The 112892-nt window shown below is 66.6% G+C and carries 110 protein-coding genes and 3 pseudogenes (2 of these 113 running past the window's edge); 44 read left to right on the top strand and 69 right to left on the bottom strand.

All coding sequences use genetic code 11. The annotated features are described in order from the left end of the window. A protein-coding gene (locus FFI87_RS29280; RefSeq protein ID WP_138849784.1) for an NAD-dependent phenylacetaldehyde dehydrogenase crosses the window boundary here: on the top strand, nucleotides 1-794 show its 3' portion. The gene continues 694 nt to the left of window position 1, outside the view; only the last 794 of its 1488 coding nucleotides appear in the window; its start codon lies beyond the left edge, outside the window; the stop codon is at nucleotides 792-794. 69 nt (nucleotides 795-863) lie between these two features. Here the strand turns inward: FFI87_RS29280 and FFI87_RS29275 are convergent, their stop codons facing one another. The 5 genes from FFI87_RS29275 to FFI87_RS29255 all read right to left on the bottom strand — a co-directional run bounded on the left by FFI87_RS29275 (nucleotide 864) and on the right by FFI87_RS29255 (nucleotide 5810). After that, nucleotides 864-1955: a porin gene (locus FFI87_RS29275; RefSeq protein ID WP_138849785.1), complete on the bottom strand. Its 1092-nt coding sequence runs from the start codon at nucleotides 1953-1955 to the stop codon at nucleotides 864-866. Nucleotides 1956-2133: 178 nt separating this feature from the next. Next, nucleotides 2134-2856, bottom strand: coding sequence for an SDR family NAD(P)-dependent oxidoreductase (locus tag FFI87_RS29270; RefSeq protein WP_138849786.1), 723 nt, complete (start codon nucleotides 2854-2856; stop codon nucleotides 2134-2136). Beyond that, nucleotides 2834-3955, bottom strand: a complete 1122-nt coding sequence (locus FFI87_RS29265) for a 2,3-butanediol dehydrogenase (RefSeq protein WP_138849787.1) — start codon at nucleotides 3953-3955, stop codon at nucleotides 2834-2836. Before FFI87_RS29265 ends, FFI87_RS29270 begins: the two co-directional genes overlap by 23 nt. Nucleotide 3956: 1 nt before the next feature. Continuing rightward, entirely contained in the window at nucleotides 3957-5258 is a 1302-nt protein-coding gene (locus tag FFI87_RS29260; protein ID WP_138849788.1) for an MFS transporter, read from the bottom strand. 18 nt (nucleotides 5259-5276) lie between these two features. Continuing rightward, the gene (locus tag FFI87_RS29255; protein WP_138849789.1) at nucleotides 5277-5810 is read right to left on the bottom strand and encodes a 2,4'-dihydroxyacetophenone dioxygenase family protein; all 534 of its coding nucleotides are present in this window, start codon (nucleotides 5808-5810) and stop codon (nucleotides 5277-5279) included. Nucleotides 5811-5997: 187 nt separating this feature from the next. Here FFI87_RS29255 and FFI87_RS29250 point away from each other — a divergent pair, with 187 nt between their 5' ends. Next, nucleotides 5998-6963 (top strand): helix-turn-helix domain-containing protein, encoded by a 966-nt coding sequence (locus tag FFI87_RS29250; RefSeq protein WP_012365064.1) that lies wholly within the window; start codon nucleotides 5998-6000, stop codon nucleotides 6961-6963. Between the two features lie 203 nt (nucleotides 6964-7166). Here the strand turns inward: FFI87_RS29250 and FFI87_RS29245 are convergent, their stop codons facing one another. Together FFI87_RS29245 and FFI87_RS29240 are read right to left on the bottom strand one after the other, a co-directional pair. Beyond that, nucleotides 7167-8114: an aldo/keto reductase gene (locus FFI87_RS29245; RefSeq protein ID WP_138849790.1), complete on the bottom strand. Its 948-nt coding sequence runs from the start codon at nucleotides 8112-8114 to the stop codon at nucleotides 7167-7169. Nucleotides 8115-8488: 374 nt separating this feature from the next. After that, nucleotides 8489-9109, bottom strand: a complete 621-nt coding sequence (locus tag FFI87_RS29240) for a LysE/ArgO family amino acid transporter (protein ID WP_012365066.1) — start codon at nucleotides 9107-9109, stop codon at nucleotides 8489-8491. Nucleotides 9110-9214: 105 nt separating this feature from the next. Here FFI87_RS29240 and FFI87_RS29235 point away from each other — a divergent pair, with 105 nt between their 5' ends. After that, nucleotides 9215-10108, top strand: coding sequence for a LysR family transcriptional regulator ArgP (locus FFI87_RS29235; RefSeq protein WP_011659943.1), 894 nt, complete (start codon nucleotides 9215-9217; stop codon nucleotides 10106-10108). Between the two features lie 41 nt (nucleotides 10109-10149). On the opposite strand, the gene fnr is transcribed toward FFI87_RS29235, so the two are convergent. From fnr to FFI87_RS29220, 3 genes are all read right to left on the bottom strand, one after another. Continuing rightward, nucleotides 10150-10899, bottom strand: coding sequence for a fumarate/nitrate reduction transcriptional regulator Fnr (gene fnr, locus FFI87_RS29230; RefSeq protein WP_138849791.1), 750 nt, complete (start codon nucleotides 10897-10899; stop codon nucleotides 10150-10152). Between the two features lie 160 nt (nucleotides 10900-11059). After that, nucleotides 11060-11530 carry a universal stress protein gene (locus FFI87_RS29225; protein ID WP_011659945.1) on the bottom strand — a complete coding sequence of 157 codons (471 nt, stop codon included), beginning with the start codon at nucleotides 11528-11530 and terminating at the stop codon, nucleotides 11060-11062. 633 nt (nucleotides 11531-12163) lie between these two features. After that, nucleotides 12164-12574, bottom strand: coding sequence for a DUF3005 domain-containing protein (locus FFI87_RS29220; protein ID WP_012365070.1), 411 nt, complete (start codon nucleotides 12572-12574; stop codon nucleotides 12164-12166). A 278-nt stretch (nucleotides 12575-12852) separates the two neighbouring features. On the opposite strand from FFI87_RS29220, the gene FFI87_RS29215 reads away from it, so the two are divergent. Beyond that, nucleotides 12853-13086, top strand: a complete 234-nt coding sequence (locus FFI87_RS29215) for a hypothetical protein (RefSeq protein WP_011659947.1) — start codon at nucleotides 12853-12855, stop codon at nucleotides 13084-13086. 143 nt (nucleotides 13087-13229) lie between these two features. Then, nucleotides 13230-14150, top strand: coding sequence for a serine O-acetyltransferase EpsC (epsC, locus tag FFI87_RS29210; protein WP_126226343.1), 921 nt, complete (start codon nucleotides 13230-13232; stop codon nucleotides 14148-14150). 32 nt (nucleotides 14151-14182) lie between these two features. On the opposite strand, the gene FFI87_RS29205 is transcribed toward epsC, so the two are convergent. From FFI87_RS29205 to FFI87_RS29195, 3 genes are all read right to left on the bottom strand, one after another. Then, nucleotides 14183-14986: an SDR family oxidoreductase gene (locus tag FFI87_RS29205; protein ID WP_138849792.1), complete on the bottom strand. Its 804-nt coding sequence runs from the start codon at nucleotides 14984-14986 to the stop codon at nucleotides 14183-14185. Further along, nucleotides 14986-15615, bottom strand: a complete 630-nt coding sequence (gene folE / locus FFI87_RS29200; RefSeq protein ID WP_012365073.1) for a GTP cyclohydrolase I FolE — start codon at nucleotides 15613-15615, stop codon at nucleotides 14986-14988. Before folE ends, FFI87_RS29205 begins: the two co-directional genes overlap by 1 nt. Before the next feature lie 101 nt (nucleotides 15616-15716). Continuing rightward, nucleotides 15717-16643, bottom strand: coding sequence for a LysR family transcriptional regulator (locus FFI87_RS29195; RefSeq protein ID WP_138849793.1), 927 nt, complete (start codon nucleotides 16641-16643; stop codon nucleotides 15717-15719). A gap of 116 nt (nucleotides 16644-16759) precedes the next feature. Between FFI87_RS29195 and pobA the strand changes: the two genes are divergently transcribed. From pobA to FFI87_RS29160, 7 genes are all read left to right on the top strand, one after another. After that, the gene (gene pobA / locus FFI87_RS29190; RefSeq protein ID WP_138849794.1) at nucleotides 16760-17992 is read left to right on the top strand and encodes a 4-hydroxybenzoate 3-monooxygenase; all 1233 of its coding nucleotides are present in this window, start codon (nucleotides 16760-16762) and stop codon (nucleotides 17990-17992) included. 144 nt (nucleotides 17993-18136) lie between these two features. Further along, complete coding sequence (locus FFI87_RS29185; RefSeq protein ID WP_006756646.1) at nucleotides 18137-18853, top strand: 3-oxoacid CoA-transferase subunit A; 717 nt, start codon at nucleotides 18137-18139, stop codon at nucleotides 18851-18853. A 19-nt stretch (nucleotides 18854-18872) separates the two neighbouring features. Next, nucleotides 18873-19529, top strand: a complete 657-nt coding sequence (locus tag FFI87_RS29180) for a CoA transferase subunit B (RefSeq protein WP_006749279.1) — start codon at nucleotides 18873-18875, stop codon at nucleotides 19527-19529. Between the two features lie 88 nt (nucleotides 19530-19617). Beyond that, complete coding sequence (locus FFI87_RS29175; RefSeq protein ID WP_138849795.1) at nucleotides 19618-21000, top strand: 3-carboxy-cis,cis-muconate cycloisomerase; 1383 nt, start codon at nucleotides 19618-19620, stop codon at nucleotides 20998-21000. Next, nucleotides 21000-21785 carry a 3-oxoadipate enol-lactonase gene (gene pcaD / locus FFI87_RS29170; protein WP_138849796.1) on the top strand — a complete coding sequence of 262 codons (786 nt, stop codon included), beginning with the start codon at nucleotides 21000-21002 and terminating at the stop codon, nucleotides 21783-21785. The genes FFI87_RS29175 and pcaD overlap by 1 nt, the downstream gene beginning before the upstream one ends. A 10-nt stretch (nucleotides 21786-21795) precedes the next feature. Then, nucleotides 21796-22182, top strand: a complete 387-nt coding sequence (gene pcaC / locus FFI87_RS29165) for a 4-carboxymuconolactone decarboxylase (RefSeq protein ID WP_006749282.1) — start codon at nucleotides 21796-21798, stop codon at nucleotides 22180-22182. Nucleotides 22183-22404: 222 nt separating this feature from the next. Beyond that, nucleotides 22405-23763, top strand: coding sequence for an MFS transporter (locus FFI87_RS29160; protein WP_138849797.1), 1359 nt, complete (start codon nucleotides 22405-22407; stop codon nucleotides 23761-23763). Between the two features lie 124 nt (nucleotides 23764-23887). Here the strand turns inward: FFI87_RS29160 and FFI87_RS29155 are convergent, their stop codons facing one another. Then, nucleotides 23888-24136: a hypothetical protein gene (locus FFI87_RS29155; protein ID WP_041490118.1), complete on the bottom strand. Its 249-nt coding sequence runs from the start codon at nucleotides 24134-24136 to the stop codon at nucleotides 23888-23890. Nucleotides 24137-24244: 108 nt separating this feature from the next. Continuing rightward, nucleotides 24245-24862, bottom strand: coding sequence for a LysE family translocator (locus FFI87_RS29150; protein ID WP_138849798.1), 618 nt, complete (start codon nucleotides 24860-24862; stop codon nucleotides 24245-24247). Between the two features lie 463 nt (nucleotides 24863-25325). Between FFI87_RS29150 and FFI87_RS29145 the strand changes: the two genes are divergently transcribed. Beyond that, on the top strand, nucleotides 25326-25460 hold the full coding sequence (locus FFI87_RS29145; protein WP_120296523.1) for an entericidin A/B family lipoprotein: 135 nt from the start codon (nucleotides 25326-25328) through the stop codon (nucleotides 25458-25460). 107 nt (nucleotides 25461-25567) lie between these two features. Next, a complete protein-coding gene (locus tag FFI87_RS35070) occupies nucleotides 25568-25888 on the top strand; it encodes a hypothetical protein (RefSeq protein WP_249177000.1) in 321 nt (106 codons plus the stop codon). Here FFI87_RS35070 and FFI87_RS29135 read toward each other — a convergent pair. Further along, nucleotides 25846-26226, bottom strand: coding sequence for an EAL domain-containing protein (locus FFI87_RS29135; RefSeq protein WP_261378600.1), 381 nt, complete (start codon nucleotides 26224-26226; stop codon nucleotides 25846-25848). The two genes, FFI87_RS35070 and FFI87_RS29135, sit on opposite strands and share 43 nt — an antisense overlap. A 49-nt stretch (nucleotides 26227-26275) precedes the next feature. Between FFI87_RS29135 and FFI87_RS29130 the strand changes: the two genes are divergently transcribed. The 3 genes from FFI87_RS29130 (at nucleotide 26276) to FFI87_RS29110 (ending at nucleotide 28852) form a co-directional block, all read left to right on the top strand. Further along, nucleotides 26276-26518 carry a hypothetical protein gene (locus FFI87_RS29130; RefSeq protein WP_138849799.1) on the top strand — a complete coding sequence of 81 codons (243 nt, stop codon included), beginning with the start codon at nucleotides 26276-26278 and terminating at the stop codon, nucleotides 26516-26518. 1137 nt (nucleotides 26519-27655) lie between these two features. Further along, a complete protein-coding gene (locus FFI87_RS29120; RefSeq protein WP_175709646.1) occupies nucleotides 27656-27967 on the top strand; it encodes a hypothetical protein in 312 nt (103 codons plus the stop codon). Between the two features lie 660 nt (nucleotides 27968-28627). Next, the gene (locus tag FFI87_RS29110) at nucleotides 28628-28852 is read left to right on the top strand and encodes a DUF3562 domain-containing protein (RefSeq protein WP_138849800.1); all 225 of its coding nucleotides are present in this window, start codon (nucleotides 28628-28630) and stop codon (nucleotides 28850-28852) included. A 103-nt stretch (nucleotides 28853-28955) separates the two neighbouring features. Here the strand turns inward: FFI87_RS29110 and FFI87_RS29105 are convergent, their stop codons facing one another. From FFI87_RS29105 to FFI87_RS35285, 3 genes and pseudogenes are all read right to left on the bottom strand, one after another. Next, nucleotides 28956-29738 carry a helix-turn-helix domain-containing protein gene (locus FFI87_RS29105; protein ID WP_138850251.1) on the bottom strand — a complete coding sequence of 261 codons (783 nt, stop codon included), beginning with the start codon at nucleotides 29736-29738 and terminating at the stop codon, nucleotides 28956-28958. Between the two features lie 396 nt (nucleotides 29739-30134). After that, nucleotides 30135-30386, bottom strand: coding sequence for an oleate hydratase (locus tag FFI87_RS35290; protein ID WP_315852909.1), 252 nt, complete (start codon nucleotides 30384-30386; stop codon nucleotides 30135-30137). Between the two features lie 103 nt (nucleotides 30387-30489). Next, nucleotides 30490-30582: pseudogene (locus FFI87_RS35285) on the bottom strand (hypothetical protein); the annotation flags it as partial. 296 nt (nucleotides 30583-30878) lie between these two features. On the opposite strand from FFI87_RS35285, the gene FFI87_RS29095 reads away from it, so the two are divergent. Next, complete coding sequence (locus tag FFI87_RS29095) at nucleotides 30879-31598, top strand: Bax inhibitor-1/YccA family protein (protein WP_138849801.1); 720 nt, start codon at nucleotides 30879-30881, stop codon at nucleotides 31596-31598. A gap of 112 nt (nucleotides 31599-31710) precedes the next feature. Here FFI87_RS29095 and FFI87_RS35055 read toward each other — a convergent pair whose 3' ends face one another. Beyond that, nucleotides 31711-32001 (bottom strand): hypothetical protein, encoded by a 291-nt coding sequence (locus FFI87_RS35055; RefSeq protein WP_244096952.1) that lies wholly within the window; start codon nucleotides 31999-32001, stop codon nucleotides 31711-31713. A 215-nt stretch (nucleotides 32002-32216) separates the two neighbouring features. On the opposite strand from FFI87_RS35055, the gene FFI87_RS29085 reads away from it, so the two are divergent. Further along, nucleotides 32217-32879 (top strand): response regulator transcription factor, encoded by a 663-nt coding sequence (locus tag FFI87_RS29085; RefSeq protein WP_244096953.1) that lies wholly within the window; start codon nucleotides 32217-32219, stop codon nucleotides 32877-32879. 245 nt (nucleotides 32880-33124) lie between these two features. Next, nucleotides 33125-33424: pseudogene (locus FFI87_RS29080) on the top strand (sigma factor); the annotation flags it as partial. Between the two features lie 24 nt (nucleotides 33425-33448). Here the strand turns inward: FFI87_RS29080 and FFI87_RS29075 are convergent. From FFI87_RS29075 to FFI87_RS29060, 4 genes are all read right to left on the bottom strand, one after another. Then, complete coding sequence (locus FFI87_RS29075; RefSeq protein ID WP_138849802.1) at nucleotides 33449-34228, bottom strand: alpha/beta hydrolase family protein; 780 nt, start codon at nucleotides 34226-34228, stop codon at nucleotides 33449-33451. Next, nucleotides 34225-35379 carry a DUF3182 family protein gene (locus tag FFI87_RS29070; protein WP_138849803.1) on the bottom strand — a complete coding sequence of 385 codons (1155 nt, stop codon included), beginning with the start codon at nucleotides 35377-35379 and terminating at the stop codon, nucleotides 34225-34227. Before FFI87_RS29070 ends, FFI87_RS29075 begins: the two co-directional genes overlap by 4 nt. Before the next feature lie 188 nt (nucleotides 35380-35567). After that, nucleotides 35568-36746 carry a chromate transporter gene (locus tag FFI87_RS29065; protein ID WP_138849804.1) on the bottom strand — a complete coding sequence of 393 codons (1179 nt, stop codon included), beginning with the start codon at nucleotides 36744-36746 and terminating at the stop codon, nucleotides 35568-35570. Next, the gene (locus tag FFI87_RS29060; protein ID WP_186381742.1) at nucleotides 36743-37720 is read right to left on the bottom strand and encodes a chromate resistance protein ChrB domain-containing protein; all 978 of its coding nucleotides are present in this window, start codon (nucleotides 37718-37720) and stop codon (nucleotides 36743-36745) included. The genes FFI87_RS29065 and FFI87_RS29060 overlap by 4 nt, the downstream gene beginning before the upstream one ends. A gap of 184 nt (nucleotides 37721-37904) precedes the next feature. Between FFI87_RS29060 and FFI87_RS29055 the strand changes: the two genes are divergently transcribed. Genes FFI87_RS29055 through FFI87_RS29045 form a run of 3 tightly spaced genes read left to right on the top strand, consistent with a single transcriptional unit; the run spans nucleotide 37905 to nucleotide 39648 of the window. Beyond that, complete coding sequence (locus FFI87_RS29055) at nucleotides 37905-38177, top strand: metal/formaldehyde-sensitive transcriptional repressor (RefSeq protein WP_011659988.1); 273 nt, start codon at nucleotides 37905-37907, stop codon at nucleotides 38175-38177. Between the two features lie 11 nt (nucleotides 38178-38188). Then, nucleotides 38189-39460, top strand: coding sequence for a CDF family Co(II)/Ni(II) efflux transporter DmeF (dmeF, locus tag FFI87_RS29050; protein ID WP_138849806.1), 1272 nt, complete (start codon nucleotides 38189-38191; stop codon nucleotides 39458-39460). Between the two features lie 2 nt (nucleotides 39461-39462). Then, on the top strand, nucleotides 39463-39648 hold the full coding sequence (locus FFI87_RS29045) for a DUF1289 domain-containing protein (protein ID WP_012365115.1): 186 nt from the start codon (nucleotides 39463-39465) through the stop codon (nucleotides 39646-39648). 127 nt (nucleotides 39649-39775) lie between these two features. On the opposite strand, the gene FFI87_RS29040 is transcribed toward FFI87_RS29045, so the two are convergent. Continuing rightward, entirely contained in the window at nucleotides 39776-41923 is a 2148-nt protein-coding gene (locus tag FFI87_RS29040; protein ID WP_186381741.1) for a TonB-dependent receptor, read from the bottom strand. A gap of 150 nt (nucleotides 41924-42073) precedes the next feature. Here FFI87_RS29040 and FFI87_RS29035 point away from each other — a divergent pair, with 150 nt between their 5' ends. Beyond that, the gene (locus FFI87_RS29035; protein WP_138849807.1) at nucleotides 42074-43279 is read left to right on the top strand and encodes an MFS transporter; all 1206 of its coding nucleotides are present in this window, start codon (nucleotides 42074-42076) and stop codon (nucleotides 43277-43279) included. Between the two features lie 331 nt (nucleotides 43280-43610). Continuing rightward, nucleotides 43611-44918: a dicarboxylate/amino acid:cation symporter gene (locus FFI87_RS29030; RefSeq protein ID WP_012365118.1), complete on the top strand. Its 1308-nt coding sequence runs from the start codon at nucleotides 43611-43613 to the stop codon at nucleotides 44916-44918. 34 nt (nucleotides 44919-44952) lie between these two features. Here FFI87_RS29030 and FFI87_RS29025 read toward each other — a convergent pair whose 3' ends face one another. Then, a complete protein-coding gene (locus FFI87_RS29025) occupies nucleotides 44953-45138 on the bottom strand; it encodes a hypothetical protein (protein WP_138849808.1) in 186 nt (61 codons plus the stop codon). A gap of 218 nt (nucleotides 45139-45356) precedes the next feature. Here FFI87_RS29025 and FFI87_RS29020 point away from each other — a divergent pair, with 218 nt between their 5' ends. After that, nucleotides 45357-47291 carry an SMP-30/gluconolactonase/LRE family protein gene (locus FFI87_RS29020; protein ID WP_138849809.1) on the top strand — a complete coding sequence of 645 codons (1935 nt, stop codon included), beginning with the start codon at nucleotides 45357-45359 and terminating at the stop codon, nucleotides 47289-47291. A gap of 74 nt (nucleotides 47292-47365) precedes the next feature. Here the strand turns inward: FFI87_RS29020 and FFI87_RS35280 are convergent, their stop codons facing one another. From FFI87_RS35280 to FFI87_RS28980, 8 genes are all read right to left on the bottom strand, one after another. Beyond that, nucleotides 47366-48322, bottom strand: coding sequence for a hypothetical protein (locus tag FFI87_RS35280; protein WP_138849810.1), 957 nt, complete (start codon nucleotides 48320-48322; stop codon nucleotides 47366-47368). 202 nt (nucleotides 48323-48524) lie between these two features. After that, nucleotides 48525-49547: a MerR family transcriptional regulator gene (locus FFI87_RS29010; protein ID WP_138849811.1), complete on the bottom strand. Its 1023-nt coding sequence runs from the start codon at nucleotides 49545-49547 to the stop codon at nucleotides 48525-48527. Nucleotides 49548-49619: 72 nt separating this feature from the next. Further along, nucleotides 49620-50561, bottom strand: a complete 942-nt coding sequence (locus FFI87_RS29005; RefSeq protein WP_138849812.1) for an amidohydrolase family protein — start codon at nucleotides 50559-50561, stop codon at nucleotides 49620-49622. Then, complete coding sequence (locus tag FFI87_RS29000) at nucleotides 50539-51486, bottom strand: hypothetical protein (RefSeq protein WP_006749313.1); 948 nt, start codon at nucleotides 51484-51486, stop codon at nucleotides 50539-50541. Before FFI87_RS29000 ends, FFI87_RS29005 begins: the two co-directional genes overlap by 23 nt. Before the next feature lie 46 nt (nucleotides 51487-51532). Then, a complete protein-coding gene (locus FFI87_RS28995) occupies nucleotides 51533-52825 on the bottom strand; it encodes an MFS transporter (protein ID WP_138849813.1) in 1293 nt (430 codons plus the stop codon). A gap of 95 nt (nucleotides 52826-52920) precedes the next feature. After that, nucleotides 52921-53838, bottom strand: coding sequence for a dihydrodipicolinate synthase family protein (locus FFI87_RS28990; protein ID WP_138849814.1), 918 nt, complete (start codon nucleotides 53836-53838; stop codon nucleotides 52921-52923). A gap of 8 nt (nucleotides 53839-53846) precedes the next feature. Beyond that, complete coding sequence (locus tag FFI87_RS28985; RefSeq protein WP_138849815.1) at nucleotides 53847-55019, bottom strand: L-rhamnonate dehydratase; 1173 nt, start codon at nucleotides 55017-55019, stop codon at nucleotides 53847-53849. A gap of 50 nt (nucleotides 55020-55069) precedes the next feature. Next, complete coding sequence (locus FFI87_RS28980; protein WP_138849816.1) at nucleotides 55070-56116, bottom strand: 4-hydroxythreonine-4-phosphate dehydrogenase PdxA; 1047 nt, start codon at nucleotides 56114-56116, stop codon at nucleotides 55070-55072. A gap of 155 nt (nucleotides 56117-56271) precedes the next feature. On the opposite strand from FFI87_RS28980, the gene FFI87_RS28975 reads away from it, so the two are divergent. After that, nucleotides 56272-57222 (top strand): LysR family transcriptional regulator, encoded by a 951-nt coding sequence (locus FFI87_RS28975; RefSeq protein WP_012365126.1) that lies wholly within the window; start codon nucleotides 56272-56274, stop codon nucleotides 57220-57222. 282 nt (nucleotides 57223-57504) lie between these two features. Here the strand turns inward: FFI87_RS28975 and FFI87_RS28970 are convergent, their stop codons facing one another. Then, on the bottom strand, nucleotides 57505-58797 hold the full coding sequence (locus FFI87_RS28970; protein ID WP_138849817.1) for an MFS transporter: 1293 nt from the start codon (nucleotides 58795-58797) through the stop codon (nucleotides 57505-57507). A gap of 406 nt (nucleotides 58798-59203) precedes the next feature. Then, the gene (locus FFI87_RS28965) at nucleotides 59204-59359 is read right to left on the bottom strand and encodes a DUF3309 family protein (protein ID WP_012365129.1); all 156 of its coding nucleotides are present in this window, start codon (nucleotides 59357-59359) and stop codon (nucleotides 59204-59206) included. Nucleotides 59360-59563: 204 nt separating this feature from the next. Here FFI87_RS28965 and FFI87_RS28960 point away from each other — a divergent pair, with 204 nt between their 5' ends. The 6 genes from FFI87_RS28960 (at nucleotide 59564) to FFI87_RS28935 (ending at nucleotide 65132) form a co-directional block, all read left to right on the top strand. Beyond that, nucleotides 59564-60238, top strand: coding sequence for a histidine phosphatase family protein (locus FFI87_RS28960; RefSeq protein ID WP_138849818.1), 675 nt, complete (start codon nucleotides 59564-59566; stop codon nucleotides 60236-60238). Nucleotides 60239-60257: 19 nt separating this feature from the next. Continuing rightward, a complete protein-coding gene (locus FFI87_RS28955) occupies nucleotides 60258-61289 on the top strand; it encodes a phosphotransferase (protein ID WP_138849819.1) in 1032 nt (343 codons plus the stop codon). A gap of 49 nt (nucleotides 61290-61338) precedes the next feature. Continuing rightward, a complete protein-coding gene (locus FFI87_RS28950; RefSeq protein ID WP_138849820.1) occupies nucleotides 61339-62103 on the top strand; it encodes an SDR family oxidoreductase in 765 nt (254 codons plus the stop codon). Nucleotides 62104-62110: 7 nt separating this feature from the next. Then, nucleotides 62111-62869: an SDR family NAD(P)-dependent oxidoreductase gene (locus tag FFI87_RS28945; protein ID WP_138849821.1), complete on the top strand. Its 759-nt coding sequence runs from the start codon at nucleotides 62111-62113 to the stop codon at nucleotides 62867-62869. 33 nt (nucleotides 62870-62902) lie between these two features. Next, nucleotides 62903-64147, top strand: a complete 1245-nt coding sequence (locus FFI87_RS28940) for an acyl-CoA dehydrogenase family protein (protein WP_012365134.1) — start codon at nucleotides 62903-62905, stop codon at nucleotides 64145-64147. A 79-nt stretch (nucleotides 64148-64226) separates the two neighbouring features. Then, entirely contained in the window at nucleotides 64227-65132 is a 906-nt protein-coding gene (locus FFI87_RS28935) for a LysR family transcriptional regulator (RefSeq protein ID WP_138849822.1), read from the top strand. A gap of 37 nt (nucleotides 65133-65169) precedes the next feature. Here the strand turns inward: FFI87_RS28935 and FFI87_RS28930 are convergent, their stop codons facing one another. The 15 genes from FFI87_RS28930 to FFI87_RS28860 all read right to left on the bottom strand — a co-directional run bounded on the left by FFI87_RS28930 (nucleotide 65170) and on the right by FFI87_RS28860 (nucleotide 83058). Next, entirely contained in the window at nucleotides 65170-66282 is a 1113-nt protein-coding gene (locus FFI87_RS28930; protein WP_138849823.1) for a J domain-containing protein, read from the bottom strand. An 88-nt stretch (nucleotides 66283-66370) separates the two neighbouring features. Next, complete coding sequence (locus tag FFI87_RS28925; protein WP_175740466.1) at nucleotides 66371-67078, bottom strand: GntR family transcriptional regulator; 708 nt, start codon at nucleotides 67076-67078, stop codon at nucleotides 66371-66373. A 64-nt stretch (nucleotides 67079-67142) separates the two neighbouring features. Next, nucleotides 67143-68189, bottom strand: a complete 1047-nt coding sequence (locus FFI87_RS28920; protein WP_012365138.1) for a proline racemase family protein — start codon at nucleotides 68187-68189, stop codon at nucleotides 67143-67145. A 15-nt stretch (nucleotides 68190-68204) separates the two neighbouring features. Beyond that, nucleotides 68205-69686, bottom strand: coding sequence for an aldehyde dehydrogenase family protein (locus FFI87_RS28915; protein WP_012365139.1), 1482 nt, complete (start codon nucleotides 69684-69686; stop codon nucleotides 68205-68207). 15 nt (nucleotides 69687-69701) lie between these two features. Beyond that, nucleotides 69702-70928, bottom strand: a complete 1227-nt coding sequence (locus tag FFI87_RS28910) for an NAD(P)/FAD-dependent oxidoreductase (RefSeq protein WP_229203000.1) — start codon at nucleotides 70926-70928, stop codon at nucleotides 69702-69704. Between the two features lie 62 nt (nucleotides 70929-70990). Next, complete coding sequence (locus FFI87_RS28905; RefSeq protein ID WP_138849824.1) at nucleotides 70991-72007, bottom strand: 4-hydroxyproline epimerase; 1017 nt, start codon at nucleotides 72005-72007, stop codon at nucleotides 70991-70993. A gap of 63 nt (nucleotides 72008-72070) precedes the next feature. Beyond that, nucleotides 72071-72949 carry a dihydrodipicolinate synthase family protein gene (locus FFI87_RS28900; RefSeq protein WP_138849825.1) on the bottom strand — a complete coding sequence of 293 codons (879 nt, stop codon included), beginning with the start codon at nucleotides 72947-72949 and terminating at the stop codon, nucleotides 72071-72073. 34 nt (nucleotides 72950-72983) lie between these two features. Beyond that, entirely contained in the window at nucleotides 72984-73649 is a 666-nt protein-coding gene (locus FFI87_RS28895) for an amino acid ABC transporter permease (RefSeq protein ID WP_012365143.1), read from the bottom strand. A 10-nt stretch (nucleotides 73650-73659) separates the two neighbouring features. Continuing rightward, nucleotides 73660-74331, bottom strand: a complete 672-nt coding sequence (locus FFI87_RS28890; RefSeq protein WP_012365144.1) for an amino acid ABC transporter permease — start codon at nucleotides 74329-74331, stop codon at nucleotides 73660-73662. 10 nt (nucleotides 74332-74341) lie between these two features. Further along, a complete protein-coding gene (locus FFI87_RS28885; protein ID WP_138849826.1) occupies nucleotides 74342-75181 on the bottom strand; it encodes an amino acid ABC transporter ATP-binding protein in 840 nt (279 codons plus the stop codon). 99 nt (nucleotides 75182-75280) lie between these two features. Continuing rightward, a complete protein-coding gene (locus FFI87_RS28880; RefSeq protein WP_012365146.1) occupies nucleotides 75281-76114 on the bottom strand; it encodes a substrate-binding periplasmic protein in 834 nt (277 codons plus the stop codon). Nucleotides 76115-76456: 342 nt separating this feature from the next. Further along, a complete protein-coding gene (locus FFI87_RS28875) occupies nucleotides 76457-78823 on the bottom strand; it encodes a DNA polymerase II (protein WP_138849827.1) in 2367 nt (788 codons plus the stop codon). 87 nt (nucleotides 78824-78910) lie between these two features. Further along, on the bottom strand, nucleotides 78911-80503 hold the full coding sequence (locus FFI87_RS28870; RefSeq protein ID WP_138849828.1) for an ATP-binding protein: 1593 nt from the start codon (nucleotides 80501-80503) through the stop codon (nucleotides 78911-78913). Between the two features lie 159 nt (nucleotides 80504-80662). After that, nucleotides 80663-82303, bottom strand: coding sequence for an EAL domain-containing protein (locus tag FFI87_RS28865; RefSeq protein ID WP_138849829.1), 1641 nt, complete (start codon nucleotides 82301-82303; stop codon nucleotides 80663-80665). 455 nt (nucleotides 82304-82758) lie between these two features. After that, entirely contained in the window at nucleotides 82759-83058 is a 300-nt protein-coding gene (locus FFI87_RS28860; protein ID WP_186381765.1) for a hypothetical protein, read from the bottom strand. A gap of 303 nt (nucleotides 83059-83361) precedes the next feature. Between FFI87_RS28860 and FFI87_RS28855 the strand changes: the two genes are divergently transcribed. Then, a complete protein-coding gene (locus FFI87_RS28855; protein WP_138849831.1) occupies nucleotides 83362-83646 on the top strand; it encodes a transcriptional regulator in 285 nt (94 codons plus the stop codon). Nucleotides 83647-83650: 4 nt separating this feature from the next. On the opposite strand, the gene FFI87_RS28850 is transcribed toward FFI87_RS28855, so the two are convergent. The 3 genes from FFI87_RS28850 to FFI87_RS28840 form a co-directional block, all read right to left on the bottom strand. Then, entirely contained in the window at nucleotides 83651-85261 is a 1611-nt protein-coding gene (locus tag FFI87_RS28850; protein WP_138849832.1) for a histidine-type phosphatase, read from the bottom strand. A gap of 185 nt (nucleotides 85262-85446) precedes the next feature. Further along, nucleotides 85447-85881, bottom strand: a complete 435-nt coding sequence (locus tag FFI87_RS28845) for a hypothetical protein (RefSeq protein ID WP_011660023.1) — start codon at nucleotides 85879-85881, stop codon at nucleotides 85447-85449. Nucleotides 85882-86198: 317 nt separating this feature from the next. After that, complete coding sequence (locus FFI87_RS28840; protein WP_138849833.1) at nucleotides 86199-87557, bottom strand: NAD(P)/FAD-dependent oxidoreductase; 1359 nt, start codon at nucleotides 87555-87557, stop codon at nucleotides 86199-86201. Nucleotides 87558-87657: 100 nt separating this feature from the next. On the opposite strand from FFI87_RS28840, the gene FFI87_RS28835 reads away from it, so the two are divergent. Next, nucleotides 87658-88611: a LysR family transcriptional regulator gene (locus tag FFI87_RS28835; RefSeq protein WP_138849834.1), complete on the top strand. Its 954-nt coding sequence runs from the start codon at nucleotides 87658-87660 to the stop codon at nucleotides 88609-88611. 11 nt (nucleotides 88612-88622) lie between these two features. On the opposite strand, the gene FFI87_RS28830 is transcribed toward FFI87_RS28835, so the two are convergent. Further along, complete coding sequence (locus FFI87_RS28830; RefSeq protein WP_012365156.1) at nucleotides 88623-88820, bottom strand: hypothetical protein; 198 nt, start codon at nucleotides 88818-88820, stop codon at nucleotides 88623-88625. A 191-nt stretch (nucleotides 88821-89011) separates the two neighbouring features. Between FFI87_RS28830 and FFI87_RS28825 the strand changes: the two genes are divergently transcribed. Together FFI87_RS28825 and FFI87_RS28820 are read left to right on the top strand one after the other, a co-directional pair. After that, the gene (locus FFI87_RS28825) at nucleotides 89012-89917 is read left to right on the top strand and encodes a helix-turn-helix domain-containing protein (RefSeq protein WP_138849835.1); all 906 of its coding nucleotides are present in this window, start codon (nucleotides 89012-89014) and stop codon (nucleotides 89915-89917) included. 285 nt (nucleotides 89918-90202) lie between these two features. Continuing rightward, nucleotides 90203-91090, top strand: coding sequence for an NAD(P)H-binding protein (locus tag FFI87_RS28820; RefSeq protein ID WP_138850256.1), 888 nt, complete (start codon nucleotides 90203-90205; stop codon nucleotides 91088-91090). 34 nt (nucleotides 91091-91124) lie between these two features. On the opposite strand, the gene FFI87_RS28815 is transcribed toward FFI87_RS28820, so the two are convergent. Beyond that, on the bottom strand, nucleotides 91125-92327 hold the full coding sequence (locus tag FFI87_RS28815; RefSeq protein ID WP_138849836.1) for a benzoate/H(+) symporter BenE family transporter: 1203 nt from the start codon (nucleotides 92325-92327) through the stop codon (nucleotides 91125-91127). A 220-nt stretch (nucleotides 92328-92547) separates the two neighbouring features. Further along, on the bottom strand, nucleotides 92548-93573 hold the full coding sequence (locus FFI87_RS28810) for a fatty acid desaturase (RefSeq protein WP_138849837.1): 1026 nt from the start codon (nucleotides 93571-93573) through the stop codon (nucleotides 92548-92550). A gap of 305 nt (nucleotides 93574-93878) precedes the next feature. Here FFI87_RS28810 and FFI87_RS28805 point away from each other — a divergent pair, with 305 nt between their 5' ends. Next, entirely contained in the window at nucleotides 93879-94703 is an 825-nt protein-coding gene (locus FFI87_RS28805) for a phosphate/phosphite/phosphonate ABC transporter substrate-binding protein (RefSeq protein ID WP_138849838.1), read from the top strand. A gap of 40 nt (nucleotides 94704-94743) precedes the next feature. On the opposite strand, the gene dbpA is transcribed toward FFI87_RS28805, so the two are convergent. The 5 genes from dbpA to FFI87_RS28780 form a co-directional block, all read right to left on the bottom strand. Beyond that, nucleotides 94744-96141 (bottom strand): ATP-dependent RNA helicase DbpA, encoded by a 1398-nt coding sequence (gene dbpA / locus FFI87_RS28800; RefSeq protein WP_012365162.1) that lies wholly within the window; start codon nucleotides 96139-96141, stop codon nucleotides 94744-94746. After that, nucleotides 96138-96335 carry a hypothetical protein gene (locus FFI87_RS28795; RefSeq protein WP_006756243.1) on the bottom strand — a complete coding sequence of 66 codons (198 nt, stop codon included), beginning with the start codon at nucleotides 96333-96335 and terminating at the stop codon, nucleotides 96138-96140. Before FFI87_RS28795 ends, dbpA begins: the two co-directional genes overlap by 4 nt. 426 nt (nucleotides 96336-96761) lie before the next feature. Next, nucleotides 96762-98405, bottom strand: a complete 1644-nt coding sequence (gene mqo / locus FFI87_RS28790; protein WP_138849839.1) for a malate dehydrogenase (quinone) — start codon at nucleotides 98403-98405, stop codon at nucleotides 96762-96764. 526 nt (nucleotides 98406-98931) lie between these two features. Continuing rightward, nucleotides 98932-99237 carry a hypothetical protein gene (locus FFI87_RS28785; RefSeq protein WP_138849840.1) on the bottom strand — a complete coding sequence of 102 codons (306 nt, stop codon included), beginning with the start codon at nucleotides 99235-99237 and terminating at the stop codon, nucleotides 98932-98934. A gap of 69 nt (nucleotides 99238-99306) precedes the next feature. After that, a complete protein-coding gene (locus tag FFI87_RS28780; RefSeq protein WP_138849841.1) occupies nucleotides 99307-99795 on the bottom strand; it encodes an Lrp/AsnC family transcriptional regulator in 489 nt (162 codons plus the stop codon). A gap of 125 nt (nucleotides 99796-99920) precedes the next feature. Between FFI87_RS28780 and FFI87_RS28775 the strand changes: the two genes are divergently transcribed. Both FFI87_RS28775 and FFI87_RS28770 read left to right on the top strand, forming a co-directional pair. Then, nucleotides 99921-100958, top strand: a complete 1038-nt coding sequence (locus tag FFI87_RS28775; protein WP_138849842.1) for a histone deacetylase family protein — start codon at nucleotides 99921-99923, stop codon at nucleotides 100956-100958. Between the two features lie 60 nt (nucleotides 100959-101018). Further along, nucleotides 101019-101738, top strand: a pseudogene (locus FFI87_RS28770) (branched-chain amino acid ABC transporter substrate-binding protein); the annotation flags it as partial. A gap of 58 nt (nucleotides 101739-101796) precedes the next feature. On the opposite strand, the gene FFI87_RS28765 reads toward FFI87_RS28770, so the two are convergent. Beyond that, nucleotides 101797-102675: a mechanosensitive ion channel family protein gene (locus tag FFI87_RS28765; protein WP_012365168.1), complete on the bottom strand. Its 879-nt coding sequence runs from the start codon at nucleotides 102673-102675 to the stop codon at nucleotides 101797-101799. A 330-nt stretch (nucleotides 102676-103005) separates the two neighbouring features. On the opposite strand from FFI87_RS28765, the gene FFI87_RS28760 reads away from it, so the two are divergent. Continuing rightward, nucleotides 103006-104358 carry a M23 family metallopeptidase gene (locus tag FFI87_RS28760; RefSeq protein ID WP_138849843.1) on the top strand — a complete coding sequence of 451 codons (1353 nt, stop codon included), beginning with the start codon at nucleotides 103006-103008 and terminating at the stop codon, nucleotides 104356-104358. A gap of 112 nt (nucleotides 104359-104470) precedes the next feature. Here FFI87_RS28760 and FFI87_RS28755 read toward each other — a convergent pair whose 3' ends face one another. Next, the gene (locus FFI87_RS28755; protein ID WP_138849844.1) at nucleotides 104471-105208 is read right to left on the bottom strand and encodes a fucose-binding lectin II; all 738 of its coding nucleotides are present in this window, start codon (nucleotides 105206-105208) and stop codon (nucleotides 104471-104473) included. Between the two features lie 215 nt (nucleotides 105209-105423). Beyond that, nucleotides 105424-105813 (bottom strand): fucose-binding lectin II, encoded by a 390-nt coding sequence (locus FFI87_RS28750; protein ID WP_012365171.1) that lies wholly within the window; start codon nucleotides 105811-105813, stop codon nucleotides 105424-105426. A gap of 673 nt (nucleotides 105814-106486) precedes the next feature. Between FFI87_RS28750 and FFI87_RS28745 the strand changes: the two genes are divergently transcribed. After that, nucleotides 106487-106891, top strand: a complete 405-nt coding sequence (locus FFI87_RS28745; RefSeq protein ID WP_006756235.1) for a hypothetical protein — start codon at nucleotides 106487-106489, stop codon at nucleotides 106889-106891. A 393-nt stretch (nucleotides 106892-107284) separates the two neighbouring features. Here FFI87_RS28745 and FFI87_RS28740 read toward each other — a convergent pair whose 3' ends face one another. The 3 genes from FFI87_RS28740 to FFI87_RS28730 all read right to left on the bottom strand — a co-directional run bounded on the left by FFI87_RS28740 (nucleotide 107285) and on the right by FFI87_RS28730 (nucleotide 110204). Further along, nucleotides 107285-108094: a TlpA family protein disulfide reductase gene (locus FFI87_RS28740; protein ID WP_138849845.1), complete on the bottom strand. Its 810-nt coding sequence runs from the start codon at nucleotides 108092-108094 to the stop codon at nucleotides 107285-107287. Between the two features lie 287 nt (nucleotides 108095-108381). Next, entirely contained in the window at nucleotides 108382-108972 is a 591-nt protein-coding gene (locus FFI87_RS28735) for a DUF4410 domain-containing protein (protein ID WP_138849846.1), read from the bottom strand. A gap of 227 nt (nucleotides 108973-109199) precedes the next feature. Next, a complete protein-coding gene (locus FFI87_RS28730; protein ID WP_138849847.1) occupies nucleotides 109200-110204 on the bottom strand; it encodes a hypothetical protein in 1005 nt (334 codons plus the stop codon). 345 nt (nucleotides 110205-110549) lie between these two features. Here FFI87_RS28730 and FFI87_RS28720 point away from each other — a divergent pair, with 345 nt between their 5' ends. After that, complete coding sequence (locus FFI87_RS28720; RefSeq protein ID WP_012365176.1) at nucleotides 110550-111275, top strand: class I SAM-dependent methyltransferase; 726 nt, start codon at nucleotides 110550-110552, stop codon at nucleotides 111273-111275. A 31-nt stretch (nucleotides 111276-111306) separates the two neighbouring features. Here FFI87_RS28720 and FFI87_RS28715 read toward each other — a convergent pair whose 3' ends face one another. Continuing rightward, complete coding sequence (locus tag FFI87_RS28715) at nucleotides 111307-111783, bottom strand: GNAT family N-acetyltransferase (RefSeq protein WP_138849848.1); 477 nt, start codon at nucleotides 111781-111783, stop codon at nucleotides 111307-111309. A gap of 131 nt (nucleotides 111784-111914) precedes the next feature. On the opposite strand from FFI87_RS28715, the gene FFI87_RS28710 reads away from it, so the two are divergent. After that, nucleotides 111915-112892, top strand: partial view of a PLP-dependent aminotransferase family protein gene (locus FFI87_RS28710; protein ID WP_138849849.1) — the 5' portion only. The gene runs 501 nt beyond the window's last position; only the first 978 of its 1479 coding nucleotides appear in the window; its start codon is at nucleotides 111915-111917; its stop codon lies beyond the right edge, outside the window.

Raw genomic sequence — 112892 nt, 5'->3', positions numbered from 1 at the left:
TGATCGGCGATCCGCGCGTGGCGAAGGTGTCGTTCACGGGTTCGGTGCCGACCGGTCGCATCATCGGCGAGCAAGCCGTCAACGCGAACTTCACGCGCTTCACGCTCGAGCTGGGCGGCAAGAACCCGGCGGCATTCCTGGCCGATACGCCGGTCGACAGGATTCTCGATGGCATCGTCGAAGCCGGGTTCCTGCATAGCGGGCAAGTGTGCGCGTCGGCCGAACGCTTCTTCGTGCATCGTTCGAAGTTCGACGAGGTGGTCGAGAAGATGAAGGCGCGCCTGGACGCCTTTCAGCCAGCCGATCCGATGGACGACGCCGGGATGATCGGCCCCGTCTGCAACGAACCGCAGTTCCGCAAGTGCGTCGACGCGTTCGACCTTGCGCGCGCGGAAGGCGACACGATCGTCACCGGCGGCGGCGCGTACGCGCGCGACGGCTTCTACGTGAAGCCGACGATCGTGCTGCCGCGTTCGCTGGAATCGGCTTCGTACCGCAAGGAGATCTTCGGGCCGGTCGGCGCGTTCGTGCCGTTCGACGACGAGGAAGAGCTGATCGCGATGATGAACGACACGCCGTTCGGGCTGACCGCGAGCCTGTGGACGAACGATCTGTCGAAGGCGCTGCGCTACGTGCCGCGCATCGAAGCCGGCACCGTTTGGGTGAACATGCATACGCTGGTCGACCCGGCCGTTCCGTTCGGCGGCGCGAAAGGGTCCGGCATCGGCCGCGAATATGGTTCGTCGTTCATCGACGCCTATACCGAGCCGAAAGCGGTGACCATCCGCTTCTGACGAAACCGCGTCCCTCGCAACCCGCCCGGGCAGAACCGGGCGGGTGGCTCAGTCACAAGCGATTGCCGCTCAGAACCGCGTACTGAACCCGATCCGCGCGACCGACTGCTGCGCGCCGCTCGACGCGCCGTTCGCGTCCATCACGCCGTTGATCTGCGCGTAGCTGCCGCGGCTCGCGCGCTGATGCACGCCCGCGACGTACACCATCGTGCGTTTTGACAACCAATGCTGGACGGCGGCCAGGAGCTGGTGCGCATGCGCGTTCTCGAGCGTGTCGTTGCCCTTCATGTACGTGTAGCCCGCGCCGATCACCCAGACCGGCGACGGATGCCAGGCGGCGCCCGCTTCCGCCGACCACGCGCCCGCACCATTCCACGCGTTGTGCACGGTCGTGAACAGCGCCTTCGCCGTGACCGTGCCGAGCGTGTAGTGCGCGCCGGCGCCCCAGTTGCGCACGGTGGTGGCTGGCCGCCCGTCCGCCGCGCCGTACTTCTGGTTCGTATAGGCCACGCCCGCGCCGAACGGGCCGTTGTCGTAGCTCGCGCCGACGCTGACCGTGTTGTTCGCGCCGACCGACCCTGCGACGTTCCCGAAGCCGTACAGCGCGCCGAAGGTCAGACCCGCGATCGATGCGCTCGTGTACTTGACCGAATTCGCGACGCGATTGCTGCCCGCGACGCGGTCCCAGTCGAATGCGCCGGTCGGATTGTTCGGCAGCGCGAGCTTATCGAACGGCCCGTTGCGAAAGCCGTACAGCCCGACGAGATCCTGCGCGACCTCGTTGCCGCTCGCGGCCAGCGAATCGACCATGAACTCGTACTGGTTGCCGAGCGTCAGCGTGCCGTACCGGTCGTTCTGCAGCCCGACATAGGCCGTGCGCGCGAACAACCCGCCGCCGATCATCGAGCCGTTCGCGAGCGAGAATTGATTGACGAGCCGGAAGATCGCGCGCGTGCCGGCGCCGAGATCCTCCTTGCCTTCGAAGCCGAGCAGGTTCGGGAAGAATATGTTGTCGTCGAATTTCGCGTTGCCGTGGCCGCCTTCGTTGCTGACATAGCTGATACCGGCATCCAGCAGCCCGAACATCGTCACGCTGCTCTGCGCGAAGGCCGCGGCCGGGATCGTGCAGGCCGCGAGGGCCAGCAGGGTCTTTTTCGTCATCTCCAAATGCTCCTCACATGTTTCCGGTCTTGCCGGAATATTTTTGATGGGACTACTGATTGATATGAAGGTAGCGAATCGTTCGGCTGCCGATTCGGTCGTGCTGGGAACGCGATCGGATCGCGCACGCGGGCACCGGCGCACAGCGCATGCGCCGATGCCCGCGTGCGTGGGGCCGCTATACCGTCGAATACCCGCCGTCGACCGGCACGATCGCGCCGGTGACGAACGACGCGCCGGGCGAGCACAGGAACAGGATCACTTCCGCGACCTCGTCGGCCGTGCCCCAGCGCGCGAGCGGCGTGCGCTCGAGAATCCGCCGCGACGCGTGCGTGTCGGCCATCAGCCCGCTGCTGAGCGGCGTGTCGATCCAGCCGGGCGCCACCGCGTTCACGCGAATGCCGCGCTCGGCCCACGCCTGCGCGAGCGAGCGCGTGAGCTGCGCGATGCCGCCCTTGCTCGCGCTGTAGGCGGGCCGGTCCTTGCTGCCGAAGTACGTGTACATCGACGCGACATTGACGATGCTGCCGCCGCTCGCCGACAGCGCCGGCAGCGCGGCGTCGGATGCCCGCATCACCGACGTCAGGTTCACGTTCAGCACAAGCTCGAACTGGTCCAGCCTGTATTCGGCGGCGTGCAGGCTGATGCCGACGCCGTTGACGAGGGTGTCGACGCGCGGCAGCGCGCGGATCCTGCGCGTCAACGCTTCGCTATCGGTCACGTCGAGCTCCACGCAGCGGATCCCGGGATGCACCGGCGCATGCGGGCCGGCGGCCTCGAGCCCGAGGGCGACGACCGACGCGCCCGCTTCCGCGAAACGCCACGCGGTGCGCGCGCCGATGCCCGACGTGCCGCCCGTCACGACGACGGTCTTGCCGTCAAACGACCAGGATCGGCTCATGCTCGATGCTCCCGACGGTGTGAGGACGGCGCGCATGCCGGCGCGGCGGCGCAACCAGGATCTTGATCTGCGCGCGATCGGCGAGCAGCGCGTCGAAGCCGTCGGCGACGGCATCTTCGAGCGCGACCGTGCGCGTGACGATCGACGTGAGATCGAGCGCGCCCGACCCGATCAGCCGCAGCAGGTCTTCGTACACGTGCCGGTAGCCGACGCTCGCCGTGAAGGTCAGCTCGTCGTTGACCGCGCGGAACGCATCGAAACCCGCATGCGGCATCAGGCCGACCATCACGAGGCGGCCGCCCTTGCGCAGCCCCTGCATCGCGGCCTCGAACGTGGCCGGCAGGCCGGCCGCCTCGAAGCTCACGTCGACGCCGAGGCCCCCCGCCGCCTCGCGGATCGCGTCGCGCAGCACCGGCGCGTCGAGCGAGCGCGCGTCGAACGCGTGCGTCGCGCCGAAGCGCGCGGCCGCCGCGAGCCGCTCCGGCGACACGTCGACCGCGACGATGGTCGTCGCGCCTTGCAGCTTCGCGAGCAGGATCAGCAGCAGGCCGATCGGCCCGAGCCCGAACACCGCGCAGGTGTCGCCGAGCCGCAGCTCGCCGCGCCGCAGCGCATGCAGCGCGACGGCCGCCGGCTCCATCACCGCGGCCTGTTCGAGACTGACGTCGTCGGGAAGCCGATGCAGCATGTAGGCCGGCACGACCGCGAAGTCGGCCATCCCGCCATCGCCCATCAGGCCGGCGAAGCCCATCGATACGCACAGGTTGTACGAGCCCGAGCGGCAGTACGCGCACTGGTGGCAGTGATACTCGGGCTCGACCGCGACGCGGTCGCCCGGGGTCAGCGTCGTCACGCCCGCGCCGACTTCGACGACGGTGCCGCAGAACTCGTGACCGAGCGTCAGCGGGGCGGTGCGGCCGGACAGCGGATGCGGCGTTTCGACGGGAATCGCGTGCGGGCCGTCTGCATATTCGTGCAGGTCGCTGCCGCAGATGCCGCAGTACGCGACCGCGATGCGGACCTCGCCGGGCCCGGCGCGCGGCGTGTCGAGATCGACCACGCGGAGGTCGCGCGGGCCGTGCCATTGAAGTGCACGCATGTCAGCGTCCTCCGAGGTTCTGGGTATCGAGACGGGCGGTGGCACCGGCGAGCGCACGCTTGCGCAGCACGGCGGGCGCGGTTTCGACGAGACCGAACGACAGCACGCACGCGAGAATCGCGCCGGCGGCCGACGTCCACATCGCGAACTGCAGGCCGTACCTGTCGGCCGTGAAGCCCGCGACGGTCGGCGCGATGAAGCCGCCGATCAACTCGCCCGCGCCCATGATCAGGCCGAGCGCGCTGGCGATCGCGCGGGGCGGCACGGTTTCGGCCGGGATCGTCGCCATGAACAGCGTGAAGCAGCCGAGGCCCGTGTACGTGGCGAATACGAGTGCGCCGAGCGCCCAGACCGAGCCGACATGGATCATCACGACCGGGCACACGGCCGCGACCAGCGCGAACGCGATCATCGTCGGCTTGCGGCCGATGCGGTCGGAGATCGCCGGCACCGCAAAGCCCCAGAACACCCACGCGGCGCCGAGGCAGGTCATCACGATGCCCATGTCGGCCGGCGACAGATGGCGGCTTTCCACGAGGAAGACCGGCGCGAACGAGATGATCACGACGAACCACGTGAGGAAGAAGCAGCTGATCAGCACGCAGAGCAGGATGTTTCGTTCCTTCAACAGCGCCCAGCGGTTGATCGCCGCGCCGCTCGCGGCCGGCGCGCCGGCGCCGATGGCCTGTGCATGCCGTACGCCGCCGGGCGGCACTTCACGCACCCAGCGCCAGATGCAGAACGCGATCAGGAAGCCCGGAATGCACGAGACGTAGAACGCCTCGCGCCAGCCGTAGACGGTCGCGATGCCGATCACGACCGGCGGGCCGATCATCGCGCCGAGCAGGCCGGCGGCCGAGCCCTGCAGCAGACCCATGTTCAATCCGCGACGGCTCGGCGTCGAACTCTCGATCATCAGCGATTGCGACAGTGGCAGCACGGGCCCTTCGGCGATGCCCATCAGCGCGCGAAACGCGATCAGGCTCGCGAAGCCGCCGACGAGCCCCGACAGCGCCGAGCACACGGAGAAGCCGAGCACCGCGGCGATCAGCAGCGGCTTGCGCGTGCCGCGCGCATCGGACCATGCGCTGGTCGCGGCACCCGACAGCGCCCACGTGAGCGCGAGCGCGGACGACACCATGCCGAGCTGCGTATTCGACAGATGCAGCTCGGCCGACATGAACGGGAACAGGAACGACAGCGCGAGGCGGTCGAAGAACACGAAGCCGAACGTCATGAACAGGATCAGCAGCAACCTGTTCTCATACGTCCATGCCGGTTTGGAGGAGGAATGGGATGTCATGAGCGGCCTCGTCGCGCGTCAGCGAAACAGCTTCTCGATCGCTTGTGCGCCGAGGCCGACCTTCTCGTAATGGGCCTTGCACATCGCGATGTACGAATGCACGTCGAAGTAGCCGTCGGGGTTGCCTTCGTCGTCGAGCCAGATCAGCGGGCCCTTGACGATGAAGAACGCGCGCATCGGTTCCGGATGATCGAACGCGACGAGCGTATGGCCTTCGCCGGGCGTTTCATACACGAAATCGCCGCGTGTCGCGGTCCATTCATGCTCGAGGTATCCCCACTTGCCCGACAGCGTGTAAGCGAACACCTCGTGCGGGTGATAGTGGCGGTTCACGAGCCCCGCTTTCTTCGCCATCAGGATGTCGCACCATTTGTTCTGCGACGGCGAGATCCACAGCGGCCGCGATGAAACCGTTTCGGTGAACGGAACGTAAAGGCGCTCGTCGTCGCTGGCCGCGTTCGGGATGTAAGCTTCCGGCAGCGCATCGGGCTTGAACGGATTGGCAATCGGTGTGATGTTTTGCCAGAATTCGGATACGGCTTTGTCGACCACGGTGTGTCTCCTTGTCGTTGGATGTCGTGGGGTCGACTTTAGCCAGCCGGTGCGCGGCGTTCTTGACTGGGCTGGACGAATTGCTTGATCGGGCCGGACATCGCGCCGCACCGCACTGCACCAATAACGCTACGCACCATCCCCCAATCCGTGCCGCTCCGCACGACAGGCGACTCCAGGAGGCGACGTGACGAATTCGACCGTTCTTTCATGCACGCGAGGCTCGACGGCCGACGTGCCGGCGCGCGACCGGATGGCGTACTGGGATGCGTTCAACGCCGCGACGCTGGTCGGCCTGCGCTGCTCGTCGCTGTCGCCGGCCGGGCTCGAGGTCGAGAAAACCGATCTCGCGCTGCCGGGGCTCGGCGTCGCCGACATCAGCGGCCGCGATCACGTGATCGAGCGCAGCCCCGCGCTGGTGCGTCAACTGCCGAAGGAGTCGCTGTTCGCGTGCCAGATCCTGAGCGGTCGCGCGTATTTCATCCAGCGCGACCGGTGCCTGCTCGCGGAAGCCGGCGACGTCGTCGTGTACGACACGCGCGTGCCCTATCTGTTCGGATTCCTGACGCCGATGCGGCAGCTGCTGGTCGACATTCCGGTCACTACGTTCGACGACCGCTTCGACGCGGCGCTGGCGGCGCTGCCGCTGCGGATCGCGCCGAAACCGGGCGCGGGCGCGATGCTCGGCGCGACGCTGCGCGCGAGCGTCGAGCGGTTCATGAGGGATCCCGTCGAAGAGGACGCCGCGCACTTCGTCGAACATACGCGCACGCTGGTCGCTGAGCTCATCGACGCGGAAGTGAACGGCGCGGGCGCATCGCGCGCGTCGCTGTCGTACCTGCTGACCGCGAAGCAATACATCGCGACGCATCTCGGCGACCCGGAGCTCGGGCCGCAGGCGGTCGCCGATGCGGTCGGGCTGTCGTTGCGGCACCTGAGCCGGCTGTTTGCTGGCGAAGGCGACTCGATCACGCAACACATCTGGTCCGAGCGGCTGTCGCATGCGCACCGCGAACTGGTCGATGCGCGCCTGCGCAAGACGAGCATCGGAGAGATCGCGTTTCGCTGGGGGTTCTCGAGCCAGGCGCACTTCAGCCGGGCGATTCGCGAACGCTATGGTGCGTCGCCGATGGCGCTGCGTAACGCTTGTTGAAACAGTGGAACCGGTGTTGAAGCGGCGCGTGGTTCACGCGCCGTTTTCGTTTTCATTGTGGTTTCGTCGTGGCGGGGGGCGCCAGCGTGTTCGTGTTGCCGGTTGCCCGACACGATGCGCGGCATCGCCGACGGATAGCGGACGCATCGCAGATCCGCAATCCGCCGAACCGTTGAACCGCGAACCAAGCCGTCCCCCGGCCCTCACACCGCGCTGGCCTCGTCGATCTTGCGGATGTCTTCGTCATCGAGCTTCACGCGGATCGCTTCGCCGAGCAGCGCGAGCTGCGACAGCGACGTGGCGCTCGCGATCGGCGCGGTGATCGTCGGCCGCGCGATCTGCCACGCGAGTGCGATCGCGGCCGGTTGCGTGCCGTGCTTGGCCGACACGTCGTCGAGCGCCGCGAGAATGCGCAGGCCGCGCGCATCGAGATAGCCGGCGACGCGATCGCCGCGCACGCTCTTCTTCAGGTCAGCCTCGCTGCGGTACTTGCCCGACAGGAAGCCGCTCGCGAGCGCGTAGTAGTTGACGACGCCGAGTTTCAGGTCGCGCACGACCGGTTCGAGATCGCGCTCGTATTCGGCGCGGTCGATCAGGTTGTATTCCGGCTGGATCACCTGGTAAGCCGGCAGGCCGTCGCGCTTGCTGATGTCGGCGGCCTCGCGCAGGCGCGCGCCGCTGTAGTTCGACGCGCCGATGATGCGCACCTTGCCCGCGTCGATCAGCGTCTGGTAGGCGGCGAGCGTTTCCTCGAGCGGGGCCGTGTCGGCGAGATCGCGGTGCGAGAAATACAGGTCGATGTAGTCGGTCTGCAGGCGGCGCAGCGAATCGTCGGCGGCCTTCAGGATGTTGTCCTTCGAGAGGCCCGCGCGCGCCTCGAGCAGGCCGACCTTGGTCGCGATCACGACCTGGTCGCGCTTGCCGGAACGCTTGAGCCACTTGCCGATGATCGTTTCGGATTCGCCGCCGCTGTTGCCGGGCGCCCAGGCCGAATAGACGTCGGCCGTGTCGATGAAGTTGATGCCGGTGTCGGCGAGCGCGTCGAGCAGCGCAAACGATGCGTTCTCGTCGACAGTCCAGCCGAAGACGTTGCCGCCGAAGGCGAGCGGGGAAACCTGGATGTCCGACGTGCCGAGGGTGCGTAGTGCCATGTTGCTCTCCTGATGCTGCGGGGTGAACGGGATTGAACCGCGGGATCGGCCGAGTTGAATGCGACGGGATGGCGGAGGGACGACGCGCTGTCGCCGTTGTCGCGGGATGCTCGAATATTCTCGCCGATCGATCGGATTCGTGCAGCGATCACACGGCCGCGGTGACGGAGGACTTGCGGCGGATGACGGACGAATCGTCCGCTATGTGCACCATCCGTGCGACTGCGTTCGATCGGGAACCGAATTTTGCCGTGGCTGGGCGCGGCAGCGGACGGTCGAGAGGCGGGTGGAAACCGGCGTACTGTGACGCAGCATCGGAGCGGAACGAAACACGGGCGGTTAGTGGCCGCCCGCGATCGGTCAATCATCAAGCGTTATCGCAATTGCACCGCCGCGAGAAACAGCACCATGCTGCCGATCGCGCCATCCAGCACGCGCCACGCAACGGCCTTGCGGAACCACGGCGCGAGCAGTCGTGCACCGTATCCGAGCCCGAGGAACCACACGACGCTGACCGCCATCGCACCGATCGCGAATGCGAGGCGCGCGCCTTCCGGCTCGCGCGCACCGGCCGTGCCGATCAGCAGGAACGTATCGAGATACACGTGCGGGTTGAGCCACGTGAACGCGAGCGTCATCAGCACGATCGCGACCGCGCTCTGCGGCGGCGGCGCGACGGCGTCTCCCCGCACGTCGAGCGTTTCGTGTCCAGGCTTGAACGCCCGGCGCAGCGCGTTGAAGCCGAACCATGCGAGATACGCGAGGCCGACGTACAGCACCACGTGGACGAAGGTCGGATAGCGTTCGACGAGCACCGACGCGCCGCCGACGCCCGCGCCGATCAGGATCATGTCGGACAGCGCGCACAGCAGCACGATCTTGCCGACATGCGAGCGCATGATGCCTTGCCGGAGCACGAACGCGTTCTGTGCGCCGATGGTGACGATGAGCGACCCGCACAGGGCGGCGCCGTGGGAAAAAGCGATCCAGTTCATGATGGGGAAGGTGAAGCGGTAGACGGGGGAATCGGTTAGCGCTAGTCTGCGGTCAGCCGTAACATAAGAGAAGCTAATTCGCCTAATGCTGATTAAGGAAATCTAATGCTCGACTACGCGTTGCTCGACGCCCTGGCCGCGGTGATCCGGCACGGCTCGTTCGAACGGGCGGCCAAGGAGCTGAACGTCACGCCGTCGGCGGTATCGCAGCGCGTGAAGCTGCTGGAGGAACGCGTCGGCAGCGTGCTCGTCAAGCGCGGGCAGCCGTGCGTCGCGACGACGTCCGGCGCGCTGTTGTGTCGGCATACGGAGCGCGTGCAGTTGCTCGAGGCCGAACTGGGCGGCCGGATGCCCGCGTTGCCGGGCCAGATCGCGAGCGCGTGGCCGACGTTGCGCGTGGCGGTCAACGACGACAGCGTCGCGACCTGGTTCATCGACGCGGTCGGGCCCTTCTGTACCGAGCGCGAGACCTTGCTCGACCTCGTGATCGACGACCAGGACCATACGGCCGCGCGCATTCGCGACGGCAGCGTGCAGGGCGCGGTGACCGCGCAGGCCGAGCCGATCCAGGGATGCCGGTCGACGCGGCTCGGGCGCATCCGCTATCGCGCGGTGTGTTCGCCGGCGTTTTACGACCGCTATTTCGGCGCGGGCATCACGCGCGATGCGCTGCGCCGCGCGCCGTGCGTGATGTTCAATCCGAAGGATGGCCTGCAGGCACGCTTCATCCGGCGCGTGACGCGTGCGGATCTCGATCCGCCGCAACACTGGATCCCGCACGTCGCGGGCTACCTGCGCGCATGCGAAACGGGGCTGGGATGGGGAATGTGCCCGGACCGGATGGTCGATCGCCAGCTGGCGGCGGGCGAACTGGTCGACATGTCGCGCGGGCGGACCGTCGATATCGAGCTGTACTGGCAGAGCTGGCGCCTGTCGATCGGCTGGCTGGACGACTTCAGCGCGGCGCTCAAGACGCGTGCCGCGCTGTTTCTCGACTGATCGAAGCGGGCGGCGGCGCGCAGGTCGCGCGCCGCGCGGGGTCAGACGTGATGAAGGCCGTCGAAATCGACGATCTGCACGAGGCGGCCCTGCATTTCGATCAGGCCGCGCTTCTGGAACTTCGACAGCGTGCGGCTGACCGTTTCGAGAGTCATGCCGAGATAGCTGCCGATGTCTTCGCGCGTCATCCGCAGGTTGAATTCCGACGGCGAATAGCCGCGCTTCAGGTAGCGTGCCGACACGTCGAGCAGGAACGCGGCGACGCGCTCTTCCGCGTTCAGCGAACCGAGCACCATGGTTTGCGACGTTTCGCGCACGATCTGCTCGCTCATCAGCTTGTGCATGCGCAGCTGCATCGTGCCGGCCTCCGAGCACAGCGACTTGAGTGCGCTGTACGGAATCACGCAGACGGAGCTGTCTTCCAGCGCGACTGCAGTGCGCGGGTGAGTATCGTCGCAGATGCCGTCGAGGCCGAGCGCTTCGCCTGCCAGGTGCAGGCCGGTGACCTGTTCACGGCCGTCGTGGCGCGTGGCGACGGTTTTCAGCGAACCCGAGCGCACGGCGTACAGGTTGTCGAACGTGTCGCCTTCGCGGAACAGCGCTTCGCCGCGCTTGACCGGGCGCGTCGCGCAGATGACTGACTCGAGGCGGCTGAGCGCTTCGGGTGCGAGGCCCTGCGGCATGCACAGATGCCGCATGGCGCACGACGAGCAGTGCGGGGCCTGGCGGGGAGCCGCCAGGCTGCCTGCATGGAACGGGGCCGCGGGGCGTGTGGCGACGGGCGTCAGCATGATCGTTTACTCCGGCGTTGAATCGACGAAATCATTGTCCCACCGCAAGTTGCCGCTGTCGGGTGACAAAACGTCGCGACCGCGCGCGCGTGCCGCAGGCATCGTGGCGGCATGCTGGCACGGCATGCACGCTGCACGTGCGCGCTGCGCCCGCCGCCGCTCAGAGATCCTGATCGGCGTCGGTATGCGCGGCGGCCGGGATCAGCAGCACGGGCAGCGTCGCATGTCGCACGCACTGTTCGGCGATGCTGCCGAGCACGAGGCGACGGAAGCCGCGGCGGCCGTGCGTGCCGAGTACCAGGAGATCGGCGCCGAACGCTTTCGCCCCATCGAGGATCAGCGTCGATACATCGTTGATCGACGACGCCTCGCTCATCACCGTCGCGCCCTTCACGCCGGCCGCCTGCATCAGCTTCGTGAAATCCGCCGCGAGCGCATTGCCTTGCGCGACGAGCTGGTCGCGCAGCACGGACGGGTCGTAGCCCGGCACGTTGTAGTAGATCGCGGCGTTCTCGACGACGTAGAACGGTTGCAGTTCGGCACCGTGCTCCTTCGCGAGCGCGAGCGCGGCATCGAACGCGTGGCGGGACGTGTCGCTGCCGTCGATGGCAACCAGAATGCGCTTGTACATAGTGTCTCCGAGTGGCGGGTTGGACGAAAGTCGGCCGAACGGCCGAGCGGGCCCTGCGTTGCTGCGAGGCAGAGTAAACCAACGGCAGGGACTCTGCAGCGACGTGCCGGTCGTCGCGATCGCGGCGTTTCGGCCGTCGCGGCGGCGCGCAGCGATCGCGGGCCATGCGCGCGCTGCATGCCGCGTTTCGCGATGAGCGTGACGCGCGCGACGGTTGGCCGCGCGCAATGACAGCGCGCGAGCGTCGAGCGAATACCAGCTCGCCCCACCGGTCATGGCTGCACGGCATCGTGGGACGGCGCGGCGCGTCGTGCGAGCGCGTCCGGCCCGCACGCCGGCGTCATCGACGCATGCCGACGACCACCTGACAAACCGCGAGCCTCGCCCTCCATTGGACCGCATCCGCGGCGCGACGGCGTGACTTCGATCAACGCCCGTGCATCGGCGTCGCTCGCGATTCGACGCCCGAGGTCAGGAAACCAAGACTGTCGAACCCCGCGCTGATATCGATACCACAGCCGATTCGAACGATCGCGCTATCGACGACACATCGACCGCAAACCCGGCACGCGTCCGCCGCCGACCCGCCGCTCTACCCCGCCCCTCGAACGACCGATTCAAACGCCGCGCGCGCTACTCCGGCACCGTCGTGATTTCGATCACCCGTTCCGGCCGGCGTCCGTGGCCGGGCCAGTACGCGCTGCCGTACATCCGATGAACCGGGCCGAACGGCTCGTCGGCTGGGTGCGATGGCGCGTCGAACCCCTTCTCGATCACCATGTAGCCGGCCCGCAGCGCGAACGCCGGATGATTGCCGCCGGGCCGGCTGTCGAAGCCGGCGAAGCCGTCGGCGCCTTCGGGCACAGCGTTGACGAGCGACGCGTTGCTGCCCGTGATCTGGTCGGGCGAGAACGCGAGGCCGCTCGCGAGACGGGCGGCCTCGCGATTCTTGCCGTCGGTGTCGACGGTGCTGTCGTGCGTGTCGTCGTTATCGAGTTCGATGCTGCGCGGGTGCACGCCGCGCCCTTGAGCTGACGTTTCCATCGCGGCTCTCCTGGCGGCGAAGCGCTCCGGATCGAAGCAAGTCCCGTTCCGGGCAAGACGGGAAAACGGCGCGGGGGCGATCGCCGCGATCGCCGGGCGCGCGCTGATTTGTCATGATTTATTTCAGCTAGAACAGCCGTTTTCTACAGAGTATGATTCTTTTCCTGCGAAGCGGCGACAGGGGATGCGGTCTCGCCGCCTCTGCCCGCACGGGGACGTCGCAGCACCCTTAAAGACGGGTAGTGAACAACAAACAAGGGACTAGAGGTGGCGGATTCATGCAAGCGACTACTGCTTTCACGCACCGCGGTTATCTGTTGAACTGCGCGCCCGCGCGCGCCAGTGACGGGTCGTTCAAGCCCTACGTCGTGATCTCCCGATCGAGCGACGGGGAGCTCGTCGCGAACCGCTTTTTCCCGACCGAACTCCAGTTCAACGACGAAGGCGACGCGATCGCGCACGCGCGCGACTGGGCCGTGCGCTGGATCGACGCGAGCAGCATCACGATCTGACGCCGTCGCGCGGCGTCGGCATCGACGTTGGCCGTCCGGCCGAGCCCCCGGTGTGCCGCTGCCGGACGAAAACGCGGTAATCTTGCGGAACCCGTCACTTTATTCGCGGCCGTGCGATCGAGCGCGGCTGCCTGCATTGGCATATGTCGACATCACCCGTCCGTCAGTGGGGCCTCGAGGAAATCGTCGCCGGCTTGCGCGAGTCGCGCGAGGAACTCCATCGCACACGTCATCCGCGCGGCATCCGCGAGCTGCCGTCGCGCGACGCGATCTGCAAGATTGTCACCGGCCTGCGCGCGTCGATGTTTCCGACGCACTACGGCGCGCCGGATCTGACCGACGAAAGCGTCGACTACTACGTCGGCCATACGCTCGAAAGCACGCTGCGGGTGCTGTCCGAGCAGGTTCGCCGCGCGCTGCCGTTCCTGCCCGAGCATGCGGACACGCCGTTCGCCGAACTCGACGAACGCGCGTTCGAGATCGCGCGCGAGTTCGGCCGGCAGTTGCCGTCGATTCGTGCGCTGCTGGTCAGCGACATCCAGGCCGCGTATGCGGGCGATCCGGCCGCACAGCACATCACCGAGATCCTGCTGTGCTATCCCGGCGTGCTCGCGATGATGCACCATCGGCTCGCGCATGCGTTGCACCAGCTTGGCGTGCCGCTGCTCGCGCGATTCATCAATGAAATCGCGCACTCGGCCACCGGCATCGACATTCACCCCGGCGCGCAGATCGGCCCGAGCTTCTTCATCGATCACGGCACCGGTGTCGTGATCGGCGAAACCGCGATCATCGGCGAGCGCGTGCGCGTGTATCAAGCCGTCACGCTCGGCGCGAAGAGCTTCCCGGCCGATGGCGAAGGCGCGCTGGTCAAGGGTAATGCGCGGCATCCGATCGTCGAGGACGACGTGGTGATCTACGCGGGCGCGACGATTCTCGGCCGCGTGACGATCGGGCGCGGCTCGGTGATCGGCGGCAATGTGTGGCTCACGCACAGCGTGCCGCCCGGCACGAGCGTCGCACAGGGCAAGGTCCGCGAAGGCGGCAGCGCCGAGAAGCCGTAACGCGGCGCGCGAACGGCGCCGCTCATCCGGGGTCAGTGCTTGCCGGCCGGCGAGCGATGCTTGTACAGCACGTCCTGGTCGACGCGAATCAGGTTCTGCCCCGCGTCGACGACGAAATCCACGCCGTTGTAGGCGCTGCCCGTCAGCAGCAGGATCGCGCTCGCGACGTCGTCGGGGCCGGCGATGCGCGCGAGCGGCGTCGACGCGCGGCTCGCGTGTTCGAAGTCGGCTTGCGTCTGGTCGTCGCTCGGCAGCATCAGCCCGGGGAACACCGCGTTCACACGCAGCACCGGCGACGACGACAGCGCGAGCATCTGCGTGAGGTTGCCGAGCGCGGCCTTCGCGACCGTGTAGCTGAAATGGTCGCGGTGGAAGTTTTCCTTGATCTTCTGGTCGACCACGTTCACGACGACGCCTTGCGTGCCGGCCGCACGGGCCTGTTCGTAGAACGCGCGCGTGAGCAGGATCGGCGCGCGGCAGTTGACGGCCCACGCCTGGTCGAACGCCGCGAGGTCGAAGCTCGGGAAATGATCCTGCCAGAACACCGACGCGTTGTTGACCAGCACGTCGAGGCGGCCGAAGCGCGCATACACGTGGTCGATCAGCGCGGTGATCTGCGCGGCATCCGACAGGTCGGCCTGCAGCGCGACGGAGTCGTGCCCGCGTTCGGCGATCGTGCGGGCCGCTGCATGCGCGGCATCGGCTGAGCGGTCGTAGTGAACCGCGGTGCGATAGCCGTGCGCGGAGAAATACTCGGCGAACGCGCGCCCGGCCCGGCGCGCGGCGCCGGTCACGAGTACGACCGGCGCATTCGCCGCTTGCTTCGTGGACTGCATTACGTATTCGTCAGGTTGACTGAAGAAGGATTCGCGACGATCGACAGGAATTCGCGCCGCGTCGACGGGTCGGTGCGGAACGTGCCGAGCATGCGCGACGTGACCATCTCGACCCCCGGCTTGTGGATGCCGCGCGTCGAGATGCACTGGTGCGCGGCTTCGAGGATCACGCCGACACCTTTCGGCTGCAGCACGTCGAACAGCGTATCGGCGATCTGCACGGTCATTTTTTCCTGGATCTGCAGGCGCTTCGCGAACGCGTCGACCAGACGCGCGAGCTTCGAGATGCCGACGACGCGATGGTTCGGCAGATACGCGACGTGCGCGCGGCCGATGATCGGCACCATGTGGTGTTCGCAGTAGCTCTCGAAGCGGATGTCCTTCAGCACGATCATCTCGTCGTAGCCGTCGACTTCGCTGAACGTGCGCGCGAGGATCTCGCGCGGCTCAAGCGCATAGCCGGCGAAGAACTCCTCGTACGCGCGCACGACGCGTGCGGGCGTGTCGAGCAGGCCTTCACGGGCGGGATCGTCGCCGGCCCAGCGCAGCAGCACGCGAACGGCTTCCTCGGCTTCTTTCCGGCTCGGGCGGGTTGCGGCCGGCTCGGGCCGCGCGGTTTTTTTACCCATCTAGTGGCTCCATCGAATGCGGCCGCCTGCGGCGGCGCGAATATCCGGTCATTGTTTCATGCTTTCGCGGCGCGTGTGTGCGGGCCGCCGCTCACCTGGCTTCACTTCGGCCACTCGTCCTGCTCGTCGTTGAACAGCGACGCGACCACTCCGCGCAGCCACGCGGTGCGCGGATCGTTGTGGAACTTGCGATGCCAGTGCTGCTTCAGGTCGAAGCGAGGCAGCGGCAGCGGCGGCTCGACCGGCACGATGAACGCGTGCTCGGCCGCGTACGCATAGCCGATCGCATGCGGCACCGTCGCGATCAGGTCGGTGCGGCTCAGGATGAACGGCAGGCTCATGAAGTGCGGCGTCTCGAGCACCGCGCGCCGGTGCATGCGCTGCTTCGCGAGGTATTTCTCGAGCACCTCCTGGCTGCGGCCTTCGGCGCGCACGACCGCGTGCCCGCAACCGAGAAACTGCTCGACCGTGAACGGCGGCGCCTGTTCGAACGGATGGCCGCGTCGCATCAGGCAGACGAACCGGTGCGTGAACAGCCGCTGCTGGAAGAAGTTGTTGCCGTCGAGATCGGGGAAGTAGCCGACCGCCAGATCGATCGAGCCGGCTTCGAGGCCGCGGCCGACTTCGTCGTGCGCGGGCGAGACCGAGCGCAGGTTCGCATGCGGCGCGCGCGACGCGAACGCCTGCAGCAGCTTCGGCAGGAACACGATCTCGCCGACGTCCGACAGCGCGATCGAGAACGTATGCGTGCTCGCCGTCGGATCGAAGTCGTGCGGCGCGACGAGGCCGCGCTCGATCTGCGCGAGCGCGTCGCGCGCGGCCGGCAGCAGCGTGAGCGCGCGCGGCGTCGGCTCCATCCCGCGCGACGTGCGCACGAACAGCGGATCGCCGAAATACTCGCGCAGCCGGCCGAGCGCCGTGCTCACGCGCGGCTGGCTCACGCCGAGCAGGTCGCCGGCGCGGCTGACGTTGCGCGTATCGTCGAGCGCGACGAGGTAGGGAATGAGGTTCAGATCGAGCGTGTCCATCGCCGGGCCGGTATCTAGAAAGCGTATACAACATATCTCCTGAATCGCGTTGCTGCATAGTCGGGAAAGCGCTCAAATGTGTTCCATTACTCGAACCAATGTTCAGGAGACGAACAATGCGCACCCAGGTCGCCATCATCGGCGCCGGTCCGTCCGGCCTTTTGCTTTCCCATCTGCTGCGCCTGCAGGGCGTGGATGCCATCCTCGTCGAAGCGCGTTCGCGCGAATACTGCGAGAACCGAATTCGTGCCGGCGTGCTGGAACAGGGCACCGTCGACACGCTGAACGAAGCCGGCCTCGGCGAGCGGATGCGCCGCGAGGGGCTCGAACATCACGGCATCGAGCTGCTGTTCTCCGGCCAGCGCCATCGCATCGACCTGAGCGCGCTCACCGGCGGGCGCGCGATCACCGTCTACAGCCAGCACGAAGTCGTGCGCGACCTGATCGCGGCCGGCGACGCGCATGGTCACGCGATGCACTTCGAAGTCACCGACGTCGCGCTGCACGATGTCGAGAGCGAGCACCCGTTCGTCACGTTCAAGCACGCGGACGGCCACGCGGACCGCATCGACTGCGACTACATCGCCGGCTGCGACGGCTTCCACGGCATCGCGCGCCAGACGATTCCCGCCGAGCGGCTGAACACGTTCGAACGCGTGTATCCGTTCGCATGGCTCGGCATCCTCGCCGACGCGGCGCCCTTGCTCGACGAACTCGTCTACGCGCATCACGAGAACGGCTTCGCGCTGTTTTCGATGCGCTCGCCGACGGTCACGCGCCTTTACTTGCAGTGCAAGCCCGACGAAAACCTCGCCGAATGGTCCGATGCGCGGATCTGGGACGAACTCCACACGCGCTTCTCGAACGACACCGGCTGGACGCCGACCGAGGGCCGGATCACGCAGAAGAGCGTGACGCCGATGCGCAGCTTCGTGTCGGAGACGATGCAATACGGCCGCCTGTTCCTCGCCGGCGACGCTGCGCACATCGTGCCGCCGACCGGCGCGAAGGGGATGAATCTCGCGGTGGCCGACGTCCGCGCGCTGTCCCGGGCGCTCGGCGCCCGCTACCGCGACGGCGACGCGACGCTGCTCGAGCGCTATTCGGCGACCTGTCTCGAACGCGTGTGGCGCGCCGAGCATTTCTCGTACTTCATGACGAACATGCTGCATGCGTCGCCGGACGACTCGCCGTTCGTCAATCGCCTGAAGTTTGCCGAACTGAAATACGTGACGCGCTCGCGGGCCGCCGCGCAGTCGCTGGCCGAAAACTACGTCGGCCTGCCGTTCGACGACCAGACGACCCCCGAGGGATCCCGCCTTGACAATGCGCTGTGCGCGACTCTATGATCGGCCATCGTTCGCTAATCGAATCTAGGTTCGAATAGCGAACAAATACCGAAGGTCGACAACGGCCTCCGGCGCGGCACGCGGCACGCGCGTGTCCCCTCGACAGGCCGCGCATCGTGCCGCGGGTTCGTATCAGGAAGAGACATGGTCAACAAGATTTTCGAATCGCTTCAATCGGCGGTCGCGGACGTCCACGACGGCGCGACCATCATGATCGGCGGCTTCGGCACGGCAGGCATGCCGTCCGAGCTGATCGACGCGCTGATCGAGCAGGGCGCGCGCGGCCTGACGATCGTCAACAACAACGCGGGCAATGGCGAGACGGGCCTCGCGGCGCTGCTCAAGGCGAAGCGGGTGCGCAAGATCATCTGCTCGTTCCCGCGCCAGAGCGACTCGCAGGTGTTCGACGCGTTGTATCGCGCGGGCGAGATCGAGCTTGAGCTCGTGCCGCAGGGCAACCTCGCGGAGCGGATCCGCGCGGCGGGTGCCGGCATCGGCGGCTTCTTCACGCCGACGGGCTTCGGCACGAAGCTCGCGGAAGGCAAGGAGACGCGCGTGATCGACGGCAAGTCGTATGTGTTCGAGACGCCGATCCACGCCGATTTCGCGCTGGTGAAGGCGTACAAGGGCGACCGCTGGGGCAATCTCGTGTATCGCAAGACCGCGCGCAACTTCGGGCCGATCATGGCGAGCGCCGCGAAGGTCGCGATCGTGCAGGTGTCGGAAGTCGTGCCGCTCGGCGGGCTGAACCCGGAACACATCGTGACGCCGGGCATTTTCGTGCAGCGTGTCGTCGAAGTGCCGCAGGCCGCGCATGCGGCCGAGCTGGCTGCCGAACGTGCCGCATCCCAAGCCGCCTGACTGCCCCGAGGAATTCGAAATGAAACGACTGACCCGCGATGAAATGGCCAAGCGCGTCGCCCAGGACATCCCCGAAGGCGCTTACGTGAACCTCGGCATCGGCGTGCCGACGCTGGTGGCGAACCACCTCGATCCGAGCAAGGAAATCTTCCTGCACAGCGAGAACGGCCTGCTCGGCATGGGCCCGGCGCCCGCGCCCGGGGAGGAAGACGACGAGCTGATCAACGCCGGCAAGCAGCACGTGACGCTGCTCACCGGCGGCGCCTATTTCCACCACTCGGATTCGTTCGCGATGATGCGCGGCGGCCATCTCGACTACTGCGTGCTCGGCGCGTTCCAGGTGTCGGCGAACGGCGACCTCGCGAACTGGCATACCGGCGCGCCCGATGCGATTCCGGCCGTCGGCGGCGCGATGGACCTGGCGATCGGCGCGAAGCAGGTGTTCGTGATGATGGAACATCTGACGAAACAGGGCGAGAGCAAGATCGTCGCGCAATGCTCGTATCCGGTCACCGGCGTGCAGTGCGTGAGCCGCATCTATACCGATCTCGCCGTGCTCGACGTGACGAGCGACGGCCTCGCGGTGAGCGAGATCTTCACCGACCTGTCGTTCGACGAACTGCAGAAGCTGACCGGCGTGCCGCTGATCGACGCGACGCGCAAGGCCGCGGCCTGAACGGCAAGCGTGCCGGCACGCGCGATCCCGCGCACACCGGCACGCTTGGGTAGACAATAGGCGCACGCCGTTTCCCCAATCCGATGCCATGCTCGAAGACAGCGCCCGCCTGACCTCCCTCATCTGCGGCACCGAGCCGCTCAACCGGATCTGGTCGCCCCGCGCGACGATCCAGCGGATGCTCGACGTCGAAGCCGCGCTCGCGCGCGCGCTCGCCGCGCAGCACGTGATTCCCGCCACCGCGGTCGCGCCCATCGAACGCGCGTGCGATGCCGATCGGCTGGACGCCGACGCGCTCGCGCACGGCGCGGCGCTCGGCGGCAATCTCGCGATTCCGCTCGTCAAGCAGCTCACCGCGCAGGTGAAGGCCGACGACCCCGAGGCCGCGAAGTTCGTCCACTGGGGCGCGACGAGCCAGGACATCATCGATACCGCGACCGTGCTGCAGCTGCGCGACACGCTCGACGTGCTCGAGCCGCTGCTCGACGAAGCGTGCGCGTCGCTCGCGACGCTCGCGCGCACGCATCGCGCGACACCGATGATCGGCCGCACGTGGCTGCAGCAGGCGCTGCCGATCACGCTCGGCCTGAAATTCGCACAATGGCTCGATGCGCTGCTGCGCCATCGCGCGCGCTTCGCCGAATTGCGGGAGCGCGCGTTGGTACTGCAGTTTGGCGGTGCGGCCGGCACGCTGGCGAGTCTGCGCGAGCATGCGGCCGGCGTGAGCGCCGCGCTCGCGGCCGACCTGAAGCTCGCGGTGCCGGCCGTGCCGTGGCATACGCAGCGCGACCGCATCGCGGAAGCCGCGTCATGCTTCGGGATGCTGACCGGTACGCTCGGCAAGATTGCGCGTGACGTGTCGCTGCAGATGCAGACCGAAGTCGGCGAGCTCGGCGAACCGGCGGCCGCCGGCAAGGGCGGTTCGTCGACGATGCCGCACAAGCGCAACCCGGTCGGTTGCGCGGCCGTGCTGACGGCCGCGGTGCGCGCGCCGAACCTCGTGGCGACCGTGTTCGCGGGGATGGTCCAGGAGCACGAGCGCGCGCTCGGCGGCTGGCAGGCCGAATGGGACGCGCTGCCCGACCTCGCGCGCCTGACCGGCGGCGCGCTCGCGCAGATCGCGCAGATCGTCGCGGGCCTCGACGTGAACACCGAACGCCTCGCCGCGAACCTCGATCTGACGCACGGGCTGATCCTCGGCGAAGCCGTGATGCTCGCGCTCGGCGACCGGATCGGCCGGCTCGATGCGCACCATGTCGTCGAGCATGCGTCGAAGGAGGCCGTGCGCACCGGCGCGACGCTGTTCGACGTGCTCGCCGCCGATGCGACCGTATCGGCCCACCTGTCGCGCGACGCGCTCGCGCGGCTGCTCGATCCCGCACATTACGTCGGCGAGGCGCAGGCCTACGTCGACGCCGTGCTCGCGCTGCACGCCCAGCACGCGAGCCCGAAACAACCAGGAGAACACTGATGCCCTTCGCCACTGTCAACGGCGTGAAACTGCATTACCGGATCGACCGTGCCGAGCGCGACGACGCGCCGTGGCTCGTTTTCTCGAACTCGCTCGGCGCCGACTTGCAGATGTGGGCGCCGCAGATTCGCCCGCTCACGCAGCACTTCAACATCCTGCGCTACGACACGCGCGGCCACGGCCATTCCGATGCACCGGCCGGCTCGTACACGGTCGACCAGCTCGCGGACGACGTGATCGGCCTGCTCGACCACGTCGGCATCGATCGCGCGCACTTCTGCGGCATCTCGATGGGCGGCCTGACCGGCGCCGCGCTCGCCGCGCGCTTCCCGTCGCGCATCGTGCGCGCCGTGCTGGCGAATACCGCCGCGAAGATCGGTTCGCAGGAAGTATGGGCGCCGCGTGCGCAGAAGGCGCGTGCCGAAGGGATGGCCGCGCTCGCCGACGCCGTGCTGCCGCGCTGGTTCACCGACGCGTTCGTCGAGCGCGAGCCGCGCCTGTTCGACGCGATCCGCGACACCTTCGTGCATACCGACAAGGACGGTTACGCGGCGAACTGCGACGCGCTGAACGCGGCCGACCTGCGCGAGGAAGTGAAGGGCATCGCGCTGCCGGTGCTCGTCGTGACCGGTGCGAAGGACATGTCGACACCGCCCGACCAGGGCCGTGCGCTGGCTGCCGCGATTCCCGGCGCGCGCCACGTCGAATTCGACGCCGCGCATATTTCGAACATCGAGTGCACCGACGGTTTCAACCGCGCGCTGCTCGACTTCCTGACCGCGTGAGGCACCGACGATGGACGACCAGCAACGTTATGAAGCAGGGATGAAGGTGCGCCGCGCGGTGCTCGGCGACGCGCACGTCGATCGTTCGATCGAGAACCGCACCGAGGTGACCGACGAATTCCAGAACCTGATCACGCGCTACGCGTGGGGCGAGATCTGGACGCGCGACGGCCTGCCGCGCCATACGCGCAGCTTGCTGACCATCGCGATGATGGTCGCGCTGAACCGCGGCGAGGAACTCGCGCTGCACTTGCGCGCCGCGCGCAACAACGGCGTGACGCGCGACGAGATCAAGGAAGTGCTGCTGCAGACCGCGATCTACTGCGGCGTGCCGGCCGCGAACTCCGCGTTCCATCTCGCGGACAAGATCTTCAAGGAACAGGATGGAGCCGCCTAGGTGGGGCCGCCTAGGCGAGGCCGGCTGAGCGCCGGCACTGATCCGGTCGCACGGCCTGCCGATGCTGGCGAGCCGTGACGATCGACGAACGCGCCGGCGGCGAATCGGTGCGTGAACGAAGGCAAGGCGCGGCCACGAGGCCGCGCTTGTTGCATATATCAATGTTGGATGGGACCGAAGCGAGCGCCTAAGCGCCAGTTTCGGCCGACAAGGAGACTAGCGATGAATCGCACAACCGTGGTCGATGTCCAGACCTTCATCAACGAGCAGCCGTTCGGCGGCTTTCAGTGGCTCGTATTCCTGATGTGTTTCGTGATCGTGCTGCTCGACGGCTTCGATACGGCCGCGATCGGCTTCATCGCGCCGTCGCTGCTCGGCGAATGGAACCTCACCAAACCCGATCTCGCGCCCGTGCTGAGCGCCGCGCTGTTCGGCCTTGCCTGCGGCGCGCTCGTGTCGGGCCCGCTGTCCGATCGCCTCGGGCGCCGCTCGCTGCTGCTCGGCTCGGTATTCCTGTTCGGCGTCGCGTGCCTCGTGTCGGCGTTCTCCACGACCATCGGGCACCTGACGATCCTGCGTTTCATCACCGGCGTCGGGCTCGGCGCCGCGATGCCGAACGCGGTCACGATGATGGGCGAGTTTTGCCCGGACAAGCGCCGCGCGACCGTGATCAACCTGATGTTCTGCGGCTTCCCGCTCGGCGCGGCGTTCGGCGGCTTCCTCGCCGCGTGGATGATTCCGCATTTCGGCTGGCGCAGCGTGCTGGTGCTCGGCGGCGTGACGCCGCTGCTGCTCGGCGTGCTGTTGCTGCTGAAGATGCCGGAATCGGTGCGCTTCATGGTCGCGCACGGCCGGAGCGTCGACCGGATCCGCACGACGCTCGCCCGGATTTCGCGCGACGCGCTGAACGCCGGCTCGTTCGTGATGACCGAAACCGCGCCGCAGACCGGCAGCAAAGGGCTCGGCGTCGTGCTGTCGCGCTCGTACGTCGTCGGTTCGGTGATGCTGTGGCTCGCGTACTTCATGGGCCTCGTGATCTTCTACGCGTCGATCAACTGGATGCCGATCCTGCTGAAGGACGCCGGCCTCACGCCGAAGAGCGCGACCCTGATCTCCGCGCTGTTCCCGCTCGGCGGTGTCGGCGCGGTGCTGTGCGGCGTGCTGATGGACCGCTTCAACGCGAACCGCGTGATCGCCGTGTGCTACGCGCTGACCGCGATCAGCGTGTATGCGATCGGGCAGGCGGCGGGGAATGTGGGGCTGCTCGTGCTGGTCGTGTTCATCGCCGGCGTGTTGATGAACACCGCGCAATCGTCGATGCCGGCGCTCGCCGCCGCGTTCTACCCGACCGAAGGGCGCGGCACGGGCGTGGCATGGATGCTGGGTGTCGGCCGCTTCGGCGGGATCGCCGGATCGTTCCTCGTCGCGGAACTGACGCGCCGGCACTTTTCGTTCGCGGGCGTGTTCGGGACGATTGCGGTCGCGGGCCTGCTCGCATGCCTCGCGTTGCTGATCAAGCAGATGGCGCGGCCGCATGGTGTCACGCAGCCGGGCGGCAAGATCGAGTCGCTCGGGCATTGAGCGCAATCGGGGCCGGGGCGATGCGCCGGCTCCGCGTGTGTTGCGGTTGGGGCGGAAGACGGCCAACGCGTAACAGCAGACCGGGCCGCGTCAGCGGCCCGTTCATTTCACGGCCGCGGCGCCGTTACTCCTCCGCGTCGTGTTCCTTGACGAAGTTGCGCAGATACGCGCGCAGCGCGGCCTCCCGGCTGCGATGATCGGCGAGGTTCGCGGCGCCCATGTCTTCCTCTTCACCGAACATCGTCGGCGGCGCGCAGTAGACGCCGATCTCGATGTCTTCGCGCAGCACGCGGATCTCGTGCGTCAGCGGATGGTACTCGGCAATCCAGTGCATGCCCTCGATGTGCTCGCCGGCTTTCAGCATTGGCTTCACGGCAATCTCCATGCAGTGGCGGCGCAACCGCAGAAGCGGTTGCACGCGCCCGTACCAAAAGGGTACGCCTGCATGACGTGAAGCTCAACGGGGTGCGCTGGTGCGCGTTTACTGCGGCAGCAGATGCGCGATGAGCGGATACAGCGACAGGATCAGCAGCACGGCCATCGTCACGTTGAAGATGCGCAACGCGCGGCGGTTCGAGAGGAAGCGGCGCAGGCCGAGGCCGAACGCGGCCCACAGGCTGATGCACGGAAAGCCGATCAGGATGAACACGACGGCCATCCACGCGGCGTTCATCCCGTAGTCGGCGGACAGGCGGATCGTCGTCGCGGCGGTGAGCACCATCATCCACGCCTTCGGATTGACCCACTGGAACGCGGCGGCTTCGAGGAACGTCATCGGGCGCGGCTTCGCGCCTTGCGCCTTCACCTCGCCGGACGTGCCGATCCGCCATGCGAGGTACAGCAGGTAGGCGACGCTCGCGATTTCGAGGATCGTGTACAGGACCGGCATGCGATGGAACGCTTCGCCGAGGCCGAAACCGACGCACAGCATCAGGATCGCGACGCCGATGCTGATGCCGAACAGGTGTGGCATCGTGCGGCGGAAACCGAAGTTGACGCCGGACGCGAGCAGCATCGTGTTGTTGGGGCCGGGCGTGATCGACGTGACGAGCGCGAACAGCATGCCGGCGGGCAACGCGCTCAGGGTGAGGAATTCCATCGCGGATTCTCCATTCGGGTTCGAGACTGGGATGGAGTCAGTGTAGCGACGGTTTTCTGTACAGTACCGGTACAGTTTAGTTGACGGATGCCGGTACGGGGGAGAGAGAGGTTGCTCGGCGCCGGAAGACTACATCCCCGGAATACAGGATGTGATCTGCGTCGCTCTGCAACAAGTAGTCGGAGAATATTTGTCTGCGGGGACCTTTTAACACAATGTTCGATCGACAACGCCGCGCCGGTGTCGTATCCAATGCAGTGTCACTACCTGCGGAGTCGGATAAAACCCAACGCATACCGTATCTGACGCAAACGTGCGAAGCGAGCACGGATTCGACGCGTAGTTCGCGGACTCTCTCCTACAATAAGATGTCCGCGCCGGATCGGACAGGTGCGCGACGGCCGCGCTTGTTGCGGCTCGCTACCGTATTCCGCCGCCAAACATTCTGTGGAAGGAGGACAACATGACGCGACTTATCGCTCTGTTTCTGATCGCTGGTACCGCTTTCCTCGCGGGCTGCAACACCGTTGCGGGTGCGGGCGAAGACATTTCGAAGGGCGGTCAGGCCATCCATAACACGGCAGAACAAGCCAAATAGCCAACGCGGGCGCTACGGGTGAACCATCCAACTTGGTCCACTACGTCGCCCGACTCGGGATCGAAATCCGATTCCATCACTCGTCGCGATGAACTGAATTTCATCGGATGACATCGGCAAGCGGACGCTATGTTCGGGTGGCGACACTGCTGGAACCGCGGGTTTTCGTGCAACGAACGATCGAATGTCGCGGATTCGAGATTCACATCGATTTGCGGCCCACATCAAAGGACATGTTCGACGTCTGGTTTCGAATTGAAGGGCAAATCAAACCTCCCGGCGTAGCAGCGCTGGGTGAACGCATCAAGATACGAGGCGGCCCGTTTTCTCGTCGTTGGGCGTATTTGGTCGCGGAGATCGCCGGCCAAGCCGCTATCGATGTGATTCATTTCGCGGCCGCTTCAGCGACATCGCGCACGAACGTTTGAGCACTCCGGAGCTCGAACAGAGACAGATTGATCGCGATCATCAGCGGGGCCACCCCCTCGTCGCGCCACGTTCTCATTTGCCGGCACGCCTGATCCATCACCCAGCGACCAAGCGCTGCCATGGAGCCTTCCTCGGCGATCGGAATGAACACACCGGGAGCAATGAGGCCTCCGGCGTCCGCCGGCTCGATCATCTCGCCCTGCACCACGGCAAACGCATCGCCGCCCAACCGTGCAACCAGGTCGCTTTCCTGAACGCAATTCCCGAGACGCTCCGCCACCTCCCGAAGCAACAGGTCGCCGACCGGATAACCCAGCCTCCGTGGTGCTTCGTGCAATCCCGGTCTCCGTCGAGTGCTACGATAATCGTCGGGCGAGGAGGAGCAAATGAACCTGGACGGATTCAAGCCATATCGCGGCTACTTCTACCGAGTCTCTGCAAGTTTCCGCGAGGATGGCCAGTGGTGTGGCGCGATTGATGTTGTTCGGCGTCATTGGAGCGGCACCACCGAAACCGTGATTTCGGAGATGAACGTGCCTGGCACATTCATCTCCGAGGACTTGGCGCTCGACGCTTCCGATGCCTACTGTCGCATGCTCATCGACGAGGGAAATTTCGGGGATAAGTAGTCTCAAGATACCTTCGTTGTGGATGTTCACCCGAAACTGCCCCCTACTTTTTTCATCCGAAACGACCCCTTCAAACACCAGAAACGCTGGTTTGGTGGCGAGCCAATCGCTCAGATCGCCCACCGCGCTTTCGGCAACCCCGCCTATGAGCGTCCGATCTCACGTCGCGCAAGGCAGACTCCGGGCAATAGCGGGAGCTAAAAGGTTATTCCGTGCAGCAAGAGGCGTCGCGGCCAGCGCTGCTTCGACAGACACGGCGATCAAACTCAGCACACCCACGGATGCGCCTTCGAAAGTTTCCAGGCCAATCGTTGTGACCATCGACGCAGTCGCGAAGCTGACGAAATCCACCCAGAGTGCCGGCATTCACTTGGCAGGCACCTGATCGGTAAAAACTTTCGCGATGCCAAGAGGACCGCGGGTCCGCAGTGGCAGCGAACGCCTGGCGCGCACTACCTGGCGCGACGCTGTGCGTCGTCGACAGTGCCGCCAGACGATCCGGGCGGCGCCGTTGTTTTTCCGAGGGACAGTCGGAACCGCGCCCGCGCTTGATAAAAGTCAACGATGCGAATTCCGAAGCTTCGAAGATGAAGACATGGCTTTGTTCGCCACGTTCGATGGTTTCGTGCGGCGATCAGCGTGGGCAGGTGCATGACCCGATCTGCAGTCCCGCAGGCCGCCGCGGTATCCGGCACGCGGTGCCGGGTAGCGTGGCCGAACGGTTCCTGCTCGTGGCCGACTGCCCGGTGCTGATGATTTGTGCTGCCCGGGCTACCGATGCGGATGCCTGAAACGTCGCACTCCTTATGTTGGTATGCTGTCCTGTTGTTCGGGCGTCGCGGGTTTGATCGCGATGCGGCAGTGAACGATCCCGCGAACCGCGCGGGTCTGGCGCGATGGCCGGTCAATTTCCGCGCCGCGCTGCCGGTCGGCTGGGATGGTCGGCGCCGATTTCACGCGACCGGCGCCGGTTGGCGGACGGCGTGCGGCGACGTCCGTCGCTCGACCCACATCGAGGCAGGGCCGTTGCCGCTGAAGATGGATGCCCGAAATCGGGTATTGCGAGCGCGCCACAGTGAGGAACCGGCTCACGCCGTCAATCGGCGCGATCAACAGGAGCGGAACATGGGAATCGGGATGCAGATCGCGTACTTCGGCTTCGCCGGGGCGGCTCAGTTGGAGGCGGAAGCGAGCATCCAGCTGATGCGCCTCGAGCCGTTCTGTATGCAACTGGCCGGCTGCCATCTCGCGATCGAGGCCATGGGCGCGTCGACCCGCGAGCCGATGTATGACGTGCGACTAGATCTGATCACACGCAAGGGGGAATTCTGTCCCGTTCCGCATACGACGGGCGTGGATCCCATGGGCGCGCTGGAGCGGGCATTCGACCTTGCCGAGCGGCAACTCGCCGGAGCCATGGCCGCTGAGACCCACGCGAACCCTCGCTGACACGTCCCGCCCATCGGGCGAGATTCTTTCTTCGTCGCCCGTGAATATCTCGTGCTCCACAGATTGGCCGCCGGCGCGGGCGGCCGCGGCTTTTACTGGCTCATGACCCGGCGAATCAGCGTATGCGTCCTCGGAGGACAGCGAGCCGCCACGCTGCGGCGGGCAGAGGCATAGCGGTGTCACCTCAACGCGGCTGCCTAGTCTCAGCTTGTCCGCGAGGATGCCTTCGGCATGTGGCGTGTCCCGATAACGATCAGCGATCCCGTGCAACTACGGTGCGAGGAACGGCATGTCGATGGTGTGGCAGAACATGCAATGCTGCTGATCGACGAGCGCGGCGGGCTCTGCACCCGGGCGGACGCCGTCCCGCAAGCGAGCCACGCGAGGACGAGCAGCTATCACGCCGTGCATTTCGTTGGATGCGCTCGTCGCGTACGGTATTTGGTACGTAGTCCCATCCAGTCCAAGCGTGACGCCGAGCCGGCGCTTGATGCAGGTCAAACGCCGGAACGCGCTCCACCGGCCGGCTGAATCCGCAGCCGGGCCCCACATCAACGCGAGTGCGTTGATTCATATCAAGCCGGTGGCGCCGCCGCGCGTTTCAATGGATTCGGTCAGGGCTACCTTGGCCGAAGACCTTGTACTTGCGGGAGGGCGGTGATGAACCAGGATCGGTTGCTCACGTCACTGGCGGCCTTGGCGCGCGACCTGTCGATTCCGGATGACGCGTTGCGGCGGATGCTCGACGACGAAATCGCGGCGCTGGCGAAAGGTGCCCGCGTGCATGATTACCTGCGGATCTTCGCGATCCGCCGCCTGAGCCGGCGCATGCGTTCGCTGCACGCTGCAGGCGGGTGTCCCGGGCGGCCGAAACCGGGAGGATAGGCGGCGCGCGCGAGGGTAATCGACGAAACCGCTTCGAGCCTGCGGGATACCTGGCTGCCGGACCCGAACCCGGCGGCTCGACGCTGCGCGGGGCGGTCAGCGCTCAGACGCGGGCAAGCCCGGCCAGATCGATGATATGAATCTGCTTGCCGTGCGGGTCGATCAGGCCGTCGCGCTGGAATTTCGACAGCATCCGGCTGACCGTTTCGAGCTTGATTCCGAGATAGCAACCGATCTCTTCGCGCGTCATGCGCAGGTTGAAATCCGCCGACGAATAGCCGCGCACCCTGAAGCGTTCGGACAGGTTCAGCAGGAACTCCGCGACTCGCTGTTCCGCCGACATCGTGCCAAGCAACATCATCAGGCTCGACTCGCGCACGATCTCGCTGCTCATCATCTTGTGGAGATGGTGCTGCATCGACCTTACTTTGGCGCAAACCTTCTCCAGCTGGCCGAACGGGATGATGCAGACCGTGCTGTCTTCCAGCGCAATCGCATCGCCGTTGTGACGCCCGCTGCACACGCCGTCAAGACCGAGCGTTTCCCCGGCGATCTGGAATCCGGTCACTTGCTCCCGACCGTCGCGATGCATGACGATCGTCTTGAACGAGCCGGTGCGGACCGAATAGAGGCTCTGGAATGTATCGTGCGCCCGGAACAACGATTCGCCCCGCTTGACCGAGCGGGTCGTGCAGACTACCTCGTCGAGGACGGCCAGGTCGGCCGCGTCTAGTTCCGACGGCATGCACGCCGAACGGACCGAGCAGGTCGAACAGCGCGCGCCGGGGCGCTTCACCCGCTCGTCCCGATCGACGGGATGAAGCGCGATCGCCATCGCATGCGCGACGGCGGGGTAGGCATTTTCGCGGGCTTGGGCGGTCAGCATGATCTGCTCCTCGTCACTCGGTCGGGTGCGGCGCCACTGCATGGATGGTGCGTCATGCAGTGGCGCGGTTGATTTGACCGGAAAAATTCGTTCCTGGCCGTTTGCCGGCCGTACACAGCGCGGAACCTGGCGATTCAGTCAGTGCGAGGGCGGCGATCCGGTACGCGGAACAGTGCTGCGCCATCGTCGGGCAACGCTGGCGACGGCACGATCGGCGCTCGGGCATCCATATAGAGCAGTATGGTTCGCGCGCGGTCGGACCGAAATCGGCAGGGATGGAAAGTCACGTAGGGTTTGGAGAACGGCTGTAGGAGGATGCCGACAACGGCTGCGGCCGGGTGAAAACGCTCGTGGGCGGCGCTGGGGTGCTCCAGCAGGGACACTCCCTGATTCAAGTCAAGGACGCGTGCCGGTCGCGGGCGCTTGCCGATCCGCCCGGCGGCCGTCGCGCCCCCCGTCCTGCATGGCCGAGCCTCGCGGTATCACCTGCTGCCGGTCGCTGTTCCGGCGCGCCAGAAACCGGCTCGTGATGTACGGCATCATGCACGGGATGCAGGTGAGCGACGCGAGGAGGGCCTCGGCCTGCTCGTCGAGTCGCAGATGTCCGCGCAATTCGGTGATGATCTCGCGCCCCGTGCAGGCCGCCATCGGCTTCTCGACGAAGTTGCCGGGCGCGTCGCCGAACAGCCCCGTATCCCCACAACACGTTGACGCCCTCGGGCTGGCCGAAGAAATGCGGCTGATGCGGCACGACGATCGACATCAGCCAGTTCGACTCCGCGAATGTGATCAAACCGCCTTCGCCGAGAACATTGGCGGTCAGGTCGCGAATCCGCTGGAGCATTCGCGAGCGCTCGCGCCACGATATCCGCGTTCCGGACACGGCGATTGAGATGCGTCAACCGAGCCGGATGCGGCGGGCAATGCCGGTACGTATCGCGCGCGGCTTGGCGCAGCTCAAGCAGATCCGCAGCGTCGTGCGCTGCAATTCGGGTGCGCGCGAGGCCCCGTAGAGCGGGTGCGGCGCCGGATAGGCTTGATGTGAGTCAAGGTGCTCGGTTGCCCGAGGGGCGAGATTGATTGTGGAAGTGGCCGCGACGAAACGCGGCCGCCACGACTGCGGTCCGAGGAGAATCGATCATGGGAAACGACCTTCGAAGGGAGGCGAGAGCAGAAGAGTCGCAGCGCGTATTGAGTGGCGACGACGTCGGCCTTCGGCAGTACGAGCGGCGCATCTACAACTATATGGCCGGGGGCCTGGCGCTGACGGGCGCCATTGCGTATATCGGCGCGTCAACCGGGTTTTACCGGTCGATCGCCGGAACGCCCCTCTTCTGGGTGGTACTGCTCGCACCGCTGGCGCTGGTCATGTTTCTAAGCTTCCGTATCGAGCACATCAGCTTCGGCGCCGCGCAGATCAGTTTCTGGGCCTATGCTGCGCTGGTCGGGCTCTCCCTTTCCGGCATCTTCCTCGTGTATACGGGCGAGAGCATTGCGCGCGTGTTCTTCATCAGCGCGGCGACGTTCGGTGCAACGAGCCTCTATGGCTACTCGACACGGGCAGATCTCTCGCGCTTCGGCTCCTTTCTGTTCATGGGACTGATCGGCATCATCATCGCGGGGTTCGTGAATCTTTTCCTGGTTTCGTCGGCGCTGCAGTTCGTCGTTTCCGTGATCGGCGTGCTCGTGTTCACGGGACTCACCGCGTACGATACGCAACGCATCAAGCGTATCTACATAGCGGGCGAAGAGGGCGAGGTCGCCGGCAAGAAGGCGATCATGGGGGCGCTTGCGCTCTATCTCGACTTTCTCAACCTCTTCCTGATGCTGATGCGGCTCTTTGGCAGCCGCCGCAGCTAGGCGAGCGGTGGCAGGTCGGGACAGCGGCCGTGCGGCAAGCCCCGGCGGGATCACCGCCGGAGCAAACAGGAGCCGGGATGAATCTGGCCTGGCCGCCCGACACCGTCGCATATCACGTCGGTTTGGTTTGAACGTTGACGCCGCCCAACGCCTCGAGCGCGGCAAGTCGGGCATCCACCAGCTCTGCATGCAGCTTGATCGCCCGGATCAGAAATTGAACATCCGCGTTTTCGCTTTTCGAAGCAAGGTCATCAAATTCGGCCCACAGCTCCTTTATCCGTTCGGCATGCATGGCGACTCCTTTGGCGTGTGTATGGATGACGTTGTACGGCAGGCTGAAACACCCTTGACGCCGTATGAACAGCATCGGCACGGGCCTGCCTTGCGTGCTGATCTGGATCAAGGGGACGCCACTTCGGGGTATCGCTCGATATTCGGCACCGGATTCGGAGGATCCTTGTCTCGCCGGAAGTGCGCATGTCGTGGCACCGGGCCCATGCCGCCGCACTTTGTACGGCAGCGTGCAGACGAGACGCATTCTCGAGCCCATGTTTTCAAATAGATCAGTGCCTGTAAATCACCCGCCGTTGCGGGCTCGTTTACTTATCGAATGAGTGGGTGCTTGCCGTGATCAAAGTGGTGATTTCCGACGCGCATGCTGTCATGCGGGCGGGTGTGCGCAGCGTCCTCGCGGAGCTCGACGACGTCGATGTCGCCGGTGAAGCGACAGATGGGGCCGGCACGCTCGAACTCGTGCGCGCTGTGACGCCGCGCGTGTTGTCACTCGGATTGACGATGTCCGGTATTCATGGGGTCGAACTCATCAGGCAAATCAAGAAGGAGCATCAGGATGTTCGGGTGCTCGTTCTGACGGCGCATTCCGCGCAGACCCACGCAGTGCGGGCTTTCAGGGCGGGGGCTTCGGGATTTCTTCCGAAGACTTGCTCAAAGTCGGATCTGATCGATGCGGTACGGAAGCTGGCCGGTGGCGGGGTATACGTAAGTACGATGGTGGGCGATCTGCTAGCGCAAGTCACCAACGGCGATGGTGAGGCGTTCGCACATCATCGTCTGACTGCTCACGAGTTCGAGGTCTTGGTTGGTTTGGCATCCGGACAATCAATTACACAGATGGCAGGGAGCCTGGACATCAGCATCAAAACGGTCAGCACGTACAAGTCGCGCATTCTGCAAAAACTGGACCTGACCAATGAATCAGACATGATTCGCTTTGCGCTACGTCACCAGTTGGTGGATCTTGGTGACAACATTCTCGGGTAGCCGCCGACCCGGTTCGCAAGCGATCAAGCAGGTCATGGACGGGACAAGAGTCACGTCGGAAAGCGAACCTCCGCTGTCTCGGCACCAGGATGCCGGCAAGTGCGCTCCCATGTGTCTGACGACAGTCTGCCGTTGATCAGCCGCGGGCCAACAGGCGCCATCCGATCGCTTCGACGCCACCGATACCCAGGCGGATCGCAGACCATGACGCTTCGCTTCATGCGAGCCATCCCGAATCAAAGCCGCTGTCGCTTGCGGAAGAAGACGACCGTACGCTCGCCGCACGCGTCGCGAGCGGCAAGCGCGTTGCGTTCGAACAGCCGATGCGTCGGTACAACCGGCGGCTCTATCGGCTTGCACGGGCGACGTTGCGCGACGATGCCGAAGCCGAGGATGCGCTGCAGGAGGCTTATCTGGCGGCGTTCCGCGCAATCCCGTGTTTGCGCGGCGGCGCATCGCTGTCGACCTGGCTGTCGCGGCTCATGCTCAACGAGTGCTTGACGCGTCAGCGCCACGGCACGCGGCGCGACGCGATCGCGCCGATGGATCTCGACGGGCCGACAGGCGCGCTACGCGTCCGTCGGGCCGGGTGCGGCGGATCCACGCACACCCGCGCGCTGACCCGTGATCATCTCGACCAGCCACTTCTCGACGAGGGCGGTGTACGCACTCTGGCTGGCAGTGTCCGAGAGCCCGTGATCGGCGCCTTCGAGAATCCGGTACGTCAGCGAATGCGCGGACAGGCATGCCTGCAGATAGCTGGCGATCGCCGTGTGCGGCACGATCTGATCGTGCTCCGATTCGACGAGCAACACGTCGCCGCGAAAGCGGGACGCCGCGCGCAGTGCGCGATTGTCGGACGCCGGCACGATGCGTTTGCGATACGCGACGAGATCGTGCTCGACGTGCAGCGCCCGCTTCGGCGTATTCCAGCCGTCGTCGAGATAGAGCGCCGGTACGCGCAGGCCGAGCCAGCGTACGGGGCGCAGCTCGGTCAGGATGGTCGCGAGATAGCCGCCATAGCTGCTGCCGACGACGGCGATGGCATCGCGATCGATCAACGGGTGGTCGACGAGCGTGTCGTAAGCGGCGAGCAAATCGCGAAGATGGGTTTCGCGCGTCACGTTTTGCTGCTCTTCCAGCGTACGTCCATGCCCGGTCAGATCGAACGTCAGACAGACGCACCCGAGCGCCGCCGCCTGCCGTGCACGCTCGAGATACTGCTCCTGGCTGCCGCCCCAGCCGTGCACGAACAGAACGCCCGCCACGGTAGTCTTCGGCGCGAGCACGGTACCGTCGAGGTAGCCGTTCTCGACCTTGATGCGCACACGATAATGCTCCGCTGTCATGTCTCGCTGCTCCTTCGGAAGGGATGACGATCAACCGTGTAGTACTTGGTGAGGGCGCCGGCCTGGGCATCGACACCGCGATAGACGATCTGCGCGCCGGCCGGTATCGCCGGGTCGTCGCCGTAAATCTCGCGCGTCGCGGCGGCCACGGCGTCCACCTCGAGGTCCGTCCTGAACATGCGCAACGCGCCGATTTCCGCGCCCGATGCGCCGCCGATTCGCCACGACTGCTCCAGTACGCCGCAGTGGCGCACGCCTTGTGCATCGGTGCCGAACGCGACATCGTAGTTGCGCCGCGACGCGAAAAAGCCCGCGTAATCGCGTTGCACGGCGGCGTCGAATGCGCATGCCTTGGCGATCGCCTCGCTGACCTCGGCCGTGACGTCGAGCCGCGCCAGCACGTCGAAGCCGCCGCGGACGACGACGAGGTCGGTGCCGCCATACACTTCATGGCCGTGATTGTTGACGGTCAGATGCTGAACGCCCCAGTAGCTCGCCACCAGATCGTCCAGCGTGACCTGTCCGACGCTCAACGTCTCGATCGAATCGAGATGGCGCTCGACGACGATGCCGCTGGTGTGCAACGCCGCGTCGCCGAACTCGTCAAGCTCCGCTTCCAGTTCGGCCATGTCGGCCACCAGTGTCTGCCCCGTACCGCCGATTCCGCTGGGCCGCTTGATCCGCACGCGGCCGTCCTGCCACAGGCGCTGCGCGGCGTCGCATGCATCCTCGCGCGAAAACGCGGAGTAACCCGGCAGCGCGAGCGCCGCCGTGCGTTCCGCGAACGGGACGGACCAGCCGGGCGGCTTCACGCGGGCGCCTTCGACCAGACGATGGGCAATCACCTTGGTCGCGACGAACGGAAACGGCACGACGCCACCGAACAGGTCCCGTACCGATCGGACCCCGAGTTCGCGTGCCTGCGACACGGTGAGCGTATCGTTCGGGATCACGTAACGGTTCGCGGGGTATCGTTCCGTCCGACGGAATTCGCCCGCAAGCCGCGTTCCCTTCAGTTCGGCGATCTGCGCGCCGAGCTGGCGCAGCGTGTCGGCTACATGGCCGACGTGCGGCGTCCCGTCGTCCCGGAAATGAATGAGGACGACCGGTAGTGCCGGCGTTGCGCGCGCGAGTTGGACCCGTGGTTTCAAATCGCCCCCTTCGCGCCGGCGGCGCGATTGTCATGAATGCATCGTCGCGGGCGGTTTCGCCTGTCGAATCCGCTCATCGCAGTGATGTAGCAAGATTCATTCGCCTACGTTCCCGGGCGGGCATGCACGAACGGACGCAGGTTGCGGGGCGGTCGGCGCGGCACGAGTTCACCGCGCCGCAACGCAAATCAATGATGGAGCAACGGATAGGCCACGAGCCCGAAGAGCGCGGCCGCGGTGACGATCGCCGGCTCCTGCAGCTTCCTGAAGCGCCACAGCAGCAGCACGGTAGCGATGGCGACCAGTGCGGTCGGTATGTCGACGATCGACCGTTTCGCGATCACGAGGACGGAGCCCGTGATCGCACCGACCGCTGCGGCGGTGATCCCGTCGACGAACGCCTTGACGTCCGGACGGTGCCCGTACTTCTTCATGTACGGCGCGGGAATGACGGTGAACAGATAGCAAGGCAGGAACGTGCCGAGCGCCGCGACGCACGCGCCGGGCAAGCCGGCCACGAGATAGCCGATGAAGCCGACGGTGATCACGACCGGGCCGGGCGTGATCATCGCGACCGCAACGGCATCCACGAACTGCCTGTCGTTCAGCCAGTGATGTTCGGTGACGACGCCGCCGTAGAGGAACGGCACGATCGCGAGCCCCGAGCCGAACACGAACGCGCCCGCCTTGGTGAAGAACGCGCCTATCTGCACCAGCTGCGGCACGTCGATGCCGCTCAGTATTCCGCTGGCGGCCGGCAGGTTGGCGGCGGCCACCGCATGCAGCCCGCCCCGATGCAGCCACTTCGGCGGCGCGCGCCACAGCCAGCCGATCAACCCGGCAGCGATGAAGAGCCACGCGATTTCCGATTCGGTGACGAACGTGACGATGGTGAGCGTCAGGAAGATCGCCCACAGCAACTTGTCGTTGCCGACGGTTTTGGTGGTCAGCTTGTACGCGCTCATCGCGATGATGCCGACCACCGCGGCGCCGACACCATAGAACACCGCCTGCATCCACGACAGGCCGCCGAAGTGCGCGTACGCGAATCCGAGCGCGAGCACCATCAGGAACGACGGCAGCACGAACGCGAATCCGACGAGCGTCGCGCCAAGGAGACGATAGTGGACGAACCCGAGATAGATCGCGAGCTGCGCGGCCATCGGCCCGGGCGCAAGCTGGGCCAGCGTGAGTCCTTCCTTGTAGTCGGCTTCGGTGATCCAGCCGCGACGCTCGACCAGGTCGCGACGCATGTAGCCGGCGAGCGCGACCGGCCCACCGAAGCCGAACGTCCCGAGACGCAGCATGTAGGCGACCAGCTCGCCGAGCGAGTAGGTCGGTTTGGTCGCGGCGATGGCGGTGGTCATGATCTGGCTCCGTTCCGGTTTTTTCCGGTCGATGAAAAATGCGCGTACAGCGCATCGAGCACGGCGCCCATGTGCTCGAGCAACTGGTCGTCGTTCTCCGCGCGCTGGCGCGTGCCGGCCATCACGGCCTCGAAGCCGATCGCTTCGGGCGCCGCGGGGCCGCCCACGTCGAGCGCATGCACGATCGCGCCGAGGCGCACGAGCGCAGCGTCCGCGTCGAGCCCGAAACTCGTGAGCAGCACCTCGAACGTGACGCGCTCGCCCACATGGGTGAATGCAGCGCCGTCGAAATCGAAGCCCAGCGCGTCAGCGGGGCAATCGGCCGGCGACGCGAGCCAGATGAAGCGCGCGCGGCTGTCGATGAAGCGGCGGATCAGCCACGCGCTGGCGACACGATCGACCCACATGCGCTCGCGCGTCGCCCAGGTTCGTCCCTGGTACTCGTCCAGTGCGAGCACGCGGACGGGGCGCTCGGCGACGTGCGGCTCGCCCGGCGACAGCACGGTATCGACCAGCGCGACGAAATCCTGCAGCGCGACTTCGGCGCGGGTCGCCGCGTCGCTCGGGAAGTAATCGATTGCCCGGATCGCGTCGAAGTCCTTGCGCACGCGCCGCAGCAAGCGCGTGAGTTCCGTGGCGGACTGTCCGGCGAAGGTCTTTCGGGCTTCCGCGAGAGCCTGAATGAAGGTGGTGTAGTCGTCGCCTCGATCGAAGAGCGTCCGAAATTCGAGTTCCTGCGCCGCGTCGAGACTCGGCGCGCGCAACAGGTGGGCGGTGCCGCCGCTCTCGGCAATCGCGTCCGCGAGCTCGCGCAGGGCCGCTTCGTGCTCCGCCGAGTGCGGGAGGAGATAGATGCCGTCGCGCAATACCGCGCAGCCCTTCGCCTTCAGGGAACGCCAGAACCGCATGCGCGCCGTCGCGTTCTGCGTCGGAAGCGTCAGGATGAGGAGCGACCATGTCGTGAGTGTATTCATGTAGAAAATGCTACTCAAGCGTTATCAGCTCTACAAGAAAACTTTGGCGAAGGCTGGGACGGCGGGGCGGCCGGCCGCTCTATGAGGCTTCCTTCTACGTCTGACGTTTGGCCGTTATACCCCTCCCCCCTATATGGAAAGCAGATTTGAGATATAGTCCCCCCCGGTATATGAAGGGACTGCCATGAGCCACACCATCAAGGAAAAGCAAAAGCTGCTGAACCGTGTCCGCCGCATCAAGGGACAGGTCGAAGCGATCGAACGCGCGCTGGAGGACGAGCGCGGTTGCAACGAGATCCTGCGCCTCATCACGAGCGGCCGCGGCGCGATGAACGGCCTGCTCGCGGTCGTGCTGGAGGATCACATCCGCAGCCACCTGGTCGACGCCGAACATCACGCCGATGAAGGCAGCGCGACCGAACAACTGATCGAAGTCGTTCACAGCTACTTCAAGTAATCGAGGGCGCAATGAACGACTTCACGAACGACGCCTTCGGCGCAGGGCACGACCACATCTTTCTCGGCGCGGCGCACGAGCAGAACGAACGGAGGACGTGGATGGTCATCGCGCTGTGCGCGGCGATGATGGTGGCCGAGATCGTCGGCGGGTCGCTGTTCGGCTCGCTCGCGCTCATCGCGGACGGCCTGCACATGTCGACGCATGCGGGCGCGATGCTGATCGCCGCGCTTGCCTACACATACGCCCGCAAGCATGCGAGCGACCCGCGCTTCGTGTTCGGCACGGGCAAGCTCGGTGATCTGGCGGGCTTCACGAGCGCGATCGTGCTCGCGATGATCGCGCTGCTGATCGGGTACGAGGCGGTTGCGCGCCTGCTCGCCCCCGTACCGATTCATTTCGGCGAGGCCATTCCGATCGCGATTGCGGGCCTGCTCGTCAACGTCGCGAGCGTCTGGCTGCTGAGCGGCGATCATCATGGCCACGGCCATGGTCATCACCATCACCACGGGCATGCTCACGACGCTCACGAACACGACGAGGACGCGCACCGGATCTTCGATCAGCAAGGCGTGTTTCTCGTATCGGTGTTCGAAGATGGCGTCCCGCCGGTTTTCCGTGTGGCTCCCGCGACGAACGATACGAAACTCGTCGACGCGAGCGCCGTATCGGTGGCGACGATCCGTCCGGACGGCAGGCGGCAGACGTTCGCGATGGAAAGTCGCGGCGCTTACCTGGAGTCGACCGACGACATTCCCGAGCCGCATGAATTCAAGGCGATCGTCCGCTTGAACGGCCGCGAGCACGCGTTGGCATTCGAGGAGCACGACCATCGCGCGTCCGCGGCGGCGCGCGACCACAACATCCGTTCCGCGTATATCCACGTGATCGCCGATGCGGCCGTGTCGGTGCTGACGATCGTCGGGCTGCTGCTCGCGCGCGCGTTCGGCTGGGTGTGGATGGATCCGCTGGCCGGCATCATCGGCGCGCTGGTGATCGCCAACTGGTCGTACGGCCTGATGCGCGACACCGGTGGCATCCTGCTCGACATGAATTCGGACCGCCGTCTGACGGACAATGTGCGCGATGCAATCGAAGGCGTGGGCGACCGCGTCGGCGACCTGCATGTCTGGCGGCTCGGGCCGGGGCACATGAGCGCGGTCGTGTCGGTGGCGACGGCGGACCCGAAGCGGGATGCGCGCTTCTATCACGGCGTGCTCCAGCGCTTCAGGAACCTGTCGCATGTCACCGTCGAAGTGGTACCGGCGACGCGAGGGCAATAGACATGGCGGTCAAATCCCCTTGCGTCGACGTATGCTCGTTCGACGGCCGGACCGGCTACTGCGTGGCCTGCCTGCGCACGCGCGAAGAAGCGCGCGGCTGGAAGAAGATGACGGACCACCGGCGTCACCAGATCGTGAACGACCGCGCGCGGCGGCACGCGAAGCTGACGCGGGGCACGACCGACTGATTGCAGGCTTGCGCGGCCGGACGGCGACACGCCGCGCGGGTATGCGTTCATCTATTGCCGACGACGCACGCCGCGTGGGGCCGCCAGCCGGCCCGGCCCGGCACGCGTCATCGGCAGCGCTCCGCTTCTACATCTCGTATCGCAACGTCGCCATGACGCTGCGCGGTGCCCCCGGCAGGTTGAGGTTCGCGTTCGAGCCGTGTGCCGAGACGATATAGCCCTTGTTGAACAGGTTGTAGAGGTTCAACTGGAGCGACATCGGGCCGTGTGCGTACCAGGCCATCATGTCGGCCGTCACGTAACCCGGCAAGGTCACCGTGTTCTGCGGATCGGCCATCCGCGCGCCGACGAAGTTCAGGCCGCCGCCAACGCCGAAGCCGCCGCCGAGATTCTTGGTCAGCCACAGATTGCCGGAGTGACGCGGCGTGAGCGTGGCCCACTTGCCCTGCAATGCAGCGGTCGAGTTCGTGACGGTGGCATCCAGGTACGCGTAGCCTGCCAGCACGCGCCAGCCGTGGCTGAGCTCGGCTGCGCCGCTGAGTTCCACGCCGTCGGTCCGCTGCTCGCCGATCGGAATCAGCGCCGTATTGGTTGCATTGGCGACCTTGATGTTGCTGCGATCCAGCCGGAACACCGAGATCGTCGTGGTTGCCTTGCCGCCGAGCCAGTCGTACTTCGCACCGATCTCGGTATTGGTCGTGATTTCCGGCGCGAGCTCCGCATTGTTGGCCGCGAGCGAGAACGCCTCGCCGGACGGCTGGAACGAGCGGCTCCACGACACGTAGTACGACTGCGCCCGGGTCGGCTGCCAGACCAGGCCCAGGCGCGGGCTCCATGCGGTGTCGGTCCGCGACAGGCCCGGCTGTTTGGGACGGCGGTCGAGCGTCTCCTGCTCGAAGCGGTCGTAGCGGATGCCGACCAGCGCCTTCCACTGATCGTTGAAGCTGATCAGGTCCTGCGTGTAGAACCCGAGCGTCTTGAAGATGCCAAGGTTGTTGGTGGCCGGCGTGGTCGACGTATGCAGCGGCAGCGCCGGCAGCGCCGGCGCGAACAGGTCGAAATTCATCGGCTTGCCGTTCGCGCCGGTGACGGGAGCCGAATAATTGACGAGATCCTTGTTCTGCTGGCCGAATTCCATCCCGTACAGCAGCTCGTGCTTCATGCCGAACAGCGTGGCCTTTTGCGTGAGATCGGTCTGGTTGAACCAGCCGTGTTCCTCGCGATAGACGTTCCCGTGATTCAGCGTGAACGTCCGGTTCGCTTCGTTGACGCTGCCGACGAGCGTGTTGTTCCGGTCGAGCGAATAGTGATAGTAGCGAGTGGCATTGCGGATCGACCACTGTTCGTTGAACTCGTGCTTGATCGTCGCGGTGCTCGAATAGACACGCGATCGCGAGTAGTCGACCTCGCCGGCGTTCGCCGCGCCGTAATAGGCGGATGCCGGCACGTCGACCGGCCTTCCCTTGTAGGCCGGGATGCCGAAGTCCGTCACGCGGCGATCTTCGAGGTAGTCGGCCTGCAGCAATACCGTCGTCTTCGGCGCGATGCGGAACTCGAACGACGGCGCGACCGCCGTGCGATTCAGAAACTGCTGCGACCGATAGCTCTTGGCTTCCTCGTGCGCGCCGGTGATCCGGAACGCGGCCGCGCCGTTCGCGAGCACACGGCCGACGTCGGCTTCGACCCGACGATCGGCCCACGAACCGTAGCTGACACCCAGGTTGGTGACGTCGACTCCAGGCTTTTTCGTCACGCGGTTGATTAGTCCACCTGAAGAACCTCGGCCATAAAGAACGGCGGCAGGGCCCTTGACGACTTCTACCCGATCGACGTTCGACAGATCGCGGAAATAGAGCGCATCGTCGCGAATACCGTCGACGAACTGGTCGGCAATCGCGGAGAAGCCGCGAATGGTGACCTGGTCGCGCTGGCCGTCGCCGGTGGAGAATCCGACACCCGCGACGTTTTTCAACACGTCCTGCAGGGAATTGGCGTGCTGATCACGCATCACTTCTGCCGTGACCACGTTCACCGTCTGCGGGATATCGCGCAGCGGCGCATCGATCCGGGTGGCGCTGACCGCGTTGGTCGGGTTGTACCCTTCGCCCGGATCGCGAACCGCGCTCGCGCTCACCGATACGGCCGGCAACATGTCGGTCGTCGCGCTCGTCGGCACCGCGGTGTTTTCCTGCGCGAAGGCCGCGCCAACCATGATCGGCTGGCACGCAACGGCGGCCAGTACGGCGCGTCGTGCCGGGTGCAATACTCGTCTCATCTCCCAACCTGTCGTGTGTAATGATTCGTAATTTCGTAACGCGACGCATTATCATTTGAAAGGAATCGAAGGTCAACAAGTGTTGCAATGCACTCTATTGTTGATTTGTCTGATGTTTGTGCCGCCCCCCAACCTCGAGGTCGACCCGTCATGAGCGTTCCATCACCGATTGCCGGCAAGCGTGCGATTCCGCGGACCGTGTGGGCGCTGGGCCTCGTCAGCCTGTTCATGGACCTGTCGTCCGAGCTGATCCATGCGCTGTTGCCGATCTATCTGGTGTCGACGATGGGGATGAGCGTCGTCGCGCTCGGCATCCTCGAAGGAGCGGCCGAGGCAACCGCGATGATCGTGAAGGTGTTCTCCGGCGCGATCAGCGACTGGCTCGGGCGCCGCAAGGGATTGCTGCTGCTCGGCTACGGCCTCGCGGCGTTCACCAAGCCGTTGTTTCCGCTCGCGTCCACCCCGGCCGTGGTCGTGACGGCCCGGCTGCTCGATCGCGTCGGCAAGGGGATTCGCGGCGCGCCGCGGGACGCGCTGGTGGCCGACGTCGCACCGCCCGAAATCCGCGGCGCGTGCTTCGGCCTGCGTCAGTCGATGGATACCGTGGGCGCGTTTCTCGGCCCGCTGCTCGCCATCGCGCTGATGTTGTTGTTCGCGGACCGCATCAGGACCGTGCTCTGGTTCGCCGTGGTGCCGGCGTTCATCGCGATCGCGCTGATCGTCTTCGGCGTGCGCGAGCCCGATCAGGCGGAATCGCAACGGCGCTTTCGCTCGCCGCTGCGCTGGAGCGCGCTGCGCGAGTTTCCGCGCAGCTACTGGTTCGTCGTCGCGGCCGGCGCGACCTTTACACTCGCGCGTTTCAGCGAGGCGTTCCTGGTGCTGCGCGCGCAGCAGACGGGGCTCGACGCCGCATGGATCCCGGCGGTGATGGTCGCGATGAGCGTCACCTATTCGCTGTCCGCGTGGCCGGTCGGCATCCTGTCGGACCGGCTGGATCGCCGCGTGCTGCTCGCGGCCGGCATGGTGCTGCTGATCGCGGCCGACCTGCTGCTGGGCATCGGCGCGTCGACGATCTCGATGTTCGTCGGCGTGGCCGCGTGGGGGCTGCACATGGGCTTTACGCAGGGCATCCTCGCCGCGATGGTGTCGGAAACCTCGCCGGCCACGCTGCGCGGCACCGCGTTCGGCGTATTCAATCTCGTGAGCGGCATCTGCATGCTGCTCGCGAGCAGCCTCGCCGGCGCGCTGTGGACGCATTTCGGCGCGTCGACCACGTTTCTCGCGGGCGCCGCGCTGGTCGTGGTGCCGCTGTGCCTGTGCCGGTTCATGCTGCGGCCGGGCACGTCGGCGGCGTGATGCGTCGCTTGGCGGTTTCGCGGATGTCCCGCGTACGGCCGAATTGAGCGCCGGGCGCGACAGGCGCCTATCCTCAACCGGCGGCCTGGCCCGTCCCGCTGCGGCAGAACGCTCCGCCACCTACACCCTCCTGGTCCCGCCATCCTTCCTTTCAGAATTGAAAGATGGCCCGGCGTTTGCGATAGAATGCCCCCCGTTCGCCGTGGCCATGCCCACGGACGGGCTCCGGCAGTCGAAACGGCGCATGCCGTGCTCGCGGAATGCCGTTCCCGTTCCGATGCCGGCGATCGACCTGCCGTTGGAAACACATGTTCCGTAATTTGGATTGCTAATGAAGAAGAAGCACAACATCACCCGGTACATCGTCATCGCGATGGCGCTGGGCATCGCCGTGGGCTACGCCTGTCATAGCGCGTTTCCCGACCCGAAAATGGCCAGGGAAGTCGCCGGCTACGTGGCGTTGCTGTCCGACGTGTTCTTGCGGCTGATCAAGATGATCATCGCGCCGCTGGTGTTCGCGACGCTGACGGTCGGCATCGCGCAGATGGGCGACAGCGGGTCGGTCGGCCGAGTGGGCGTGAAGGCGTTCGGCTGGTTCTTCATCGCGTCGTTCACGTCGCTGGTGCTCGGTCTCGTGACCGCGACGATCCTGAAGCCGGGCAGCCACCTGAGCCTGCCGCTGCCGGCCGCCGATGCGACGCTGAACCTGAAGACGGCCGCGTTCACGCTGAAGGATTTCGTGGTCCACCTGGTGCCGAAGTCGATCGCCGAGGCGATGGCGAACAACGAGATCCTGCAGATCGTCGTGTTCTCGATCTTCTTCGGCACCGCGCTGTCCGCGCTCGGCGACGCCGGCAAGCGCCTGACCGGCGTGATCGACGATCTCGCGCAGGTCATGCTGAAGGTGACGGGCGCGGTGATGTGGTTCGCGCCGGTCGCCGTGTTTGCCGCGCTGGCGTCGACGATCACGACGGAAGGGCTCGGCATCCTGCTCACGTTCGCGAAGTTCATGGCGAGCTTCTATCTGGCGCTGGCGCTGCTGTGGGGCGTGCTGACGCTCGCGGGCGTGACGTTCCTCGGCAAGCGCGCGTTCACGCTGATCCGCCTGATTCGCGAGCCGTTCCTGCTGTCGTTCGCGACGGCGAGCTCCGAAGCCGCGTATCCGAAGCTGCTCGACGCGTTGGACCGGTTCGGCGTGAACCGCAAGATCTCGAGCTTCGTGCTGCCGATCGGGTATTCGTTCAACCTCGACGGCTCGATGATGTACTGCACGTTCGCGGTGCTGTTCATCTCGCAGGTGTACGGGATCGACCTGCCGCTCGGCACGCAGATCACGATGCTGCTGATGCTGATGGTGACGTCGAAGGGGATGGCCGGCGTGCCGCGCGCGTCGCTCGTCGTGATCGCGGCGACGCTCAGCCAGTTCCACCTGCCGGAAGCGGGGCTGCTGCTGATCATGGGTGTCGACATGTTCCTCGACATGGGACGCTCGGCGACCAACGCAGTCGGCAACTCGATCGCGGCGGCCGTGGTCGCGAAGTGGGAGGGCCAGCTCGGCGATCCGCGCGACGACGCGGATGCAGGCGGCGGCGGCGAGATCAAGCAGGTTGAGGTGCGTGAGACGGCGGCGTCCGCGTGATTTCCCTGTTGTCGTGATATGCGCCGGCCTGGATTCAATCTGAATTCCGGCCGGCGCGATACTTGCCGTCGGTCATTTCGTTACCCGCATCCGGCGATTTTTCCGATTCGCCGAAAAACCTCTCCGTTATTTCAATACGTCGCATTCGAACCGGCGACGATATTCCCGAAGGCGCAAGCCTGACTTCCCCGATAGCGAGCGTGCACGCGTAAGTGATCATTCACTCTCGCGCAATTGCGCACGTCGTCTGCGCGAGCGGCGCACAATTTTTTTTTGATTTATATAACGCTATTCTCGACGCTGCCGATTATCGATTGCACGCCCGATGTAATACCGACTGCACCGGATGATTCAGCGGAAGTATTTACGCATTGCCGATTTCAAACCATCCGGCTGCCCTTCGTGCGAATGATTCCAACAATCAGGAGAACCTCAGCCATGGTCGCCAGAAAATCGATTCGGGCCGTGCTGCTCGCCGCCGCGATCGCCGCGATCGCGCCTTACGGATACGCGGGTAATACCACCGACTGGCTGGCGAATACGTATGGCACGCTCGCGGCGCACGTCGGCAACGTCGCGCGTTCGATGTGGGTCGCGCCCGAAGGCGTAATCTACACCGCGTCGATGTGGGACGAGGATGAAGGCGGCGTCGCGATCTACCAGAACGGCAAGAGCGTCGGCTCGATCGGCGCGCATTCCGAATTCCAGGGCAGCGCGATCACGGGCAACGCGACGTCGCTGTTCGTCGCGCTGCAGCCCGGCAGCACCTACGGCAGCGGCGCGGTCGGGCGCTACAACCGCGCGACGCACTTTCGCGACAAGCTCATTCAGGTCACCGCGGCGACGAACCAGCCGCGCATCGACGTCGTCACCGGACTCGCGACGGCCGGCTCGCTGCTCTATGCGAGCGATTTCTACGGCAACCGCGTGCGAGTATTCACGACCGACGGCGCCTGGCAGCGGGACATCGGCGTGTCCGCGCCGGGCGCGCTGGCGGTCGACGCAGCGGGCAACATTTGGGTCGCGCAGAAAAGCGCCGGCACGGTCGTCGAATTCAGCCCGGCCGGTGCGCTGCTGAACACGATCCGGCTGGCTGCCGGGTCGCAGCCATCGGCGCTCTATGTCGATGCGGCGGCAGGGGAGCTGCTGGTCGGCGACGAAGGCCCCGACATGAACATCAAGCGCTACACCGTATCGGGCCGGCCCGCGCTGGCCGGCACGTTCGGCGTGCGCGGCGGCTATCTCGACACGACGGCGGGCATCAAGGGGCAAGTCGGCGCGAAGCGCTTCACCCGGATCGTCGGGATCGGCAAGGACACGGGCGGCAACCTGTACGTGCTAAACAACCCGTGGGGCGGCAGCTGGGATCTCGGCCGCAACGGCGCGACCGACATTCATGCGTACAGCAGCACCGGCAGCCTGCGGTGGACGCTGCAGTCGCTCAACTTCGAAGGGATCGCCTCACCCGATCCGGTCACGGACGGCGCGCTGTTCTACAGCGGCACGCACATCTACGGCGGCACCGCGGGCGGCACCTTCGTCGCGAATACGGTCGATCCGTTCACGTATCCGTCGGATCCGCGCATCAACATGAACGACACGCAGCGCGACGAGCACTTCGGGCTGCTGACGTCGGTCGGTGCGAACCGGATCCTCGTGGCAGCGGGACAGAATCCGCCGGTTTACTACTTCTTCCACTTCAACGCGGCCAACGGCTACGTCGCGATTCCCGACGGATCGATCCCGGGGCCCGCGTTCAACACGACCCGGCGCGTGTCGGGCGGCTTCAGTCTCGACAGCAGGGGCGGCGTATGGGCCGGCCTCGACAAGACCGGCGCCATTTATCACTATCCGCTGACCGGCTTCGATGCGAGCGGCAAGCCGTCGTGGGGGCCGGGCGTGCCGACGCCGGTGCCGGCCAGCATCCAGCCGCTGACGCGCGTGGTCTATCTCGCCGACAGCGACACGATGGTGCTCGCGCAGGGCGTGGTCGGGAGTACGGACTGGACGTCGATCGGCACGCGCATCGAGGTGTATCACGGCTGGAGCGCGGGCAACACCACGAAGCCGAATCCGGTGATCACGCTGCCGCATAGCGGCGCGAAGTCGATCGACGCGGCCGGCAACCACTTGTTCGTCGGCTACTGGTTCAGCAGCAGCGGGCCGCTGTGGCCGAACATCGACGCATTCAATCTCGACACCGGCAACCTCGACACGACGCTCGTCAATGCCAGCCCGGCGACCGTGGATACCAGCAGCGCGATCGACGCGATGTACAGCGTGCGCGCGTACCGCCGCTCGAACGGCGAGTACGTGGTGACGAAGAACAACGTGAAGGGGAACAGCATCACCGTTTATCGGTGGACGCCTTGAGGGCGGCGCGTCGAGTGTGACGATGACACCACGGTGGCTGTCATCGAGGCCGGCCGATCAGTTCAACTTCGCAATCAAAGCCCCGCCAACGGAATCTGCCGCCCCGCCGGCCGATGCTCGAGGACATCCGTGACTTCGTATTCGGTTTTTGCTCCGTCCGAGGTTTGCCACTGCTGCATACGGACATTGCAGACCAGCACGTCACCTTTGCTGAAACTGATCTGGCTGTTGTTCACGCGCGACAGGAAGCCGGCATCCGTGATCGCCGCGTGAATCGTCGACGCGCCGTCGTACAGCCGCCACTTGTTGTCGTCCTTGAATGCGAGCGACACGATCGAGAACGCCATCTTTCGATGTTCGTCGAGAAGGAGCGCGTCGGTTTGTCCGGGCGCGTGAAACCATGCGATCTCATCGCGGGTGATCGTCTCGACCACCTCGGTGTCGGTGCCGGTCGCGAATATCACGATGCCGTCGCGCGCGAGCGGCGCAAGCACGTGCTCGGTTGCCTGCCGAACGCCGACGTCGCGCAGCAGCGTGAGGACCGACAGGTCGATCTCGAGTTGCTCGCCGTCCACGTGCAGCGTCGCGGTGTGATCCTGCATCTGCACCCGCCGGATCTCGCGCCCGCGCAACCACTTGAGGACGGCGAAGAGACCTTTCCTTGCCTTCGGCGCGGCGATGCCGAGCGCGGTCAGGATCGTGACCGCGTTGGCCAGCGCCGTGCTTTCGTTGCCGCTCAGGAGGTCGCGCATGCGGCCGAGCAGCGAGGTCGCGAGCGTGAAGTCGATCCCGAAGCTGCCCGTCTTGAAGCTGCCGCGCACGTTCACGCGCGGCCGAACCTGATCGCCGCACAGTGCCCGTGTCGACGCCTCGAGTAAATCTCCGATCGCAAGCAGTGCGGGCGCGAGTTCGCGCACGTCCATTTCGGAAGATTCGAGTGCGGGCCCGTCGTAAGTGACGCGAAATCGGCTCATGGTGTCGAGGCGGCCGAAATCGGCCGGGCCGGTGCGGTTTTCATGGCGTGCGGTCATGCGAAATGTCGGCTGGAGACGTGGACGATACAGGAATCGAATTCGTTCGGATGCCTTGAATGTCAAGCGCGATCGACCGGCTGCGCGCGACGCTGGCCATCGGGCCAGGTCGATCGTCCGACGTGTCCCGACAGTACCCGGCAAGCATCGAACTTTTCCACTGATTTCCCGGTTGCGACCGCCCACTCGCGCATGCAGCGGGTTACGCCGCTTCCGGCCTGCGGGCGATCCGCTCGCGGATTTCGGGCGACGCCAGGCACATCGCCACGGCTTCGTAGCCGGGCGCACCACGGTAAGGCGCGACGCGCGAAGGCGGAGTGTGATTCGCCGGACACAGGATGATCGCTTCATCGGGCCCGACCGCCGACAGATCGAGGATGGCCGACGAACGCGTCATCAGGAACAGCGGACGCGCGTCGGTCGCGGCGCGTGCGCGCAGCCACGCGCTCAACGCCTGTTGCGTGGGGCGGTCGAGATCCTGTTCGATCAAATCGACGACCAGTGCGCTCGGGCCCGCCGCTTCGAGGCAGGCAAGCAGCGCGGTCAGGGCCGGCGATTGCGTAGCGCCGCCGTCGGCGAGCGACGCCAAAGCGCGCGCCATACGCGCCTGCCACGCCGGGTCGCCCTGCAGCGCCACAGATGCCGCGGCGGCGCCGTTTTCCAGCCGATCGAGTCCGACGAACATCGCGCCCGGCAGCGCCTCGGCCAGCCGCATCGCAAGTCGCGTCTTGCCGCTGGCCAGCGAGCCGATGATGTAGTTCAACGGGCGAATGTCGTGAAACTCGAACCACTCGCCACCCCACGGCCACGGCAGATCGAACGCGACACCGGCGCCGCGATCGTCGAGCAGCTGCGTCAGTTCCCCGTCGGCCGGCATCCGGCCGCGCGCAAGGCCGCTACGGATCGCACGCACGCGATCGAGCTTGTGGACGAGATCCTGAATGCCGAGGTCGAGCGCCGCTTCGTGAGCGGCCAGCGCGTCATCGAGACTGCACGCGTCGCCATCGAGCACGCTCGCGACTTGCGCCAGGCTCAGGCCAAGCGCACGCAGCGCGACGATGTCGGCCGCGCGTGCGAGGTCCTCGAGGCCGTACACCCGATAGCCCGCTGGCGTTCGCTTCGGCGCGACGAGACCGTACCGCTCATAGATCCGCAGCGCCTTCACCGATACGCCGAGCCGCGCGGCTGCCGCCGAAGCGCTCAAGCGAAGCATGGACGTGCCCATTCGTCACTCCTGTCTGCCGTCGATTCGTCACCCCCAGCATAAAGGCGACCCCAAGGGCCGGGTCAAGCGCGTTCACGCAATCCGGTACACGCGCATCGCGTTGTCGTGCCAGATCGCCTGACGCGCCGCATCGTCGAGGTCCGCCATCGCGCGGGCAAACGTACGCAGCAGCGCCGGATACGACACGCGCAACCCCGCCACCGGAAAATTGCTCGCAAACAGGCAGCGCTGCCAGCCGAATATCGCGATCGTGTCGCGGATGATCCGCGCGTTGTCCGCCTCGTTCCACACCGCATCGCGCAAGCCGAGTTCGGAAATCTTCACGGTCACGCGCGGCGACGCGGCCAGTGCTTCCATGCCGCTGCGCCAGCGCGCGAGCCCCGCTTCCGAGCGATCCCACGGCAGCCCCGCGTGTTCGAGCACGACGTCGACACCGGGCGCATCGGCCAGCAGCGCGGCCGCGTCGCCCAGATGCCAGAACGGCACGCGCAGATCCCAGCCGAGGCCATGCGCGGCGACGCGCTCCAGCGCGGCCGGCCAGCGCGGATCGCGCAGCGTGCCCGGCCCGACGACGGACGCATCCGGCGCCGCCGCGGTGCGCGGCTTGAACCGCACGCCGCGCACGCGCGGCCACGCGGCCTGTTCGGCGAGGCGCTCGTGCGCATCGTCGGCCAGCAGGTCGACCCACGCGACGACCGCCGACGGCAGCCCGTGCGCGGCCGCGACCTCGTGCAGCCAGCGCGTTTCCGCGAGCGCCTCGTCGCGCGCCCGTTCGGCCTCGACGTGCACGCTCGCGACGATCGGCGCGCATCGTGCGGCTTGCCGGTAGTCGTCCACGCCGAAGTCGCGGCACAGCGCCGCGTAGTCGCCGAACATGAAGCCCGCCGGGTCGTAGCGTTCCTGCAGCCACGGGTAGTGCGCCCCCGCGCCGAGCTGCCACAGGTGATGATGCGCGTCGACGAGCGCCGCCGGCAGCGCGTCGCCGTGCCACTCAGCGCGCGCCTGCGAGCACATACGACGCATCGGGTTCGCGCAGCGTCGGCCATGCGCCGACGAACCGCCACGCATCGAGATCGAGCTCGCGCACGTAGTCGTCCTGGAACGACACGTACGCGACGCGCCGCGACGGATGGAACGACAGCGCGGTCGGGTTCGCGGGCAGCGCGACGCGTTCGATCTCCTCCAGCTGCCGAGCATCGAACACCGAGATCGAACGCTCGCCGGAATTCGTCAGCAACAGCAGGTCGCGGCCGTCCGGCGCGCTGGTGCGGTAGATGCGGTTCGGATCGCTGCGCGTCTTCACGCGGCGGCCGCAGGTCATCGTGTCGGTGTCGATCTCGACGAGCGTGTCGTCACCGCGATTCGCGACGAACAGCGTGCGCTCGTCGCCCGACAGCGCATTGCCTTCGGGACGCGGGCCGGGCATCACCGCGCGCGGCGCGACGGTCGCGTCGCGCGGATGAAACTGCGTGACCGTGTTCGACAGCAGATGCACGCCATATGCGCGGCTCGCATCGCGCGTGAGCGTCACGAGGTGGGTCTTCACGCCGCCGGACGGCACGGCCATGTTCGGCACGATCTGGCGGGTCGGTTCGTCGAACACCAGCAGCATGTCGTGCGCCTCGCTCATCGCGTACAGCCGGCCGTCGCGATCGGTCGCCATTCCGTGCGGCCGGTAGTACGGCCACAGGTCGAGCATCCGCGTGTGCGTGCGCTCGACGAGGTCGATCTCGGCGATCCGGTGATCGCCTTCATGGCCGCGCGACCAGGCCGTCTCGATCCCGAAGATGCCGACGTACGCGAATCGTTCGTTCACGTCGACGGTGAATTCGTGCGGGAAGTTCGGCAGCACGAGATGCTTGAGCGCGGCTTTCGTCTCGAGGTCGTAGAAGCTGAAGGTATGGGCGCATTTCTGCACCAGCAACAGGATGTCGTTCATCGTGTGTCTCCGTTGTTTCGTTCGCGTGCCCGCGTGTCGGCGCGCGTCAGCCTTCGCAGCGCTTGGGCAGCGTCAGCGCGAGCAGGCCGGCCACCGCGAGCGTGACGGCGAGGCTGTACACACCGGCCGCCGCGCTCACGTGCTGGGTCAGCACGCCGACCGCATACGGGCCGCAGAAGCCGCCGAGGTTGCCGAGCGCGTTGATCAGGCCGCGCGCGCTGCCGGCCGTCTCGACGCTGCACAGCTTCGGCGGAATCGCCCAGAACACGCCGGCGGCCGCCTGCAGGAAGAAGCCGCAACCGATCAGGAACGCGAACGACACGATCATCGATGCATGCGTGAGCACCGACAGCGCGAGGCACGCGGCGAAGCCGACGAGCGGCAGCAGCACGAACAGGCGGCGCTTGCCGGTTCGGTCTGACAAATACGACGTGGCGAACATCCCGATCACCATCGCGACATACGGCAGCATCGCGAGCAGGCCGACCTTGCCCATCCCACCGTGCGTGAGGTTCTTCAACAGGGTCGGCAGCCACATCGTATAGCCGTAGATGCCGACCTGATAGCAGAAGTTGATCGCGATCAGCAGCCAGATCGTCGGGTTGCGCAGTATCGCACCGAACGACGCGGCGGCCGGCGCGCCGGCGGCCTGCTTGCGCGCCTGTTCGTCGCGCAGCGCGTCGAGGATGTACGCCTTCTCGCGCGGCGACACCCAGCGCGCGGTTTGCGGGCCGTCGTCGGCGAACATCATCCACGCGAACAGGCACAGCAGCGACAGCGCACCGGCGCTGAAGAACAGGTGACGCCAATCGTACGCGGCGAGGATGAAGCCGGACAGCGGCGCGGTGATCATGCCGGCGAGCGGCACGAACATGATGACCATCGCATTCGCGCGGCCACGTTCGCGGTCGGGAAACCAGTGGCTGACCATCGTCAGCACGACGGGCAGCATCCCGCCCTCGGCCACGCCGAGCAGGAAGCGCAGCGTCAGCAGCTGCCACGTGTGCGTGACGAGCCCGGTCAGCACCGACAGCACGGCCCAGCTCACGAGCGACCACGCGATGAAGGTCTTGCCGCTGCCGAGCGCCGCGCGCCGGCCGCCTGGAATCTGCAGGAACAGGTAGCCGAAGAAGAAGATGCCGCCGGCGAGGCCGGCCATCGTCGCGTCCATGCCGAGATCGGCGTTCATCCCGCCCGGCATCGCGAACGCGATGTTCACGCGATCCATGTACGAAACGATGCACGCGAGCAGCAGCGGCGGAATCACGCGCAGCCAGCGGCGGCGCGGAATGGCTTCGCCGGCTTCATAGGCCGGGGTGGCGGGGTTCAACAGGTTCATGGTGTCTCCGATCCATGTGACGAGCGGCGGCGGCCATCTGTCGGACCGCCGTCACGCCGATGCGCAACGTTGTTGCAAGGGCAACCGGTGTGTGGCTAGCGTCCCCAGCGCAGCACGAGCGGATCGAGCCGCCGCGCCGCGTCGAGCAGGCCCGCGCGCACCTCGGGGTGCAGCTCGGGCCACGGCGCGCGCGGCTGATCGCACGCGATTACGCCGCCTTCCTTCATCAGCGCCTTCGCGGTCAGGAAACCCGACTGGCGGTTCTCGTAGTTGATCAGCGGCAGCCACCGCGCATACTGCTCGCAGGCTTCGTCGCGACGTCCGGCGAAATACGCGTCGGTGATCCGGCGGATGCCGTCCGGATAGCCGCCGCCCGTCATCGCGCCGGTCGCGCCGGCATCGAGGTCGGCGAGCAGCGTGATGCCTTCCTCGCCGTCCCACGGCCCTTCGATCGCGTCGCCGCCGAGCGCGATCAGCTCGCGCAGCTTCGACGCGGCGCCGGCCGTCTCGATCTTGAAGTACGACACGGCGTCGATCTCGCGCGCGAGCGTCGCGAGCAACGACGCAGGCAGCGCGACGCCGCTCGCCGGCGCGTCCTGGATCATCAGCGGAATGTCGAGGCCGTCGGCGACTTCGCGGAAGAACGCGCGCACCTGCGCTTCGGGCACGCGGAACGTCGCGCCGTGGTACGGCGGCATCACCATCACCATCGCGGCGCCGCACGCCTGTGCGTGGCGGTTGCGTTCCGCGCAGATGCGCGCGCTGAAATGCGACGTCGTGACGATCACCGGCACGCGGCCGGCGACGTGCTCGAGCGTCGTGCGCGTGACGAGCTCGCGCTCGTCGTCGCCGAGCGCGAACTGCTCCGAGTAGTTCGCGTGGATGCAGATGCCCTGCGAGCCGGCATCGATCATGAAGTCGAGGCAGCGGCGCTGGCCGTCGAGATCGAGCGCGCCGTGTGCGTCGAAGACGGTCGGCGCGACCGGAAAGACGCCCTGGTAGCGTGCGTTCATGGCCGTGCTCACTCGACGATGTCGAACTGGTCGAGGAACTCGGTCTTCAGCGTGAGACCGAGGCCCGGCACGTCGTCGCGCAATTGCAGGAAGCCGTTCTCGGCCACCGGCTCGCCGTCGAAGATGTAATAGAACAGCTCGTTGCCCACTTCCACGTCGAACATCGGGAAGTACTCGCTCATCGGCGACGCGAGCGTGCTCATCGTCAGGTGATAGTTGTGCATCTGGCCCGCATGCGGAATCACCGGCACGCTGTACGCCTCGCACAGCGCATTGATCTTGTGCGCCATCGTGATCCCGCCGACGCGGTTCGTGTCGTACTGCACGACCGACACGGCCTTGCGATCCAGCAGCTGCTTGAAGCCGTACAGCGAGAACTCGTGCTCGCCGCCCGAAATCGGAATGCGCGTGAGCTGGTTCAGTTCCGCGTAGCCGTCGATGTCGTCGGCGATCACCGGTTCCTCGAGCCAGCGGGGCTGGTACTTCTCGAGCTTCGGCAGGATGCGCTTCGCGTACTCGAGATTCCAGCCCATGTAGCACTCGAGCATCAGGTCGTTGTCGTAGCCGATCACCTCGCGGATCGCCGCGACCGACTTCAGGTTCTCCACCACGCCCTGCTGCCCGTGCGCGGGCCCGTAGCCGAAGCGCATCTTGAACGCGCGGAAGCCTTCCTTCATATAGCGCTGCGCCTCGTCCTGCATCTCTTTCAGGTCGGTGCGGTAGAGCTTCGAGTAGTAGCAAGGAATCTTTTCCTTCGTGCGGCCGCCGAGCAGCTTGAACACGGGCTTGCCGACGCTCTTGCCGAGGATGTCCCAGATCGCGATATCGACCGCCGAGATCGCCGCCATGCCGATGCCCTTGCGGCCCCACGCATGGGTCGCGCGGTACATCCGCTGGTTCAGGTACTCGTAGTCCCACGGGTCCTGGCCGATCACGAGCGGCGCGAGGTACTGGTCGATGATCGCTTTCGCGATGTGCGGCGCGAGCGCGACGTTGCCGAGGCCGACGATGCCGTCGTCGGTCTCGACTTCGACGACGGTCCACGCATGGAAGCGGAACGTGCTCATGGTTTCCTGCGGCGCGTACAGCAGGTCCATCGCGTTCGAGCAGAAATTGCCTTGCGGCGGGACGGTCTTCCCTTTCCACTGGAATACGCGGGCGCGCACGGAGCGGATCTTCATGTTGGTGTCTCCTGGAATCGATGTTGTCGTGTGCAAGCGGCGCGCGAGCGTCACGCCGAAACGGTGGGCGTGCGGCGCGCGGCGCCCATCCGGCATGCGATCTGCAGCGCCTGCCAGGTCGCGCCGACGTCGGCCGTGCCGCGCCCCGCGATGTCGTAGGCGGTGCCGTGTGCCGGCGTCGTGATCGGTACGGGCAGGCCGCCCTGCACGGTCACGCCGCGCGAGAAGCCGAGCAGCTTGATCGCGATCTGCCCCTGGTCGTGGTACATCGTGACGATCGCCTGGTAGTCGCCGGCCTGCGCCTTCAGGAAGATCGTGTCGGCGGGGAACGGGCCGTGGAACGGCGCGTCGGTCGGCCAGTCGCGCGACTGCAGCTTGCGGACCGCCGGCTCGATGATGTCGACTTCCTCGCGGCCGCAGCTGCCGCCGTCGCCGCCGTGCGGGTTGAACGCGGCGATCGCGACCTTCGGCGTCGCGACGCCGTTCGCGAGCAGCGACCGGTAGATCAGTTCGGATGCCTGTTCGATGCGCTCGACGCTCAATTGGGCCGCCGCTTCCTTCAGCGGAATATGCGACGAGATGCGCGCGGTCCACAGTTCGCCGAGCGTGTTGAATTCGCAGAAGTAGCCGGTCACGCCGAGCGCGGCCGCGAAGTGGTGCAGCTCGTCGTCGTGCCTGAGCCCGCCGAGCTTCATCGCGTACTTGTTCAGCGGCGCGAAGCAGATCGCGTCGATGTCGCCGGCGAGCGCGGCGTCGAGACACTGGTCGAGCACCGTCAGCGTAGAGCGGCCGCCGGCCGCGCCCGGCTGGCCGACCGTGACCTGCGCGGGATCGATCGTGTCGACCGCGACGAACGCGGCGCGCGCGGTGGACGGCCGACCGCGCGCGGCGGCGAGCGATTCGACGGGCTCGACGTCGACCGTCACGCCGGCGATGCGCTGGCCGGCTTCCCACAGCCAGCGGTCGCCGATCAGCACGAGGTTCGCGCGGGACGTCGCGTCGGGCCGCGCGAGCAGTTTCGCGATCAGTTCGGCGCCGATGCCGGCGGGGTCGCCGAGCGTCAGCGCGACGACGGGCAGGGCAGCGGCGGTCGTCATGAGGCGTCTCCGTGACGGGCGGCGGTCGGTTGCGGGTTCATGCGGTGTCTCCGGTGGCGGCGCGTGGCCGTTGGTCTATGGGGTTCATGCTAGGTAGACGGAATGAGTCGGTAAATTGAAAACTCTTGATGAATCGATAACCTGGAGTAATCGAAATGGGCTCGATCGATCGACGAGACTCGACTCCCCAACTGCTGAACCGGCTGCGGATGCGGCAGATCGCGCTGCTGCTCGCGGTGGACGAATGCTCGACGCTGCGCGCGGCCGCCGGGCAGCTGGGCCTCACGCAGCCGGCCGCGACGAAGATGCTGGCCGAGCTGGAAAGCGCGCTCGGCCAGCGGCTGTTCGACCGCGTCGGGCGCGGGCTCGTGCTGAACGCGGCCGGCGAGCGCGTGCTCGGCTATTTCCGCGGGATTCGCGGCAGCATGGAGGCGCTCAATCGCGAACTCGGCGAGCTGCAGCTCGGCAGCGCGGGGCGGCTCGCCATCGGCAGCATCATGGCGGCGTCGCCCGGGCGGCTCACCGAGGCGCTGGTGCAGTTGAAGGCGCGCTATCCGCTGCTCGCGATCGACATCGCGGTCGACACCAGCGACCGGCTGATGCCCCAGTTGCGCGAAGGCGTGCTCGAAGTGGTGATCGGACGCAACGTCGGCACCGATTGCGACTTCCGCGTGGTGGACGACGAGGCGCTCGCGATCATCGCGGGCCGCGACCATCCGCTTGCCGGGGCCGGGCCGGTCGAATTCGACGCGCTGCTCGATTACACGTGGATCCTGCAGCCGGCCGGCAGCCCGGCGCGCGAGGTCGTCGAGCGCGAGTTCCGCGCGCGTCACCAGCCGATGCCGCGCGGGCTGGTCGAGACGGGCTCGATCCTGACGACGATGAACCTCGTCGACCGTTCGCACATGCTCGGCGTGATTCCGCTGACGGTCGCGCAGCGCAACGCGGAGCACGGGCTCGTGGCGATCCTCGATTACGAGCTTGGCCAGAAGCTGCCGTCGTACGGGAGCCTCGTGCGGCGCGACCGGCCGCTGAGCATTCCCGCGCAGCAGTTTCTCGCGCTGTTCCACCGGGAAGGCGGGCCGGGCGATGACGGCGCCGCGTAACGGCGCGGTTTGCCAGCCGAGGCGGCCGAGCCAGCCGCGCCAGCCGAGGCGACCGAACCAGCCGAATCAGCCGAGCTGGCCGAGCCAGCCAAGCACGCCGAACAAGCCGCGTCGGCCGCGTCGGCCGAATCCGCCGAATCCGCCGAATCCGCCGAATCCGCCGAATCCGCCGAACCAGCCGAACCAGCCGAACCGCCGAGGCACCACCATCGCGGAACGCAGTGAAGCGCGACGGTGACGCTGGCGAGACGGGGGAGGCAGGCGAACCCGAAGCGAACGGCTTCAGCGCGCCGACGGTGCAACCGGCGCTTCGGCGAGCGGCGGCCGTGCTTCGGACAACGCGCGATCCGGCCGGATCCGCAGCGCGGCGACGATGCCGATCAGCAGCATGGCGACCGATCCGACGAACGGCACCGTCCAGCTGCCGGTGTGATCGACGAGATAGCCGAACAGGATCGGCGACAGGATCCCCGCGATCGCCGAACCCGCGTTCATCATTCCGCTTGCGATGCCCGCGTGTTGCGGCGCGATGTCGCTCGGCACGGCCCAGATCGGCCCGATCGTCAGCTCGAGGCACAGGAACGATCCGGACAGGCACAGCGCGATGCCGGCCGTCGAATGCACGAACGCGAGCGGCAGCAGGCAGACGAGCGCGCCGGTGAAGCTCGCGACGATCACGCTCTGGCGCGACAGCGCGAGGTTGCCGGTCTTGCGATAGATGCGGTCGCACAGCCAGCCGCCGAGCGTGTCGCCGACCACGCCCGCGAAGAACACGCCGGACGCGAACAGCGCGGTCGATTTCAGGTTAAGGCCCTGGCCGTTCAGGAAGAAGGTCGGCAGCCACGTGAAGAACAGCCACGCGGTCCAGCCGTAGCAGAAGTAGACGAAGATGGTCGGCGCCATCCGGCGGAACAGCGGCCCCCACGGCGTCGAGCCTGAGGCCGGTGCCGGGCGCGCGGCCGCGGCGGTGTGCGTGCGGCCGACGCCATTGCCGTCGCCTTCTCCGCGCGGGTACTCGCGGAAGCCGACGACCCACCACACGAGCCACACCAGCGTCACCGCGCCGATCACGAAGAATGCCGCGCGCCACGACAGCCACGTCATCAGCGCGGCGACGATCGGCGGCGTGACCGCGTTGCCGAGCCGCGAGAACGAATGCGTGAAGCCCTGCACGACGCCGCGCCGTTCGCGCGAGAACCAGTGCGTGATCGCGCGGGCCTGGGCGGGCAGCGTCGCGCCTTCGCCGATGCCGAGCAGCAGGCGCGCGGCGAACAGCAGCGCGAGGCTGTGCACGAGCCCGGTCATGAAGGTCGACGCGACCCAGATCAGCCCGCAGCCGATCAGCGTGATGCGCGCGCCGAAGCGGTCGGCGATCCACCCGCCGCCGATCTGGCAGATTGCATACGAATAGGCGAACGCGGAAAACGCGATGCCGAGTTCGGTATTCGACAGTCCGAGTTCGGCCTTGATCGCGCCGGCCGCGGTCGCGAGATTGACGCGGTCGACGTAGAGGATGAATGACAGCGCGCACAGCAGCCACAGCGTGTGGCGCCGTTGACGGTGATCGGTAGGCATGTGTCTCACTCCATTTTCGTGCGCGGCGTTGCAATGACGCAGCGTTCACGGGCGGGGCCAGCATCGCGCGCAGGAGGATGCACCGTCTAATGAATCTTTTCGATCAATTGATAACCTGAGGCGTTCGGATTTGCCGGGCGCGGGGCGCGCGGGAGGACGATCCTCCCTGCTGATGCGCGACGTACGCACGGCGCTGCTCGCGGGCGGCGGGAAACACGTTCTCCTGAATTGGAACGGATCGGTGCGCGAGCAACGGACAGCGATGTCCCGCCCGCGTGGGTCGACGGCATCAGATGCCGTCCGCACGGGCTACAGAGGTGCCGATCATCGCTTGCCTTTGTAAAGAAGTGATGGCGGCGACAGGGGAAGGCGCGCGTGGGCGTTCAACCGGCACGCGCGCCTTCGCTCAAATCCGCCCCAGCAACACCAGTATCACGACGATGACGACGACCAGCCCGAGAGTGCCCGATGGCCAGTAGCCCCAGCTCCGGCTGTGGGGCCATGCAGGAAATGCTCCGATGAGCAGCAGAATCAGAACGATGATAAGGATCGTACCGAGCATCGCACCCTCCTGAGTGGTGATATGACGGTGCCTGCTGTCGCAATTCGCGTGCCGCGACACTGGGCAACTCGAAACTCTCTGAAAGCGCATTGTCTGAATCGATGGAATTCATTTCATGAATACTGACCGATTCAAAAAATAAATTTCAAAAATGTAAGCGCGATCGCTATGCTGGGCCTTCGGTTCCCTTCAGGCGGACAGGCAATGGCTGAACTCTTTCTGGTACGGCACGGGCAGGCGTCGTTCGGCACGGACGACTACGACCGGCTGTCCCCCTCCGGCGAGCAGCAGGGCGTGTGGCTCGGCGAATACTTCGCACGGCAGGGCCTGACGTTCGACCGCGTGATCTGCGGCACGATGAACCGGCATGCGCAGACGGTCGCCGCGATCCTGCGCGGGATGGGCCACGAAGGCGCGCCGGTCGACCGCCATCCTGGCCTGAACGAATACGACTTCCACGGGCTGTTCGCGGCGGCGGCCAGCGACTATCCGGAGATCGCGCGGCTCGCGGCCGGCTCGATGAAGGAGCACTTTCGCGCGCTGCGACAGGTGCTGCATCTATGGGCCGACGACAAGCTCGGCGACACCGCGCCCGAAACCTGGGCGTATTTCCAGCAGCGCGTTTCCGACGCGCGCGCCGCGATCCGCGACGGCGGCAGCCAGCGCGTGCTCGCGGTGAGTTCCGGCGGGCCGATCGCGGTGACGGTGCAGCAGGTGCTCGCCGCGCCGCCGTCGAGCGCGATCGCGCTGAACCTGCAGATCCGCAACAGCAGTCTTTCGCAGTTTTTCTTCAACGCCGAAGCGTTCCACCTTGCGTCGTTCAACGGCATCCCGCATCTCGAGGATCCCGAACGACATGCGTGGCGCACCTACGGCTGACCCACGAACGATCGCGACGATGACGAACCCTTCCCAGCCCCTCGACGTAGCCCGCCTCACGCGCTATCTGGAAGCGCACGTGCCGGGTTTCGAAGGCCCGCTCGACATGGAGAAGTTTGCCGGCGGCCAGTCGAACCCGACCTTCCTGCTGCACGCGAAGAGCGGCCGCTACGTGCTGCGCCGCCAGCCGCCCGGCGAACTGCTGAAATCCGCGCACGCGGTCGATCGCGAATTCCGCGTGCTCACCGCGCTGTCGGGCACCGCGGTGCCGGTGGCGCATCCGTATCACCTCTGCGAAGACCGCGACGTGATCGGCAGCCTGTTCTATGTGATGAGCTTCGAGGACGGCCGGATCTTCTGGGATCCGGCGCTGCCGGACCTGCCGAAGGCCGATCGGGCGATCTGCTACGACGCATTGTTGCGCACGATGGCCGCGCTGCACGACGTGGATGTCGACGCGGTGGGCCTCGCCGACTACGGCCGCCCCGGCAACTACTTCGAGCGCCAGGTCGGCGTGTGGACGAAGCAGTATCGCGCGGCGGAAACGGAGCGCCTCGACGCGATGGAGACGCTGATCGACTGGCTGCCGAAGGCATGCCCGGAAGACACGGGCCGGCCCGCGCTGGTGCACGGCGATTTCCGGATCGACAACCTGATGTTCGCGCGCGACGACTATCGCGTGCAGGCCGTGCTCGACTGGGAGCTGTCGACGCTCGGCAATCCGCTCGCCGATCTCGCGTACTTCTGCATGTGCCTGCGGCTGCCGTCGGGCGGACAGGTGCGCGGGCTCGCGGGCCAGGATCGTGCCGAACTCGGCATTCCCGATGAAGCGGCGATCGTCGCGCGCTATTGCGAACTGCGCGGCCTCGCGCCGATCCGCGACTGGCACTTCTATCTGGCGTTCAGTTTCTTCCGGCTCGCGGCGATCGCGCAGGGCGTGAAGGCGCGCGCGCTGCAGGGCAACGCGTCGAGCGAGCAGGCGCTGCGCGTGGGCGCGATGGCCGGCCGGCTGGCCGAGATGGCCGTCGGCGTGATCGACGCGCATCGCTGACGTCGCTGAACGGCGGCACGACAACATATCAATGGAGGAGCACAGCAACATGGCAACGAATCTGTTCGACCTGACGGGCAAGATCGCGCTGGTGACGGGCGCGAGCCGCGGCATCGGCGAGGAAATCGCGAAGCTGCTCGCGGAGCAGGGCGCGCACGTGATCGTGTCGAGCCGCAAGCTCGACGACTGCCAGGCGGTCGCGGACGCGATCGTCGCGGCGGGCGGCCGCGCCGAAGCGCTGGCCTGTCACGTCGGGCGGCTGGAGGACATCGCCGCGACGTTCGAGACGATCCGCGGCAAGCACGGCCGGCTCGACATCCTCGTAAACAACGCGGCCGCGAACCCGTATTTCGGGCACATCCTCGATACCGATCTCGCCGCGTACGAAAAGACCGTCGACGTGAACATCCGCGGCTACTTCTTCATGTCGGTCGAGGCCGGCAAGCTGATGAAGGCCCACGGCGGCGGCGCGATCGTCAACACCGCGTCGGTGAACGCGCTGCAGCCGGGTGACCGGCAAGGTATCTACTCGATCACGAAAGCGGCCGTCGTCAACATGACGAAGGCGTTCGCGAAGGAGTGCGGGCCGTTCGGCATCCGCGTGAACGCGCTGCTGCCGGGCCTCACGAAGACGAAGTTCGCGGGCGCGCTGTTCGCCGACAAGGACATCTACGAAAGCTGGATGGCGAAGATCCCGCTGCGCCGCCACGCGGAGCCGCGCGAGATGGCCGGCACCGTGCTGTATCTCGTGTCGGATGCGGCGAGCTATACGAACGGCGAATGCATCGTCGTCGACGGCGGCCTGACGATCTGAGCGCGCGATGAAACTCGACAGCTATGCGGGGCAGGCCGTGATGATCACCGGCGCCGCGAGCGGCTTCGGTGCGCTGCTCGCGAGCGAGCTGGCGGCGATGGGCGCGCGGCTCGCGCTCGGCGACCTGAACGGCGACGCGCTCGAACGCGTGGCGGCGCCGCTGCGTGCGGCCGGCGTCGACGTGATCGTGCAGCACTGCGACGTGCGCGTCGAAGCTGACGTGGCCTCGCTGGTGCAGGCGGCCGCCGCGCGCTTCGGGCGGCTCGACGTCGGCATCAACAATGCGGGCATCGCGCCGCCGATGAAGGCGCTGATCGATACCGACGAAGCCGATCTCGACCTGAGCTTCGCGGTGAACGCGAAGGGCGTGTTTTTCGGGATGAAGCACCAGATCCGCCAGATGCTCGCGCAGCGCGAAGGCGTGATCCTGAACGTCGCGTCGATGGCCGGGCTCGGCGGCGCGCCGAAGCTGGCCGCCTATGCGGCGTCGAAACACGCGGTGGTCGGGCTCACGAAGACGGCCGCGCTCGAATACGCACGCCACGGCATTCGCGTGAACGCGGTGTGCCCGTTCTACAGCACGACGCCGATGGTCACCGACAGCGACATCGGCGATCGCCAGGACTTTCTCGCACAGGGCTCGCCGATGAAGCGGCTCGGCCGGCCCGACGAAATCGTCGCGACGATGCTGATGCTGTGCGCGAAGGAAAACACTTATCTGACCGGGCAGGCCGTCGCCGTCGACGGCGGTGTCTCGGCCTTCTGACCGAACCGAACACGCAATCTCGAGGAGTCGATCATGGACTTTGGCTACACCCCGAAAGTGGAAGCGCTGCGCGAACGCGTGCATGCGTTCATGGACGCGCACATCGTGCCGCGCATCCGCCAGTGGAACGACGAAGTGCACGCGGGCCAGTATCCCGTGTCGTTCATGGAGGAGCTGAAGGAGCGCGCGAAGGCCGAAGGGCTGTGGAACCTGTTCCTGCCGCACCTGAAGGACGACGAGCCCGGCACGGGCCTGACCAACCTCGAATACGCGCCGCTCGCCGAGATCATGGGGCGCGTGAGCTGGGCGTCGGAGGTGTTCAACTGCAACGCGCCGGACACCGGCAACATGGAGCTGCTGCACATGTTCGCGACGCCCGAGCAGCGCGAACAGTGGCTGCTGCCGCTGCTGCGCGGCGAGATCCGTTCGGCGTTCGCGATGACCGAGCCCGACGTGGCATCGTCGGATGCGACCAACATCACGACGCGCATCCGGCGCGACGGCGACGACTACGTGATCGACGGCCGCAAGTGGTTCATCACGAACGCCGCGCATCCGAACTGCAAGATCTTCATCGTGATGGGCAAGACCGATCCCGATGCCGAGTCGCACCAGCAGCAGAGCATGATCCTCGTGCCGCGCGACACGCCGGGCGTGACGGTCGTGCGCAACATCACGGTGGTCAATCACCACGCGCCGGAAGGGCACTGCGAGATCACGTTCGACAACGTGCGCGTGCCCGCGCGCAACCTGCTCGGCGAGGAAGGCAGCGGCTTCGCGCTCGCGCAGGCGCGCCTCGGGCCGGGGCGCATCCATCACTGCATGCGTTCGATCGGCGCGGCCGAGTTGGCCTTGGAGCTGATGATCGACCGCGCACAGTCGCGCGAGGCGTTCGGCAAGCCGTTGAACCGGCACGGCACGATCGGCGAATGGATCGCGCGCTCGCGCATCGAGATCGACCAGGCGCGCCTGCTGGTGCTGAAGGCCGCGTGGATGATCGACAAGGTCGGCGCGAAGGCCGCGCGCAAGGAAATCTCGATGATCAAGGCGCTCGTGCCGACCGTGTACACGGACGTATGCGACCGCGCGATGCAGGTGTTCGGCGCGATGGGCCTGAGCCCGGACACGCCGCTCGCCGACATGTGGACCTGGGGCCGCGCGCTGCGCTTCGCCGACGGCCCGGACGAGGTGCACCTGCAGGCGATCGCACGGATGGAGATCAAGGACGGCGTGCGCGGCTCGACCGAGCCGTACCTGACGCGGCCGCCTCGCGGCTGAGCCTCGCGCCGCGCGAGGGAGCGACATGGGCGAACGGGCGGCGCGCGCCGTATTAAGATGCCGGCAAGGAGATCCGGCGATGCGCCTTTCGAAGATTGATCTGAACCTGTTCGTCGTATTCGAGGCGATCTACAACAAGCGCAACCTGACGCGCGCGGCCGAGGTGCTGAATCTCACGCAGCCGGCCGTCAGCAACGCGCTGGCTCGGTTGCGCAAGACGCTGAACGATCCGCTGTTCGTCAGCACGCCGGCCGGGATGATGCCGACGCCGATGGCCGAGAACATCGTCGGCCGCGTGCGCGAGGCGCTGCAACTGCTCGATTCGAGCGCGCACGAAGGCGACGTGTTCGATCCGGCGTCGTCCGAGCGCGTGTTCCGGCTCAGCATGAGCGACCTGACCGAAGCGCTGCTGCTGCCCGCGCTCGGCGAGCTGCTGCAGACACATGCGCCGGGCATGCACGTGCGCAGCTACACGATGGACCGGCGCGAAGTGGCGACCGCGCTCGCAAACGGCTCGGTGGACATCGCGATCGACGCGCCGCTGATCGGCGATCCGCATCTGCATCAGGCGCTGCTCGTGCGCGACCGTTACGCGTGCATGATCCGCGACGATCACCCGTTCAAGGGCGACACGCTGACCATGGACGACTACCTGTCGATGGGGCACATCCACGTGTCGAGCCGCCGCAAGGGCAGCGGGCACGTCGACGCGGAGCTGACGCGCCTGGGGCTGCGCCGCAACATCCAGATGCGCGTGCAGCACTACATGGTCGCGCCGCTGATCGCGATGCGCGGCGATCTCGCGCTGACCGCGCCGCTCAGGCTGCTGCAGCGCTATCCGGCGCGGATTCTCGAACTGCCGTTCGAGATGCCCGGGCTCGAATACTTCTGCTACTGGCATCGCAGCGCCGATCAGGACCAGGGTAGTCAGTGGCTGCGGGAGCAGTTGATGGCGCTGATGGGTGGGATGGGGGAAATGCGGTGATACGTCGTGCGTTCGCCGGTGTGCGCCAGCTTGCCGCTTAAAACGACTCGTCATCGAAGCGCGACGACGCAGGCCTGCGCTTCATGTCCTTCAACCAGTCCCTGACCTTGTCCGAATCCTCGAACTCGCGCAGCGCCACGGCGAGATCCTGATTGCCGCGCTGCATGCCGGCAATATCGCGCGTGAGCATGCGCATCACGGTAGCGGGCGCGACCTTGGTGGACGACGCGATGCCGTAGGTGCGCCGGAAATCGTTCTCGACGTGCTGAATCTCCTGATCGAGCTCGCGGATCTGCTCTTCCAGGATGCCGTTGTAGCGCGTGAGCCGCGCTTCGCTGAGCCCGTCGATCGCACGCCGGTCGATCTGCTCGATCTCCAGCTGCAGTTCCAGCAACTGCAGCAGATTGCCCTTCGCATAAGCATGGTTGACCCGCTGCATCAGCACGGTCTTGCGTTCCTGCTCGCGCGGATCGGTTTCGCGATCGGGATGCAGCGCGCTGGCGAGCTTCCGATAGATCTCGCGGATCGACTTGCTCGATTCTGCCTGCTCGGCTTCGATCCTGGCCTGCGCGGCCGATTGCTTCGGCGCTTTCTTGCGCTTCGCGCGCTGGGCCTCCCGGGCCGCGTGAGCGGCCATGTCGCGTTCGAACTGAGCGTCGAGTTCGGCCTGCAGCCGCTCGGCGAGTTCGTCGGGGGACAGCGAGTCGAGATCCTCTGGCGATTGCGGTTGCGATTGCGGCTCGGAATCGGGCTCGGCCGCCGCGTTGCCCACGTTCGCGGGTCCGACATGCCGGTTGTAAATGACCTTCAGCGCCGCGTCGTCGCTGACCTGCATTAAATCGCGCGCCATGTCGGCGATCAGGTCGGACAGCGTGCGTTGCTCGGCCTTGCTCAAGCCCTTCTGCAGGAACGCGTCGTCGAGCAGGTGCAGCAGTTTGATCCGCAGCGCGGTGGATGCCTGTTCGAGCGGCAACAGCGCGTCGACGAACTTCTTCTGGAACGCCGGCATCACGGCGTCCCACGCGCCGAGACGCTCGCGCCGCTTCTCGATCTGCTTGACGAGCGTATTGAACGTTTTCTGGGCTTTCGACAGGCTGGCTGTCTCGTGACCGGGCGCGATGGCGACCGCGGCACCGCGACGTGCGGTCATGTGAGTATCCTCCGGCCGCGGCGGGACGCGCGGCAGGGCGGTATTTTAGCCGGATGGGCGTGGTGCCGGCTGGCCTTCGGTGTTCCGCTTACAGCACCGCCATCGACTCCGTCATGTTCTGCCGCATGTAATCGAGGAAGCGCTTCTGGAACAGCATCGTGTGCTCGTGCGCGGCGCGTTCGGCGGCGTCCGCATCGCGCCGCACGATCGCGTCGATCAGTTCGTCGTGGTCGCGACCGAGCTTGGCGGCAGTGGGCGAGCTCACGGTGAAGTCGAAATGCAGATGAAGCAGGCGCTGCCCTTCGCCGAGCAGCCGCTCGTAGTAGCCGACGAAGTAGGGATTGTTCGCGGCGTGCGCGATCGCCATGTGGAGCGCCTTGTTGGTCTCCGACATCGCCTGGAAGTCGCCGCTCGCGACGGCCTCCATGTAGATGTCGTCGGCCTTGCGGATCTTCGCGAGGTCGGCTTCGGAGCGCTGCGTGGCCGCGAGCCGCGTGACCGCGCGCTGGATCAGGTCGAGCGCCGAGATGTATTTCGGGAATTCCTCGATCTCGAACGGCGTGACGAGCGTCGTGCGGTTCGGCAGGATCGTGACGAGGCCCTCGCTGCTCAACCGCGCGATCGCGTCGCGCACCGGCGAACGCGACAGGCCGAACTGCGCGGCCAGCGAGATTTCGTCGAGCTGCACGCCGGGTTTCAGCTTCAGCGTCAGGATCTGCTTGCGCAATTCCTCATACACATACCGCCCGCCGTGCCGGCGGCCGCCACCTTCGGTTTCAACGGCCTCTTTGCTCATCTCGCTGCCCTTCCTGTAATCGACCCGGGTCGCCGGGCGCGCTCTGAAGTTTAGCATCGCGTCCTCACGTGCCAGACGGCGCGGACGGCCCGAAACCGTCGCCCCACGTGTCGCTGAGCATGAACCCGGCGGCGAGCGGATCGTCGGGATCGACGCCGAGTTGCTGGAACCCGAACACCCATGCGCGCCCGGTGACGCGCGGCAGCACGGCCGGCCGCCCGCCTACTTCGGTCGTACCCAGCAGCTCGACGCGGAATTCGCCGCCGATCGTGGAACGCGACGTCAGGCGATCGCCGACCTGCACGCGCCCGCGCGCGGCGAGCGTCGCGAGATTGGCCGAGCTGCCGGTCCCGCACGGCGAGCGGTCGACGCGGCCGGGCGGCAGCGTCGTGCAGGTCTGGTACACCGTGTCGTCCACCCTGTTGCGGAACATCACGTACGCGACTTCGTTGATCTCCGGGTAAAGCGGATGCTGGACGGCGACCTGCCGGTTGATGATCTCCTTGAGCCGTACGCCGTGCGTCGCGAGTTGCCGCGCATTGCCCGGCGCGATGTCGAGCCCGATCTGATCGACGTCGACGAGCGCGTAGTACACGCCGCCGAACGCGATGTCGGCCTTGATCGTGCCGAATTCCGCCGTGTGCACGTCGACATCGAGGTGTTCGACGAACGACGGCACCATGTCGAGCGAGACGCCGACGCAGCGGCCGTCGCGGCATGCGGCCCGCGCGGTGACGAGCCCGGCCGGCGTGTCGAGCACGACGGTGGTCTCCGGTTCCTGCATCGGCACCATCCCGAGTTCGAGCAGCGCGGTCACGACGCAGATGCAGTTGCTGCCCGACATCGGATGCGCCTTGTCGGCCTGCAGCACGATGAAGCCCGCCTGCGCTTCCGGCCGCGTCGGCGGCAGCAGCAGGTTGACCGACATCTGCAGGCAGCCGCGCGGTTCGAGCACGACCAGGCGCCGCAAGCTGTCGTCGATCTCATTGATGTGATTCATCTTGTCGAGCATGGTCTTGCCCGGCACGTCGAGGACGCCGCCGGTGATGACCTTGCCGATCTCGCCCTCGCAATGCACGTCGACGAGTTGCAGCGTTTTGTTCCAGCGCATGATCGATTCACCTTCCTACTTGATGTACCAGCCCCACGGCTTGTCGCTGTCGTAGCGCGTGATCTGCTTGATCTCGAGGTAGTTGTTCAGCCCCCACTCGCCGAGCTCGCGTCCGATCCCGCTCTGCTTGTAGCCGCCCCACGGCGCCTCCGTGAACGTCGGCTGCGAGCAGTTGATCCACACGATGCCTGCGCGCATCGCGCGTGCCACGCGCTCGCAGCGCGGCAGGTCGGCCGACATCACGGCCGCCGCGAGACCGAAGCGCGAATCGTTGGCCGAGCGAACCGCCTCGTCTTCCGTATCGAACGGCCGCACGCACACCACCGGCCCGAAAATTTCCTCGCGCCAGATCCAGCTGTCTTCCGGCACGTCGGCGAACACGGCCGGCTCGATGAAGTAGCCGCGTTCGAGATGCGCGGGCCGCCCGCCGCCCGTCACGAGCCGCGCGCCTTCGTCGCGGCCGCGCGCGATCGCTTCCCGCACCTTGTCGTACTGCCCGCGGCTGACCAGCGGGCCGAGCAGCATGCCTTCGTCGCGGCCGTTGCCGATCCTGATTTTGCGCGCTTCCTGCGCGAGCCGCTCGACGAGCGGCGCGTACAGCGAGCGCTCGACGAGCACGCGCGACGTGGCCGAACACACTTCGCCCTGGTTCCAGAAGATGCCGAACAGGATCCACTCGACGGCCGCTTCGAGATCGCTATCGCCGAACACGATGAACGGCGACTTGCCGCCGAGTTCGAGGCTTACGTTCTTGATGTCGCGCGCGGCGGCCTGCATGATCCGGCTGCCAGTCGGCACGCTGCCGGTGAACGCGAGCTTGTCGACGCCCGGGTGTTCGGCGAGCGGCGCGCCGGCATCCGCGCCTAGGCCCGTCACGACGTTCAGCACGCCGGCCGGCAGCCCGGCCGCGTCGGCGATGCCGGCCAGCTCCAGCGCGGTGAGCGGCGTCAGCTCGGACGGCTTGAGCACCATCGTGCAGCCGGCCGCGAGCGCGGGCGCGACCTTCCACGCGGCCATCAGCAGCGGAAAATTCCACGGGATGATTGCGCCGGCCACGCCGATCGGCTCCTTGCGGACGACCGTGCTGAAGCGCTCGTCGGCCAGCGGCACCGGCGTTTCGGCGTTGCCGTCGAGCTGCTCGGCAAGCCCTGCGTAGAAGTCGAAGCAGCCGGCAGCGTCGCCGAGATCCCACAGCGCTTCGGGCAGCGGCTTGCCGTTGTCGCGCACTTCGAGTTCGGCCAGCTCGGGCAGGCGGTCGCGGATGCGTTGCGCGATCGCGCGCAGCACGGCGGCGCGCTGTGCGCCGGTCATGCGCGGCCACGGACCTGCGTCGAACGCGCGGCGCGCGGCGCTAACCGCGAGATCGATGTCTTCGGCGGTGGCGGCCGCCACCTTCGCGATCACGGTTTCGTCGCTCGGGTCGAGCGTGTCGAAGGTCTGGCCGCGAACGGGCGCCACCCAGCGGCCGTCGATGAAAAGTCGTTCGTAGGAGTGCATGAAGGGTCTCGAATGTCAGGCGAAGCGATAAGCGCTGAAGGGCGACAGGTCCTGCCGCGTCGGACGGCCGGCCGCGAGGTCGCCGACCAGGCGGCCGGTCGTCGCGCCGAGCGTGAGGCCGAGCTGGCCGTGGCCGAATGCCATGATCACATTCGGCAGCCGTTTCGAGCGGTCGATCACCGGTTTCGTGTCGGGCAGGAACGGCCGATAGCCGACGCCGTATTCGACGTGCGCGGTCCGCAGCTCTGGCAGGATGCGTTTGGCTTTCTCCAGGATGATGTCCGCGCGCCGGAAGTTCGGCGCCGCATCGCGGCCCGCGAACTCGATGGTGCCGCCGATCTGCAGCCCGCGCGTCATCGGGCTGAAGCAGAAGCCGCCGTCCGCGTAAATCACGGAGTGACGGAATTCGACGCCCGGGTCGGCGAGCAGCGCCTGGTAGCCGGCGATGCCTTCGAGCGGCACGCGCACGCCGAGCTGCCCGAAGAACTGCCGCGACCCCGTGCCGGCCGCGACGACGACGTGATCGGCCGCGACGCGCTCGCCGCTCACGAGCGTCACGCCGGTCGCGCGCCCGTCGGCTTCGTCGATGCGCGCGGCGTTCGCGCGGATGCGGCGTCCGCCTTGCGCCTCGAAGCTGGCCGTCAGCGCCGCGATGAAGCCTTCGGTATCGTTGACCGCGCGCCAGTCGGGAAACAGCAGCCCGTGCCGGAACCGGCCGGCGAGCGCCGGTTCGAGATCGCCGATATCGGCGGCCGTCAGCCGCTGCGATGCGAAGCCGAGCGACTGCCGCAGCTCGAGATGCGGCTGCTCGTGCGCGATGCCGGCCGGATCGTCGAACACTTCGAGCACCGGGCGCTGGCCCAGCAGCGCGCGGTCGCCGCATGCATCGAGCAGCGGCGCGTAGTCGGAATAGACGTCGTGCGTCAGCGTGGCCATCGCCTGCGCGATCGACACGATCCTCGCGTGACGGGCCGATGCGACGAACCGGAAGAACCACGGCAGGATGCCCGGCAGTGCGCCGGGCCGCAGCGCGAGCGGCCCCTTCTGGTCCATCAGCCAGCGCGGCACCTTCAGCAGGATGCCCGGCTTCGACAGCGGGATGACCTCGCTGACAGCCATCTGCCCACAGCTCCATTTCGCGGTGCTGTCGCCGGGCGCGGCGGGATCGATCAGCGTGACGGCGTGGCCGTCGCGTTGCAGATAGAGCGCGCAGCACACGCCGACGATTCCGCCGCCGATCACGACGGCTGTTTCGTTGCGTGCTGTGCCGGGCGATGCGGGCACAGGTTCTCGCGCAATCGCGTTCAATTGACGAACTCCTGCAGGCTGAAGCCGTGCGCGTACGGCTGGGACGAATCGACGCGATACTGCGCGCGCCCGGTGACCCACGCGCGTCCTTCGATGCTCGGCCGCACGGCGTCCAGCCCGCTGTTCAGACGCTCGACCGATTCCACGCGGCCGATGAAGCGGCTGCCGATCAGGCTCTCGTGACAATACGCTTCACCCGCTGTCAGCCAGCCGCGCGCGAAGCGCTGCGCGACGCGTGCCGAGCTTCCGGTGCCGCACGGCGAGCGGTCGACGAGGCTGTCGCCGGCGATCACCACCGCGCGCCCGTGCGCATCGTCCGCGATCGGCTTGCCCGTCCACATGCAGTGCCGCACGCCGCGGATCGCCGGATGATCGGGATGCACGACGTCGAGCGCCGCGTTGACCGCGCGCTGCACATCGCGGCCCCACGCGAGCAACTCGTCCGGCGTGAAGTGTTCGCAACCGGGGAAGTTCGGCTGAACCTCGACGATCGGATAGAAGTTGCCGCCGTACGCGATATCGACGGCCAGCGTGCCGAGCGCGGGAATCTCGATCGCGACGTCGCGAGCGAGCAGGAAGCTCGGCACGTTGGTGAAGCGCACCGACGTCACGCGCGCGCCGTCCGTCTCGTAGCGCGCGACGATCTGCCCGGCCGGCACGTCGACGGTGACCGTGCCCGGTTGCTTCGGCACGATGACGCGCTCCTCGATCGCGAACGCGATCGAGCCGATCGTCGCATGGCCGCACATCGGCAGGCAGCCGGACGTCTCGATGAACAGCAGGCTGAAATCCGCGTTGTCGCTGACCGGCGGATAGAAGATCGTGCCCGACATGTGCGCATGGCCGCGCGGCTCCAGCATCAGCGTGCGGCGAATCCAGTCGTGATGCGCGACGAAATCCTCGCGGCGCGCGTTCATCGTCGCGCCCTGCGGCGACGGCGCGCCGTCGATCACCATGCGCACCGGCATGCCTTCGGTATGGCCTTCGATACAGGTAAAGCTGTGAATCGTCATGTTGAGGTTCCTCGGTCGGCATACCGGCGCCGGTTGGCGCCGGTACGGATACGCATGACGGCCTTACGCCTGCGACGCCTCGAAGATCGCGCGGAACGCCGCCTTCTCGTCGTCCGTCAGCGGCTGCAGCGGCATGCGGGCGTTGCCGACCTTGAAGCCGGCCAGCTCGCAGCCGTACTTGACCTTCTGGATAAACTTGCCCGACTCCATGCTCGCCATCACCGGGAACAGCGAGCGCATCACGTTCTGCGCGCCCGCGATGTCGCCGGCCGAGAATTTGTCGTAGAAGCTCACGACCTGTTTCGCGAAGCAGTTCGCGGGCCCGCAGATCCAGCTCGTCGCGCCCCACAGGAAGAAGTCGAGCGCCTGGTCGTCGGAGCCGCACGACAGCTGATAGTGGTCGCGGTACTTGCCGCCGATCTCGATGGCGCGCAGCAGGTTACCGCTGCTTTCCTTGATGCCGATCACGCGCGGATGATCCTTGAACGCGTCGAGCACGCCGAAGCCGACCTCGACGTTCGTGCGCACCGGATAGTTGTACAGGATCACGTTCACGTCGGTCACCGCGGCGAGAATCGCGTCGTAGTGGCCGATCAGTTCGTCCTGCGACGGCAGCGCGTAGTACGGCGGCGCGATCAGGATGTTCGTGTAGCCGGCATCGCGCGCCTGGCGGACCTGCTCGATCACCTCGCGCGTCGACGAGCCGTTCGCGCCGGCGATCAGCATGCCGCGGTTGCCGACCACTTCGCGCACGGTCTTCATCACCGCGCGGCGCTCGTCGTTCGTGAGCGCGTAGTACTCGCCGGTCGACCCCAGCGGCACGAAGCCGCTGACACCCGCGGCGAGCTGATATTCGAGGATCGACGCGAGCGTGTCGTGATCGACCGCGCCCGATGCATCGAACGGCGTGACGAGTGCGGGCAGAATGCCTGTCAGTTGCATGAGAGTTCTCCGGCTTGGGTGAGAGCGTTGCGAGTTAGTAGGCATAGCGCCTGAGCATCCTGGACTCCACTACGCCGACCAGGCGGGTCAGCGGAAAGGCGACGAGGAAATAGATGACGGCGACGGTGGTCAGGAACTCGACGGGCCGCGCGGTGCTGTTCGACACGTTCTGGCCGACGAACATCAGGTCGGCGATCCCCACCGACGAGATAAGCGCGCTTTCCTTGAACAGGCTCACGACGTTCGACAGCAGCGGCGGGATCGCGCGCAGCAACGCCTGCGGAAAGATCACGTAGACGATCTTCACGTGCGGCGACAGGCTGAGCGCGATGCACGCGTCGTGCTGCTCGCCGGCGATCGACTTCAGCGAACCGCGAAACGTCTCGCTCGTGATGGCGGCCATGTACAGCGTCAGCGAGATCAGCACCGACAGGTACGGCGGAATCGGCAGCCGCAGCACGACCGGGAAGCAGAAGAACACCCAGAACAGCTGGATCAGCAGCGGCGTGCCGCGGAAGAATTCGACGAACGCGGTAACGGGCCCGCGCAGCCAGCGCGACGGCGACATCCGCAGGAGGCTCAGCACGAAGCCGAGCAGGCTGCCGACGAGCGCGCACGTGACGGTGAAGGCCAGCGTCAGCGCGAGGCCTTTCGCGAGCACGAGCCAGTACGGCCAGACGACGGAAAAATCGAGATTCACGACGGGCTCCTCAGCGCTGGACGGCGACGTCCTGGCGGCGCTCGATGACGTGGACGAGTTTCGCGATCGGCAGCGACAGCGCGAAATACACGAGTGCGACGACCGAGTAGGTTTCGAGCGGCCGGTACGCTTCGGTCGCGATGCTCTTCGCGACGTACATCAGGTCGGCCACCGCGACGATCGCGACCAGCGCGCTTTGCTGCAGGCTGCCGATGCCGTTCGTCAGCAGCACCGGCATGGCGGTGCGCAGCGCCTGCGGCAGCACGACGAAGATCGTGCGTTGCCACGGCCGCAGGCCGAGCGCCACCGCGGCATCGAGATGTTCCTTCGGCACCGCCTGCACGCCGGCGCGGTAGGCTTCCGCGTTGAACGCGGTCAGGTTCAGGCCGAGCGCGAGCACGCCCATCGCGATCGGGTCGATGAACACGTCGACCATCATCGGGATGCAGTAGAAGAACCAGATGATCTGCAGCAGCGCGGGCGTGCAGCGGAAGAATTCGATGAAGAGCTGCGCGGGCCAGCGCACGATCGCCCAGCGGCTCATCGCGAGCAGGCACAGCACGAAGCCGAGCACGAGGCCCATCGCGTTCGCGGCCACAGCCAGCACGACGGTGACCTTCAGCCCGTCGAGAAGCGCGCCGAGGCTGCCGGCGAGGAAGCTGAAATCAAAGTGGTAGTTCATGGCTTCGGCCTCAGTCGAGATGCAGGACTTTCTCGAGGAATTCCCGCGTGCGCGCTTCCTTCGGACACTTGAAGATCTGATCCGGCGCGCCTTGCTCGACGATCTTGCCGTTCGCGCAGAACACGACGCGCGTCGCGATGTCCCGCGCGAAGTGCATGTCGTGCGTGACGATGATCATCGCCATCTTCTGCTCGGCGAGCTGCAGCATCACGTTCTGGACTTCCACCACCATCTCCGGATCGAGCGCGGACGTCACTTCGTCGAACAGCATCAGCTTCGGTTCGAGCATTAGCGCGCGCGCGATCGCCACGCGCTGTTTCTGGCCGCCGGAGAGCTGGCTCGGATATGCATGCAGCTTGCTTTCGAGGCCGAGGCGCGCGAGATACGTGCGTGCGCGCTCGGTCGCTTCCGCCTTCGACAGCCCGCCCACGCGCACCGGCGCGAGGATCAGGTTGCCGAGCACCGACAGGTGCGGAAACAGCGTGTAGTGCTGGAACACCATGCCGACCTGCTTCTGCAGCTTCGCGTCGATGCGCCAGCCGCCGCGCGCGTCGCCGCCGCGGATGTACGACGCGCCCTGGAACGCGATCTCGCCGCGCTGGATGCCTTCGAGGCCCATCATCACGCGCAGCAGCGAGCTCTTGCCGCTGCCGCTCGGGCCGATGATCACGAGCCGGTCGTCGGCGCGCATGTCGAGGCTCATGCCGTCCATCACGACGAGGTTCGGGCCGTACGACTTGTGCACGTCGCGCAGCCGCACGAAATCGCCGCCGGGCGCGGACGCAGCCAAGCGCGTGGTCGAAAGGAGATGCATGGCCGACCGGACGGCCGTCGTTTGAGGCGACAACATGACTGTCTCTCCAGCGGCGCCCGACGTCGGCGCGCAAAGTGCGAATCGGAAAATCGGCGCCCGCCGGCGATCCGTCGGGCCCGTCTGCAAGCTCGGCGCTTACTTGCCGGGGGTGAGCATCGCTTGCACGGACGTCTTGATCAGACGGTTCACCGCGCCCGACTTGACCTGCTGGGCGAGGTAGCTGTTGAGCACGTCGAGATCGGCCTTCGGCGTGTCCTTGCGCAGGCCGAACGCCACTTCCTGCTGCGCGAGCGGCGGCGCGGGGTTGAAGCTGGCCGCCCAGTCCGGGTGCGCTTCAGTCAGCAGCATGTTGGTGATGTTCGCGTCGGCGAGCAGGTCGGCGCGCTTTGAGATCAGCGACAGGCGTGTCTCGTCGTTGCCCGGCAGCCGCATGATCCGCGCCTGTTTCAATTCCGCCGAAATCGCCTTGTCCTGCGACGTGCCGGACATCACCGCGACCGTGACGTTCGGCTTGTCGATATCGGCGAGCGAGCGCAGGTTCTTCGCGATCTTCGGGTTGTTCCGGTTGTAGACGAACGAGACGTTGTAGTCGGTCGCCGGCACGGAGAACGCGACGGCCTTCTCACGCTCGGGCGTGTCGTTCAGCGCGAGCGACAGGTCCCATTTGTCCGATTGCAGGCCGGCCACGATGTTGTCCCAGCTCGTGTCGACGAATTCGACCTTCACCTTCAGCACGTTCTGCCCGAAATCGCGGCACAGATCCGAGAAGAAACCGCTGTAGGCGCCCGTCTTCGGGTCGCGCATCACGTACGGCGGCGCGACCGCGGCGCCGCAGCGCAGTACGCCGGCCTTCTTCACGGCGGCCCAGGCGTCGGGCCCGGCGGCGTCCGACGGAGCGGCCGCGACCAGCGCCGCGGCTGCCACGGTGCACGCGGCGATTTGACGGGTGAAACGAGACAGTCGATTCATGGTGACCTCACTTTGAAATGGGTAAACCCGTACGCCCTGCTGTTATCTCCACACATCGGTGTGTGTTTTGTTGTGTGCAGCGTTGTGTGCATCTTAGAGGGGCAAAAATCGACGTGTCAACGAGAAGTTGTGCTGGGAGGGGGCGGGTTTTCCCCGGGGCGCGGGCGGGGCGAGGCGCCGGGGTGAGGGAAAAAAGGCGGGGCGGCGCGGGGCCGGTTACTTGAGGGCGGGGAGAGGGATGATCGGGGGATTGCCGCGGCCGGTCAGCCGGTCGGTCCGGCCAGCGGACGGCGGCGCGCATGCCGCGCAAGGACGGCGCGTGATGTCGTCCCGCCTCCAATCTCAAAACAACTGCCCTTGCCCCGAAATCACGCGTTCGAAATCGTCGCGCAGGAACGGCAGGATTGCATCAGCGACCGGTTGCAACTGGCGGCTCACATAGAACCCGTAGTCGATCGGCGAGCGCGTCGTCTCGAGCGGCTCCGGGCCGGCCGTCGTCATCACGTAGCTGATCCAGCCGCCGCGCTGGTACTGCAGCGGCCGGCCGCGCGCCTGGTTGAATTCGTCGGCGATCCGCGCGGCACGCACATGCGGCGGCACGTTGCGCTGATACTCGCTCAAAGGCCGGCGCACGCGCTTCCGATAGATCAGTTGTGCGTCGTATTCGCCGGCGAGCGTGCGGCGCACATAGTCGCGAATGAACTCCTGGTAAGGCTCGCGCTTGAACACGCGCCGGTAGAGCTCGCGCTGGAATACCTGCGCGAGCGGCGTCCAGTCGGTGCGCACCGTTTCGAGCCCCTTGAACACGAGGTCCTCGTCGCCATTCGCCGTGACCGCGAGGCCCGCATAGCGCTTCTTGCTGCCTTCCTCCGCGCCGCGCACCGTCGGCATCAGGAAGCGGCGGTAATGCCGCTCGTATTGCAGTTCGAGCGCGCTTTCCAGCCCGAAGCGGTCGCGCAGGTGCGCTTGCCACCAGCGGTTCACCTGTTCGACGAGCGCGCGGCCCTTGGCGGCGGCCGCATCGTCGTCGTGCTCGTGCCCGAGCCACACGAAAGTCGAATCGGTGTCGCCGTAGATGACTTCGTAGCCCTGCGCTTCGATCAGCTCGCGCGTGCGATGCATGATCTCGTGGCCGCGCATCGTGATCGACGACGCGAGGCGCGGATCGAAGAACCGGCAGCCCGTCGAGCCGAGCACGCCGTAGAACGAGTTCATGATGATCTTCAGCGCCTGCGACAGCGGCGCGTTGCGCTGGCGTTTCGCTTCGTCGCGGCCTTCGGACACGCGCCGCACGATGTCGGGCAGGCAATGCGCGGTACGCGAGAAGCGCGCGCCGAGAAAGCCCGGCACGGACGCGTCGTCGCTCGGGTGCGCGAGCCCTTCGATCAGCCCGGCCGGATCGATCAGGAACGTGCGGATGATCGACGGATAGAGGCTCTTGTAGTCGAACACGAGGACCGAATCGTACAGCCCGGGCCGCGAATCCATCACGAAGCCGCCGGGGCTGTTCTGCCCGGTCACGTCGCCGAGGTTCGGCGCGACGTAGCCGAGCCGGTGCATGCGCGGCAGGTACAGGTTCGTGAACGCGGCGACCGAGCCGCCGGTGCGATCGGCCGCAAGGCCCGTGACGCTCGCGCGCTCGAGCGCGAAGGACAGCAGGTCGGCCTTCTCGAAGATGCGCGTGACGAGTTCGCAGTCCTTCAGGTTGTAGTGCGCGAGCGCGGGCTTGTCGTGATCGAAGCGGCGCTGGATCTCGTCCATTCGCTGATACGGATTGTCGACAGCCTTGCCTTCGCCGAGCAGCGACTGCGACACGTATTCGAGGCTGAACGACGGAAACGACCACGTCGCCGATTTCAGCATGTCGATGCCGTCGAGGATCAGGCGGCCGGCCGCACCCGCGAAGAAGTGGTCGGGCTGTTGACCATGCGCGCGCCACTCGAGCACGCTGCCGCCGCGCCCGAGCTTCAGCGGCACGCCGTATTGATCCGCGTGCGCATGCAGGATGCGCAGGTCGAACTGCACGAGGTTCCAGCCGATCACCGCATCGGGATCGTGCGTGCCGAACCAGTCGTTGAGCCGCGTGAGCATCTCGGCCCGGTTGTCGCAGTAGTCGAGGTTGAAGTCGACGGCCGGCGCGTCGCCGTTGGGCGGCCCGAGCATGTAGACCTGCCGCTGCCCGCAGCCTTCGAGCGCGATCGAATACAGCTCGCCGTGGACGCTCGTCTCGATGTCGAGCGACACGCAGCGCAGCGTCGGGCGATAGCCGGTCGCGGGTTTCAGTTCGCCGTCGGTCAGCGTGCCGTCGCGGCCGGCCGTGCCGCGAAACAGCACGGGCGCCGTGATGAAGCGCTCCATCGTGTAGCGGTCGGGCGGCTGGATGTCGGCTTCGTAGACGTCGACGCCGGCTGCGGCGAGGCGTTTCTGGAGCCCGGACAGATTGCGGTAGCGGCGGCAATAGAGGCCGGCGACGGCGCGCTGGCGGAAGTCGCGCAGCGCGAGCGGGCGCAGTTCGGCATCACGTTCGCCGGCCAGCGTGCGTTCGGCGAGCGCCTGCTGCTCGGCCGGCACGAACGCGACGGCTTCCTGCGGGCGCAACCGCACGCGGCGCGGGCCGTGTTCGGTTGCCAGCCAGAACTCGATCTCGATGCCGGACGCTGTGTCCCGCCAGTGGCGGGTGAGGATGAAACCCTGCTCGAACTCCGTCAAAACGCTTGCTCGTGTGGATGCCCAGGCGGCGGATTTTAGCCCCTCTCGCGGCTTCCGCGCGTCGCTCCGCGGTGGCCGTGCCGATCGTCACAGCCGGCCGCGGCGACGCGCATCGTCCTCCACGCGCGCGAGCAGCCTGTCCAGCGCCTCGATCGGAATCGGCTTCGCGAAATGATCGTGGAAGCCGGCGTCCGTGGTGTCCTGTCGGTCCGACGAACGCACATGTCCGGACAGCGCGACATAGTACGAGTCGGGTGCGGCGCCGGTCGAGCGCAACGTCTGGAGCAGCTCGAACCCGCTGACGTCCGGCATGCTGAGATCGATCAGCATCAGATGCGGCGCGAATTCGCGGGCTATCGACAGTGCATCGCGCGCGTGGTACGCGACGCGGGCCGTGTGGCCCTTGATCTGCATCAGGATGGCGAGCGTGTCGGCCGATTCGCGGTTGTCGTCGACGATCAGGATGCGCAGCGCATGCATGGAGGATGGCGCCGGCGCCTTTTGCACGTGCTCGACCGCACGATTCGATTCCGCGATCGGCAGCCGGACCGTAAACGTCGACCCCGCGCCGATCCCGGCGCTGTCGGCCGTGATGCTGCCACCATGCAGGTCGACGAATTTCTTGCTGATCGCAAGCCCCAGCCCGAGCCCGCCGGGCGCGTGGCGCTCCGCGGCATTCTCCTGCTCGAACGGGTCGAAGATCGATTCCTGCGCGCCGGGCACGATGCCGATCCCGTAATCGACGATCTGGATCGCAACCACGTTCTGCTCGGTGCGCACGTGGAGCTCGATGCGCTCGCCGTTCGGCGAATACTTCGACGCATTGTCGAGCAGGTTGTACAGCACCTGGACGAGCCGGACATCGTCGCCGTGAACGATCACGGGCGCGGGCGGCAGCCGCACGATAATCCGCTGCCCGCGCGCGTCGACCTTCGGCTCAATGCCCTGCACGCTGCGGTACACGATATCGCGCACGTTCACCGGTGCTTTCTTCAGATCCACCTTGTCGGACTTGATACGTCCGATGTCGAGCAGATCGTCGACGAGCCGCACGAGCTGTTCGATCTGGCGATCCGCGATGTCCTTGCATTGCGTGAGCGCCGGGCCCAGTTCGGACGCCGGCAGGCCCTGCAGGATGCCGATCGTGTGCCGCAGCGGCGCGAGCTGGTTGCGCAGCTCGTGCGCGAGCGTCGCGATGAAGACGTCCAGCCGCCGCGTGGCCGCTTCGAGTTCCTCCACGCGCTTGCGCTCGGTCATGTCGCGCGTGATCTTGATGAAGCCGCGCAACTGATGCGACTCGTCGCGTACGGCCGTGATCGTCACGCTGGCCCAGAACCGCGAACCGTCCTTGCGTACGCGCCAGCTTTCGTCCTGGAAGTGACCGTACGCGGCGGCGGCTTCGAGCGCGTGCGCGGGGCGGCCGGCCGCGATCGCATCGGCTGGATAGAAGCGGGAGAAATGGCTGCCGATGATTTCGTCCGTCCGGAAACCCTTGATGCGCTCGGCGCCCGCGTTCCATGTCGCGACGTTGCCGTGCGGGTCGAGCATGAACACTGCATAGTCGGTGATCGACGCGACGACCGTCTGGAAGCGGAACTCCGCATAGCGGTCGAGCAGCGGCTGCTCGTGCTGGGCCGGCGGTTGGTCCGAAGGGATGGGCTGCGGCTGGTCTGGCGTCATGATCGGAAAACTCGTTAAACCTGTCGATCGCCCTGCGAATTCCATTATGGCGCGATGGATTCATACCCGGTCGCGCGGCGGTCAGCATCGCAGAGAGCATAGCCGTGAAAGGGCGCCGGATCAAAGCGCCAGCCCCGCACCCGCCGGGCCGGCCGACACCTAAGCCGGCATCGGCGCGAAATCCCGCTTCAGGTCTGTCGGCCGCTGCGGCCGCTGATACAGGTAGCCCTGTGCGTACTGAATCCCGACCGCATGCAGCGCGCGATGCTGTTCTTCCGTCTCCACGCCCTCGGCGATGATCTTCAGGTCGTAGTGGTGCGCGACGGCCGCGATGCCTTCGATCAGCCTGGCATTGACGGTCGTCAGCTGCGAGATGAACTGGCGATCGATCTTCACGTAGTCGAACGGAAAGCGCGACAGCATGTCGAGGTTGCTGTGATGCGTGCCGAAGTCGTCGATCGCGAATCTCGCGCCCGTCGCGCGCAGCGCGGCAAACATCGCGGTGGTGCGTGCATTCTTTTCGAGCAGGATGCGCTCGGTCACTTCGAGCACCAGCGTGAACCCCGGCGGAAGCCCGCGGATCGCCTCTTCGACGACGGATACGAAGCGCGGACGCTCGAGATCCTTCGGCGCGACGTTGATCGCGATGCGCAGCGGCATCGACGGCGCCAGTGTGGTCAGTTCCGACACGGCCGTGCGCAGCACGAATTCGGTCACCTTCGGCAGGATCGAGCTCGATTCGACCTGCGGGACGAACACGGCCGGGCTGATCGGCCCCCATTTCGGATGGTGCCAGCGCAGCAGCGCCTCGACGCCGACGGTCCTGCGCGTGTCGACGTCGACGATCGGCTGGTACACCACGTGAAATTCGTTGCGCTTCAGCGCATTGCGCACGGCCTTCAGCAACAGCCGGCGCGGCGCCATCGCGAGCAGGTACGCGGCCGCGACAAGGCCGTTCACCAGCAGCGCGATCGTCACGCAGATCAGCCGGTAGTGCCGTTGCACCTGCTGAACATAGGATTCCGACGAGGTGACGGAAACCGTGAACGGCCACGCGCTCGAGGCGATCGTGCTGCCGGCCGACGGGGCCGCGTGGAACGCCGGCACGAATTCGCCATGCTGATCGAGACCGCCTGCGCCGTTGACCGACAGCATCGCGGTTTCCGCGCCGAAACGCGCGCCGTGCGACAGCATGTCGGCCAGATAGTCGCCTTCGATCAGATAAAGCACGCCCGATGCGGGCGCGGTCGCACGAAACACCGCCAGCACGGGCACGTGATGCTGGAACGGAGTCTGCCGAAGCAGCGTGATGGCCGTCATCCCCGGTGGCGGGGCGTGCACATACGCGTCGAGCGAGACGTCGATCGAGCCCAGCGCCGACGAGCACGTGACGCGACCGTCATTGGCCAGCGCGACGGCGCGCAGATAGCGCAGGTGAGTGCCTACTTCGGCGAGGGTCCTGAAGACCGTCGCGCAGGGGCGCCCGACCAGCGCGGTCAATTCGGCCGGGTGCCGCGAGCGCACGCCGTCGAGGATGCGGTCGACCGAGATCACGATGTCGTTCGCGACGTCGCGTTCATGCTCGGCAACCGAATCGCGTGAGAGGCGTTCGGCCGCGACGAGCGCCATCAAGAGCACGAGGATGCAGATGCTCAACGCAACCGAGAAGACGATATGCGGCCACGCGCCGCTGCGCTGGAATGCGGGTTTTGAGCCCGGCGGGGATGTTTCTCCGATCGCGCTTGTTGTTGTACGCATGGCAATGCAGGTCGAACCGGTCGATGGATTGGCGCGGAGCATTCGCCGTGCCTGGCCGGGGCACCGGGGCTCGCGCCGAGATCTGGACGCAAATCGATTCTATGCTTGCGGTGCGCAAGCCAAGGCATCGCGACGGAGTCACGGGATTCGACGCGCATCGCTATACATACATTCATTATGTATAGATATCGACGTCGCGCACCGAAAAAAAACCCGACCGCATCGGTGTGCGGCCGGGACAGAAGAACACCGTCTCTTGGCACGAGGATGGTGCGGGGCAAGTATATGACGCGATGCACGATTGCGAAATATTGTTAGCCAACCAATGGTGTAATTTTGTGATTGACTCTCAACGGGAAATATTCGCGCACCGCGGCGTCTTCGCGATCTCTCGGCAATTTGCAGTCAACGCCGTTCAACCCACGCGATGCGGAGTTCTTCTTTCTGGATCGGGGAATACCCGAGCATGACGGGCACGCCATTGGCCGGGCCGCGCGTCAGAAATCGTTGCGCATCTTGTGGAACAGGTCGCGTGGCGATTGGTGCGTGTCCACGGCGGTGAGGACGTCGGTCAGGAACCACGGCAGGTTCAGTTGCGTGTCGGAATCGCCGACGCACACGCGAATCGGCGGGGCCTTCGACGTGGAGCGGGAGCCGGGCGCCGTGCCCGCAGAGGTGGACGACGGTACACAGTTTCTCGCTTGCTGCGGAACCGGCGACGCGCTACTACCGGCGAGTGCCGGCAAGCTGGCGGCGGCAAGCGCGATCACGAGGGCGAAAGGGGCGACGCGTTTCATATGACTCTCCGGCGATGCACGTTCGACACCGTCGACGAACCGGAGTTCGAGATCGCCGGCGGCCGACCAAACGTCAAGAATCGTTTGGATCACCGGCCGGATGCTTGCGATGTGGAATGCGCTCATTTATCGTGCCGCCACGACGGCGCCGGCAAGTTCGATACGGCGCGTCAAGCCAGATCGCAAGGAGCATTCGTCATTACCGCATTCAATCGTCGCACGTATCTTCGTGCCTTTCTCGTGGCATCGATCGCCTGTCTCAATCTGTCGCAGCCTGCAGCGGCTGCCTACACGGAATCGTGGATGAACGACCACGACGTCAAGGCGTACGCGCAGCAGCACGCCAAGCATGCGCCCGTCGCGACGAGCAGTGCGACGGCCGTGAAGCCGGCGCGGCAAGCCGTTCGTTCGCCGTCGAAGGCGCCGGCCGCGGCGCATGTCGACGCGAAGCCCGCGTCGAAGACACACGCGGCGCCCGCGAAGACCCACAAGGTTCAACATCCGGCCAGCGCCGATCCGAAGGCGCACGCCGCGGGGAAACCGAAGGCCGCGCCGGCGGCACACACGAGTGCAACGATCCAGCGTTGACGCGTCACTGATATCCGTAGCAGCGCTTCAATCCCGCGTAGTCATAGAAATGACTCGCCGGCGCGATTTTCGCGCCATCGCATGCGGCCTGGAAATCCGTCTCGCGTTCGTTGTACAGCATCTTCACGATGAGCCGCGAGCCGTTGCGATACACGTCCCATTGCATGTTCGCGGCCATCGGCGACACCTGGTCGCCGCGCCACGGGTTGTTCGCATACGTGTAGGTCTGCGCCTGCGGCGTCGGCACGAACACGTTCTTCAGGTTCATGATCGACGCGAACGGAATCACGATTTCCGCATGCGTGAAGCGCAGTTTCGCGGCGCGCGTGAGGTCGCCGCGCGCGATCGCGTCGACCTCGTTGAAGAAGTCGTCCTGCAGCACCTTCGCCATCCGGTACGTGACCGGGTTCGCTTCCTGGATGCCGGGCCCCTTCTGGTAATAGTCCTCCGCGTCCTGCAGGTACGCGAGCGTCTGCGCCTGTTCCGCGCCGAGATACTTCTCCATCGTGACGCCGCCCGTTTCGGCCGTCATCGCGGGCGCGACCTGCAGCAGGTTGTACAGCACGTTCACCGCATCGACGGCCGACGCGATCTTCGTCTTGCCGTCGCCCTTCAGCGTGTTGGTGAATTTGCCGTCCGACGACGTGAACGTATAGGTTCCCGTGTTCGCGAACGTGTAGCCGTCGGTGCCGAGCTTCGCGATGAAGGCCTGCGACACCAGCGCGGCCAGCACCGTCTGCGCGACTTCCGCGACCTGCGGCGCCGCCTTGATCGTCTTCAGCTTGTCGGCGACCGCCGCATCGCTCGAATAGGCCTGGTATGCCTGGCTCGCCTGGTAGGTCGCGTAATACGGATCGGACGTATCGGTCACGAGATCGGTGGCCGGCTTCAGCGAATGGAAATACAGCAGGAACCGGTTGGTGCCGGCGGGCTGCGCGACCGGCGCGCTCGCGGGATAGCCGGACGGCGCGGCCGGCAGCGTGATCGCGGCGGCGAGTGCCGGCTGCGCGGCGACGAGCGCGGCGGAGAAGTAGGTCGAACTGTCGACCGCGCGGTCCTGCCCCGAGTTGACGACGACGATCTGCCGGCCGCCCGGGGCGAACAGCGCAGGCAGCCGCTGCGCGAGCCGCGCGGCGAGCTGCTGGTGTTCGCGGATGCCGGCTTGCGTGAGATTGCCGTAGCCGGGCGTTGAAATCCCCGGCACGCCGTAGCCGAGCAGTGCGTTGGCCTTAATCATCGCGTACGTGTCGGCCTTCAGCTGCGCGCCGAGCGCGGTCAGCGCGCCGTCGGCCTCGGCCTTGACCAGCATCGAATAGATCGCGCCGTCGTACTTGAAGCCTGACAGCCCGCGCGAGCCGTGCCGGGTAACGAGCTGGGTGTAGACCGGTGCGTAGCCGGCCGGCGGCGCTTCGTAGGTCGCCGCGTCCTGCTGCGGACGATACGGTGTTTTCGTCTGGTAGTAGGTCGGGGGTTCCGGTTGCGGAGGCTGCGGCGCCGGCTGCGTGCCGCTGTTGTCCGCCGACGTGGCGGGCGTGCTGGACGTCTCTCCGCCGCACGCGGCGAGCAGCAGGCAGAGGAAGGCAACGGTTGAGGCGGTGCGGATCGGGCGTGTCATCGTGGCTTGAAACGGACGGAACGACGCAGGAAGTGCGTCGTTCCGTCTCCGGGCGGGATGGGTCGAACCCGGAAGTGTTGCAAGCGACTTTGACAGCAGAATGTCAGGCTGCGGTCGGGCAATCGTCGGCATTGCGCCGGATTGCCGCCGGCCGGCGCGAGCCGGCCCGTGTGCAGGTGCTCAGGTCAGTGCACGCCTGCCGATGCGATCGAGCGCACCGTGTCGGTGATGCGCACACAACGCGACAGGCCGAACGTCTCGGCTTCCCGGCGTTCCGGTTCGCTGCTCGCGACCCCCACCGCGCGCTCGGGCGGCACGCCCAGCGCCTGCAGCGCGACGTCGAACGGATGCTGATTTGATACGGAATCCTGCTGATTGGCGTCGGTCACGACGACCGAGAAGCGGTCGAGATTCGCACGGCCGAACTGGCCTTCGAACATGTCGCTGAGCCGGGCGGCCGGCAGCGTCGTGACGAGACCGAGCCGGTAACCATGCTCGGATGCGCTGTCGAGCCACTGGATGATCGCATCGCGTTGATTGCGCGATTCGTGCGAATCCGGGGTCGCTTCGATCTGCGCGAAGGCGGCGTCGAGACGGGTGACGATGGCTTCGATGACCACGGTGATTCCTCTCCTGAGACGTGACGATCCGTTCGCGGACGGGAATGCCACACACCTTAGCGTCGATCCGGAATAGGCGACTAATTAATATTTATGCCCGACTCATACGATTCGACTAATGAATAGGGTGGCAAGCCATAGCCGGCGCGGAAGGCGTCCGACGCAGTGGGTTCCGTAAGATTTGCATCGTATCGATGGGCTTGAACGTGATGCACCAAAGGTGCGCGCCCGATGACTACACCGGGTGTGTGCATCAGAAAAAAACGGCGTATCGAGCCCGATACGCCGTCATGCGATGCCGCGTGCGAACCCGCTGATCAGTGCAGCTTGATCGACGGCTGGTTGCGGCTTTGCAGCCAGTGGCTCAGCGACTGGAACAGCGCGCGCTTCAGCCCGTACACGCTGAACAGGTGCTTGCGGTACAGGAACTTGTACAGCCCGATCGCCGCGAGCCCGTCGACGATCAGCGAGCGCGAACGCACGCCGAGGTCGCCTTGATACACGGCGCCGGCCTGGCCGAGCGACACGACGGTGCCCGCGTCGCGGAACGTGAAGCCCGCCACCGGCTTGCCGGCGAGGCGCCGCGCGAACGCTTCACCCAAATACACGGCCTGCTGGTGCGCGACCTGCGCGCGCGGCGGCAGGAAACCGCTCGCATCGGCCGACGGGCACGCGGCGCAGTCGCCGAACGCATACACGTGCGGATCGTCGGGCGTCTGCAGCGTATCGCTCACGATCACCTGGTTCGACCGGTTGAGCGCGATGTCGCCGAGTTCCCGCAGGATCGCGGGGCCCGCGACGCCCGCTGCCCAGATCGTGATGTCGCTCGCGAGCCGCTCGCCGGTCGCGGTCGTGACCGCATCCGCGCCGACTTCCGCGACGCGCGTATCCGTCAGCACGTCGACGTTCAGCGTGCGCAATTGCGCGTGCATCCTGGCCGACAGCCGTGCGTCGAGCGCCGGCAGGATGCGCGGGCCGCCTTCGATCAGCCGGATGTGCACGTCGCGTGCGGACACGAGCGCCTTGAAGCGATACGTCGTCAGCTGCTGGATCGCGTGGCGCAGCGCCGCGGCCAGTTCGACGCCCGTCGCGCCCGCGCCGATCACGTTGATGTAGATCGGTGCCGCGGGCCGCGCCGGCTGCTGCTCGGCCAGATGGTTCGCCTTCGTGCACGCGGCGAGGAACTTGCGGCGGAAATCCTCGGCCTGGTCGAGGTTTTCGAGCGGCAGCGCGTGGCGCGCGGCGCCCGGCACGTTGAAGAAGTTCGTCACGCTGCCGACGGCCAGCACGAGATCGTCGTAGCCGAGCGCGCGCGGCGGCAGGATCTCCGTGCCGTCCGCGTCCTGCACCGCGGCGATCGTCGCCGTGCGTGCCGCGCGGTCGACCCGGTGCAGCGCGCCCTGCACGAAGCGAAACCCGTGGCGCTTCGCCTGCGCCGCGTATTCGATCGTGTGCGAGGCCGGATCGCGATGGCCGGACGCGGCTTCGTGCAGCAGCGGCTTCCAGAAGTGCGTCGGATAGCGGTCGACGAGCACGACGTCGGCTTGCCCGCGGCGGCCCAGCGTGTCGCCGAGGCGCGTGGCGAGCTGCAGGCCGCCGGCGCCGCCGCCGACGATCACGATGCGCGGCACGCGCGGGGCGCGATCCGTTGCAAAGGTAGGCGTGATGTTGTCCATGTTGTGGCTCCCGCTGATGACGATTCGGATGACATTGCTCAAGAACCGACGATATAGTTTCGAACCTACTAGAACAATTCAATGTTTATAAGCGACTCATATGTATTCACTTATAGGAAAGGCCGCGACGTTCCGGCAGCTGAAGGCGCTGGACATGATTGCGCGGCTCGGCAGCGTGTCGCGCGCGGCCGAGGAGCTGAACCTCACGCAGCCGGCCGTGTCGCTGCAGGTTCGCCTGCTCGAGCAGGCGGTGGGCGCCGCGCTGCTGCAGCGGGTGGGGCGCGGCGTGCAGCTCACCGCGGCCGGTGAAATCGTGTCGCGCTATGCGCGCGAGATCCTGCATCTGTGGAGCGAGGCCGGCGACGAAGTGGCCGCGCTGACGGGCGATCTCGGCGGCACGCTGCGGATCGGCGCGATCACGACGGCCGAGTACCTGATCCCGCCGCTGCTGGTGAAGTTCACCGCGACGCGCCCGCACGTGAAGACGTATTTCAAGGTCGGTAATCGCGACGACATCATCCGCATGCTCGCGACGCATGAAATCGATCTCGCGGTGATGGGCAGCGCGCCGAAGGAGCTGCGCACGCACGCGGTCGAGTTCGCGAAGCATCCGATGGTGTTCGTCGCGGCGCCCGGCCATCCGCTGATGCAGCGCAAGCGCGTCGCGCTGAAGGATCTCGAATCCGCGCACCTGCTCGTGCGCGAGCGCGGCGCGGGTACGCGTTCGACCGTCGAGAGCCTGTTCAAGACCTCCGGCTACCGCTTTCATGTGGGCTCCGAACTGTCGAGCAACGAGGCGATCAAGCAGATGGCGGAAGCGGGGCTCGGCATCGCGTTCCTGTCGTTGCACGCGTGTGCACTCGAGCTGCGCACCGGGCTGCTCGGGCAACTGCCGTTTCCGGGCAATCCGATCGTGCGCGAGTGGTACGTGATCACGCTCGCCGACCGGCGAATCTCGCAGGTGACGGGGCTGTTTCGCGATTTCCTGATCAAGCAGGGCGCGCCGGTGATCGACGGCGCGGCGGTCGCGTCGCACGAACGGCGGCGCAAGTAGGCGGATGATCGTCAGGCGAGCCCGAAGTCGTCGTTGCTGTCGGGAATCGATGCGAGCAGCCGTTCGAGCCGATACCAGCCGATCATGCGCAGGCACCACGCGGCGATGGCGAGCCGATCGTGACGGGGCGTGAGCCGGGCCGCGCGGCGGGCGCCGCGGGACGGTGAAGCGGTGGTGAACGCCGCGCGTTGCGGGCAGTAATGGGGCATGACGGTCTCCGGAGGTGTCGGATGAGGCCATCGTAAGCGGCGCCGCGCCCGTCGGCGCGCACGCAAGGATGGGCCGGAGCAGAAACGGATGATCATTTTCCGTGTGGCGCGGGAATGGCCGTGCAAGCCCGGCAGGCGGCCGGAAAAAGCGTCACAATGCGCGTTCGACCCACGACTGGTGGAGCAGAACCATGAGCGATCCGATTCTCGCCGCGCCGACCGACAACGGCGTGCCGGTCAGCCTGCGCTCGAGCCGCGGGCGTGGCTGGCATGGCTTCGGCGCGTCGCTGCTGGAGATTCGCGCGGGCACGTACCGGATCCCGGCCGCCGAGCATCACCGCATCGGCGTGCATATCGGCTCGCCCGTGCGTGCGGATTGCGTGTGCGACGGCGCACGCGTGTCGCGCATCCAGGCGCATGGTGACGTCGACGTGATTCCCGCCGGCCTGCCGGGCGAATGGACCGACAGCGCCGACTGCCGGATCCTGCACATCGCGCTCAGCGATACGTTCGTGCGGCGCACGTTCGACCAGCTCGAGCTGAAGCCGTCGCAGGCGCAGATCCGCCGCCGGCTGCAGGTGCGCGATCCGCGGCTGCAGCACATCGCCTGGGCGATGGCCGCCGAACTCGAAGCGGAAGACGCGTCGGACCCGCTCTATGCGGAGAGCCTGTGCACGGCGCTCGTCGCGCGGCTGGCCGACAGCCAGCCGGCGTTCCGCGAGCACCGGCGTACGCTCGCGCCGAAGGCGGCGGCGCGCGTGATCGACTATGTCGAGGCCAACCTCGAGCGCCGCATGACGCTCGCCGAACTCGCGGCGCTCGTGTCGATCAGCGTGCCGCATTTCAAGGTGCTGTTTCGCGAGACGCTCGGGATGCCGGTGCATCAATACGTGGTGCGACGCCGGGTCGAGCGCGCGAAGGCGTTGTTGCTCGAAGGCCGGCTCGGCATCAGCCAGATCGCGCTCGAGGCCGGTTTCGCGCATCAGAGCCACATGGCGAGCTGGATGAATCGCGTGCTGGGTGCGACGCCGACGGAGATCGCGCGGTCGGCGGCGCGAGGTGCGTTGCGGCTCGCTTACGACGGCGAGGACCGTTGATCGACCGTCGCGCGAGACGGGTTCTCCGCGCGGACGCCGATCGGCGAGTCTACGCTCCGTCGGGCGTAGGACCGCTCCAGCTTGGCCGGCAACACCAGGTTAGTCTCCAATCCAAGCCGATTGTCCAACGGCCTGTTGGAGAATTGCCGGGCCCTGCCATGCAGCGGACATCGTCGGCAATCGCCAAAACCGTCATCCGTTCCTGTCCGGGGCATCCGTCTGTGCGCGCCACGTTGGCCGCGCGTGCCGACAATCACCGCACGTTCATTCTGCAAGGAGCGGATCGTGTTCGTGATTTTCGGAGCATCAGGCAACGTCGGCTTGTCGACCGTGACGACCCTGCGTCAGGCAGGCCATCCCGTGCGCGCGGTGCTGCGCGACCCAGGCCATCGTGAACGTTTCGCGCAACTCGGCTGCGACCTGGCGATCGCCGATCTGACGGACGCGCGCGCGGTCGCAGCGGCGATCGACGGCGCGCAGGCCGTGCAGATGCTGTGTCCGGTGCCCGTCGCCGACAGCGACCCGGCCGCGACGATGGCGCGGACGATCGACATCGTGACCGGCGCACTCGCCGCGAATCCACCGCGGGCGCTGCTTGCGCTATCGGACTACGGCGCGGAGCGCGACGGCAACACGGGCATCACGCGGCTCTTTCATTATCTGGAGGAACGGCTGAAAACGGTCCCGACGCAGCTCACGCTGCTGCGCTCGGCCGAACACCTGCAGAACTGGACGCGCGTGTTGCCCGTCGCGCTCGGTACCGGCGTGCTGCCGAGCTTTCATCATCCGGTCGACAAGCTGTTTCCGACGGTCTGGGCGCCCGACGTAGGCGTCGCGGCGGCGCGGCTGCTGCTCGATCGGACCGAAGCGGACAACGGGCCGCGGATCGTCAGCATCGAAGGGCCGCGGCGCGTGAGTGTGCGGGACATCGCGGACACGCTTGCCGCGAAAGCCAATCGGGAGATCGTCGCGCGCGAACTGCCGCGCGATGCATGGACCACGACGCTGTTGCGCGCGGGGCTCAGCGAACGTCATGCACAACTGATCGTCGATCTGTACGACGTGCACAACGCGGGGCAGATCGATGTCGAGGCTGGTGTGTCGGAGCGGGTGTACGGCACGACGACACCGGCGGAGGCGCTCGCCGCGCTGGTGCGCGAACACGCGCGGTGAGCCACGCGGCGGCCGAAGCGGCGCGCGATGCGCGTTACGCCTGCCGCCGCACCCGGCTCAGCACCGCATACGCGATGGATCCGATCACGATCCCCCAGAACGCGGAACCGAGCCCGAGCCACGTCATCCCCGATGCGGTCGCGAGGAACGTGATCACCGACGCTTCGCGATGATCCTCGTCCGCGAAGATGCCGTGCACGTTCGCGCCGATCGCGCCGATCAGCGCGAGCCCCGCCAGGATTGCGACGAAGGCCTTCGGCAGCGCGAAGAACAGCGTGACGATCGTCCCCGCGAACAGCCCGCCGATCAGGTAGAACACGCCGTTCGCGAGGCCCGCGATATAGCGCCGGTCCGGATCCTCGTGCGAGTCCTTGCCGGTGCAGAGCGCCGCGGTGATCGCCGCGACGACGATCGTGATCCCGCCGAAGCACGCGACGACGAGCGACATCGCGCTGGTCGCGGTGATGATCGGCCGGGCGCTCGTGTGATAGCCCGATACGCGCAGGATCGTCATCCCCGGCAGGAACTGGCCGGTGAGACTGACGACGACGAGCGGCAGCGCGAGGCTGAGCGTGGTGCCGAGCGTCCATTCGGGGGCGATGAAGATCGGCCTCGCGATGCTCGGCGACACGCTGCCGAGCTGCGTCATGCCGAGCAGCGTCGCGAGTGCGGCGCCCGTCAGCAGCACCAGCACGATGCTGTAGCGTGGCAGCAGGCGCTTGAAGATCACGTACGCCGCGATCATCCCGAACCCGAGCACCGGCTGAACGGTCGCGGCGGAGAACGCGTGCATGCCGAACGGCAGCAGGATGCCGGCCATCATCCCGCAGGCGATGCCGCGCGGAATGTGGCGCACGAGCCGGTCGAAATAGCCGGTGATGCCGATCGCGAGGATGATCAGCGCGGCCGTGATGTACGCGCCGACGGCCTGGTTCAGCGTCAGTTGCGGAAAGAGGCCGACGAGCAGCGCGGTGCCGGGCGCCGACCACGCGGTCACGACCGGCACCTTCAGCTTCCAGCTCGCGAACACCCCCGACACGCCTGCGCCGATCGAGATCGCCCAGACCCACGACGTCACCATCGCGTTGGACGCATGCGCGGCCTGCGACGCCTGGAAGAAGATCGCGAGCGGGCCCGCATAGGAAATCAGCACCGCGAGAAAGCCCGCGGTGATCGCGGAGACGGACCAGTCGTTGCCGATCGAGCGGATGGCGCCGGGCGAGGTGTTCGGTTGCATCGTCGTAGGGGAATGCGGCGCGCGGCCGGAACGCTGAGCCGGGGCGAATGATTGTTGGAAGCCTCGGACGAGCCGTCATTCTGCGCATTGCCGATGGAATTGGCAATTCGCCGATGAAAGTCGATCTTGTCGGCTTTTCGTAAGGAATGCGAGCCGGATGGCCTTGAGGGTGCGTGGTCGATTCGGGCAGCGTCACGACGACGCGCGGCCCGAGCGAGCATCACGTACTGATCTGAAGATAGCCGTCGACCGAGGCCACTTTCGCGCCGCTGCCGGTCGACAGCGACGCCGTGCCGTGGTCGAACGGATGCACGGGCGTGTCGGTCGGCGTCCATGCATGGCGCGCCAGCAGTTCGCGATACCCGCCGCGAATCACGAAGCCGCCGCATTTTTCCGCATACGCGTCGCGCCGCATCCGGTACGCGCGCGGCAGGTCGTACCACGGCAGCTTCGGCAGGTCGTGATGCACGAGGTGATAGTTGTTGTTCAGGTACAGCAGCCGCATCGCGAAGCCGGCTTCGTTGATCACGATGCGCGCCTTCGGATGCCGCGCGGCGCGATGCTCGAACAGCGAGCGAATCATCGCGATCGACAGCGCGGGCCACGTGATTGCCAGCAGGTAGTACCACCACGGCACGCCGATCGCCCATTGCAGCCATGCGAGCAGCGCGACCACGCAGGCGCCGTGCGTGACCCACATCCGCAGATAGCGGAAGTCGCGGCGTCGGAATGTGCGGAACGTGTCGGCGAACATCGCGGCGACGCTCATGGGCGGGCCGAACACGAGCCGTCCGACGAAGGTGGTGCGCGCAACCGTCAGTGCGCGACGCCAGCGCGGCAGCCGCGCCCACTGCTCGCGCGACACGTAGTTCGTTTCCGGGTCGACGCCCGGCACGGTCAGGTCCTCGTCGCGGTGATGATCGAGGTGCGTGTCGCGGTACAGCGTGTACGGATACCAGATCGTCAGCGGCGGATAGCCGAGCAGCCGGTTCACGAACGCGGAACGCGTCGGATGGCCGTGCAGCAGCTCGTGTTGCAGCGACATGTGCCATGCGCCGAGCAGGATCAGCGGCGGCGTCGCGGCCGCGAGCGGCAGGCGCTCGGCGCGCACGAGCTGCAGCACGGCGAGCCAGCCGCCGTAGATCGCGACGACCAGCAGCCAGGTCGGCCACTCGGTGCGGGCGGTGAAGCGGGCGTCGAGCGTGGCGATCGCGCGCGCGTGGTCGACGTCGAAGTATTCGGCCATGGTGCTGAGGCGGGATGAAACGGGTAGTGCGGGCGATGCGCGAAGCGGACAAGCGCGCCGGTGCGGGGCGCGATGCGATGGGCCGACAGGTGTCGCGGCTCGCGCCCGACCGCTACAGCGGCATGCGACCGCGTTGCGACAGTGGAACGCTAACCGGGCTGCATCGTCAGGCCAACCAAGCAATTCGCATTTACTTATCGATGCGCGGCCGATAAGCATTGACAGCCTCCGCCGGATGCCGAACCTTGCCGAAATGTGGGCGAGCCGGCTTTCTTACGGGCGCATCCGATGCGTAGAATGCACGCATGAGCCAATGGATCGCCGGACTGCCGATGTACAACGTGACGCCGCGCCACGCCGCACTGTGGCGTGCGTTGCTGCGTGACGCGCTCGACGCGTTCGCGCGCACCGGCGGGCCTGCCGACGTCGTGCTGCTGGATGAACCGTTCGGCGATCTGCACGCGCTGTGGTGGCGCAACGACCTGCTGTTGTCGCAGACGTGCGGCTATCCGTACCGGATGCTCGGCTTGCGCGATGCCGTGCACTTGATCGCGACACCGGCGTTCGATGCGCCCGGCTGCGACGGCGCGCGCTACAGCAGCGTGCTCGCCGTGTCGGCGCGCGTGCATGCGGGCGGTGCAACGACGCTGGCTGCGTGTCGCGGATTGCGGGCCGCATTCAACGGCGACGATTCGCACAGCGGGATGAACGCATTCCGGCATGCGGTCGCGCCGCATGCGCATGACGGACGTTTCTTCGGTTCGGTCGCGTCGTTCGGCTCGCACCTGAACGTGCTGCGCGCATTGGCGGCCGGTGCCGCCGATTGCGCGGCGATCGACTGTGTGACGTTCGCGTACGTGCGCGATGCGCTGCCCGAGCTGTTGAACGAGATCCGGATCATCGGCATGACGGCGTCGACGCCGGGGTTGCCGTTGATCGCGTCGAAGGCGCTGGAATGGGAGCGGGTGGAGGCGTTGCGGGATGCGCTCGATCACGCGGTCGCGGTCGATCCGGAGCGGGCGACACTGCTGAGGTTGAAGGGATTCGAGCGTTTGACGCCGGGCGCGTACGACACGCTTGCCCGGCTCGCGCGGGAGGCGGCCGCGCATGGATATCCCGAGCTGGCGTGATGCGGCGGCGCGGCTGCGGTGACAGCCGCGCCGCTCGAGATCACTCCTCGTCCATCAACCGAACCTTGACCCGCTTGCCCTTGATCTTCCCCGCATTGAGCTTGCGCAGCGCATCGCGCGCGACGCCGCGCTCGATCGCGACATAAGTCGAGAACTCGGTCACGTTGATCTTGCCGATCTGCTTGCCGTCGAACCCCGCATCGCCGGTGAGCGCGCCGAGCACGTCGCCCGGGCGGATCTTGTCCTTGCGCCCGCCAAGGATCTGCAGCGTTTCCATCGGCGGCAGCAACGTGTCGTTGCCGGCCGGCTTCAGTTCCGCGAGCGGATGCCATTCGACTTCGCGCTTCAGCGCCTGCTCGATCGCGCCCACGCGACCCATCTCGTCCATGCTGGCGAGGCTCAGCGCCCAGCCTTCCTGATCCGCGCGGCCGGTGCGGCCGATGCGGTGCACGTGCACCTCGGGGTCGGGCGTCACGTCGACGTTGATCACCGCCTCGAGCTGCGCGATGTCGAGCCCGCGCGCGGCGACGTCGGTCGCAACCAGCACCGAGCAGCTGCGGTTCGCGAACTGGATCAGCACCTGGTCGCGCTCGCGCTGGTCGAGCTCGCCGTGCAGCGCGAGCGCGTGGAAGCCCTGCGCGTGCAGCACGTCGAGCAGGTCGCGGCATTGCTGCTTGGTATTGCAGAACGCGATCGTGCTCACCGGCCGGTAGTGGTTCAGCAGCTGGCCGACCGCGTGCAGACGTTCGGTTTCCGCCACTTCGTAGAAGCGCTGGCGGATCTTGCTGTTGTCGTGGCGCTCCTCGAGCTTCACTTCCTTCGGATTGCGCAGGAACTGCTGGCTCAGCTTCGCGATGCCGTCCGGATAGGTCGCCGAGAACAGCAGCGTCTGGCGCGTCGTCGGGCACATCCGCGCAACCTTCGCGATGTCGTCGAAGAAGCCCATGTCGAGCATCCGGTCGGCTTCGTCGAGCACGAGCGTGTTCAGCGCGTCGAGCTTCAGGTTGCCGCGGTCGAGGTGATCCATGATGCGGCCGGGCGTGCCGACGACGATATGCGCGCCGTGTTCGAGGCTCTGCGCCTGTGGGCGCATCGGCGTGCCGCCGCACAGCGTCAGCACCTTCACGTTCTCCTCGGCGCGCGCGAGGCGGCGCACTTCCTGCGCGACCTGGTCGGCGAGCTCGCGCGTCGGGCACAGGACCATCGCCTGCACGTCGAAGCGGCGCGTGTCGAGGCGCGCCAGCAGCGCGAGCGAGAACGCGGCGGTCTTGCCGCTGCCCGTCTTCGCCTGCGCGATCAGGTCGTGGCCGGCCAGCGCGATCGGCAGGCTCGCGGCCTGGATCGGCGTCATGTCGACGTAGCCGAGCTGCGTGAGGTTCGCGAGCGCGGCGGGCGTCAGCGGCAGCGCGCTGAAGGGCGTGGCGGTCGGCTGGGTCATTCCACGTCTCCGAGGTAAGGGCGGCCGGCCATCTGCTCGTAGACGACCGTGCCGTCTTCCGCGTCGAAGCGCTCGAGATAGTTGCGCGCGCCGCATAGCGGGCAGCGGAACAGCAGCCCCTGGCCTTCGTCCTTGATCACGACGTCGGACGTCTCCCACTGCGTGCCGCAGCTCTGGTTTCTGCAGGTAAACACGGTCATTCTCCAGCTGAATTCGGTTGGTGGCGCGCCCGGCGGGCGCGGCAACGGGGTGCGGCGCTCGCGCGGCTCGGGCGCGGGCCGCACCGGCGGTCGCGTGGACCGCGTCGATGCGGGTGGTGGATCGGGGGCGACAGCGTCGCGCGTGCCCGCAATTCTAGCGGATGCGGGCGGCCGGCGGCGGAGGGGCGGTGGCGGACGACCCGTCGCGGACGGTCGGTGGCGGGCGGCCGGCGGTGAAGGGCCGGTAGCGGGGTGCCGGTGGCGGACGACCGGTAGCGGTCCATCGGCAGTCCCCGGGCCGGCTGTCGGCAACCGGCGAGGACGCCCCGCCAATCGTTGCGCGAGCCTCCCCGCATCAGCCATGTAAAACGGCCGCCCCGGAGGGCGGCCGTGCGATGCGATGAAACGGGGCCGGACGCGTTACAGCGCCATGTCGGCCGAGGCCTTCGCGGGGCGCGCCGGGGCCGCGCCCGTCGCCTGCGACGGCGTCGTCAGGTCGATCTTCGGCGGCGGCGACAACTGCAGCACATCGCTCGTATAGGTCCATTCCTCGACGACCTTCGCCGGGCTGTCGTTCAGCTTCGTGCCGTAGCTCGGCACGATCTGGCGCATCTTCTGCTGCCATTCCGGCGTCGCGACCTTGTCCTTGAACACCTTCTGCATCAGGTTCAGCATGATCGGCGCCGCCGTCGACGCGCCCGGCGATGCGCCGAGCAGGCCCGCGATGCTGCCGTCCTGCGAGCTGACGATCTCGGTGCCGAGCTTCAGCACGCCGCCCTTCTTCGGGTCCCGCTTGATGATCTGCACGCGCTGACCGGCCTGCCACAGGCGCCAGTCTTCCTTCTTCGCGTCGGGGAAATATTCCTTCAGCGCGTTGAAACGGTCGTCGTCGGACAGCATCAGCTGGCCGGCCAGGTACTGGACGAGCGGGAATTCGTCGACGCCCACGCGCATCATCGGCGCGACGTTGTGCAGGTTGGTGCTCTTCGCGAGGTCGAAGTACGAGCCGTTCTTCAGGAACTTGGTCGAGAACGTCGCGAACGGCCCGAACAGGATGATCTTCTTGCCGTCGATGATCCGCGTGTCGAGGTGCGGCACCGACATCGGCGGCGAGCCGACCGACGCCTTGCCGTACGCCTTCGCGAGATGCCGCTTCACGACCTCGGGGTTGTCGGTCACGAGGAACGAGCCGCCGACCGGGAACGCGCCGTAGTCCTTCGCCTCGGGGATGCCCGACGCCTGCAGCAGGTGCAGCGCACCGCCGCCCGCGCCGATGAACACGAACTTCGCGTCGACGGCCTGCGGCGGTTCATCCGAGTGCAGCTTGACCCACGACACGTGCCACGTGCCGTCCGCGTTGCGCGAGATCTCGCGCACTTCGCTCGACAGCGACAGCGTGAAGTTCGGCTGCGTCTTCAGGTAGCCGACGAACTGGCGCGTGATCTCGCCGAAGTTCACGTCGGTGCCGATCGGCGTCCAGGTGGCGGCGACTTTCTGCGTGCGGTCGCGGCCTTCCATCATCAGCGGCACCCACTGCTTGATCTGGTCGTAGTCTTCCGAATACTGCATCCCGCGGAACAGCGGGCTCGCCTGCAGCGCGTCGTAGCGCTTCTTCAGGAAGCGGACGTTGTCGTCGCCCCACACGAAGCTCATGTGCGGCGTCGAGTTGATGAACGAATGCGGGTTCTTCAGCACGCCCTGGCGGACCTGCCAGGCCCAGAACTGGCGCGAGATCTGGAACGACTCGTTGATCTCGATCGCCTTCGAGATGTCGACCTTGCCGTCCGCCTTCTCCGGCGTGTAGTTCAGCTCGGCGAGCGCCGAGTGGCCGGTGCCCGCGTTGTTCCAGCCGTTCGAGCTTTCCAGCGCGACGCCGTCGAGGCGCTCGACCATCGTCATCGACCAGTCGGGCTGGAGCTCGTGCAGCCAGACGCCGAGCGTCGAGCTCATGATGCCGCCGCCCACCAGCAGGACGTCGACCTTCTTCGTATCGGCGGCGTGCGCGGACGACGCGGCGACGCACAGCGCGAGCGCCGACAGTATTACCCGTAACGTTTTGATCACAACAGATCCCTCTTCAACTTGAATGCATCGGTTTGCCGTGCCGCCCGGCCGACGCCGAATCGCAACCGGCTCGCGCATCCGGAGATCCGGATCGCGAATCCGGAATTCCGGATCGACCGTGTTTACCGTTGCATTTGCGCACGCGCGGCCGTCGCGAAGGACACCTTCGGATCGGCTTGTCGCGGACAGGCAATCATCAGCGTCGCGATCGCGCGCAACGCGCCGGGGCCCTCGCTGCAAGCCTGCGCGGAAGGCGCTTCGGGTTGCGTGGAAAGAGGCCGCGCGCGACGCGTTTTGCGGGGGCGGTATGGCAAGGGGCGCGTAATGTAACCCAACTCGTTTGCTGTGTCACAAACGAAAAATGCCCTTGTTTTCGTGGGGTTTTTTGCGTGTCCGGGATTCCGGAACGACGGTCGCCGGAACCGGAAAAGATGTGGATAACCGAGGGGGAGGGGGATGGAATTCGGGCGCGTCATGTCGCGGCATCGCGCCGCGACATGATCGCTTTACGTCAGGTCAGTTCACTTCACTTGGCAAAATTGTTGTGGCAAAACTGCTCGTACGCTTGCGCCGAATTCGCGAAACCCTTCTGCTTCGCGAGCTCCCACGGGCGCTCGCATTGCTGGGTCTGTTCGCACCACGAATAGCCGGCCGAGCCGATGCAGCCGTGCGCGTCGCGATCGCCGCCGACCATCGGCGTGGCGCCCGGCGCGGCAGGTTGCGCGGGCGTCGACGAAGCGGCCGGTGCGGACGATTGCGCCGCACAGCCGCCCAATGCGAGTGCGCAGGCGATCGTTGCGGCAAGCGAGGCGGAAGGTAGAAGGCGTTTCATAGGGTTGCGCTCCATGAAGTGACGATCGACAGCGGATGCCCGCGCGCGGGCGCATGACAACACGAACGATCACGCATCCGGCACCGGCACGCGCGACGAGAACTTGACCTCGCGCAGCGCGAGGCTCGACTGGATCGACGACACGCCGGCCTGCTTCCTCAGCACGCGTTCGACGAATTCCGAGTACGCGTCGAGATCGGCCGCGACGACCTGAAGGATGTAGTCGGCCGCGCCGGTGATCTTGTGGCACGACGTCACTTCGTCGTGACGCCGCATCACCTCCTCGAAGTGATCCGGATCCTGGTCCGAATGCATGTTGAACGTGATCTGCACGAACGCGAACACGTTCATGCCGAGCGCGCGCCGGTCGAGGTTCGCCTGGTAGCCGGTGATCACGTGCTCGTCCTCGAGCCGCTTGCGGCGGCGCCAGCACGGCGTGACGCTCAGCGACAGCTTCTCGCCGAGCGTCGCGTTCGACAGCGCGCCGTCTTCCTGCAGCAGCCGGAGCATCGCGCGGTCGACGCCGTCCAGTTCCACCGAAGCGCGATTTTTGCTCATTGCCGGGTCTCCGTAGACGGTTTTCTCAAAATTGTACGAAACGAAGGGGTGAAAAGCAAAGTTATTGCCGGCCGGCATCAATAGACTGTTTTCAACCCTCACAGCCTTCATTGCAACGGTCAACCATGCTCACGGTCTACAGCAGCGATCACCATCTGCATCGCGGCGTCGAACTGAAGGACGGCGCGATCACCGAGTCGTTCGAGAACCCCCTGCGTGCCGAGACGGTGCTCGCGCAGGTGCGCGCGGCCGGCCTCGGCGACGTGATCGCGCCGCGCGCGTTCGACCGCGCGTGCTATGCCGGCGCGCACAGCGCGCGCTATGTCGAGTTCCTCGCCGGCGCGTGGGACGAATGGACCGCGACCGGCCGCACCTGCCAGGCGCTGCCGCTCGTGTGGCCGGTGCACGCGATGCCGTCGTCGGCGACGCTGCCCGGGTTCATCGACGGCAAGCTCGGCTTCTTCGCGATGGATGCCGGCGCGCCGATCAACGCCGGCACGTGGGACGCGGTGAGCGCGAGCGCGAACTCGGCGCTCACCGGCGCCGACCTGTTGTCGAACGGCGGCGCGCGCGCGGCGTTCGCGCTGTGCCGCCCGCCCGGCCACCATGCGGGCCGCGAGTACATGGGCGGCTACTGCTACCTGAACAACGCGGCGATCGCCGCGCAGCATGGCATCGCGCGTGGCGCGGCGCGCGTCGCGGTGCTCGACGTCGACTTCCACCACGGCAACGGCACGCAGGACATCTTCTACGACCGCGCGGACGTGCTGTTCGCGTCGATCCACGGCGAGCCGCCGGTGTCGTATCCGTACTTCTCCGGCTACGCGCACGAGCGCGGCAGCGGCGCGGGCGATGGCTTCAACCTGAACCTGCCGCTGCCGAAGGGCACGCAGTGGGACGCCTACGCGGCGGCGCTCGACCACACGGCCACCGCGATCGCCGCGCATGCGCCCGACCTGCTGGTCGTGTCGCTCGGCGTCGACACGTTCGAGCACGACCCGATCAGCCATTTCCGCCTGCGCTCGCCCGACTACCTGCGCGTCGGCGAAGCGCTCGCGCGCCTGAAGCTGCCGACGCTGTTCGTGATGGAAGGCGGCTACATGGTCGAGGAAATCGGTATCAATGCGGTGAACGTGCTGCTCGGTTTCGAAGGGCGGGCGTGACCGTATCGCGTTGCCTTTGATGAACGACGATCCCGTCACGAACGAAGCGCGACAACGAAGGAGACGACCTATCGCGTTGTCGCGACCGATGCGCAGCAAGGGCCCGCGCTGGCGATGTATGCGGCGAAGCAGCTGGGCATCAGGACGGTGGCCGTGGTCGACGATGCGACCGCGTACGGGCAGGGCCTCGCGACCGAGTTCGAGAAGGCGGCGAAATCGGCCGGGATGAAGGTCATCTCGCGCGATGCGACCAACGACAAGGCGATCGACTTCCGCGCGATCCTCACGAAGATCAAGGGCGAGAACCCCGACGCGATCATGTACGGCGGGATGGATGCGACGGGCGGCCCGCTCGCGAAGCAGGCACGCCAGCTCGGCCTGCGCGCGAAGATCCTCGCCGGCGACGGCGTATGCTCGACCGACCTGCCGAAGCTCGCGGGTCCGGCGTCGGACAATGTCGTGTGCTCGGAAGCCGGCATCGCGCTCGAGAAGATGCCGGACGGCGCGGCGTTCGTGAAGCGTTACGAAGCGCGCGACCACCTGCCGATGCAGGTGTACGCGCCGTTCTCGTACGACGCGGTGTACATCATCGTCGACGCGATGCAGAGCGCGAATTCGACGGACCCGGCCAGGGTGCTGGCCGCGATGCCGGCGACCGACTATCGCGGCGTGATCGGCGAAACGAACTTCACGCCGCAGGGCGACCTGAAGCACGGCGCGATCTTGGTATTCACGTACAGGAGCGGCAGGAAGGCGCTGCTCGATATCGCCAGGATGTGACGCAGGCGGGGCGCGCCGCGCGGCATGCCGGTCGTGCGCCCCGACGTATCACGACGTGTTACGACGCCTGTACGCGGCGCGGCTCGATCTGCTGCGGCTGCCGTTCGACGTCGTGCACGATGTGCAGCTCGCGCGTGCGGATCGGCAGCGCGCAGTCCGCGTCGGCGAGCGTCTTGCGCACCTGGCGCGCGAGACGCCAGCGCATCGCCCAGAACTTGTCCGTGTGCGTCCATACGCGCATGTTCGCGACGGCCGTGCTGTCGTCGAAGCGCATCACCATCACGTCCGGTGCGGGATCCTGCAGCACGTCGGGATCGGCTTCCGCCAGCGCGCGCAGCGCATCGAGCGCACGGTCGATGTCGTCGTGCACGGACACTTCCACTTCGAGATCGAGACGGCGGGTCGGATTGCGCGTGTAGTTGCGGATCGCGCTGCCCCACAGCGCGCTGTTCGGCACGTATTCGCAGATGCCGTCCGGCTTCGTCAGCCGCGTCATGAAGAGCCCGACCTCGTCGACGGTGCCCGCGACACCCGTGCCGCCGTCGATGTAGTCGCCCACCTTGAACGGGCGCAGCAGCAACAGCATGATGCCGGCCGCGATGTTCTGCATCGTGCCTTGCAGCGCGAGCCCGATCGCGAGGCCGGCCGCGCCGAGCACCGCGACGATGCTCGCGGTTTCGATGCCGAGCTGTGAAAGCGCACCGACGATCGCGACGATGCGGATGCCCCACACGGCGACGTCGCAGAGGATCGGCCGCAGCGTGTCGTCGACGCGCTCCTTGTTCGCGAGCAGCCGGCTCAGCCAGTTGCCGATGCGCTTCGACAGCCACCAGCCCGCGACGAGTAGCGCGAGGGCGGCGCAAAGCCTGAGCGAAAGCGTGGACAACGCGTTCCACAGGAACGTCCAGCGTTCCGGATGAAGATGATCGAGAAACATGACGGAATTCCGGTTTGAGGACAGAAGGCGCGACGGGTGGCGTCGTCCGCCGTGATCGGCGGGTATCCGCTCGTGCGTCGGCGGCCCTCGACTGTACACGCCATGGGGTATCACGCGTCAATGCTTGGGACCGGATCTCGCGTGTCTTCGCCGTGAAAATGGTGCTTTGGTTTGTGTACTAATCGAGCCTTCCAACAAATAAGACTTGTCCTATTTATCTATGTTTGCCGGGCCGATACACTCGCTTCCAGGCTACCGGATCGCGATGATCGTTCCTCCGCGATAACCGGTTTTCCCCCTCCTTTTTCATTGATAGCGAGTGACGACGCAATGCGGCTTGACCTGTGTTTACGTCTCGCACGCGAACAAGGTCGGCCCGCGCGCTGCGGCGCCATCCGCTTTCCGCTTCGCCGCGCGCTGGTGCGCGGTGTCGTTGCCGCGGCGTGGCTTGCCGGCATGCACGGTGCGGTGGCGTGGGCGTCTTCCGCCACGCCGTTTTCGCCCGTGACTGCGCAAGCGGCCGACCTTGTCGACGTGCCTTTTTTCAGTTCCGCCCGGACCATCTGGGGCGGCTTGCTGGCATCGACCGCCGTGCCGCGTGTCGCGCTGGAGCCGGATGCGACGAGCGCGTCGGTCACGTTCAGGATGCGTACCGGCGCATGTGCGCCGTACGTCGTTCTCTGCGATGCGGCGCGCGATGCGATCGAGCGCGATTACGCGGCGCGCTTCGCGTACGGTTTTGCGTCGGCGCTTCCGGCAATCGGCGCTGCGCCGGCGCTCGACGCGCGTCCCGTCGATCTGGCATCCGCCGAGCCGTTCGTGCTCGCGGAGCGTGAGAACGGCACGCGAGCCGGCGCGATCACCGGCAGCCTGCGCGCGTCGCTCGCACGCGCCGATCTGCCGGCCGGCGTCGCCGCGCAGGTCACGCGCATGCTGGCCGGTCGGATCGATTCGACGCAGCGTGGCGCGATCGGCGATACCTTCCGCGTCGCCTTCGGACCGGACGACAGCGCGACCCTGCCGGGCCGCGTGCGCGTGACGGCGCTCGACATCCGCTTTCGCGGCCAGCGTGTCGCGGCCATGTGGTTCGCGCCGCAGGCTGGCTCGCGAGGCGCGTACTACGATCTCGACGGCATGCCGCTCGCGGGCGCGCGGTTCGCGATGCCGGTCAACGCAACGCGAATCAGCTCGCGATTCGGCGCGCGCGTGCATCCGGTCACGGGCGTGCGTCACGTCCATTCCGGTGTGGACCTGGCCGCGCCGACGGGCCGTGCCGTCCACGCGTCGGAGCGCGGGGTCGTGACTTTCATCGGCACCGAGCCGGGCGGTTATGGAAAGTACGTGGTGATTCGGCACGACGGCGGCTATGCGTCGTACTACGCGCACCTGTCGGCGTTCGAGCCGACGCTGCGAACCGGCGCGCGGGTCGTGCGCGGCCAGCGTGTCGGCGCGGTCGGCAGCACCGGCACCGCGACCGGCCCGCATCTGCACTTCGAGGTGCGGCGACATGCCCGCCTCGTCGATCCGATCGAACTGGTGCAGGCGGGCAGGGCGGCGAAACTGAAGGGCGAGCAGCGGGTAGCGTTCAACCGCGTGGCCCGCGCCGCGCGCACACAGCTGGCCGCGGCCACGTTGGCGCCGCCGCTCGCGATGTCGCAGCGCGGCGCAACAAACGACGGCTGACCGTCGAGCTGAGGCGGTCGCCGCCGTGGGCGGCGACGCGCACCTCGGTGCGGCGTACCAATGCAAACCGCCACGCCGGGCGGCGTGGCGATGATTGGCAGGACGCGGCTGCTTAGCCGAGCGGCCAGTTCAGGATTGCGATGCCGTCGTTGTAATCGCCGTCCGTTCCGTCTTCCGACCCGACGAGCCCGAAGTAGGTCTTCTTGAAGATGTCGACCTGGCGCGAACCGATCTTCGACGGTTTGCCGTTCGCCGTCACCACCACGCGCACCTTCCCTTTGCCCGAGTTTACGATCTGCGTGTTCAGGTTCGCGTCCTGCGTGCCCGCGCCCTGGAACGTCGCGGCCGGCTTCGGGTTGTCGTCGACATAGACTTCGATCGTCTGCTGCGCGGACGAATTGACCAGCGCCGTCACGCCGAACGCGATGTTCGGCGGCAGGTTGAAGACGCCGTCGCGTTCGCCGCCGCCGGTCGTCGTGCCCGGCTCGGTGGGCTCCGGTTGCGGCGTTGCCTTCGAGAAGTAATTGACCACCGCGCCGACGCCGAACTTCGCCGCGGCCCCCGGCAGCACGCCGGGCGCGCCGGCCCACGTAACCGTGCAGGCGATCACCTGCCCCGCCGCGTCGGCCTTCACCTTGTTCTGCCAGCTGCCGACGTCGAAGCTGTACGGGATGGTCGCGATGTCGACGAACACATCGTATTGCGGCAGCTTTTCCACGAGCTGCGTGGTCATGAACTGGCGCATCCGGTCGAGCACCGCCTGGTCGCCGTTCGCCTGTACGGCGATTGCATCGTTGCCCGCGAGCTGCAGGAGTGCGTAAAGATCGTCATGGGTAAACGGTTGTGACATGTCGTCCTCGTCTCGATGATAGGTCTCGCATCGCGCGGCCGGCGAGTGGATCCCGCCGTTGTCGCGCACGGAGTACAGCGTGGGACTGCAAATGACTGCTCGATTGAATCGATTCGCAATGCGTGGGTGCTCCCGGCGCCATCGCGGGTTCGACAGTGGCGCGCGGGTTTTCGTCCTGCGCGCCGGCCGCGGTCGGTCGTCAAGCGCGCGTCAGGTCAGCCGATCGGCCACTGGAGCACGACGATGCCGTCGTTGTAGTCGCTGTCGTGACCGTCTTCCGACACGACGATGCCGAAGTTGACCGTGAACGGCGAGCCGTCCGACTTCTTGCCGTTGATCGGCGCGAGGCGCGCATCGGTGGCGGACGCCTTGCCGTTCACCGTTACTTCGAAGCGCAGCTTGCCGTTGCCCGAATTCAGCGTGGCCTCGCGCGGGCCGTCGCGCGTGGTCAGCTTGTGATAAGCGGCCGGTTCCTTGCTGTCTCCGATAAACAGCTTGATGTGCTGCTGCTCGGCTGCATTCGCGAAGAAAATCGCGCGGAAGTCGGTGTTCGGCGGGATCGAAAACTCGCCAGCGCGATTCGAGGATGTTTGATTGTCGGCCATGCTTTCCTCCTGGAGATCGATGGATAAGGCTCTTCACCGTGTCGCGCAAACGTTTGCTGTTTTAAACACGGCTCGGCCAGCATGGCGAAAAATAAATAGAAAAATATTCGACCGGAATGGAAGTTGTTCAGAAAATCGAAAGCTGAAACAGTTCGATTTAATGGCGTGAATTCAATTGATTGTCGATCGATATAATCGCGAAATTATATCGATGCATGTCGCGAATTCCTGAATGATGGGCGGTGCGGGTGGGAATGGAGGAGGGATCCGGCTTCGGAGCAGGCGCTCGGCGTTCGCATATGGCAGCGTGTTGTTTCAACATCGTCTTTCTCTGTCGTGGCCGCGCCCGCCGGCCACCACCGAACGCCCACGCCGAAGCCGGATCGCAACGGGAAGGGTGTGCGGCGCCGGCGAACGTTGATGACCGGCTCACTCCGAACTTGAACAAGACACGCCACCGGCGCCACACCCGACAAGCATATCGACCCGTTGTCGCGGCGCCTATCGGACAAGGCTGATTCTTGCGTGCGATATCGCACCGCACTGGCCTGACATACCTGACAGGCGATCAATTTCGAGATTGGCGGTATCGTGCACGCAACGCGCGCGCCCGACGTTCGGCGCTTTTTTGATTAAACCGGCCCGTTGCGGGGGCCCTCACGAGGACAGTGCGATGACGAAACCCGATATTCTGAAAGGCGACATCAAGGAGCAGGCCCAGGAAGCAGACCGTCACAACCTGGCGCGGCCTGCGGTGAATGGCGCACTGTGGGCGCGCGGTCTGACGACGCAGCGGGTGGCCGACCTGTTCAGAACGCTGCCGGGTCTGCCGGGGCACTGGATGCAGCTGCAGAACGAAGTCAACGCCGGGAATCGCTATTTCTATGGCGTCCAGAACGGTCACCAGACCACCGACGAAGGCAAGGAACTGATCCGCTGGATCGCCGACGCAGTGGTCAGCGCGGCGCAGAAGGCCGGGTTCGATTTTCCGTTGCAGCAGCTTCGGTTTACGGCCGATACCGGGTGGCTGAAGCTGCAGCGCGTGTCGGGGCGGGTGATGGTGTTGTCGCGGCCTTGAGGTGTCGGAGACGCGTGCGGCTTCGGTCGGAAAAGGCGGCCGTGTCCATTCGAGGCAGACGTGGTATCAGTGTGCGTGCGATGCGTGTTCGACAAGTCGGTATTGCCGGCTCGCACGCAGTCGTCGTCAGGTCGACGCGCCGCTTTCTTCGATAGAACCACCGGTCGGAAAGAAATTGCGCGGTGCATGACGTTGCCCGGGCCGGTCAGCCACGCCCACTTGTAGATGCCCATCTTGCGGTATGGGCGTGCATCGCCTTCATACATGTTCGGCAGTCCGCGTTCGCCGAAGACACGCTTGCCGTTCCGGTAAAGCTCCGTCACGGCGGCGACGCCGGTCGGGTCGGGAACATAGCGGAGCCGCCAGCACACGATCATGCGCCTGGCGCGGGCGTCAGGGCCGCAGGCCCGCGCTCACGGTGTCCTTCAGCCGCGCGGCGGTGATCTCGCCCATGTGCGATTCGACGAGATTGCCGTTCGCGTCGAAGAACAGCGTCGTCGGCAGCCCGCGCGAACCGTAGGCCTTCATCGTATGCAGCGTGCGATCGAGCAGCACGTGATCGAACCGCAACCCCTTCCGTTCGAGAAACGCGCGCACGGTTTGCGCGTCTTCGCCCTGGTTGACCATCAGCACCGTGATGTCCGGATGATCCTGCTGCGCCTGCGCGAGGATCGGCATTTCGCGCTGGCACGGCGGGCACCAGGTGGCCCACAGATTGACGACGACGGGTTTGCCGGCAAAGCGCTGCGGCGCGACGGGCGTCGCGTCGAGCGCTTCGAGACGCATCGCCGCAAGCGGCGGCGCACCGCGCTGCAACGTCGCGAGCGTGCCTTGCGCGATGCCCCACGCGGCGAACCCCGCCAGCATGCCGGCCAGCACCGGGCGACGCAGCGCGGGCAGGCGGCGCAGTCGCCAGCCGGCGAACACGAGCGCCGCGGCGACGCCGATGCGCCAGTCGAAGCCGCCGTCGCCGAGCGCGACGATCGAGCGCGGGGCGGCTGAATACTCGGACCACCATTGACCGACGTAACCGACGCGCGCGGCGATCAGGCCGAGCAGCAGCGTGTCGAGGATCAGGCTCGCCGCGCTCTTGTGCTGGCCGTCCGGCGGCCGGCGCTGCATGAAGCGGGCGACGAGCCATGCGATCAGCGCGGCGGCGGCTACCGCGACGACGCGGATCGAGAAGGGACCGATGCTCAGCATGGAAGCGAGACGATGAGGATGGAGGGGCGACCGGTGAAAACGGCACGGTCGAATGGCATGTCGCGTTTCGACCCGACATCGTGCGCGGGGTTCCCGCGGCGGCCGTGACGGCGCGTGTCACCTCCGACGATCCGGATTCCTCGGACGGGCACTCCTCACGGGCGGCGATTTCTTTCGTGATGCCCGGTGAAGTGCGTCGGGCGACGAACCGGTAGCGTCGCCCGACGATGCGCACGGCGACCGCCGCCCCGCGGGCCGTGATTGCGCGATCCGCCGGGCGTCGGACCTTACAGCTTCTTCGACGCGTCCGGTGCCGTGGCAGCCTGCTTCGCAGCCGTTGCCGGATCGAGCGTTGCGAGCGTCTGCTCGGTGAATTTCTCGTACAGCCAGTCCATGCGCATGCTGTCGATGCCGGCGATGCCGCCGAGCGCGTACGAGGCCGACACCTTGAAGTGGTCGACCGGATGATTGTCGGCATCGACGAGCGTCACGGTGCCGTTGACATGATCGTTGCCCGCCATGAATCCGAACATGACCGCGGAAAAGCTCGACCGCACGCGAACGCCGGTGACTTCGACATTCAGGTGCATCGCATCGGGGGAATCTGCTTTGGCGAGCAGTTTGCGTGCATCCAGTGCGCTTTCGATTTTCTCCTGCAGTTTCTTCGCGTCGAACTTCAGGTTGTCTTTCAACTCTTCCCGCGCGGTATCGTCGAGCGTGACCTTCACGATCACGGGTTTCGTGCCGAAGTGGATCGTCGATGCGGTCACGGGCGCCCCCGCCGAATTGCTCGTATCGCGTGTCACGCTGCTTGCGCAGCCCGACAGGAAGCCGATGGTCACCAGTGCCAGAGCGGCATGACGGAAAAGAGATTTCATGGTTTGGTCTTTTGATTGAGGTTATTTGAACAGGCTTGGTAGCCGGAACTGAATCTAGCATGGGGCAATTCGATTCAATTCATCGAATTGACGGGAAAAATCGAGAATCCGTTCGGCATTTGTTTATCGGGGCACCGACGCGCCGATGAATGATCCGCGGCGCGGTGAGCGATGCCGAGTACCGGAGATTGGCCGTTGCTATCGCGGCGCCGGCGATTGACGCGCGATTACCGTCCGTGGCCGGATACCGCACCGCCCAGCCGATACGCGGTGAAGAACTCGTACCACGGCGACCCTTGCGCGACCGGCACGCCGAGCGCCGACGTGCGCTGCTTCAACGCGGTGAACACGTCGTTGATGCGCGCGGCCTGCGCGGCATCGCTGAACGGACGCGGTCGTGCCCTGCCGGCCGCGAACGCGCCGTAGGCGATCGCGAGCAGGCGCGCGCTGTCGTCGACCGAGAAGATCGAGCCGTTGATTGCTTCGACGAAGCGCGGCCGGTCCGCTTCGCGCGAGGTGGCGATGCACTGGAACACGATCGCCGACACTTCGTGCAGGTCGTTCTCACGCAGCAATGCGGGCAGGCGCGCGGCGATCCGGTCGGCCGGTTCGTCATGCAGCGCCGCGCCGAAGTCGAGCACGGCGGCCATCGGGTTGCGGTCCTGCTTCACGCGATCGAGCGCCGACGCCGACGCCGCGGTCGCCGCTTGCGCGTCGTCGCCGGGCGCGGCCCGCAGCACGTCCGCCACTTGCTGCCGCCACTCCGGAAAAATCATCCGCACGTTGCCGAACTGCTCGCCGCCTGGCGCGGCCGGATTCCACCGGTAGACGATCGTGCCGCCGTGTATGAACGGCGAATAAAGGTGCTCGGCCGTTTGCGGCAGCGGCCGCCGGTTGATCGGCAGCCACGCGAGCGTCAGCCAGTCGTAGCGGCCGGTGGCGGGCACCGACGGGCTGGAGCTCGCGACGACCTGCCAGGTCCCGCGGTTCGCGTAGCGGCGCCGTGCATCGGGCACCGCGACGGTCTGCTGTTTCGCGGTATCGAAGTAGGTAGTGCCGGTCACGGTTTCGCCGCTGTCCGGGGCCGGCGTGAGCGTGGCGATGACCCATGATGCACCGTCGGCCGAACGATAGTCGGCTGGCTGCAGCGTGGCGACGTCGTGCACCATGCGCGTTTCGGCGGCGACAGAGCTAGGCGGGAGATGGGCGGGACCGGCGACGATACTCGGCATGGACATCCCTCGGAATCGGGTGCGTATCGACGGACGCGGCCGATACGCGGCGGCGCATGGTGTTGCTCATAACTGTAGGACGCGGTGGCCGGAAACGGAAACCAGCCGAGGTGGGCTCCGGCGACGCCAGCGACGGCAGGGACGCCAACGGCTCCAGCGGCTCCAGCGGCTCCAGCGGCTCCAGCGGCTCCAGCGATCCCAGCGATCCCAGCGATCCCAGCGATCCCAGCGACCCCCAGCGACCCCCAGCGACCACGCCAGCGCCAAGCCGCGCTCACGCGCTCCGCCGCTTCGGCTTACCATGCGCACGTGGGCCGGAACGCCCCCCGCCGATCGAGATCGAACATGACCGACACGAAAGCCATCACAGCGCACTGGACGCACGTCGCCGACCAATGGATCGACTGGGCCGGCAGGCCGGGCCACGATGCGTTCTGGAAGTATCGCGAGGGGCTGGCCGCCTACCTTGGCCGCGGAGCCGGCCGCGCACTGGAGATCGGCTGCGGCGAGGGTCGCGTGAGCCGCGAGCTGAAGGCGCTCGGCTACGACGTGACCGCGAGCGACGCGGTGCCCGCGATGCTCGACGCCGCGCGTCGCGCGGATTCCGCGCACCGCTACGCGCTCGCCGACGCCGCAGCGCTACCGTTCGATCCGGCCAGCTTCGACGTCGTGATGGCATACAACGTGCTGATGGACCTCGACGACATGGCCGCCGCGCTGCGCGAGGCGCGCCGCGTGCTGAAGCCGGGCGGGCTGCTGTTCGTGTCGCTCGTGCATCCGTTCCGCGATCGCGGCCGTTTCGCGGGGCCGCAACCGGACGCGCCGTTCGTGCTGGAAGGCACGTATTTCGGCAGCGAGCATTTCGAAGGCGTGGAAACGCGCGACGGGCTGTCGATGCACTTCGCGGGCTGGTCGCTGCCGCTTCAGGCCTACATGGATGCGCTGGAGTCGGCCGGCTTCGCGATCGTGTCGCTGCGCGAGCCGCCGCCCGACCGCGCCGACACGGACACGCTGAAGCAGTGGTCGCGCGTGCCGCTGTTCCTGTGGATCAAGGCGCGGCCGCTGGATTGAAGCCGTCGCGGCCGCGCTGCGTGCGGCACGATCAGCGCGGCAGGACCTTCCGATAGATCACGAATCCGGTCTTTTCCGCGACCGAGTCGTACAGCCGCATCGCCGTGTGATTCGTTTCGTGCGTCTGCCAGTACACGCGTTCGGCGCGATGGGCCTGTGCGGCGTCGTACACGGCTTCGATCAATGCGCGGCCCACGCCCTTGCCGCGTTCGCTGTCGAGCGTGAACAGATCCTGCAGATAGCAGGTCGGCCCGGCCAGCGTCGTGCTGCGGTGATACAGGAAATGCACGAGCCCGACGAGCCGGCCGTCGCGTTCCGCGACACGCGCATGCACGGGCTCGTAGCCGTCGAAGAAGCGCGACCACGTGAGCTGCGTGATCTCGCGCGGCAGCGCGGCGTCGCCGAAGCGGCCGTAGAAGCGGTTGTAGCCGTTCCACAGCGGCAGCCAGTCGTCGAAATCGTCTTCCCGCACGGGGCGTACGGTCAGGCCGGCGTCGGTAGCGTTCATGGTCGCGAACCTCATCGATGATGTTGGAACGAAGCGTTGCCAGCACGGCCGGCAACGAGAGCAGACCGCTACGATAGAAAGTTCGTGGCACCATGTGTAGACCCATGACGTCTACACATTCTGGAGCCACGATGGATTACGCCGTGTTGCTGTCGACCTTCGAGCGCGAGGCGGGGCCGCATGCGGCCTCGCGGATGTCGCAGCAGCAGCGGCTGTACGCATGCCTGCGCGATGCGATCCTGGGCGGCCGGATTGCCGAAGGCGCGCGGCTCGCTGCGTCGCGCACACTCGCCGACGAGCTCGGCATCGCGCGCAACTCGGTGCTGTACGCGTACGAGCGGCTCGCGTCGGAAGGGTTCGTGACCGGCTCGCGACAGGGCACCGTCGTCGCGCGGATGGGCCTGCGCGGGTCGCGGGCCGCCGCCGCGGCGCCCGCCGGCGATACGACGGTGCTGTCGCGGCGAGTCGCGCGGGCCGAGCGCGCGACGAGCGGCCTCGACGAGTCGCTGCCGTTCATGCCGGGCGCGCCGGCCGTCGACGAATTCCCGCTCGCGCAGTGGCGGCGCTGCATCGAACGGGCATGGCGCAACGCCGGGCCGGCGCAACTCGGCTACCAGTCGGCCGAAGGCGATGCGGTGCTACGCGACGCGATCGCCGGCTATCTGCGTGCATCGCGCGGCGTGCGCTGCGATGCCGCGCAGGTGATCGTCACCGACGGCACGCAAGGCGCGCTCGACCTGTGCGCCCGCGCGTTGGCGGACGCCGGCGACGTCGCGTGGATCGAGAACCCCGGCTATCAAGGTGCGCGCAACGCGTTTCTCGCGGCCGACCTGCGTGTCGAGCCGATCGGCGTCGATGCGCAGGGGCTCGCGCCGCATCCGGACGACTGGCGCGATCGTGCGCCGAAGCTTGTCTACATCACGCCGTCGCATCAGTATCCGCTCGGCGCGGTGATGAGCCTCGAACGGCGGCTCGCGCTCGTCGCACAGGCACGCGCGGCCGGCGCGTGGATCGTCGAGGACGACTACGACAGCGAGTTCCGCCACCACGGCACGCCGCACGCGGCCGTGCAGGGGCTCGTCGACGATGCGCCCGTGATCTATCTCGGC

This window comes from Burkholderia sp. KBS0801 (assembly GCF_005937855.2).
Lineage (GTDB): Bacteria > Pseudomonadota > Gammaproteobacteria > Burkholderiales > Burkholderiaceae > Burkholderia > Burkholderia ambifaria.
Note: the sequence above shows the minus strand (reverse complement) of the source record. Positions and strands in the feature narration are given on the sequence as shown.

Coding starts and splice junctions, on each gene's coding strand:
- FFI87_RS29235 (WP_011659943.1), top strand. CDS start 9,215: ATGCTCGACTACGCGTTGCTCGACGCCCTGGCCGCGGTGATCCGGCAC.
- FFI87_RS29160 (WP_138849797.1), top strand. CDS start 22,405: ATGAATCGCACAACCGTGGTCGATGTCCAGACCTTCATCAACGAGCAG.
- FFI87_RS28865 (WP_138849829.1), bottom strand. CDS start 82,303: ATGCTCCGCGCCAATCCATCGACCGGTTCGACCTGCATTGCCATGCGT.
- FFI87_RS28830 (WP_012365156.1), bottom strand. CDS start 88,820: ATGCCCCATTACTGCCCGCAACGCGCGGCGTTCACCACCGCTTCACCG.
- FFI87_RS28905 (WP_138849824.1), bottom strand. CDS start 72,007: ATGACGATTCACAGCTTTACCTGTATCGAAGGCCATACCGAAGGCATG.
- FFI87_RS29105 (WP_138850251.1), bottom strand. CDS start 29,738: ATGCTGACCGCCCAAGCCCGCGAAAATGCCTACCCCGCCGTCGCGCAT.
- FFI87_RS28890 (WP_012365144.1), bottom strand. CDS start 74,331: ATGAACTACCACTTTGATTTCAGCTTCCTCGCCGGCAGCCTCGGCGCG.
- FFI87_RS28975 (WP_012365126.1), top strand. CDS start 56,272: ATGGGCTCGATCGATCGACGAGACTCGACTCCCCAACTGCTGAACCGG.
- FFI87_RS28805 (WP_138849838.1), top strand. CDS start 93,879: ATGAGCCAATGGATCGCCGGACTGCCGATGTACAACGTGACGCCGCGC.
- FFI87_RS29010 (WP_138849811.1), bottom strand. CDS start 49,547: ATGGGCACGTCCATGCTTCGCTTGAGCGCTTCGGCGGCAGCCGCGCGG.
- FFI87_RS29245 (WP_138849790.1), bottom strand. CDS start 8,114: ATGGCACTACGCACCCTCGGCACGTCGGACATCCAGGTTTCCCCGCTC.
- FFI87_RS29065 (WP_138849804.1), bottom strand. CDS start 36,746: ATGACCACCGCCATCGCCGCGACCAAACCGACCTACTCGCTCGGCGAG.
- FFI87_RS28775 (WP_138849842.1), top strand. CDS start 99,921: ATGCTCACGGTCTACAGCAGCGATCACCATCTGCATCGCGGCGTCGAA.
- FFI87_RS28995 (WP_138849813.1), bottom strand. CDS start 52,825: ATGAACCTGTTGAACCCCGCCACCCCGGCCTATGAAGCCGGCGAAGCC.
- FFI87_RS28730 (WP_138849847.1), bottom strand. CDS start 110,204: ATGCCGAGTATCGTCGCCGGTCCCGCCCATCTCCCGCCTAGCTCTGTC.
- FFI87_RS28760 (WP_138849843.1), top strand. CDS start 103,006: ATGCGGCTTGACCTGTGTTTACGTCTCGCACGCGAACAAGGTCGGCCC.
- FFI87_RS28780 (WP_138849841.1), bottom strand. CDS start 99,795: ATGAGCAAAAATCGCGCTTCGGTGGAACTGGACGGCGTCGACCGCGCG.
- FFI87_RS28765 (WP_012365168.1), bottom strand. CDS start 102,675: ATGTTTCTCGATCATCTTCATCCGGAACGCTGGACGTTCCTGTGGAAC.
- FFI87_RS29240 (WP_012365066.1), bottom strand. CDS start 9,109: ATGAACTGGATCGCTTTTTCCCACGGCGCCGCCCTGTGCGGGTCGCTC.
- folE (WP_012365073.1), bottom strand. CDS start 15,615: ATGGGTAAAAAAACCGCGCGGCCCGAGCCGGCCGCAACCCGCCCGAGC.
- FFI87_RS28715 (WP_138849848.1), bottom strand. CDS start 111,783: ATGAACGCTACCGACGCCGGCCTGACCGTACGCCCCGTGCGGGAAGAC.
- FFI87_RS29180 (WP_006749279.1), top strand. CDS start 18,873: ATGAAACGACTGACCCGCGATGAAATGGCCAAGCGCGTCGCCCAGGAC.
- FFI87_RS29150 (WP_138849798.1), bottom strand. CDS start 24,862: ATGGAATTCCTCACCCTGAGCGCGTTGCCCGCCGGCATGCTGTTCGCG.
- FFI87_RS28735 (WP_138849846.1), bottom strand. CDS start 108,972: ATGAAATCTCTTTTCCGTCATGCCGCTCTGGCACTGGTGACCATCGGC.
- FFI87_RS29110 (WP_138849800.1), top strand. CDS start 28,628: ATGAACCAGGATCGGTTGCTCACGTCACTGGCGGCCTTGGCGCGCGAC.
- dmeF (WP_138849806.1), top strand. CDS start 38,189: ATGAACGACTTCACGAACGACGCCTTCGGCGCAGGGCACGACCACATC.
- pcaC (WP_006749282.1), top strand. CDS start 21,796: ATGGACGACCAGCAACGTTATGAAGCAGGGATGAAGGTGCGCCGCGCG.
- FFI87_RS28950 (WP_138849820.1), top strand. CDS start 61,339: ATGGCAACGAATCTGTTCGACCTGACGGGCAAGATCGCGCTGGTGACG.
- FFI87_RS29000 (WP_006749313.1), bottom strand. CDS start 51,486: ATGAACGACATCCTGTTGCTGGTGCAGAAATGCGCCCATACCTTCAGC.
- FFI87_RS28880 (WP_012365146.1), bottom strand. CDS start 76,114: ATGAATCGACTGTCTCGTTTCACCCGTCAAATCGCCGCGTGCACCGTG.
- FFI87_RS29060 (WP_186381742.1), bottom strand. CDS start 37,720: ATGAATACACTCACGACATGGTCGCTCCTCATCCTGACGCTTCCGACG.
- FFI87_RS28810 (WP_138849837.1), bottom strand. CDS start 93,573: ATGGCCGAATACTTCGACGTCGACCACGCGCGCGCGATCGCCACGCTC.
- FFI87_RS28745 (WP_006756235.1), top strand. CDS start 106,487: ATGACGAAACCCGATATTCTGAAAGGCGACATCAAGGAGCAGGCCCAG.
- FFI87_RS28990 (WP_138849814.1), bottom strand. CDS start 53,838: ATGAACGCACGCTACCAGGGCGTCTTTCCGGTCGCGCCGACCGTCTTC.
- FFI87_RS29095 (WP_138849801.1), top strand. CDS start 30,879: ATGGGAAACGACCTTCGAAGGGAGGCGAGAGCAGAAGAGTCGCAGCGC.
- FFI87_RS29195 (WP_138849793.1), bottom strand. CDS start 16,643: ATGGACACGCTCGATCTGAACCTCATTCCCTACCTCGTCGCGCTCGAC.
- FFI87_RS29040 (WP_186381741.1), bottom strand. CDS start 41,923: ATGAGACGAGTATTGCACCCGGCACGACGCGCCGTACTGGCCGCCGTT.
- FFI87_RS29120 (WP_175709646.1), top strand. CDS start 27,656: ATGCAGATCGCGTACTTCGGCTTCGCCGGGGCGGCTCAGTTGGAGGCG.
- FFI87_RS35070 (WP_249177000.1), top strand. CDS start 25,568: ATGACATCGGCAAGCGGACGCTATGTTCGGGTGGCGACACTGCTGGAA.
- FFI87_RS29005 (WP_138849812.1), bottom strand. CDS start 50,561: ATGTGCTCGCAGGCGCGCGCTGAGTGGCACGGCGACGCGCTGCCGGCG.
- FFI87_RS28980 (WP_138849816.1), bottom strand. CDS start 56,116: ATGACGACCGCCGCTGCCCTGCCCGTCGTCGCGCTGACGCTCGGCGAC.
- FFI87_RS28755 (WP_138849844.1), bottom strand. CDS start 105,208: ATGTCACAACCGTTTACCCATGACGATCTTTACGCACTCCTGCAGCTC.
- dbpA (WP_012365162.1), bottom strand. CDS start 96,141: ATGACCCAGCCGACCGCCACGCCCTTCAGCGCGCTGCCGCTGACGCCC.
- FFI87_RS35280 (WP_138849810.1), bottom strand. CDS start 48,322: ATGACCGCACGCCATGAAAACCGCACCGGCCCGGCCGATTTCGGCCGC.
- FFI87_RS28920 (WP_012365138.1), bottom strand. CDS start 68,189: ATGCGCTGGAACAAAACGCTGCAACTCGTCGACGTGCATTGCGAGGGC.
- FFI87_RS28930 (WP_138849823.1), bottom strand. CDS start 66,282: ATGACCGCACGTCGCGGTGCCGCGGTCGCCATCGCGCCCGGTCACGAG.
- FFI87_RS28915 (WP_012365139.1), bottom strand. CDS start 69,686: ATGCACTCCTACGAACGACTTTTCATCGACGGCCGCTGGGTGGCGCCC.
- pobA (WP_138849794.1), top strand. CDS start 16,760: ATGCGCACCCAGGTCGCCATCATCGGCGCCGGTCCGTCCGGCCTTTTG.
- FFI87_RS29225 (WP_011659945.1), bottom strand. CDS start 11,530: ATGTACAAGCGCATTCTGGTTGCCATCGACGGCAGCGACACGTCCCGC.
- FFI87_RS28825 (WP_138849835.1), top strand. CDS start 89,012: ATGAGCGATCCGATTCTCGCCGCGCCGACCGACAACGGCGTGCCGGTC.
- FFI87_RS28925 (WP_175740466.1), bottom strand. CDS start 67,078: ATGAGCAAAGAGGCCGTTGAAACCGAAGGTGGCGGCCGCCGGCACGGC.
- FFI87_RS29220 (WP_012365070.1), bottom strand. CDS start 12,574: ATGGAAACGTCAGCTCAAGGGCGCGGCGTGCACCCGCGCAGCATCGAA.
- FFI87_RS28965 (WP_012365129.1), bottom strand. CDS start 59,359: ATGCTCGGTACGATCCTTATCATCGTTCTGATTCTGCTGCTCATCGGA.
- FFI87_RS29145 (WP_120296523.1), top strand. CDS start 25,326: ATGACGCGACTTATCGCTCTGTTTCTGATCGCTGGTACCGCTTTCCTC.
- FFI87_RS28855 (WP_138849831.1), top strand. CDS start 83,362: ATGAACGACCACGACGTCAAGGCGTACGCGCAGCAGCACGCCAAGCAT.
- FFI87_RS28740 (WP_138849845.1), bottom strand. CDS start 108,094: ATGCTGAGCATCGGTCCCTTCTCGATCCGCGTCGTCGCGGTAGCCGCC.
- FFI87_RS29020 (WP_138849809.1), top strand. CDS start 45,357: ATGGTCGCCAGAAAATCGATTCGGGCCGTGCTGCTCGCCGCCGCGATC.
- FFI87_RS29030 (WP_012365118.1), top strand. CDS start 43,611: ATGAAGAAGAAGCACAACATCACCCGGTACATCGTCATCGCGATGGCG.
- FFI87_RS28785 (WP_138849840.1), bottom strand. CDS start 99,237: ATGAAACGCCTTCTACCTTCCGCCTCGCTTGCCGCAACGATCGCCTGC.
- FFI87_RS28835 (WP_138849834.1), top strand. CDS start 87,658: ATGTATTCACTTATAGGAAAGGCCGCGACGTTCCGGCAGCTGAAGGCG.
- FFI87_RS29075 (WP_138849802.1), bottom strand. CDS start 34,228: ATGACAGCGGAGCATTATCGTGTGCGCATCAAGGTCGAGAACGGCTAC.
- FFI87_RS29205 (WP_138849792.1), bottom strand. CDS start 14,986: ATGCAGTCCACGAAGCAAGCGGCGAATGCGCCGGTCGTACTCGTGACC.
- pcaD (WP_138849796.1), top strand. CDS start 21,000: ATGCCCTTCGCCACTGTCAACGGCGTGAAACTGCATTACCGGATCGAC.
- FFI87_RS29175 (WP_138849795.1), top strand. CDS start 19,618: ATGCTCGAAGACAGCGCCCGCCTGACCTCCCTCATCTGCGGCACCGAG.
- FFI87_RS28720 (WP_012365176.1), top strand. CDS start 110,550: ATGACCGACACGAAAGCCATCACAGCGCACTGGACGCACGTCGCCGAC.
- FFI87_RS29045 (WP_012365115.1), top strand. CDS start 39,463: ATGGCGGTCAAATCCCCTTGCGTCGACGTATGCTCGTTCGACGGCCGG.
- FFI87_RS28985 (WP_138849815.1), bottom strand. CDS start 55,019: ATGAAGATCCGCTCCGTGCGCGCCCGCGTATTCCAGTGGAAAGGGAAG.
- FFI87_RS28955 (WP_138849819.1), top strand. CDS start 60,258: ATGACGAACCCTTCCCAGCCCCTCGACGTAGCCCGCCTCACGCGCTAT.
- FFI87_RS29215 (WP_011659947.1), top strand. CDS start 12,853: ATGCAAGCGACTACTGCTTTCACGCACCGCGGTTATCTGTTGAACTGC.
- FFI87_RS29185 (WP_006756646.1), top strand. CDS start 18,137: ATGGTCAACAAGATTTTCGAATCGCTTCAATCGGCGGTCGCGGACGTC.
- FFI87_RS28970 (WP_138849817.1), bottom strand. CDS start 58,797: ATGCCTACCGATCACCGTCAACGGCGCCACACGCTGTGGCTGCTGTGC.
- FFI87_RS28860 (WP_186381765.1), bottom strand. CDS start 83,058: ATGAAACGCGTCGCCCCTTTCGCCCTCGTGATCGCGCTTGCCGCCGCC.
- fnr (WP_138849791.1), bottom strand. CDS start 10,899: ATGCTGACGCCCGTCGCCACACGCCCCGCGGCCCCGTTCCATGCAGGC.
- FFI87_RS28870 (WP_138849828.1), bottom strand. CDS start 80,503: ATGACGCCAGACCAGCCGCAGCCCATCCCTTCGGACCAACCGCCGGCC.
- FFI87_RS29270 (WP_138849786.1), bottom strand. CDS start 2,856: ATGAGCCGATCCTGGTCGTTTGACGGCAAGACCGTCGTCGTGACGGGC.
- FFI87_RS28750 (WP_012365171.1), bottom strand. CDS start 105,813: ATGGCCGACAATCAAACATCCTCGAATCGCGCTGGCGAGTTTTCGATC.
- FFI87_RS28840 (WP_138849833.1), bottom strand. CDS start 87,557: ATGGACAACATCACGCCTACCTTTGCAACGGATCGCGCCCCGCGCGTG.
- FFI87_RS28935 (WP_138849822.1), top strand. CDS start 64,227: ATGCGCCTTTCGAAGATTGATCTGAACCTGTTCGTCGTATTCGAGGCG.
- FFI87_RS29130 (WP_138849799.1), top strand. CDS start 26,276: ATGAACCTGGACGGATTCAAGCCATATCGCGGCTACTTCTACCGAGTC.
- FFI87_RS28900 (WP_138849825.1), bottom strand. CDS start 72,949: ATGCAACTGACAGGCATTCTGCCCGCACTCGTCACGCCGTTCGATGCA.
- FFI87_RS29265 (WP_138849787.1), bottom strand. CDS start 3,955: ATGCGTGCACTTCAATGGCACGGCCCGCGCGACCTCCGCGTGGTCGAT.
- FFI87_RS29260 (WP_138849788.1), bottom strand. CDS start 5,258: ATGACATCCCATTCCTCCTCCAAACCGGCATGGACGTATGAGAACAGG.
- FFI87_RS28850 (WP_138849832.1), bottom strand. CDS start 85,261: ATGACACGCCCGATCCGCACCGCCTCAACCGTTGCCTTCCTCTGCCTG.
- FFI87_RS29035 (WP_138849807.1), top strand. CDS start 42,074: ATGAGCGTTCCATCACCGATTGCCGGCAAGCGTGCGATTCCGCGGACC.
- FFI87_RS28960 (WP_138849818.1), top strand. CDS start 59,564: ATGGCTGAACTCTTTCTGGTACGGCACGGGCAGGCGTCGTTCGGCACG.
- FFI87_RS28945 (WP_138849821.1), top strand. CDS start 62,111: ATGAAACTCGACAGCTATGCGGGGCAGGCCGTGATGATCACCGGCGCC.
- FFI87_RS28815 (WP_138849836.1), bottom strand. CDS start 92,327: ATGCAACCGAACACCTCGCCCGGCGCCATCCGCTCGATCGGCAACGAC.
- epsC (WP_126226343.1), top strand. CDS start 13,230: ATGTCGACATCACCCGTCCGTCAGTGGGGCCTCGAGGAAATCGTCGCC.
- FFI87_RS28885 (WP_138849826.1), bottom strand. CDS start 75,181: ATGTTGTCGCCTCAAACGACGGCCGTCCGGTCGGCCATGCATCTCCTT.
- FFI87_RS29275 (WP_138849785.1), bottom strand. CDS start 1,955: ATGACGAAAAAGACCCTGCTGGCCCTCGCGGCCTGCACGATCCCGGCC.
- FFI87_RS29025 (WP_138849808.1), bottom strand. CDS start 45,138: ATGATCACTTACGCGTGCACGCTCGCTATCGGGGAAGTCAGGCTTGCG.
- FFI87_RS28940 (WP_012365134.1), top strand. CDS start 62,903: ATGGACTTTGGCTACACCCCGAAAGTGGAAGCGCTGCGCGAACGCGTG.
- FFI87_RS29055 (WP_011659988.1), top strand. CDS start 37,905: ATGAGCCACACCATCAAGGAAAAGCAAAAGCTGCTGAACCGTGTCCGC.
- FFI87_RS35290 (WP_315852909.1), bottom strand. CDS start 30,386: ATGGCGGCCTGCACGGGGCGCGAGATCATCACCGAATTGCGCGGACAT.